Genomic DNA, 115,343 nt, shown 5'->3' with positions numbered 1-115,343 from the left:
AAGGCTGCGATCCGCGGCTGAATGCGCGAAACGGCGGGCACGGTCATCCCGTGCCCGCCGTTGTCAGCGGTGCTCAGTCAGCAGACCCTCGCCGAGGCGGCCGTCGGCCTGCGTGACGGACGCTCACTTCTCGTCGGCGTCGGCCTTCGCATCCTCGGCGGCGGTCTCGTCGGCCTCGGCGTCGTCGGCCTCGGAGTCGTCAGCGGAGACGGTCTCGGCGGAGTCGTCGGCGGGCGAGGTGAACTCCTCCATGTCGACGACGTTGCCGTCGGTGTCCTTGACGACGGCGCCGGCCAGCGCCGCGGCGAGGGCCTTGCGCCGCGAGACCTCACCGACGAGGGCGTTGACCTGGCCGGAGTTGTCGAGCATCTGCGCGAACTCGTTCGGGTTCATGCCGTACTGCTGCGAGGCGGAGATGAGGTACTCGATGAGCTCGGGCTGGGTGACCTCGACCTCTTCGGCCTCGGCGATGGCATCGAGGACGAACTGCGTGCGCAGGTTGCGCTCGGTCTCCTCGGTGACCTCCTTGCGGTGCTCATCGTCGTCGACGCGGTTTTCGGACTCGAGGTGGCGCTCGACCTCGTCGGTGACGATCTTCGCGGGCACCGGCACGTCGACGGCCTCGATGATCGCTTCGAGGACCTTGTCGCGCGCCTCGGCGCCCTGCGCGAACTCCTTCTGCTTGCCGGCCTGGACCTTGAGGTCCTCGCGGAGCTCGTCGATGGTGTCGAACTCGCTGGCCAGCTGCGCGAAGTCGTCGTCGGCCTCGGGCAGTTCGCGTTCCTTGACGGCCTTGAGGGTGACGGTCACGGTGCCCTCCTCGCCCTCGTGCTCGCCGCCGGCGAACGTCGTCGAGAAGGTCGTCGACTCGTCGGCCGAGAGGCCTTCGAGGGCTTCGTCCATGCCCTCGAGCATGGTCCCGGCGCCCACCTGGTAGGAGATGTCGGAGGCCGAGTCGATCTCCTCGTCGTCGATCTTCGCGACGAGGTCGAGGGTGACGAAGTCGTCCTTGGCCGCCGGGCGGTCGACGGAGGTCAGAGTGCCGAAGCGCGAGCGCAGCTGCTCGAGCTCGTTCTCGACGTCGGCGTCGGTGACCTCGATGGGGTCGACCTCGACGGTGATCGAGTCGTAGGCGGGCAGCGTGATCTCGGGGCGCACGTCGACGTCGACGGTGAAGACGAGGTCGCCGTCCTCGGTGCCGTCGAGGCCGGGAACCTCGGAGATCTCGACCTCGGGCTGGCCGAGCGGCTTGAGATCGTTGGCTTCCACGGCGTCACGGTAGAACGCGTCGAGTCCGTTGTTGATCGCTTCCTGGATCACGGTGGGGCGGCCGACGCGCTGGTCGATGATGCGCGTGGGGACCTTGCCCTGACGGAACCCGGGGACGTTGACCTGGGAACCGATGGTCTTGTAGGCCTCGTCGACGCTCGGCTTGAGTTCGGCGTATGGGACTTCCACGCTGATCTTGACCCGGGTCGGGTCGAGTTGCTCGACGGAGCTCTTCACAGTGGGACCTTTCAGAATCGACAATCATGCTCGCAGTCGACACGACGGTTCGTCAGTCGTGGGACCGCTGAGGGATCGGACATGGACCATGTCCTTTGGAGATGCAGTCACCCATCCTACGCGAAACGGGAGCCAAAACACGAAAAGCGCCGAGGTGGTCGCGCAGACGAGAAAACCGGCCGAACCACAAGGGTCCGACCGGCCGGTGGAGGGGATGACGGGAATCGAACCCGCACCATCAGTTTGGAAGACTGAGGCTCTACCATTGAGCTACATCCCCGTGTTGCGAATATGACTATATCCGAGGTCGTCGGCACGGGCCAAATCGGGCTTTCATGACGTGTGTCACAGGCCGCGGACGCCGTTGGGACGCCGCCTGCGGATGTGGTTAGATTGAGTGTCGCGGGATGTGGCGCAGCTTGGTAGCGCATCTGTTTTGGGAACAGAGGGTCGCAGGTTCAAATCCTGTCATCCCGACGATCGAGAGCCGCCCTGACCTGCAGGTCAGGGCGGCTCTCCTGCATTCACCGCCGTTCCCATTGGACGGCATGAGGCTCGACCCGCGGCAGGGAAGTTCGCGACAATGGTGTCCCGACCGGATCCAGGAAGGACCCGCCATGGCGCCGCTGCCCCCGTCCTCGCACCCGAGCCCGCTCTCACGCCTGCGCACCCGGACGCGGACCGTGCGCCTGACCGCGCTCGGGGCCGCCGTCGGCCTCGCCCTCAGCGCCTGCACCGCAGGGGACGACCCGAGCTCGGCGCCGGGCAGCTCGGCGTTCTCCCCGTCGCAGGCACCGAGTACTGAGACGGGGTCTCCCCCGCCGCTCACCGCCCCCGAGGTCGTCGCCGAGAACCTCGACGCACCGTGGTCGATCGCCTTCGCCGGCAGCTCCCCGCTCGTGTCCGAACGCGATACGGGGCGGATCCTCGAACTCTCCGGCGACCGTCCCGCGCAGGTCCGGGAGGTCGGCACCGTGCCCGACGTCGCCGCCGCCGGCGAGGGCGGCCTGCTCGGCCTCGCCGTCGCCGACGACGTCCTCTACTCCTACTTCACGGCCGCCGACGGCAACCGCATCGTCCGCTTCCCGCTCACCGGCGACCCCGGGGGCCTCGGCCTCGGGGAGCCCGAGGTGCTCCTCGACGGCATCCCGGCAGGGACCACCCACAACGGCGGCCGACTCGCCTTCGGACCCGACGGCATGCTCTACGCCACGGCCGGCGATGCCGGCAACAGCGCCTCGGCGCAGGACCGGGACGCCCTGTCGGGCAAGATCCTGCGGCTGACCCCTGACGGCGCGGTGCCCGAGGACAACCCGTTCGACGGGTCGTACGTCTACTCCTACGGTCACCGCAATCCGCAGGGTCTGAGCTGGGACGAGGACGGGACGATGTACGCCAGCGAATTCGGGCAGAACGCGTGGGACGAGCTCAACGTCATCGAACCCGGGGCGAACTACGGCTGGCCCGAGGTCGAGGGCATGTCCGATCCCGGGGAGGGCGGGGACTTCGTCGATCCGGTCCAGCAGTGGGCTCCGGCGGAGGCGAGTCCGAGCGGGATGACGATCACCGGCGACTCGATCCTCATCGCCAATCTCCGCGGTGCGACGCTGCGCGAGGTCCCGGTCACCGACCTCTCGCAGTCGCGGACGTCCTACGACGGCGAGTACGGTCGCCTCCGCGACGTCGTCACGACCCCGACCGGGGAGATCTGGATGCTGACGAACAACACCGACGGTCGCGGCGATCCGGGGCCCGGCGACGACCGGATCATCCGCATCCCGGCACCGGAGTGAGCGGCCGCCCCGCGGCACGGGGCGTGCCTCAGCGCTCGAAGTCGATGACCTGGCGGATGACGGTGCCGGCGGCCAGCGCGTCGAACGCTGCGTTGATGTCGTCCAGGGCGACGGTCTCGGAGATGAGCTCCTCGACGGGCAATCGGCCCTCGCGCCACAGCTGCGCGTAGATCGGGATGTCGCGGGCCGGCACGGCCGACCCGAGGTAGGACCCGATGACGGTGCGCGCCTCGGCGGTCAGCGTCACCGGGGTGATGCGGGCCTCGGCATCCGGGGCGGGCAGGCCGACGGTCACGGTGGTTCCGCCGACGGCGGTCGCGGTGAACGCGGTTTCGAAGGCGCGGGGATGGCCGACGCATTCGATGACGATCGGCGCCGTCCGGTCTCCGAGCTCCTCGGGGGTGTAGACCTCGACCGCCCCGAGCCTCCGCGCATGCTCGAGCTTGTCCGGGTTCGCGTCGACGCCGATGACCCCGGCGGTCTCGATCGACAGCGCCGTGATGAGCGCGGCCATCCCGACCCCGCCGAGGCCGACGATCATCACCTCGTCGTCAGGGCCCGGGGCGCCGGCGTTGAGGACCGCTCCCCCGCCGGTGAGCACCGCGCACCCGAGCACCGCGGCGATCGGGGCCGGCACATCGTGGCCGACGGGCACGACGGAGGCGCGGTTGACCACGGCGTGCGTGGCGAAGACCGACGCGCCGAGGTGGTGGAGCACCTCAGTACCGGAGACGTCGTGGAGCCGCACCCGGTGACCGTCGAAGGGCAGGGTGCCCGCGGCGTTCGTCGCGCTCCCGGGCAGACACGGCAGCTTCCCGTCGGTGAGGCAGTTGCGGCAGACCCCGCAGCGCGGCAGGAACACGGTGACGACCTGGTCGCCGATCTCGAGGTCGTCGACGCCGTCGCCGAGGGCCTCGACGATGCCCGCGCCCTCATGGCCGAGCAGCATCGGCAGCGGCCGGGGCCGGTTCCCGTCGACGACGGAGAGGTCGGAGTGGCACACTCCGGCCGCGGTCAGCCGGATGAGGATCTCCCCGGGGCCCGGCGCGTCGAGGTCGAGCTCCTCGACCGTGAGCGGGGACGACTCCGCATACGGCCGGGCATGCTCCATCTCGCGCAGCACCGCGCCCCGGATCCTCACAGTCCGGCCTGTCCCTCGGTCTCGTAGGCGGCCATGATCCCGATCCGGCGGGAATGGCGTTCATCACCGGAGAAGGGGGTGGTGAGGAACGCGTCGACGATGGCGATCGCATCGGCTTCGGAATGCTGGCGGGCGCCGACGGCGACGATCTGCGCATCGTTGTGCTCGCGGGCGAGCTGCGCGATCTCCGGGTTCCAGGCCAGAGCGGCCCTGGCGCCGGTGACGAGGTTGGCCGCCATCTGCTCCCCGTTGCCCGACCCGCCGATGACGACGCCGAGCGAGTCGAGGCCCGCGGCCCGGTCGTCGACGACGGCCTGAGCCGCGGCGATGCAGAACGCCGGATAGTCGTCGAGCGCGTCGTACTCGAGCGCGCCGTGGTCGACGACCTCGTAGCCCTCCTCGCCGAGGTGGTCCTTGAGGACCTCTTTGAACTCGTACCCGGCGTGGTCGGTGCCGAGGTGAACCTTCATCATGTGCCTTTCGTCAGGGTTGGTCAGCTCGTCGGTCTTGTAACGAGCGTCAGTCGAAGATCGGGCCCTGGTCGCGGGTGCGCTTGAGTTCGAAGAAGCCCGGCGTCGAGGCGACGGCGACGACGCCGTCGAAGAGGCGCCCGGCGTCCTCGCCCTTCGGGGCCGGGGTGACGACGGGACCGAAGAACGCGGTGCCGGCGACCCGGCAGATCGGGGTGCCGACGTCGTCGCCGACGAGGGCCATCGCCTCGTCGTGGGAGGCCTGCAGCGCCGCGTCGTAGTCGTCGCGCTCGGCGTAGTCGAGGAGTTCGGCGGGCAGGTCGAGCTCAGCGAGCGCCTCGGCGACGGCCTTGTCGAAGTCCTGCTCCCCACCGGGGTGGATGCGGGTGCCGATCGCGGTGTAGAGCGGTTCGGCGATCTCCTCGCCGTGCTCGGCGATCGCGGCGGTGACGACGCGCATCGGACCCAGGGTGCGGTCGATGAGCTCCCGGTAGTCCTCGGGCAGGTCCTTGTCGCGGTTGAGGATGTTGAGGCTCATCGGATGGAAGCGGACGTCGACGTCGCGGACTTTCGCGACCTCGAGTCCCCACCGGGACGTCATCCACGCCCACGGGCATGCCGTGTCGAACCACAGGTCAAGGGTCTCTCTGCTCATTCTCGCTCCTCATCGGCAGGGGGCGCGCAGCAGCGCCCCGGTCACTGTGCCAATCTACCAACTCCGCGCGCTCCCGGCCCACCGCGTCCTCGTCGCCTGGATCGCGCGGCGTCCATGACAGAATGACGACAGTACACATGACTTGATGCGGAGGTCGCCAGACAGTGCCCCAATACAACCTCACCCGCGACGAAGCACGTTCGCGGTCGTCTCACATTGACGTCACGAGCTACGAGCACACGCTCATCCTCACCGGTCGCGGGGACTCGTTCCGGGTGCGGTCCCGGATCCGCTTCACCGCCGATCCGGATGCGACGACCTTCATCGACGCGATCACCGCGAGCGTCGAGAGGATCGTGCTCAACGGCCTCGACCTCGAACTCGCCGAGGTCGTCGCCCCCTCCCGCATCACCCTGCCGCGACTCGCGGCGGAGAACGAGCTCGTCATCGACGCTCATTTCTCCTATATGAACACGGGTGAGGGCCTCCACCGCTTCGTCGACCCGATCGATGACGAGGTCTACCTCTACTCGCAGTTCGAGGTGCCCGACGCCCGCCGCGTCTTCCCCGTCTTCGAGCAGCCCGACCTCAAGGCCCCGTTCTCCTTCACCGTCGTCGCCCCCGAGCACTGGACCGTCGTCTCGAACTCCCCGACTCCGACCCCTGGCGATCCGGCGGAGACATTCGCCGACCTCGGCGAGGAGGCCGCCGAGGGCATGGCCGTGTGGCAGTTCGCCCCGACGACGCCGATCTCCTCCTACATCACCGCGATCATCGCCGGCCCCTACCGCAGCGTCCACTCCGAGCTCGTCTCCTCCGACGGCCAGCCGGTGCCGCTGGGCCTCTACTGCCGCGAGTCGCTCTTCGAGCACCTCGACTCCGACACCCTCTTCAGGATCACCCGCGCCGGCTTCGAGTTCTTCGAACGCGAGTTCGGGGTGCCCTACCCGTTCGAGAAGTACGATCAGCTCTTCGTCCCCGAGTTCAACGCCGGGGCGATGGAGAACGCCGGGGCCGTGACGATCCTCGAGAACTACATCTTCCGCTCCCGTCCCACCGAGGCCCTCGTCGAGCGCCGCACCGTCACCGTCCTCCACGAGCTCGCGCACATGTGGTTCGGCGATCTCGTGACGATGAAGTGGTGGAACGACCTGTGGCTCAACGAGTCCTTCGCCGAGTTCATGTCGACGCTCGCGACCGCCGAGGCGACGAAGTACACCGAGGCGTGGACGACGTTCGCGACGATCGAGAAGTCGTGGGCCTACCGGCAGGATCAGCTGCCGAGCACGCACCCGATCGTCGCCCCCATCGAGGACCTCGCCGACGTCGAGGTCAACTTCGACGGCATCACGTACGCCAAGGGCGCCTCCGTGCTCAAGCAGCTCGTCGCCTGGGTCGGCCGGGCCGAGTTCTTCGCCGGCCTCGCCCAGTACTTCGAGAAGCATGCGTGGGCGAACACGGAACTGTCCGACCTGCTGCGCGAGCTCGAGGCGACGAGCGGACGCGACCTCGCGACGTGGTCGAAGCTGTGGCTCGAGGAATCCGGCGTCAACCTCATCGAGGCGAGCGTCGAGACCGCGCCGGCCGACACCGCCCAGGAATCGGACTCCTCCCCCGCCGAGGTGGTCACGCGGCTGCGGGTGACGCAGAAGCCGTGGATCATCGAAGGGCAGCCGGTGCCGTCCCTGCGTCCCCATCGCCTGGCGATCGGGTTCTACTCCGAGAACGCGGAGGGTCGGCTCGTGCGCACACACGCCCTCCCGCTCGATCTCGACTCCGCCGAGGCGGACGTGCCCGAAGCCGTGGGACTGCCCAAGCCCGACGTCATCGTCGTCAACGACGCCGACCTCACCTATGCGAAGGTCCGCTTCGATCCCGAGAGCATGCGGGTCGCGGCGGCACGGCTGAGCGATTTCGACGATTCCCTCACCCAGCTGCTCGTGCTCAGCACCCTGTGGGACTCCGTGCGCGACGGCGAGCTGCCGGCCGGCGTCTACATCGAGACCCTGCTCGACCACCTCGGGGCGATCACCCACTCCTCCGGTCTGCTCACGCAGATGCGCCAGCTCGAGACGGCCGTCGGAGCCTACCTGCCCCCGGCCGAGCGGGCGGAGGCACACACCCGGGTCGCCGACCGCCTCGGCGAGCTCTTCGCATCGGCCCCGGCCGGATCGGATCAGGCGTTCCAGTTCCTCCGCGGAGTCATCCGGCATGCCGAATCACCGGCGCAGATCGACCAGCTGCGGCAGTGGCTCGACGCCGCCGAGGTCGGCGGCATCACGATCGACACGGACCTCAAATGGGAGCTGCTCATCGCCCTGTCGAACCACGATGCGATCGCCGAGTCCGCGATCGCGGACATGTCCGCCGAGGATCCCAGCGCCACCGGACAGCGGCAGGCCGCGACCGCACGGGCCGCCAGGGCGACCTCGGCGGCGAAGTCGCAGGCCTTCACCCGGATGATCGACGAGGTCGACCTGCCGAACTCGGAGCTCGGGGCCCTGGCCACCGGGTTCGCGATGGGACTGCAGACCGACACCGGTGAGCTCATCGCCGCCGAACCGCCCCTCCTCGACTTCGCCACCGAGTACTTCCAGCGGGTCTCGGGCTGGTGGGAGACCCGGACGCTCGAGATGGCGCAGACGATGACGCTCAAGCTCTTCCCGCCGGCCACCGCCCACACCGTGGCCCAGGCGGCGACGTGGCTGACCGATCATCCGGCGGCGCCGAAGGGACTGCTGCGGCTGATGCGGGAGAACCTCGCCGACGCGCAGCGGGCCCTGACGGCTCAGGAGACGTCCAGCATGGTTGAGGACCCGTCCAAGATCGCTCGCTAGGCTCGAGGGCATCATGACTTCTGATTCTCTCGAGACCACTCTGCTCGCCGCCTCGCAGATCGATTGGGCGTTCCTCCTCGACGTCCCGCTGCGGGTCACCATCATCATCGTCGGTGCGCTCATCATCAACTTCCTCATGCGCATCGTCATCCGCCGCTTCGCCGCAGGCGTGGCGAAGGGCACCGTCGGCAGCTCGAAGGCGACGTCGCGGTTCTCCACCTCGGCGATGGAGTCGCAGTTCACCGGTATCGACCAGGCGACGATCAGGGAGCGCCGCGCCCAGCGCGCACAGACCGTGGGACGGATGCTCTCCTCGGTGACCTCGATCGTCATCGCGGTCGTCGCGAGCCTCATCGTCCTCTCCGAGCTCAACTTCAACGTCGGCCCGATCCTCGCCTCGGCGGGTATCGCGGGTGTCGCGATCGGCTTCGGGGCGCAGGCGCTCGTCAAGGACTACCTGTCGGGCTTCTTCATGGTCATCGAGGACCAGTACGGGATCGGCGACTCCGTCGACCTCGGCGAGGCGATCGGCACCGTCGAGGACGTCGGCCTGCGCACCACCCAGGTCCGCGGACTCGACGGGACGCTGTGGCATGTGCGCAACGGCGAGATCCTCCGCGTCGGCAACCAGTCGCAGGGCTGGGCCCGCGCCGTCCTCGACATCCCCGTCGCCTACAACACCTCGGTGGCGACGTATTCGAAGGTCATCGCCGACACGACGAAGGTCATCGAGGAGGACCCGGAGATCGCCGATGCGATCCTCGAGCAGCCCGAGATCTGGGGTGTCGAGTCCCTGTCGGCGCAGTCGCAGGTCATCCGCACGGTGCTCAAGACGAAGCCGAACCAGCAGTGGAAGGTCGCGCGCGCCTTCCGTGCCGAGCTCAAGCGCCAGATGGACAAATACGGCATCCACATCCCGATCACGCAGGAGACGGTCTTCCGCACGCTGCCCGACCCCACCGAGGCGGCGAAGATCAAGTCGACGAACGAAGCCGAGGACGACTCCGAGGACCACGACCGCGAGTCCGCGTCGACCGGCGGCTCGGGCAAGTCCCCGGCGACCGGTCGGACCTCCGGCGGTCGCGCGCCGGGCGGTCGCTCGACGGGCAGCCGCGCAGGCGCCGGACACAAGGGCAGCGGGAATCCCGAGGGAAGGAAGCGATGAGCTCAGAGACGATCTTCGACGCGGTCGGCGGCCATCCGACGTTCACCCGGCTCGTCGACGCGTTCTACGCCAATGTCGCCGCCGACGAGCCGCTCATCAGCATGTACCCGGAGGGCCACGACCTCATCGGAGCCAAGCACCGGCTCCAGATGTTCCTCGAGCAGTACTTCGGCGGACCGACGACGTATCAGGAGGAGAGGGGCCACCCCCGTCTGCGGATGCGCCACTTCCCGTTCCCCGTCGACTTCGACGCTCGGGATCGGTGGCTGCGGGCGATGCGCGGGGCGCTTGACGAGGTCGACCTGCCGCCCCTCTACGACGAGGTGTTCTGGGACTACTTCCAGCGCGCCGCCACCGCGATGGTGAATACGAACAGCACCGGAGCCTGAGGCTGCCGCTCACCTCGGTATGCGTGATGCGTGCCGTGCACGCGGCTCGCGTCAGGTCTGCGTGCACCGCGCGCGACGCAGGTCAGGTGCGCGCTCTGTTCTGCGCATACCGGTGTCTGCGGCTCACCGTGGTATCCAGGGCTCAGGTCAGGACCAGAGCCGTGCGAAGCAGGGTGAGCCCTGGCGGGCTCGCGCCCCCTGCCGTCTGCCTCAGGCGGTCTTCCGGGTGAGGAGGTGGCCGCCGGGGGTGACGACGCGCAGCCAGCCGGCGGATTCCATGATCGGGCAGGCGGCGTTCGCCGATGGCGGGAGGAAGCGGAGGCCGGCGGCGGCGAAGGCGAGGCCCGCCGTCAGCGTCGTCCCGTGGTCGCCCGTCAGCGGGGCCGCCCACACCCGTGCCCGGAGCGCTTTGACCGCGTGCGAGCCCGCCCCGTCGGGAGTGCCGTCGGCGACCTCGGCGATCCCCGCCTCGGCGCCGGCGATAAGGGCGGACGGGGCGATCGTGTCCGTCTGCTCCCACGGTCCCCGAGGTGGGGCGATGCCGGCCCAGGAGACGAGCATCGACGTCGGCGGCAGCGGGAGGCTCGTGCCGTTCTCCGCGCGGGCGAAGCGGTCGGTCAGCGCGGCGAGCGGGACGACCTCGTCGAGGCCGTCGAGTTCGGGGGAATCGAGCCGCTGCATCCGCATCGCGAGCACGAGCGGGGTCGAATCGCCGATCCCGTGCGGGAAGAGCGGAGCGACGGTGAGGACGAGGACCTCCGAGGCGACCTGCAGGCGCATCGCCCCGTCGGGATCGAGTCGGTGCGCCAGCGAGGTGAACGCGGCAAGGTCGGACAGGGCCTTCTCATCGGCGATCTCGAGGGTCGTCATCGGCGCAGGCTCCGCATCCGCGCGGGGGCGCGCACGACCGACTCGAGGGCGACGATCTCCTCCTCGCTCAGGCGCCGCGGACGACCGCTGGCCTGGTCGACGAAGGCGATGACGGTCTCGGAGACCGTGTAGACGAGGGAGCCGTCGGGCTCGACGATGACGTAGCTGATCGTCACCGAGGCGGGCCGCACCTCGCTGATGACGAGATCGACGGCGATCGGTCCGGGACGGTAGCTGATCGGGGCGCGGTATTCGATGGCGTGCGAGGCGACGAGGAGTTCGGTCGTCGCCGAGGCGGCCCCGAAGACCTCGGGCATCGGAAGACCGGAGACCACCTCGGCGGCGCCGTACTCCCCCGGCCCGACGGCGGCGTCGCGGCTCTGCGTCGGGGATCCCAGCGCCCGGACGCGGGCCTCTTCGAGGAGCCGGAGCTGGACGACGTTGTTGACGTGTCCGTAGGCGTCCATGTCACCCCATCTCAGTTCGAGGAGGACTCGGGTGAATTCGTCGAGAAGGGGGTTCGTGGCGCCTGAGTGCATGATCCCATGATGCCATCCCGCAGACCCCGGCCTGTGCCCGGGCGACTCATCCCGCCGCAGGTGGCTCACCGGACCGGATCACCCGCGTGCCCGCTCGAACTGCCCTGTTGCCGGCGGTCGTGCGATGCGTCTCCTCGCAGGTCGCACGGTGCCCGGGTAGGATCGAGACGATGTCCGACCCTGTCCTTCCGGAGGCCCATGTGAGCGAAACCGAACCGACCCTCGCCGAGGCGAATGTCGCCCGTCTGCACGAACTCCTCGAGTTGAGGAAGGTCGCCGTGGACGAGTCGAGGCGGGAGTCGGATCATTTCGTCGGGCCGAGCCAGTACAAGCCCGACGGCCGCGTCTTCGGCGGTCAGGTGCTCGCGCAGTGCATCGTCGCGGCCGCCGCGACCCTGCCCGCCGACCGCCTCATCCACTCGCTGCACGGCTATTTCCTGCGGGCCGGCGACGTCGCCGAACCCATCGAGTTCGGGGGCGAACGCCTCCGCGACGGCCGGTCCTTCTCCGCTCGACGCGTCCACGCCTATCAGAAGGACGTGCCGATCCTCTCGCTCATCGCCTCGTTCCAGGACGAGCAGCCGGGATTCGAGCACTCCGAGCCGATGCCCACGGGAATCCCGGGCCCCGAGGACAGCCCCGATCTGCGGGAGCTGCTCGCCGCCGACGATTCCCTGCGCGTCACCGAATGGTTCAATCGGCGCCCCTTCGACATCCGTCCCGTCGAGCCCTTCGGGGTTCCCGGTGCCGGGGACATCGACACGGAGCTGCCCGAGCAGCACGTGTGGTTCCGCGCGAGCGCGCACTTCGGCGACGACCCCGTGCTCAATGCGGCGGCGCTGGCCTATGCCAGCGACTTCAACCTCCTCGAACCGGTGCTGCGCAAGCACGACCTCACTTGGGCCACCCCCGGCCTGCGGGTCGCGAGCCTCGACCATGCGATGTGGTGGCATCGGCGCGTCCACGTCGACGACTGGATGCTCTACGTCCAGGAATCGCCGGCGGCCCGCGGCGGTCGCGGTCTCGGCTACGGGCGGATCTTCTCCCGCGACGGCGAGCTCCTCGCCACCGTCGCGCAGGAGGGCATGGTCCGCGTCAAGGACATGCCGTGAGCGATGACAAGACCGCGATGATCGAGATCCTCGCCTCGATCCTCAGTCGCCTCGTCAACGTCGCCCTGTGCCTCGTGCTCACGTCGATCGCGCTGCTCATCCTCCGGGATCGCACGGATCTCCACATCGGACTCGTCGCGATCATCGCGCTCGTCCTCGGCATCCTCGCCACGTTCGTCGTCCGCTGGCTGCTCACGCTCTTCCACCGCCTGTGGCGGAAGCTCTTCGACCGCTTCGAACCCGGAGCCGGCCCGCGCTCATAGACCGCCGCCCGCGCACGAGGGCCCCGGCATGATGCCGGGGCCCTCGTGTTCTGAGTCCGTCAGTCGCGGGTGAGGCGACGATGGGTGACGCGGTGCGGGCGGGCCGCATCCTCGCCGAGGCGCTCGACCTTGTTCTTCTCGTACGCTTCGAAGTTGCCCTCGAACCAGTACCACTGAGCCGGGTCCTCGTCGTTGCCCTCCCACGCGAGGATGTGCGTGGCGACGCGGTCGAGGAACCAGCGGTCGTGGGAGACGACGACGGCGCAGCCGGGGAACTCGAGCAGGGCGTTCTCGAGCGATCCCAGGGTCTCGACGTCGAGGTCGTTCGTCGGCTCGTCGAGGAGGAGCAGGTTGCCGCCCTGCTTGAGCGTGAGCGCGAGGTTGAGGCGGTTGCGCTCACCACCGGAGAGCACTCCGGCCTTCTTCTGCTGGTCGGGGCCCTTGAAGCCGAACGCGGAGACGTAGGCGCGCGAGGGCATCTCGACGGCGCCGACCTGGATGAAGTCGAGTCCGTCGGAGACGACCTCCCACAGCGACTTCTCCGGATCGATGCCCCCGCGGGACTGGTCGACGTAGGAGATCTTCACGGTCTCGCCGACCTTGAGGTTGCCGTTGTCGAGCTCTTCGAGGCCGACGATCGTCTTGAACAGCGTCGACTTGCCGACGCCGTTGGGGCCGATGACGCCGACGATGCCGTTGCGCGGCAGCGAGAAGCTCAGTCCGTCGATGAGCAGGCGGCCGTCGAAGCCCTTCTCAAGATCCTTCGCTTCGATGACGATGTCGCCGAGGCGGGGGCCGGCCGGGATCTGGATCTCTTCGAAGTCGAGCTTCCGCGTCTTCTCGGCCTCAGCGGCCATCTCCTCGTAGCGGGCGAGGCGGGCCTTCGACTTCGTCTGCTTGGCCTTCGGGTTCGACCGCACCCATTCGAGTTCGTCCTTGAGGCGCTTGGCGAGCTTCGCGTCCTTCTTGCCCTGGACCTGCAGGCGCTCGCGCTTCTTCTCGAGGTAGGTCGAGTAGTTGCCCTCGTAGGGGTAGAGGTGACCGCGGTCGACCTCGGCGATCCATTCGGCGACGTGATCGAGGAAGTACCGGTCGTGGGTGATGGCGATGACGGCACCGGGGTAGGACTTGAGGTGCTGCTCGAGCCAGAGCACGGATTCGGCGTCGAGGTGGTTCGTCGGCTCGTCGAGGAGGAGCAGGTCGGGCTTCTCCAGCAGGAGCTTGCACAGCGCCACGCGGCGGCGCTCGCCGCCGGAGAGGACGCTGACGTCGGCGTCGGGCGGCGGGCAGCGCAACGCGTCCATGGCCTGTTCGAGCTGCGAGTCGAGGTCCCACGCATCGGCGGCGTCGATGGCCTCCTGCAGCTTGCCCATCTCCTCCATGAGGGCGTCGAAGTCCGCGTCGGGATTCGCCATCTCCTCGGAGATCTCGTTGTAGCGGTCGAGCTTCGCCTTGATCTCGGCGACGCCCTCTTCGACGTTGCCGAGCACGGTCTTGTTCTCGTTGAGCGGGGGCTCCTGCATGAGGATGCCCACCGTGTAGCCGGGGCTGAGCCGGGCTTCGCCGTTCGACGGCTGTTCGAGGCCGGCCATGATCTTGAGGATCGTCGACTTGCCGGCGCCGTTGGGGCCGACCATGCCGATCTTCGCCCCCGGGTAGAAGGACATCGACACGTCGTCGAGAATGACTTTGTCACCGTGCGCCTTGCGCGCCTTGTGCATGGTGTAAATGAATTCGGCCATAGTGGCCCCAGATTATCGGTTGGCGCGCCTCCGCGCCAAACGCATCAGCCTCCGCCCAGCGACGGTCCGTCCGAGCTCGACGAGCCCTCCGAACCGCTGCCGGAGCCCGACGACGACCCGCTCGAATCCGACGAGCCGCTCGAGGACGAACCGCTCGACGACGAGCCTCCGGAACCCGACGAACCCGAGGAGTCGCTCGAGCCCGACGAGCTGTCCGGGCTCGGGGTCTCCGCGTCGTCACCGGTGATGTTCTCACCCGGGAGGTGACCGGCACCGTTGTCGTCGCCGTCCTCATCGCGCATCTCCCCCTTGGGCGCCTCGACGCCTTCGGGTCGGTCGACCTCGCCGAGCAGGCACGCTCCGGTCGACTCCGAGGGGGGCATGAGCTCAGCGGTGGCCTTGCCGGCGCGGATCTCCCCGACGACGCAGCCCTTCTCCGTCTTCACCCCGAAGACCTTCGAGGGCACTTCGTTGCCCAACGGCGATTCGTCGAGGGTGGCCTCGAGCTGCTCGGGCTTGTATCCGGCGTCGATCATCGTGTCGAAGAACTTCTTCGTCGACGGCACGGTTTCGGAATCACCGGTCAGCGGTTCGACCGCCTTGATGACCTTGTCGACTTCGGCCTCGGGCTTCGCCGACGTCGTCGCCGGCGCCGGTTCCGCATTGTCGTCGAGTCCGAGCAGGGAGCAGCCGGACAGGGCGATGGTCAGGGCTGCGACACCCAGGAGGGGAACGACACGCATGGATCACCTTGGGGAGGACGACGACGAACGTTCTCACTCTAGCCGATGACGCTGTCAGACCGCGCAGACGACGCCAGCCCTGCTCTCCAGCCGGCCCCGGACGGTCAGAACGGTGCCGCGGCGGCCGCCGTCGCCTCGGCGATCGCGGGATCCCTCCCCTGCCCGTCGCCTGCGCCGGTGTCGGTGTCCTCGCCGGTCTCATTGGATGCGGTCTCATCGGGGTCGGTCTCATCGGGTTCGGTGTCCTCGCTTCCCGCGTACCCGTCGGTCTCCGCGGCCTGTCCGTGCGCCGTGTCGGACGGCACCGCGGCAGGCGACCAGCCGCCGGCCCCGGCGGGCAGCCCCGCGAAGTCGGGTCCCTCCCCCTCGGCGTCGGGTCCGGATCCCTCCCCGCCGGCACCGGGGCCGGACGGGTCGGCCGTCGCAGTGCGCGGGGCCTCGCCGGGTTCCGGGAGTCCACCCCATCCGGAAGTCGCCTGCGCGTCACCGGCCGGCTCGGCCGGCCGCGGTCGCGTCGTCGCCGACTTTCGATAGTGCGCCGTGCCGAAGCGCAGGTCGGGGCCGATGTGATCGGCGATGACCGTCGGTGCGATCCCGGACCGCTCTCCGCTGGCCCACTCGCGATTGCGCAGGTGTCCTTGGACGAGCACCGTCGTGCCCTGCTCCACCGACGTGCCGACGTTGCTGGCCAGGGTGCCGTAGCAGTCGACGCCGAACCAGGAGGTGCCGTCCTCGGCGAATTCGCCGGTCGACTTGTCGAGCTTCCAGTGGTTGACGGCGAGCCGGAACGACGCACAGGGGCGTCCGGTGGGCAGAGTCCTCAGATTCGGGACGGTCGCGACGGTGCCGCAGACGTTGATGGGGATGGTCGACATTGCTTCCTCGCTTCTCTTCGCACGGTCGGCGAGACGCGATCGGGGGTCTGCTGCCTCGTCGGCGCAGACACGCTCGATTCCCGCCGTGGGTGTTCCAGCGAAGCGCGCGCTGCCCCGTTCTGTCGAGAGTGCGACGATGCCCTGTGGACAGCGCGTGGCCGTCCACAGGGCATCTGCACGCGAGTCGTGCCGCCTGTGAGCTCGAGTCTCAGGCGAGTCTCTCGTACGCGTCGCGGTGCTCGGCGATGACCGCGTTCACCGGCTGCAGGTAGGAGCTCTGCGCGGCCTGGGCGACGGCGGTGCGCAGGTCCCGATCGACCGCTTCGGCGGCTTCGTCCGCCCCCTTGTTCCGCGCGTTGCGGGCGATCACCGAGGTGATGACCGAGCCGAGGATCCCGACGACGAGGAGACCGATGACGACGGCCCACGTCCACCCGGGAAGGGCTCCGGGAACGGCGAACGTCAGGGCCGCGACGACGATGAGGCCGAGGAGACCGATGACGGTGGCGACGAAGAAGACGATCTGGAGGAAGCCGGCGAACGACCACCAGCCGGGGGTGCGACGCTCGATGTCCACAGCCGTGACGGCCGAGTCGAGGGTGTCGGCGAGCTGGTTCGTGCTCTGCTTCTCCGCCTCGGCGGCGGCAGTCTGCCACGGACGCGGCAGCGTCGAGACGGATTCGGTGATGAGGTCGTGGGCCATGAGCCGGACCTGCGAGCTCTGCGTCTTGCTCGTCGCCGGCACCGAGGCGCGGATGAGCTCATCGCGGGTCAGCCCGTGCTTGGCCCCGAGCGGGTCGGGGGCGTTGCGCTGCATCCACGCGAGCAGCGGGTAACCGGTGCGCTTGTAGGCGCGGCGGATGTAGTCGTCGTGAACGGTCTGCGCGACGGCCTCGACACCGGCGGCCTCGGACATCGTCTCGACGAGATGGGAGGCACCCGGCAGCTCGTCCGGGGTGGCGACCGGGTCGCCGAGCTCCGCCTTGATCCGCCGGGCCATCGCCTGCATGTCGGCCAGCAGCCGTTCGGCCGCGGCCTGCTTCGAGTCGAGGGTGTCGGCGAGGATCGACCGCAGCTGCGGGATGCCCTCGCGGGTCACGGCCGAGGACAGCCGCACCTCGGTGTCGGTGAGCCCGTCCTCGGCGAGCAGCTGCCGGAGATGATCGGCGGCGGCCTTCTGCTCGTCGGGGCTGAGCTTGTCGACCTGGTTGAGCACGACGACCATGTTCGAACTGTTCTCCGCGAGCTTCGTCAGGTACTCCGAGTGGAGGGAGAAGTCCGCGTACTTCTGCGGGTCGACGACCCAGAACACGACGTCGACGAGCCCGACGAGGCGGTCGGATTCGACGCGGTGCTCGACGGCCGTCGAATCGTGGTCGGGCAGGTCGAGGAGGATGAGCCCGTGGAGGCGGCGCTGGTCGTCGCCGTCGAGCGCGGACTCACGCCACGTGCGGCTGCGCTCGGGCACCTTGAGCCAGTCGAGGATCTCCCGGCCGCCCTCTCCCCAGACGCACGCGGTGGGACGGGAGGTCGTGGGACGGCGGACGCCGACCCGGGCGATGTCGAGGCCGGCGACGGCGTTGAAGAGCGAGGACTTGCCCGACCCCGTCGAGCCGGCAAAGGCGACGACGGTGAAGTCCTCGCCGAGGTCGAGGCGATCGTCGGCGCGCTCGAGCAGGCTCTGGGCATCGGCGCGGACGTCGGGGCTGACCTTGTCGGGGTCGAGCGCGAGCGAGTGGCGGATGCCCTCGGCCAGCCGGCGGATCTCGGACTGTGCCGAATCGTTCACAATGCCTCCTCGAGGCGGGCACCGGCAGTTCGGAGGGCTCCGGACTGCCGCGTGGGCACCGCTGTCAGTCGTAGTGCGCTGTCGAATGGGACGCGGCAGTCGCCGACGATGCCGGCAGCCGCGGTGAGGAAGCGGTCCCTGATCGAGGCGATGAGGCTGACGGCCTCCTGTTCGCCGAAGATCGTTCCCGCAAGGTTGAGGGCGACCCCGGGACCGGCGGCCTGCGCGTCCGCGGCCCGGGCGTGCTGGGGGTCCCAGAAGGTCGCGTATTCGAGGACCGCGCACACGCCGTTGACGCCGAAGGAGAGGATCCTCGCCTTCGACTTCTTCCCCTGACCGATGTCGCGGACGAGGGTGTTGACCTCGTTCGACCAGCCGCTCACCGCCTCCTTGACCCGGTCCTCGAGTTCGCTCGTCGGGGCGCGCAGGCCCGGATCGGATTCGACGAGAGCGGCACCGGCCGGGGTGCGGCCCCAGTCGTCGACGACCCCGTCGACGACGTCGACGGCGGCTTCGCGCAGGGAGATCGCGGCACTGCGCAGGATCGCGATGTGCAGCGGCGAGGCGGCATCGTGCTTGCCCGTCACGGCGGCGGAGATCCGGTCGCGCATGCGGGCCATCGTCGGTTCGAGACCGCGGAAGAGCTGCCCGGTGCCGACGAAGTCCTGCCACCGGGCGTTGACCGCCCCCTGGAGGATCCGGCCGTCGGAGACGACCGTGGAAAGCCCGTCGTGGGCGGCGCGGAAGCGCTCGTCGACGATGCGGGCGAGCTCGGCGTGCGCCTCCTCCTGGGACTCGGCGCAGGAGGCGAGGGTGTCGACGCGGGCCGGGAGCGCGGCGATCGACCCGGTCAGGGTGCGCCGCCGGATCCGGTTCCGGGATTCGGCTTCGGAGCTCACCTCCTGGATCCACGAGCGGATCGGGTAGACGGCCGTGTGCGGGAGCAGCCCGTCCTCGAGCGGGAGCTCGGCGACGGAGAAGATCGGCGACTGGGCCAGTCCCGCCTCGGAGAGGAGATGGGAGAGGTGGTGGCGGACTTCGCGGTTGGCCTCCGGCGGCACCCGGTCGAGGACGATGGCCACCGAGGTGCTCCGCTGCGCGGCATCGCGCAGCAGGGTCCACGGCGCGGCGTCGGCGTAGCGGTTGGCGGTGGTGACGAAGAGCCAGAGGTCGGCGCACATGAGGATGCGGCGGGCGAGGTCCCGGTTCGCCTCGGCGATCGAGTCGATGTCGGGGCAGTCGAGGATCGCGGTGCCCGGCGCGATGTCGGCATCGGGGATGAGGACGAGCGCCGGGGTCGGCGAGGCCGGATCGGTGCTGCGCGGCAGGTCGGCGAGGAAGGTCTGGGCCTCGAAGTGCTTCGCGTCGGCGGGGTTGTGGATGACGATCGGGTTGGCCGTCGTCGGGCGTCGCACACCGGCGGGGCTGACCGCACGCCCGATGAGCGAGTTGACGAGTGTCGATTTGCCGGCCCCGGTGGACCCGCCGACGGCGATGAGGAACGGTGCGGGAGCGCGGTTGATCCGCGGGAGGATGAAGTCGGTCATCTCAGCCGAGAGCGATCCGAGCAGACGGCGGCCCTCGGCCGCGTCGTCGGTCTGCAGGGTGAAGCGGGTCTCGGAGATCCTCTTCGCGATATCGGCGAGAGCTCCGCCCACGGGTGGCGTCACGGCATTTCCGCTGTCTGTCATCACGCATCCACTTTCCACGTTTTCACAGCTGAGCTCCACCAGGCACGCCGTGACGAGCGACAATTGCCCTGGACTGTGCGCCCCCGGCGGGGCTCGAACCCGCGACCTACCGCTTAGAAGGCGGTTGCTCTATCCGACTGAGCTACGGAGGCCCACACATCGTAACCGATCGCCGCCGGGCAGACGAAAGCGGCCCCGCACTCCCCCGCCTGGTCAGATGACCGGGTGGAGGATGCGGGACCGCCGAGGTGTCGTCAGCTCAGTGGGTGCTGCCGGCCTTCTCGAGCGCCTTGCGCACCGTGACGAACGCCAGGATGACGACGCCGGTCAGGGCGAGGATGACGGCGAGGGCTTCGACGCCGAAGGCCACTTCGGCCGCGAGCGGAAAGAAGCCGGCGATCATGAACCCGAGCAGGGCGATCATGGTCAGAGCAGTGGCTGTGGTGAAATACGCGGATCCGTTTTTCATGGGTCATCCTCCTTCTTCCTGAATCCGACGATAGACCCGTTCGGCGCGCCTGTCACCGATTACTCGTCGGAAAGTTTCCTCCGCGCCTCGAGAGCGTCCTCAAGGCGGTCGACCTTGGCCTCGATCTCCCCGTCATGACCAGGGCGGATGTCGGCCTTGATGACCAGGGAGATGCGGGAGCCGAACGGTGCGACCGCCTCGGTGGCGCGCTTGACGACGTCGAAGACCTCGTCCCATTCGCCCTCGATCTCGGTGAACATGCTCGTCGTGCGGTTGGGCAGCCCGGAGGCGCGGACGACCTCGACGGCCGCCGCGACGGCCTCGTGGACGGAGCCGTCGCTGCGGCCGGTGCCCGAGGGGGCGACGGAGAATGCGAGAAGCATCGTGATGCCTTCCTGTTGTCGTGGCTGGTCTGCTGTCGTGTCAGGTGTCGTCAGTTCGGGGCCGAGGAAACGCTGCGGCGGTGCTCCGGTCAGCTCGCCGAGGTGGGTCAGACGGGCGCCAAGGCGTGGGGCTCGCCGTCCGGCAGCTCGACGGTCACCGCGTCCCCGGGTCGCACCGTGCCGCTGGTCGAGACGATGCCCATGACACCTGCCAGGCGCACGGTCTGGCCCTCGTCGTCGCGGAAGACGACCTGCCCCAGCAGTCCGGGGATCAGTCCGTCGATCTGCGCGCACGGATTGCGCAGACCGGTGAGCGTGACGACGGCGTCCCCGATGCCCAGGCGCGTGCCCACCGGCAGCGCGAGGAGATCGAGGCCGAGCGTCGTGATGTTCTCACCCAGCTGCCCGGGGCCGACGGCGAACCCGGCGGCGCCGAGGCGGTCGAAGAGCTCCGCGTGGAGAAGATGGACCTGACGGAGGTTCGGCGCCGAGGGCGTGCGGGTGAGGCGGGAGCGATGCTGGACGGTGACCCCGGCGTGCGCGTCACCGCGCACGCCGATGCCCTCGACGAGGTCGATCGCGTCGCGGACAGGCTTCGAGAACGCATGCTCCGCGTCGCTGCTGACACTCACCACCCGCGCCGCCGCCATCGGACCTCAGCTCTGGGCGGGAACGGAGATGATGAGCGAATCGCCCTGGCCGCCGCCGCCGCACAGCGCCGCGACACCGGTGCCGCCGCCTCGGCGCTGGAGTTCGAGGGCGAGCGTGAGGACGATGCGGGCCCCGGAGGCCCCGATCGGGTGGCCGAGCGCGATCGCACCGCCGTTGACGTTGACCTTCTCGGGATCGATGCCGAGGTCCTGCGTGCTCGCGAGTCCGACGGCGGCGAACGCCTCGTTGATCTCGTAGAGGTCGAACGAGTCGGGGGCGACGCCCTCCTTCTCGGCGGCCGCGCGGATCGCCTGCGAGGGCTGGTGCTGGAGCGTCGAGTCCGGACCGGCGGTCCATCCGTGCGCGCGGATCTCGGCGAGGATCGGCGCCCCGAGCTCCTCGGCCTTCTCCTTCGACATGACGACGACGGCGGCCGCACCGTCGGAGATCTGCGAGGCGTTGCCCGCGGTGATCGCCCCGTCCTTGCGGAAGGCCGGACGCAGCTTCGCCATCGACTCGGGCGTCGTGTCCGGGCGCACGCCCTCGTCGTCGGTCACCGTCGTCTCGCCCTTGCGGCTGGTGATCGTCACGGGCACGACCTCGTTCTCGAAGACGCCGGACTCCCATCCGGCCGCGGCACGCTGGTGCGATTGCGCGGCGAACGCGTCCTGCTGCTCACGACTGAACTCGGAATCGCCCTTGTTCGCCTCCTCGGTCAGCCCGCCCATCGCCTGGTCGGTGAACGCGTCCCAGAGGCCGTCGTAGTCCATATGGTCCTTGGCGACGACATCGCCGTACTTGTACCCGGCCCGCGACTTCTCGAGCAGGTGCGGGGCCAGCGTCATCGACTCCTGGCCACCGGCGACGACGACGTCGTACTCCCCGGCGCGGACGAGCTGCGCGGCCTGCGTGATCGCGTTGATGCCCGAGAGGCAGAGCTTGTTGATCGTGATCGCGGGCACGCTCATCGGGATGCCCGCCTGGGCCGCGGCCTGACGTGCCGGACCCTGACCGAGGCCGGCCTGGAGGACCTGTCCCATGATGACGTACTCGACCTCATCACCGGAGATGCCCGCACGGTCGAGGGCCCCCTTGATCGCGGCCGCCCCGAGGTCGACCGCGGTCTGCGATCCCAGGGCTCCCGAGAGCTTGCCGAACGGTGTGCGCGCGCCTGAGACGATCACTGCTTCAGTCATGTTTCCTCCTTGATCAAGGATGTCCTCGCCCCGGGCAGGTGCTGCACGGCGGTGAGCTGCTTGCTCCCAGGGTAACCGAGCCCTCTGTGGCACTGATCACTGGGGTGCCGCGGGGGCGTGCGACCCCGGATATCGCGCCCACCGAGCATCGTTCCTGTTCGCCGAGGCGGCCCCGCGGTCCACTCGCTGCAGCTGTTGTGCGCGGGGTCACCGCACCGGTGCACAGTCCCGTTCCGACCGCCGGATTCGGACACAACACTCATCTTGAGTCCGATAGAGTGGGGAGCGCGCAGGCACGACAACATCCCCTTGAGACGACAGGAGTCAGCTTCAGTGACGCCCACCGAAGAATTCCGCACAGCGATGCGCGGGTACGAGAAGAGCGAAGTCGATTCCCGACTGCAGCAGCTGCGCACGGAGATCGAATCCGTGCGAAAGGCGCTGTCGGATGCCCGCAGTCAGGTCATCAACGCCGATCGAGCGAAGCTCCAGATCGCCGGTGAGCTGTCCGAGGCGAAGGCACAGCTGAAGAAGGCGGCCAATGAGAACGCCGAGGCGGCCGGTCCTCCCGGATCCCGCATCGACCATCTCCTCAAGATCGCCGAATCCCAGGCCCGCGAGACGCTGGCCCAGGCGAACTCCGATGCCGAGACGATCCGCAACAAGGCCCGCGCCGAGGCGGCATCCGCGCGCGCGCGGATGCACACCGAGAGCAACGACACCCTCAGCAGCGCCCGTTCCGAGGCCGACGCGATCATCAGCTCCGCGGAGCTGCGCGCCGAGGAGGCCGTCAAGGCCGCGGAGAATCGCGCCGCCGAGCTCAAGGCCACCGCCGAGCGCGAGTCCCTCCAGTCCAAGGAGGCCAACGACGCCGCGTCGAAGGAGGCCCGCGAGAGCCTCGAGCACGAGATCGCCGAGCTCCGCGCCGCCGCGGAGAAGGAGGCCACCGACCTCCGCGCCGAGGCCAAGACCCAGGCCGATGAGACCATCGCCGCCGCACAGGCCCAGGCCGATGAGCTCCTCGCCGCCGCGAAGTCCCGCGACGAGGCGTCGAAGAAGGCTGCGAACGACCTCGAGGTCGAACTCGCCGCCAAGCGCAAGGACGCCGAGGCCGAGCGGAAGAAGCGCTACGACACCGCGCAGACGGAGAACAAGAAGCTCATCGAGGAGGCCCAGTCCCGCGCGGCCAAGGCCGACGCCGATGCGAAGACGGCGGCCGAGCGCGCCGAGACGACGCGCGCCGATGCCGTGAAGAAGGCCGACGAGATCATCGCCGACGGCAAGGCCCGGGCGCAGACGCTCATCTCCGAGGCTCGCGCCACGGCCGAGGCGACGATCGAGGAGTCGGCGGCCGAGGCCAAGCGCAACGTCGCCTCGGCGCAGTCGCAGGTCGATCTGCTCACGAAGCAGCGCAAGACGATCACCGCGCAGCTCGACCAGCTCCGCTCGCTCTTCGCGATGCCCGGTGTGATGGGCGGCGACGCCGTCGATCCGGCGAAGGCCGAAGCCGCGACGCACGCGACCGAGCAGATCGCCGACGGGGAGACGCTCGCCGATCTCCTCGCCGCCGATGCCGCTGAGGAGCGGGACGCCGCGAAGAAGGGCGCCGACGCCAAGGCAGGCTCCGCCAAGGGAGCCGCTGCGGCAGGTTCGGCGGACAAGGGCACGGCCGACAAGAGCCCCGCGGACAAGGGCTCGGCTGACAAGACCGCTGCCGATCAGAGCGGTGCGACAGCTGCCCAGAAGACGACCGTCGACGAGGCGACGACTGAATCGGTCGAGTCCGATGTCGACACCTCGGAACTGCCCAACGGCGCCACCGATGCCGAGACGATCGCCATCGACGCCCAGGTCTCCGGCACCACGCCCGGGACGCAGGGTTCGGGCGGGGCCGCCTCGGCGAACGACGGCGCGGGGCGGTCGAAGGCCGCGCGCACGCGCAACTCTCTGCGCTGAGCCTCCTGCTCACGCGCCTGAGTGAGACGAGGACACGCGAAAGGGGACCCACTGCAGTGGGTCCCCTTTCGCGTGTCCGGCGTGCTGCTATCAGCGGAACTTCTCGAAGCAGCGGGTGTGCCAGTGCCGGCGCGCGTCGACGCCGATGTCGATACCGTGAGGGGCGCTCTGCCGCCACGCGACGATGTGCGCTGTCGCCGCGGACACGCTCTGACCGCACCCGGGACAGACGTAGACCTTGCCGCTGGCATTGCCTGCGACCTGCTGGACCGACCACGTGCCGTCGGGCAGATCGCGGCTGCGACGCAGCCCGCCGACGGACTCCGAGAGGTCCCGGCCGGGAGTGCTCCACTTGTTCCGGCGACGCGAGGAGTTCGATCGTGGCATAAGCCGATTCTCTCACGTAGTGTGTGACGGGTGCGCCTCGTGATAGCTGAATGCTCTGTTGACTATGCCGGTCGTCTGACCGCCCATCTGCCCATGGCCACCCGCCTCATCATGCTCAAGGCCGATGGTTCGATCCTCATCCACTCCGACGGCGGATCGTACAAGCCGCTCAACTGGATGACTCCCCCGTGCTCGGTCCAGATCGCACCGGCGACCGAGGAACAGGCCGAGGCAGGACTGCGCGAAGTGTGGACGGTCGCGCAGGCGAAGACCGGGGACCGCCTCGTCATCTCCGTCGCCGAGGTCCTCTCGGATTCCAACCACGACCTCGGCGTCGATCCCGGTCTCGTCAAGGACGGCGTCGAGGCCCACCTCCAGGAGCTCCTCGCCGAGCACATCCACACCCTCGGCTCGGGCTACAGCCTGGTCCGCCGCGAGTACATGACGGCCATCGGGCCGGTCGACATCCTCGCGCGCGACGAGGCGCAGAAGTCCGTCGCCGTCGAGATCAAGCGCCGCGGCGACATCGACGGCGTCGAACAGCTCACCCGCTACCTCGAGCTGATGAACCGCGACCCGCTGCTCTCGCCGGTCACCGGCGTCTTCGCCGCGCAGGAGATCAAGCCGCAGGCGCGCACCCTCGCCGAGGACCGCGGCATCCGCTGCGTCGTCCTCGACTACGACGCCCTGCGCGGGATGGACGACCCGGAGACGCGCCTCTTCTGACCGCCTCGGCGCCCATTACCTATCGATCAAGCGGGAGTGCGAATGGCGGGCCGTGCACGCCCCGCTATCCGCGCTGCGGCTTGACCGACGACTGGATCGCCCTCACTGCGCGCCGTGAATCGGGCCTGCGAGTCGGTCTCGCGCGGCGATCTCCGTCTCGCGGATCCGCACCGCCTCTTTGATCCTGAGGAAGAGGTCTGCGCTGAAGAGATCGGCCCATCGAATGCGGAAGACCAACCACCCCTCGTTCCGCAGGGCGTACTCCCGCTTCCGTTCGCGTTCGAAGGCTCGGTGCGGATCACCGTCATCGATATAGTACTTGCCGGCGCCATCGAACTCGGCAATGACTTTGACCGCTTCGTTGCCGAAGTCGGACCGAGCGAGGAAGCGACCATCGGCGTCGCAGACGACGAGTTGCGGCTCGAACCCCGGTATCGAATACTCGACGAATCGAACGGCGCAGATCGACTCGGCCACCGTTTCACGCCGCCCGTCGATGTTCTCCAGCACCGCTGAGATCCGCGACTGGCGGGTCCGCACAGGATGCGCCAACTGGTGCGCTCGGAACTCCTCGAGAGACACCCGCCCCAAGCGCACCGCGGCATCCGCAACAGCCACGGCGAACGCCAACGGACAATCCCTGGCGAGATCGAGGAGCGTCTGCACCACCGTCGTCACCGGAATCCCGTCGACGATCTCGATGGTGTCGGGCTGCAGGGACCGTCGGCGGACCACGAGATCCCTCTGGCGGACCGAGCTGCGAGGGCTCGCGACTTCGACGTACACCTCACCCCTATCGACATACGGCACGGACAGGCCGTGGACGAGCAGCGCACTGCGATGGGAGAACACTGCGTCATGCGGCAGGTCGGGGACGAATGACCGGACGAGAATCCTCAGATCCTCTCCGCGCTTGAGCATCCCCGTGGTCTCATGGGGCAACGCGGTCTCCTCCGCCTCCGCGATCGCTGCGACGAAAGCGTGCGACGGATTGTCGCACGCACGCGTGACGACGTATCGTCCCCGCCGGAGTCGCCGCAGGCAGCAATCGACGGCAGATCTGATCTGATGGGTGTTCCAGTTCGCCGCCACCAGATCCGAAGTCTCCAAGCACGCATACATGCAATCGAGCATGGAACAGAACGCATCCGAACCGCAAGAGCATCAAAATGCCCTGTGGATAACTAATGAGCGGCGAACGCGCCTGTGGACAGTCAACCGGCACGAGTACGCCGGAGGTATCGGTCACGGCGTGGCGCGGATAGCCAGGCGTGCAACACCGGCGATCCGCGGTCAGCCTGGAGTGAGCGCCCGGGTGGTGCCGGTCACGGCGTAGCGCGGATAGCCAGGCGTGCAACACCGGCGATCCGCGGTCAGCCTGGAGTGAGCTCGCGGATGTGCGGGAAGTCTCGAAACGTGCTGGCGGGCTTGACCGACGGGCGGCTTGAGCGACGACCGATGAGTCGCCGCACCGTGCGAGAGGGAGCTTAGTCGAAGCTGAGGCGGTCGGCGCGGCTGACGCGGACGATGTCGGCGCCGAGCGCCTGGAGCTTCTGCACGAAGCCCTCGTAGCCGCGGTCGATGTGATCGACTCCGGAGACCTCGGTGATCCCGGCCGCCCGCAGACCGGCGAGGACGAGACCGGCACCGGCGCGGATGTCGGAGGCCTCCACCTCGGCGCCGGAGAGCTCGTCGACCCCGGTGATGAGGGCATGATTGCCGTCGACGCGGACCTTCGCACCGAGGCGGGCGACCTCCTGGACGAAGCGCCAGCGCGCCTCGAAGAGGTTCTCCGAGAGCAGCCCGACGCCGTCGGAGACCGAGTTGAGCGCAATGACGAAGGGCTGGAGATCGGTCGGGAAGCCCGGGAACGGCATCGTCGCGACGCGGATCGCGTGGGGACGCTCGGGACCGATGACGCGGAAGCCCTTGCCCTGCGTGCCGTCACCCAGGGTGATGTCGCCGAGGTCGTCGACCGTCGCGCCGGTGTCGCGGAGTTTGATCGCGACGTTGGGCATGATGTCGAGGCCGACCCCGCGCACCGTGACGTCTCCCCCGCTCAGCGCCGCGGCGAACGCGTAGGTGCCGGCGACGATGCGGTCGCCGACGGTGCGGTGCACGACCGGATGCAGGGCGTCGACGCCGGTGATCGTGAGATCGGCGGTGCCGATCCCCTCGATCCGGGCGCCCATCTCGACGAGCATGAGGCAGATGTCGACGATCTCCGGCTCCTTCGCCGCGTTCGCGATCGTCGTCACGCCCGAGGCCAGGGTCGCTGCCATGACGAGGTTCTCCGTGGCTCCCACGGAGGGGAAATCGAGGGCGATGTCCGTGCCGGTCAGGCCGCCGGGGGCCTCGGCGACGAAGTAGCCGTGTTCGAGCCGCACATGGGCGCCGAGGGCTTCGAGTCCGGCCTGGTGCATGTCGAGGCCGCGGGAGCCGATCGCATCGCCGCCGGGCAGCGCCACATGCGCCGAATGCATCCGCGCCGTCAACGGTCCGAGGACGGAGATCGAGGCCCGCATCGCGCGGACGAGTTCGTAGTCGGCTTGGATCCCCACCTCGGCGGGGACGTCGATGCTGACGATTCCGGCTTCGGCATCGTAGTCGACGGTGCATCCGAGGCGGCTGAGGAGCTCGACCATGATCCGCACGTCGAGGATCGCGGGAACGTTCGTGATCGTCGTCTTGCCGACGGCGAGCAGACTCGCCGCCATGAGCTTGAGGACGCTGTTCTTCGCACCGCGCACGTCGACGGTGCCGCGCAGCTGCGTGGGGCCGGTGAGGCGGAAGACTTCCATCAGGTGAACCGTCCCATCGTCGGATTGAAGCCGGGGGGCGAGGACTCGAGCCACGAGGCCATCGTCGACAGCGACTCGGTGTCCATCGCCAGGGAGACATTGCGCGGGCGCCCGTCGGCCTTGCCGTACGAGCAGTCGACGACGACCGCGTCGGGGAGCACCGAGTACTGCTCCCCCGAGGTGGGCTTGCGCCGCACGAGGATGTCGAGGTCGGCGCGCGGCAGACGCACTGCCGCGCGCCGGTTGAGAGCGAACACGGGATACCAGTCGAGCGAGCTGACGGCGAACACCGCGACGCCCAAACGCCAACGTGGGCGGGAACTGGATTCCTCGCCCACGTTGATCGAACAGTCAAAGGCACCCGACAACTTCGAGATCGACCTGCGCCGGATCGTCACGACGACGATGAGGGCAAGAGCCAGTCCCACCAGCGAAAGCAGAACGATGAGCAGGACGGAAGGGTTCACGGTTGCCAAGTGTAATTGACTGATCAGAGAAGTTCGGCCTGATCAGCCGCAATGATGACGCGATTGTTCTCGACCGAGAGGAATCCCCCGTCGGCCTGCACTCGGACGGTCTCGTCCGAGGTCGTGAGAATCCTCGCCTCACCATCGGCCACGACACCGAGAACGGGTTCGTGACCGGGCAGGATGCCGATCTCGCCGTCCAGGGTGCGGGCGATGACGCGCTTGGCCTCACCGACCCACACCTCCTGGTCGGCTGCGACGACGTTGACATCGAGGACTGCCATGGCTTACTTCTTCTGCAGTTCTTCGTAGTTGCGCATGACATCGTCCATGCCGCCGACGTTGAAGAAGCACTGCTCCGGGATGTAGTCGACCTCACCGGAGACGATCTTCGCGAAGCCCGCGACGGTGTCGGCCACGGGAACGGTCGAACCCGGAACACCCGTGAACTTCTCAGCGGTGTACGTGTTCTGTGAGAGGAACTGCTCGATGCGGCGGGCACGGTGGACGACGAGCTTGTCCTCTTCCGAGAGCTCGTCGACGCCGAGGATCGCGATGATGTCCTGCAGCTCCTTGTTCTTCTGCAGGATCGCCTTGACCTCGTTGGCCACGCGGTAGTGCTCCTCGCCGACGACCAGCGGGTCGAGGATGCGCGAGGACGAGGTCAGCGGGTCGATAGCGGGGTAGAGACCACGCGAGGCGATGTCGCGGTTGAGCTCGGTCGTCGCATCGAGGTGCGCGAACGTCGTCGCCGGAGCCGGGTCGGTGTAGTCGTCGGCCGGCACGTAGATCGCCTGCATCGAGGTGATCGAGTGACCGCGCGTCGAGGTGATGCGCTCCTGGAGCACACCCATCTCATCGGCGAGGTTGGGCTGGTAGCCCACAGCCGAGGGCATGCGGCCGAGCAGCGTCGAGACCTCGGAACCGGCCTGGGTGAAGCGGAAGATGTTGTCGATGAACAGGAGGACGTCCTGGTTCGCGACATCGCGGAAGTACTCCGCCATCGTCAGCCCGGCCAGGGCCACGCGCAGACGCGTGCCCGGCGGCTCGTCCATCTGACCGAAGACGAGGGCGGTGTCGCCGAAGACTCCGGCTTCGTCCATCTCGAAGATGAGGTCGTTGCCCTCACGGGTGCGCTCACCCACACCGGCGAACACCGAGGTGCCGTTGTGGTTGTGCGCGATGCGGTAGATCATCTCCTGGATGAGGACGGTCTTGCCCACACCCGCGCCGCCGAAGAGGCCGATCTTTCCACCCTGGACGTACGGGGTGAGCAGGTCGATGCTCTTGATGCCGGTCTCGAGGACCTCCTGCTTCGACTCGAGTTCGTCGAAGGCCGGAGCGGGACGGTGGATCGGCCAGCGCTCGGTGATGTCGAGCTCTTCGCCGGGGGCGAGGTTGAGGCAGTCACCGGTGGTGTTCCACACGTGGCCCTTGGTGACGTCGCCGACGGGCACCGAGATCGGCGCGCCGGTGTCGACGACTTCCTGGCCGCGGACGAGGCCGTCGGTCGGCTGCAGGGACACGGCGCGGACGATGCCGTTGCCGAGGTGGAGGCTGGTCTCGAAGGTGAGCTTGCGCGTGCCCTCCGAGAGCTCAACCGTCGTGGTCAGTGCGTTGTAGATCTCCGGCACGGAATCGAGCGGGAACTCGACGTCGACGACCGGGCCGATGACCCGGGAAATGCGACCGAGGGCTGTGCCCTGTGCCGGGGAGTTATCCGTAACTGTGGCAGTCATGGTCTCTTTCTTCTCTGCTCGTACCGGTCAGTCGCCGGCTGCCGATGCCGCAAGGGCGTCGGCCCCACCGACGATCTCGGTGAGTTCCTGGGTGATTTCCGCCTGACGGGCCGAGTTGGCCAGCCGGGTGTAGGTCTTGATGAGGTCGTCGGCGTTGTCCGTCGCCGTCTTCATCGCCGCCTGACGCGAGGCCTGTTCGGACGCCGAGGCGGACAGCAGTGCCGAGAGGATGCGCGAGTCGATGTACCGCGGCAGGAGGGCGTCGAGGACGGCCTCCGCGCTCGGTTCGAACTCGTAGAGCGGCATCGTGCCGGCATCCGACCCGCCGCCTCCGGTGCTGCCCGAGGTCGTCGCCTCGTCGGCGTCGACGACTTCGAGCGGCAGCAGGCGCCGGTACTCGGGATCGTGCTTGACCGAGGAGACGAATCGCGTGAAGACCATGTAGATCTCCTGGACCCCGCCGTCGCCGGCGTCGGTCTCGAAGGCCTTGAGCAGCGCCTCGCCGATCTTCCGGGCATCTTCGGCGGTCGGGTTCTCCGAGAACCCGGTCCACGCCTCGACGATCGGACGATCGCGGAACGTGTAGTAGCTCTCGGCCTTGCCGCCGACCGTGTAGAGCGCGACCTCCTTGCCCTCCTGCTTGAGCAGGCGGACGAGTTCCTCGGACTCCCGGATGAGGTTGGCGGAGTAGGCTCCGGCGAAGCCCCGGTCCGGACCGATGACGAGCACCGCGGCGCGGGTGACATGGTCCGGCTCCGAGGTCAGCACATGGTCGACGTTCGATTCGCTCGCGACGGCGGAGACAGCGCGGGTCAGGGCGTTGGCATACGGGCTGGCCGCCTGCGAACGCGCGATCGCCTTCTGAATCCGGGACGCGGCGATGAGCTCCATGGCCTTGAAGATCTTCCTCAAGGACTGAGTCGAGCGGATCTTCTGTTTGAAGACCCTCTGCTGGGCTCCCATCAGTTCTTCCTTTCGCCGTTACAGATCAGGTTCAACGCTTCTGCCGAACGATCTGCTCCTGCTCGACGTCATCGGAGGAGGCGACGGACGAGTCCTCAGCGCCGGCCTTGCTGCCGTCGTTCTCGTCAGCGACCCAGTTCTTGTTGAACTCGTCAAGCGCCTTCTCGAGCTGCTCGCGGACGTCGTCCTCGAGCTTCTGCGTCTCGCGGATGACGGTGAGGATCTCGGTCTTGCGCTCGACGGTGTCGAGCATCTCGGCTTCCCAGCGCAGCACGTCGGAGACGGCGACATCGTCGAGGTAGCCGTTGGTGCCGGCGAAGATCGACACGGTCTGCTTCTCGAACGGCATCGGGTCGAACTGCGGCTGCTTGAGCATCTCCATGAGGCGAGCACCGCGGGCGAGGTCGCGCTTGGTCGCATCGTCGAGGTCCGAGGCGAACATCGCGAAGGCCTCGAGCGACCGGTACTGCGCGAGCGAGAGCTTGAGCGTACCGGAGACGCTCTTGAGCGCCTTCGTCTGCGCGGCACCGCCGACTCGGGAGACCGAGACGCCGACGTCGACGGCAGGACGCTGACCGGAGTTGAACAGATCCGACTGGAGGAAGATCTGTCCGTCGGTGATCGAGATGACGTTCGTCGGGATGAACGCGCCGACGTCGTTGGCCTTGGTCTCGATGATCGGCAGACCGGTCATCGAGCCGGCGCCGAGGGCGTCGGAGAGCTTCGCGCAGCGCTCGAGGAGGCGCGAGTGGAGGTAGAAGACGTCACCCGGGTAGGCTTCGCGGCCCGGCGGGCGGCGGAGCAGAAGGGAGACGGCGCGGTAGGCCTCGGCCTGCTTCGAGAGGTCATCGAAGACGATGAGGACGTGCTTGCCGTTGTACATCCAGTGCTGGCCGATGGCCGAACCGGAGTAGGGCGCGAGGTACTTGAAGCCCGCGGGGTCGGAAGCAGGGGCCGAGACGATCGTCGTGTACTCGAGCGCACCGTTCTCTTCGAGCGAACGGCGCACGTTCGCCACGGTCGAGCCCTTCTGACCGACGGCGACGTAGATGCAGCGGACCTGCTGCTCGGGGTCACCGGTCGCCCAGGCGTCGCGCTGGTTGATGATCGTGTCGATCGCGAGAGCCGTCTTGCCGGTCTTGCGGTCGCCGATGATGAGCTGACGCTGGCCGCGGCCGACGGGGATCATCGCGTCGACGGCCTTGTAGCCGGTCTGCAGCGGCTGGCGCACTTCCTGGCGGTCCATGACGCCGGGGGCCTGGAGCTCGAGCTCGCGACGGCCGTCGGTCTCGACCTCGCCGAGGCCGTCGAGCGGGCGACCGAGCGGGTCGACGACGCGACCGAGGTAGCCGTCGCCGACGGGGATCGAGAGGACCTCACCGGTGCGGTAGACGTCCTGCTCCTCCGCGATGCCCGCGAAGTCGCCGAGGACGACGACGCCGATCTCGCGCTCGTCGAGGTTCTGGGCCAGGCCCAGGGTGCCGTCTTCGAAACGGAGGAGCTCGTTGGCCATGGTGCCCGGCAGACCTGAGACGTGGGCGATGCCGTCACCTGCGGTGACGACCTTTCCGACCTCAGTCTTCTCCGAGCTCTCGGGGTTGTACGACTCAACGAACTTCCCCAGAGCGTCCCGGATCTCCTCCGGGCGAATTGTCAGTTCCGCCATTGTGGTTTCCCTGCTTCCTTTTACTCAGAACGTGTGTCCGACGACCGGTGGGCCGCCTGTGCCGCCGGATCTGCCGGCGAGCGTGATCAGCTTGCGAGTTTGCGGTGGACCTCTGCCAGACGGTCCGCGACGGTCGAGTTCATGACCTCGTCGCCGACCTGCACCCGGACTCCCCCGAGGACCTCGGGATCGACCTGGACGTTGAGCACGAGCTCACGACCGTAGTTGGCAGCCAGCGCCGCAGCGAGGCGTTCGGTCTGCGCGGGCGTCAGCGGCTTGGCCACCGTGACATCGGCGACGGACCGCTGCTGGCGCGCGGCGAGGATGTCGCTGAAGTGGTCGAGGGCGATCGCCACGCGCAGCCCGCGCGGATGGACCGCAGCGTGCTCGACGAGCGTGATCGTGTCCGGCGAGGCCTTGCCTGCGAGCAGGTTCTCCACGAGTGCGCGCTTGGCGTCTGCCCCGGCATCGGAGTCGAGCGCCCGCGAGAGCTCATGATCGCTCTCGAGCAGTCGGGCGAAGCGGAAGATCTCCTCCTCCACCTGACCGAGCTGGCCGAGCTCTTGAGCCGCGGCCGCGATCGCCGTGACTCCGGCGACCTCGAGACTCGTGACGAAGTCCTGCGTGCGCGCCCACCGCTGGCCGACCGCCACCGAGGCGATCGTGAGAGCGGATTCGGGCACCTGGGCGCCGAAGACGGCGCGCAGCAGGCCCTGCTTCTTCTCCGCGGACTCCGAGGAGTCCGCGAGTGCCTTGCGCAGGCCGAGGTTGTCGGCGAGCACGCCGACGACGCCGAGCAGCGACTCGCCGATCTCGCGGGCGTTGCCGGTGGCGATCTCAGCGTTCGCGGCCTCGAGGACGGCCTGCAGGGACAGCCTGCTCGACTGGAGCATCACGCCCCCTTGACCGGCTGGCCGGACGACTGCGTTTCGAGATCGGCGATGAAGCGATCGACGACGCCGGCGGACCGGGTGTCATCGGTGAGCGATTCGCCGACGATGCGGGAGGCGAGATCGGTGGCGAGCGTGCCCACCTCACTGCGCAGCTGCACCATGGCGGACTGGCGTTCCGCGTCGATCTGGACCTGCGCCTGCGCGATGATGCGATCAGCCTCGGAGTGAGCCTGTGCCTTCATCTCGGCGATGATCTGAGCGCCCTCTTCCTGAGCCTCGGCGCGCAGTCGTGCGGCTTCCGCACGACCGTCGGCGAGCTGCTTCTGATATTCGGCCAGAGCCTGATCGGCTTCGGCCTGCACCTTCTCGGCCTTCTCGATGCCACCCTGGATGCGCTCAGCACGCTCGTCGAGTGTCTTGTTGAAGGCGGGGAGGACGTACTTCCAGACAACCAGGAAGACGATCAGCAGACAGACGGCACTCCAGACGATGTCATACAGCGCCGGGAGAAGCGGGTTCTCAGACGCTGCAACAATTTGTACCGGAGTCATCGTTTAGTCCTCTTCGGATCTTTTGGATCAGGGCAGGAAGAACGGGGTCGCGATGCCGATGAGGGCCAGCGCCTCGATCAGAGCGATACCGAGGAACATGTTTCCGCGGAGTGCACCGGCCATCTCGGGCTGGCGAGCGGTTCCCTCGATGGTCTTGCCGATGACGATGCCGACGCCGATACCGGGGCCGATCGCGGCGAGGCCGTATCCGACGGTGGCGATACTGCCGTTGACTTCAGCGAGCATATCCATTGAATGCTTTCCTTTCATATGTCGGCCGGGGGGTTGGCCCGGCCTTGCAACACGTGGTTACAGACTGTGGGAACGACTCAGTGGTCGTCCGAGATCGCGGCGTTGATGTAGACGCACGAGAGCAGAGCGAAGATGTAGGCCTGGAGGACGACGATCAGCATCTCGAGGAGGAAGACGAAGAAGCCGCCGGCGAAGGTGAGGATCGAGAAGAACTGGAAGCCGTTGCTGGCGTCGAAGAGGAAGAAGCTCGTCGCGGAGAAGCAGAGGACGAGGAGGAGGTGGCCGACCATCATGTTCGCGAAGAGTCGGATCGCGAGCGTGAACGGCTGCGTGATGAACTTCGTGATGAACTCGATGGGGATGAGAAGGATGTGCATCGGCCACGGCACGTTCGGCAGGATGAGCGCCGACTTGAGGTACCCGCCGAGTCCCTTCTGCGCGATGCCCGCCCAGTGGTAGGTGACGTAGACGGTCAGGGTGAGGACGATCGGCAGTCCGATGACGCCGGTGGCCGGCATGTTGAAGAACGGGATGAGCTTCGTGACGTTCCAGAAGAGGACGCCGAAGAAGATCGCCACGATGAGCGGCATGAACTTCTTCGCCTTCTCCTTGCCCATGGTGTCCTCGGCGATGCCGACGGTGACGAACTCCATGGCGAGCTCCATGGCCGACTGGAACCGGCCGGGAATGAGCTTCATCCGCTTCGCCCAGATGGCGAGGACGACGACGACGGCGATCGTGGCGATGATGCGGATGAGCATCACGCGGTTCATCTCGAACGGCGTGCCGATGAAAGCGAACGGTGCGGGAAAGAACTCCGCCATCGACGGGGCGTGATATCCGCCTTCAGCGGCTTGGATCAGTGTTTGCGCGGCGTTGAGTTTACCCACGTTTACGTTTCTCTCCCATGGTCATCGGCCGGAAATGGCCTGGCCTTCGGCCGCGCGAGGAGCGCGGGGATCAAGATCAGGAGCGACTTGGAGCGACACGGCTCCAGCACCGGAACTACTCTACCAACGGTAGAGAGCTGCCGACAAATCCTTGCGGCTTGGCTGAGCGAATCCTGGCAGCGGTGGATGCTCGGCATATGGACGGATCAGCGGGACCGTCCCGCTTCGGGATCGACGTAGGGCACCCGCGCCTTGACGACGGTGATCGCCTCGACGAGTGAGGAGCCGATGACGGCTGCGACGATCGTGAAGAAGGCCACCGTGCCGTCGAGCCACACGGCGTCCTTGAGCCGCCAGATGACGATCATGAAGATGAACGCCTTGAAGAGGAAGCCGAGCCCGAGGAACCCCGCGATCGCGGTGAGCCCGAGATTGCGTCCGAGGTACATGATGACGAGTGTGACGACGATGAAGACGGCGGCCAGTCCCCCGCCGATCGCCCCGCCGATGAGCCCGGCGCTGCCCGAGACGAGCCAGCCGATGCCCATGCCGGCGGCGGCGACGACGAGGACGAGGATCGCCCCGCGAATGAGCATCGTCCTCCACACGCGGGTCCAGGCGGCCTGGACGGCGGTCTCCGAGGTCGGCTGAGGGTCGGTCACGAGATTTCCTCTCTGGCATGGCGGCGGGCGCGCAGCGGGTAGAAGGTGAAGACGAGGGTGACGGCGAAGAGCAGGCCGACGACGATGACGACGGAGACGGCCGGGACGAGCAGGAGCATGACGGAGCCGAAGGCGATGAGCGCCGTCCACGTGTAGAGGATGAGGACGGCCCGGGCGTGGGAGTGCCCGAGGCGGAGCATCCGGTGGTGGAGGTGCTTAGCATCGGCGGAGAACGGCGACTGCCCGGCCATGAGCCGGCGGACGACGGCGAGCCCGAGGTCGAGCAGCGGCAGGAACATCACGGCGATGGGCAGGATGATCGGCAGGTACGTCGCGAAGACGCGCTCCTGTCCGATGAGGGCGGGATCGACCTGACCGGTGACCCGGATCGTCGAGGCGGCGAGCAGCAGACCGATGAGCATCGAGCCGGAGTCGCCCATGAAGATGCGGGCCGGGTTGAAGTTGTGCGGCAGGAAGCCGAGGCACGCCCCGACGAGGATCGCGATGATGAGCGAGGCGAGGTTCGCATACGAGTCCGGGGAGGCGTCGCGGGCGAGCCAGTACGAGTACATGAAGAAGGCGCTGCCGCCGATCGCGACGACCCCGGCGGCCAGCCCGTCGAGTCCGTCGACGAAGTTCACGGCGTTGATCGTCACGAGGACGACGAGGATCGTGACGATGATCGACATCCGCGGGCTGCCGATGATCACCCCGCCGAAGGGGATCGAGAGCAGGGCGACGCCGTTGATCGCCATGAAGCCCGCCGCCAGTGCCTGGCCGGCGAGCTTCGTGATCCAGTGGAGGTCCCAGATGTCGTCGATGATCCCGAGCAGACAGAGCAGTCCGGCGGCCCCGGCGATGCCGATGATCGGGCCCATCTCGACGAAGATCCGCTGGAGGAACGGCGTCTGGGAGGCGAAGAGGAGGCCGACGATGACGGCCCCGAACATCGCGACTCCGCCCAGCCTCGGCGTGGGCACGGAGTGGACGTCGCGTTCGCGCAGCGGGGAGAAGATGAGCCCGCGCTCGGCGACCCGCTTGACCATGGGCGTGAGCAGGTACGCCACCAGCGCGGAGACGACGAGGATGAAGAGGTAGGCGCGCACTCAGCCGTCCAGGTCGCGAAGGTCGGGCACGATCTCCCGCAGCTGCTCTGCGGTGATCGGCCCGTTGCGGACGATGCGGGGGACGTCGCCGGAGAGGTCGATGATCGTCGAGGACTGACCGGAGTCGCGCCCGCCGCCGTCGAGGTAGATCTCGACATCGGATCCGAGCATGTCCTGGGCCGCATCCGCCGAGGTGGCCGCCGGCTCTCCCGTGGTGTTCGCACTCGAGACGGCGAGCGGTCCCGTCCGGCCGAGCAGCGCGAGCGCGTACTCGTCGTCGGGCATCCGCACGGCCACGGTGCCGTGGGTGTCCCCGAGGTCCCAATCGAGGGAGGGCTGGGCATTCGCGATGATCGTCAGCGGTCCAGGCCAGAACTTCGCGGTGAGCGCGAGCACCGTCTCGTCGACGCCGTCGACGAGCCCGAAGACCGTCTCCGCGCGCGGGACGAGCACCGGCGGCGGCATGTTCCTCCCCCGGCCCTTGGCCGTGAGCAGGGCCGCGACGGCTGACGCGTTGAAGGCGTCGGCCGCGATGCCGTAGACCGTGTCGGTGGGAATGACGAGGAGGTTGCCCGCCTCGACGACGCGCGCGCACTCGTCGAGGACGAGATCGCGGATGTCGGCCTGCGTGACGTCGAATCGTCGGGACACTGAATCTCTTTTCCTGCTGTCAGCTCGTCGGGTGGGTGCGCGGAGCGGTCGCCGCGGCCACCGTGTAGCGGTCGCGTCCAGTGTAGTCCGGGAACGTGGTCGCAGCTGCCAGACCCGCCACACCGGCGATGATCTCGCGGACCCCGGCGCCCTGATCCTCGGCGTGCTCCATGATGACGAGTCCGCCGGGACGGAGCAGGAGCGCCGCCTGAGCGAGGATGAGGGCGGGGATCTCGAGTCCGGAGACGCCGCCGTAGAGCGCGGCGGCGGGATCGTGGTCGCGCACCTCGGGGTCCTTCGGCACGGCCGCATCGGGCACGTACGGCGGGTTCGTCACGACGACGTCGACGGTGCCGACGAGCTCCGGATGGTCGCTGGCCGCGGTCGTCGCATCGCCGGCGATGAGGTCGACGTCGGAGGCGCCGAGGTCGAGGCGGGCGAGGTTCGTCCGTGACCACCGCAGGGCCGCGGCTTCGCGTTCGATGCCGATGACGCGGGTGCCCGGGCGCTCGAGGGCGACCGACAGGGCGATCGCCCCCGAGCCCGAGCAGAGATCGAGCACGAGCGGGGCGGTGTCGCCTTCCCGGTGCGCGAGGTGATCGAGGACCTCGGTGACGAGGAGTTCGGTCTCGGGTCGGGGCACGAACACGCCGGGACCGACCGCGAGATCGAGACGGCGGAAGTGCGCGACACCGGTGAGGTGCTGGAGCGGCATGCGGCGGCTGCGCTCGTCGAGGAGGCGGGCGAACCGGTCGGCGACGGCGGCCGGGACCGCCTCGGCGAAGAGCCGGCGACGGGCCAGGGTCGATGCATCGATGTCCCATGCATGGGCCAGCAGAGCGGAGACGTCGGTCTCGGGAGAGGGCACCCCCGCCTCGGTGAGCACACGGGCACCGGCCCGCAGCAGAGTGGGGACGTCCATGGTGGTCGGGTCCAGCTCAGTCCCCCAGTGCCTCGAGGCGCGCCGCGCGGTCGGCGTCGCGGTTCGAGCCGATGACGGCGTCGAGGTCGCCGGCAAGCACCTGATCGAGGTTGTAGGCCTTGAACCCCGTGCGGTGGTCGGTGATCCGGTTCTCCGGGAAGTTGTACGTGCGGATCCGCTCCGAGCGATCGACGGTGCGCACCTGCGAACGGCGGATGTCGGCGGCTTCGGCGGCGGCCTCCTCGGCCTGTTTGGCGAGGATGCGGGCGCGGAGCATGCGCAGCGCCGCTTCCTTGTTCTGCAGCTGCGACTTCTCGTTCTGGCAGCTCGCGGTGATCCCGGTGGGCAGGTGCGTGATCCGCACCGCCGAGTCCGTCGTGTTGACCGACTGTCCGCCGGGGCCCGAGGACCGGTAGACGTCGATGCGCAGATCCTTGTCCTCGAGGTGGATCTCCTCGGGTTCGTCGACCTCCGGGAAGACGAGGACGCCGGCGGCCGAGGTGTGGATGCGGCCCTGGGATTCGGTGACCGGGACGCGCTGGACCCGGTGGACGCCGCCTTCGAACTTCAGCCAGCCGTACGCGCCGTCGGCACCGGCCTTGACGGCGATCGTCACGTCCTTGAAGCCGCCGAGGTCGGAATGCGTGGCGGTGAGCACCTGGGACGACCACCCGTGGGAGGCGATCCAGCGCTCGTACATGCGCAGGAGGTCACCGGCGAAGAGCGCCGACTCGTCGCCGCCCTCCCCCGCCTTGATCTCGACGATCGCATCCCGGGCGTCATCGGGATCGCGCGGGATGAGGAGGTCGCGGAGTTCGGCGTCGGCCGCCTCGAGCTCGGCGCTCAGGCGCGTCGCCTCGGCGGCGAACTCGGGATCGTCGTCGCCGAGCTCCTCGGCCGCTGCGAGATCGTCGCGCAGCTCGTCGACGCGACGGGCCGCGACGACGATGCGGTCGAGCTCGGCATAGCGGCGCGACAGCTTCCGAGCCCGGCCGGTATCAGCGTGCACGGCCGGGTCGGAGAGCTCCTCGGACAGCCTCGTGTGCTCGTCGACGAGCACGGCGAGGCCGGCCGTGAGGCTGTCACTGCTCATCTCAGTGGTCGTCGGTCGAGGACTTCGGCAGCGGCGTCGTCTTCTGCACCTGCATGAGGAACTCCGCGTTCGAGCCGGTCTCCTTGAGCTTCGACATGAGGAGTTCGACGGCCTGCTGCTGCTCGAGACCCGAGAGCAGACGGCGCAGACGCCACATGACCTTCGTCTCCTCCGGCGTCATGAGCATCTCCTCACGACGTGTCGACGAGGCGTTGACGTCGACGGCCGGGAAGATGCGCTTGTCGGCGAGCTGGCGCGACAGGCGCAGCTCCATGTTGCCGGTGCCCTTGAACTCCTCGAAGATGACCTCGTCCATCTTCGACCCCGTCTCGACGAGGGCGGTGGCGAGGATCGTCAGGGAGCCGCCGCCTTCGATGTTGCGGGCGGCGCCGAAGAACTTCTTCGGCGGGTAGAGCGCGTTCGCGTCGACACCACCGGAGAGGATCCGGCCCGAGGCCGGCTGCGCGATGTTGTAGGCGCGGCCGAGGCGGGTGATGTTGTCGAGGAGGACGACGACATCGGAGCCCATCTCCACGAGGCGCTTGGCCCGCTCGATCGCGAGTTCGGCGATCGTCGTGTGATCGTCGGCGGGACGGTCGAAGGTCGAGGCGATGACCTCTCCGGCGACCGCGCGCTGCATGTCCGTGACCTCTTCGGGACGTTCGTCGACGAGGACGACCATGAGGTGGACTTCGGGGTTGTTCTCCGTGATGGCGTTGGCGACCTGCTGCATGATCGTCGTCTTGCCGGCCTTCGGGGGTGCGACGATGAGTCCGCGCTGGCCCTTGCCGATCGGGGTGACGAGGTCGATGAGGCGGGTCGACTGCAGCTTCGAGGTGGTCTCGAGGCGCAGGCGCTCCTGCGGGTAGAGCGGGGTGAGCTTCGAGAACTCGACGCGGTTCTTCGCGTCGTCGACGCTCAGTCCGTTGACGGAGTCGAGGCGGACGAGCGCGTCGAACTTCTCGCGCTTGCCGCCACGCTCGCCCTCACGCGGCTGACGGATCGCGCCGGCGACGGCGTCGCCCTTGCGCAGACCGTTCTTGCGCACCATCGACGCCGAGACGTAGACGTCGTTGGGCCCGGGCAGGTAGCCCGAGGTGCGGAGGAACGCGTAGTTGTCGTGGACATCGAGGATGCCGCCGACGGGGATGAGGACGTCGTCGCTGCGCAGCTCCGGCTCGTCTCCCCCGCGTCCGCGACGCTTGCGGTCACGGCCGCGACCGCGGCGGCCGCCGCGCTCGTCGTCGTCGGAGCCGTTGCGGTTCCGGCGGTCGTTGTCCCGACGGTTGTCGTTGTCGCGACGGTTGTCGTTGTCGCGACGGTTGTCGTCGCCGTCGCCTTGGCGGTTGCGGCGATCGGACCGGCGGTCGTCGCGGTCGGACTTGCGGTCGTTGCCACGCTCGTCACGGTCGGACTTGCGATCGTCGCGGCGGTCGTTGCCGCGATCCTCGCGGTCGGACTTGCGCTCCTCGCGGTCCTTGCGGTCGGACCGGCGCTCCTCGGCGTCGCCCTGACGGCTGCGACGGTTCGCGGCCTCGTCGCCGCCCTGATCGGTGTCGGCGTCACCGCCGCGCGAACGCGAGCGGCCGCGGCGGTTGCGCTGGCGCTCCTGGCCGGCCTGCTCGTCACCGGCGGTCTCGGCGGCGGGTGCCGCAGCAGCCTCGGGAGCGGGAGTCTCGGCGGCGGTGGTCTCAGGCGCGCTGGTCTCGGCGTCCTCGCGGGCCGCGGAGTCCTCACGGGCGGTCGCAGCCGCGCTGCGACGGGCGGGCCGGCGGCCGCGCTTGCCCTCGGAGGCCGAGGAGTCAGCGGTGTCGGCCGGCGCCGCGGTGGTGGGGGCGGGAGCCGTGCCGGCGCCCGATCCGCCCTGGTTGTTGATGGCGTCGATGAGTTCGCCCTTGCGAAGTCGACGGTATCCTTTGATTCCCATTCCCGCTGCCATTTCCTGCAGCTGGGGAAGGCGCAGAGCGGTCAGACTGCCGGTGCGCGGTGTGGAATCCGGGGTTGTGGTTTCAGACACGAAGGTCCTTCTCCCTCATTCGGCCGTGCGGCAAAGAGCCGTAATCCCACGGCGACGGAAACACCCTTGACGGTGCATTGTGAAAGACATCCTGCTTGAAGAGTGCAGGAGATGTTCCAGGATTCGTGAAGTTGAGATGGGGTTCGCGGTGACACCGCCAAGCCCGTTCACTGGTGGAACATGCACCAGTTTACTTCCTCCGGCCCGATCACGCGAATTCGAGCCGGAATCCCTCCTCATCGATCCCCACGGGCACGGCGCGCACCCCCGCGGGCACCGCCTCGGCGGGGACATCCCCGGTGAGAGCGAGCACGGTCGGTCCCGCGCCGGAGATCACCGCGGGAATCCCCCGGGCCCGGAGATCGTCGACGAGCGCCATCGACTCAGGGTACGCGCTGCGGCGGAACTCCTGGTGGAGGCGGTCGTCGGTGGCCTCGAGCAGCGCGGTCGCGTCCGTGCTCAGGGCGTGGACGAGCAGTCCCGTGCGCGCGGAGTTCTCCGCCGCGACCGCGTGGGCGATCGTTGCCGGAATGAGGCCGCGCGCGGTGAGTGTGTCGAGTCTCACAGCGGGGATGAGGACCGTGACCGTCTCAACGGTGCGGACGGGAACCGTCCAGGCGCGGGCCGGTTCCGGCAGCGCGATCGTCAGTCCGCCGAAGATCGCCGGCGCCGCATTGTCGGGGTGGCCCTCGAGGTCTGCGGCGAGCTCGAGCATCCGCTCCCGGGTCAGCCCCGGCCCGCCGAGGGACTCGGAGACGGCACCGGCCAGGGCGATGCCGGCGACGACTGCGGCCGCCGACGATCCGAGGCCCCGCGAATGGGGGATCCGGTTCGTGCAGTCGAGGCTGAGCCGGGTCATGATCGCCGCAGCGCTCTCGCCCTGCAGCTGCGCGAGCACGTCCGACAGCACGCGCATGATGAGGTGGGAATGGTCGGTGGGCACATCCTCAGCGCCCTCCCCGCGCACGGTCACCGCGGCATCCGGGTCGACCGGCTCGTCCCCGAGGGTGAGGACGAGCGTGTCGACGAGGCGCAGCGCCAGGCCCAGCGAATCGTAACCGGGTCCGATGTTCGCCGAGGTGGCCGGCACCTCGAGCCGAAAGACCCGGCTCACCGGTCCTCGAGTCCGAGCTCGCGGGCGGCGGAGACGGCATCGACGGGCACCCGGACGGGTTCGAGGTCGGCGCCGTCGGCGGTGTGCAGGGCCCACTGCGGATCCTTGAGCCCGTGCCCGGTCACGGTCACCGCGATCGTCGCGCCGGCCGGCACGCGACCGGCCTCGGACATCTTCAGCAGACCTGCCACCGAGGCGGCCGATCCGGGTTCGACGAAGATGCCCTCTTCGCGCGAGAGCACCTTGTGCGCGGCGAGGATCTCGTCGTCGGTCACCGAGTCGATGAGGCCTCCGGAATCGTCGCGGGCGGCGATCGCCCGCTCCCAGCTGGCGGGGTTGCCGATGCGGATCGCGGTGGCGATCGTGTCCGGGTCGGTGACCGGGTGGCCGAGGACGAGCGGCGCGGCGCCGGCGGCCTGGAAGCCCCACATCTGCGGCAGCCGCGTCGAGACGCCGGCGGCCCGGTAGTCGTTGTAGCCCTTCCAGTACGCGGTGATGTTGCCGGCGTTGCCGACGGGCAGCACGTGGATGTCGGGGGCGTCGCCGAGGACGTCGACGACCTCGAACGACGCCGTCTTCTGACCTTCGATGCGGTCGGGGTTGACGGAGTTGACGAGATGGACGGGGTAGGACTCGGCGAGCTTCCGGCACAGGGTGAGGCAGTCGTCGAAGTTGCCGTCGACCTCGAGCAGGGTCGCACCGTGGGCGACGGCCTGGCTCATCTTCCCCGGGGAGATCTTGCCGGCGGGCACGAGCACGGCGCAGGTGAGTCCGGCCTTCGTCGCGTAGGCCGCGGCCGAGGCCGAGGTGTTGCCCGTCGACGCGCAGATCACGGCCTTCGCGCCCTGCGCCTTGGCCTGGGTGATCGCCATCGTCATCCCCCGGTCCTTGAAGGAGCCGGTCGGGTTGAGGCCTTCGTACTTCACCCACACCTCGGCGCCGGTGCGCTCACTGAGGCGCTCGGCGCGGATGAGCGGCGTTCCGCCCTCGCCGAGGCTGACCGACGGAGTGGTCTCCCCGATGTCGATGAGGCTGCGGTATTCGTCGATGACGCCCTGCCACTGGTGCCTGGGGTAAGTGCTCACGCGATGTTCGTCCTTCTCTTGTGTCGCATGCGGGTTGGTCGGGTCACTGGCCTTCGGCGCGGATGACGGAGACGACGGAGCGGACGACGGGCAGTTCGCCGAGGCGCTCGACCGTCCGCGACAGCGCGGCGTCGGTGTTCTCGTGGGTCGCGAGCACGAGCTTGGCGTGCTGGACGCCGTCGTCGTCGATCTCGCCGATCGTCTGGCGCATGAGCTCGATCGAGGCGCCCTCGGCGGCGAAGACCTCGGAGACCGCGGCGAGCACGCCGGGACGGTCGACGACGTCGAGGGTGATGTGATAGCGCGTGGTGATCGCCGAGATCGGCAGCAGCGTCGTCTCGGGGTGGAAGGGACGCTCGTACTGTCCGCGACCGCCGAGCACGCGGCGCCGGGCCACGGAGACGACGTCGCCGAGGACCGCCGAGGCCGTCGGCGCTCCCCCGGCGCCCTGACCGTAGAACATCAGGGAGCCGGCTGCTTCGGCCTCGACGAAGACGGCGTTGAACGCCCCGTGGACCGAGGCCAGCGGATGCGTGCGCGGCAGCAGCGCGGGGTAGACGCGGGCCGAGAGGCCGGGTCCGGCCGGCGAGTCGGCGACGCGTTCGCACACCGCGAGCAGCTTGATGACGAAGCCCTGCTCCTTGGCCGTGGCGACCATGTCGGCGGTGATGCCGGTGATCCCCTCGACGTGGACGTCGGCGATCGTCATCGGGGCGTGGAAGGCGAGCGAGGAGAGGATCGCGGCCTTCGCGGCGGCGTCGTGTCCGCCGATGTCGGCCGTCGGGTCCGCCTCGGCGTATCCGAGCTCCTGGGCCGAGGCCAGCGCGTCGGCGAAGTCCCAGCCCTCGGTGTCCATCTGGTCGAGGATGTAGTTCGTCGTCCCGTTGACGATGCCCATGATCCGGTCGATGCGGTCACCGGCGAGCGAGTCGCCGACGGGCCGGATGATCGGGATGGCACCGGCCACCGCGGCTTCGTGCTCGAGGCGGACCTCGGTGTCGTCGGCGGCGGCCATGAGCTCGCCGTAGGACGCCGCGAGCAGCGCCTTGTTCGCGGTGACGACCGAGGATCCCTGCGCGAGCGCCTGCATGATGAGCGTCTTCGCCGGTTCGATCCCGCCCATCAGCTCGATGACGATGTCGGCCCCGGTGATCGCCGCCTCAGCGTCGGTGGTGAGCAGGCCGGGATCGATCCCGGGCCGGTCCTTGCCCAGGTCACGGACGACGACGGCGGTGAGCTCGAGGGGGGCGCCGATCCGCTCCGCCAGCGCCTCGGAGCGGGACTGGATGCGTGCGGCGACCTCGGTGCCGACGACTCCGCTTCCGAGCATCGCGACTTTCAATGGCTGCATGGCTCACTCTCTGTTCTTCGGTCTCTGCACAGGTGGGGGCTGCGTCATCGTCACTGCCGGGTGGCGTCGGCCATCCCGGGGTCGTTCGCAAAGAGCTGCGAGTACGTCTCGGGAGTGACGATCCAGTCCACCCTATCCGGTGTCACGGCCAGCACCCCCGGTCGGGCGACATGATTGTAGTTGCTCGACAGGGCGCGGCAGTAGGCTCCGGTGCCGGGGACGGCGACGAGGTCGCCGGGGGCGACGTCGGCGCCCATGTACTCGTCGCGGACGATGATGTCGCCGGACTCGCAGTGCTTCCCGACGACGCGGACGACGGCGGGGGCGGCATCGGAGTTCCGATTGGCCAAGGTACACGAATAGTCGGCGTCGTAGAGAGCTGTCCGAATGTTGTCGCTCATGCCGCCGTCGACGGCGACGTACGTGCGCACACCGGAGTCGGTGACGACCTCCTTGACGGTGCCGACCGCGTAGAGGGTGAACACCGCCGGGGAGACGATCGCGCGGCCGGGCTCGATGGAGATCCGCGGCACGTTCGTCCCGAGCCCGCGGCACTCCTTGGCCACCACCTCGGCGAGGGAGGTGGCCATCTCCGCGACGGGGATGGGCGTGTCCTGCGAGGTGTAGCGGATGCCGAAGCCGCCGCCGAGGTCGACGTCGGGCAGGTCGACGCCGTGGTCGGACATGATCTGGGCCCGCAGCGCGAGCACCCGCGCGGCCGCGACCTGGAATCCGGAGATGTCGAAGATCTGGGAGCCGATGTGCGAGTGGAGGCCGTCGAGGCGCAGGTGCGCGGAGTCGACGACGCGGGCGGCGGCCTCGGCGGCCTTGCCGGCGGCGACGGAGAGACCGAACTTCTGGTCTTCGTGCGCCGTGGCGATGAAGTCGTGGGTGTGGGCTTCGACGCCGACGGTGACGCGGAGCATGACGGGGGCGATGACGCCCTTGGCGGCGGCCACGGCCTCGAGCCGATCGACCTCGTCGAGGCTGTCGACGATGATCCGTCCGACGCCGTAGTCGAGGGCGTACTCGAGTTCGGCAAGCGACTTGTTGTTCCCGTGCAGACCGATGCTCTCCCCCGGCACGCCGGCGGCGTGGGCGATCATCATCTCCCCGAGCGAGCAGGTGTCGAGCCCGAGACCGGCCTCGTGCACCCACTTGGCGACGGCGGTGCAGAGGAACGCCTTGCCGGCGTAGAAGACGTCGACGCCGGACAGGCCCTTCTCCGGGGCGAACGCCGCCGCGTAGGCATCGCGGTAGAGCCCGGCGCGGGAGCGGAAGTCATCGACGTCGAAGACGAAGGTCGGGGTGCCGAAGCGCTCGGCGAGCTCGGTCACCGGGTGCCCGGCGATCGTGAGCACGCCGTCGTCGCCCTTGGCCACGTTGTCCGACCAGAGGCTCGGCATGACGGCATTGACGTCGTCGGGGTAGGGCAGCCACACGGGGGCGGGGGTCGCATGGAGCTGACCGGCGATGTGGGCGGGCATTCATATCCTCTCCGGGGCGGTGACGCCCAGCAGTCGCAGTCCTGTGGCGAGGACCGTGGTCGCACCGGCCGCGAGCACGCAGCGAGCTGCGTGGACGGCGGTGATGTCGGCATCGAGTGTCGGAACGATGGCGCGCTCGGCCGCCGACCATGCGGTGAGGGCCGCGGCGAGGTCCTCGAGGACGGCGGTCACCGAGCGCAGGGACTCCCCCGGCCGCCTCCCGGTGTCGGCGTGCCTGCCGGTGCCGGCCTGTCTGCCGGTGCCGGCCTGTCTGCCGGTCGGCTGCGGGCCGTCCGGCTGGGATCCGGTCGCCGCTGATGTGATCGGCGCAGTTCCGGTCTCCGCTGATCCGGTCGCCCGGGCGAGGACTCCTGCAGCCTCGGTGATCCGCAGCGCGAGCTGGCGGTCGGCGGGAGCGAGGGTGACGTCCGGCGTGCGATGCTCTGCCTCGTCCGCAACGACGCGGATTCCCGCCGCAGCGGCGCGGCGGAGCAGGCGACGCCCGGTCGCATGGGCGTGCTGGACGCGGTGGAGCGGGTTGGCTGGAGCGGCCGTGCGGAGCAGCTCGACGTCGCGGGCGAGGGCGGTCGCGGTGCGCGAGCGGGCCGACCCGTAGCGGAGGGCATCGGCGTCGAGGACTCCAAGACCGTCCGGCTCCGTCGGCCGGTCGGACGAGGCGAGGGTCGCTCCGGGCCCGGGATCGCCGAGGTGGCGGCCCGCGGCGACCTGCGCGACAGTGCCGAGCAGGGCGGGGGTCTCCAGCACGATGCGGAGGAATCCCGGACCGGTGACCGTGACCGACGCGATGTCCGGGTGGGAGGCGACCGCCTCGGCGATGGACTCCGCCGTCGACTGCGGCTCCCGCGTGCCCAGGCGCAGGGGCAGATTGGACTGCCAGTCCCCCGCGGCGACGTCACCGCCGCGTCGCAGCACAGTGCCGGTGGGGGCCGGATCCTCCGCGGGGCGCAGCGTCGACAGAGCCGCCTCGGCGAGGACGACGTGCAGCTGTTCCGGGGTCACGTGCCCAGCGTACTCGGGGCGGCAGACCCCGACCGAATCGTCCGCATGCTCAGATGTGCCCGGGCCGGCTCGCCGGGATGGTGACGCCGAGCTTGAGGACGACGGAGGCGAGGACGAGGACGATCGCCGGGGTGAGGGTGTCGGAGCTCTCGACGAGGAGGGCGAAGAGCAGCGGCCCGGTGGCGGCCATGAGGTAGCCGCCGCCCTGGACGAAGCCGGCGAGGGCCGCCGAGGCCTCCGGGGTCGCCGAGCGCAGGGTGATGAGGGTGAGGGCGAGCGGGAACGTCGAGATGCCGATGCCGAGGAGCACCGTCCACAGCTCCGGGGCCGCCTGCGGGGCGAGCCAGAGACCGATGTAGCCCGCCGCGAGGCTGAAGCAGAAGGCGATGACGATCGGGGCGGCGCTGCGCAGGCGCGCCGTGAGCGCCGGGAGGACGAAGCCGAGGACGAGGGGCACGGCGGTGACGAGGGCGAGCATGGCCCCGGCGAAGGCGGAATCGAATCCCGCGCGGGTGAGCAGCGGGGGCAGCCAGGTGAAGAGGATGAAGTTGTTGAACGACGTCATCCCCGTCATCGTCATCAGCGCCCATGCCCGCGGGGTCCGCAGCAGGCGGCGCAGCTCGGCGCCGCCGACGACGGTCGCGGTCACGGTCACCCGGGCCGGGGGCCTGCGCACGGCGATGACCGCCCACACGGCGACGGCGACGAGCGCACACGCGACCCACACGAGCAGCGAGCCCCGCCAGTCGAACTGTCGGGCCAACGGGACGGCGACGAGCGGCGGGAGGAATGTGCCGAGCTGGAGCAGACCGACGTGGACGGTCGACATGAGCGCGACCCGGTCGGGGAAGTGCGACTTGACGATCGGGGGCACGACGACGTTGCCGAATCCCATGCCGAGGAGCGCGACGACGCTGAGGAGGAGGAAGAGCGTCGGGGAGGACACGAGCGCGCGGGCACCGAGGCCGAGGGCGATCATGATCATCGCGACGAGGCTGACGGTGATCGCCGAATACCGGGAGACGAGCCGCGGGGCGAGGAACCCGCCGACCCCGTAGAGGAGCGGCGGCAGCATCCCGATGATCGCGAGGAACGCGGCGCTCAGCGGGATCTCGGCGCCCATGAGATCGAGCAGCGGCGAGAGCCCCGTGACGCCGGGACGGAGGTTGAAGGCGGCGACGACGATGCCGAGCAGGATGATCGCGGTCGTCCAGGCAGCCCTCATAGAGGCCTTTCTACCACTGTCCCTGCCGCCGACCGCCCAGCGGGGTCACGTCGTGCCGGCCGTCCAGCGGGCTCAGTTCTCCTGCTTGAGGCCCTCGACGGGAGAGAGCCGGGCCGCGCGTCGGGCCGGAGCGAGGGCGGAGAGGATGCCGGCGAGCATGGCGACGACGAGGATGCCCGCCGACGCCAGCAGCGACCAGTCGACGACGAAGGCGTTCGAGAAGTCGGCGGTGATGAGCCGGGTGGCGACGATGCCGAGGGTCCCGCCGAGGGCGAGGCCGATGAGTGCGGCGACGACGGAGATGAGCACGGCCTCGAACGCGAGCAGGGCGCGCAGCTGGGCGAGGCTCAATCCGAGCGCCCGCAGCAGCGAGTTCTCCCGCCGCCGTTCGATGACCGAGAGGCTGATCGTGTTCGACACCCCGATGAGGGCGATGAGGACGGCGACGAAGAGGACGCCGACGGCCATGAGGAGGAGCACGTCGATGACCTGGGAGAAGAGTCCGCGGTCGACGGCTGAGCCGATGACCTCGTCGGTGGGGACATCGAGCGCTTCGGCGACGTCCTGCCGGATCCGCAGGATGTCGGTGACGCTCTGGTCGGGGGTGAGCGTGATGAGCACAGCGGTCGCGGCCGGGGAGATCCCGATGGCGTTGCCGACGTCGGCGGTCGTGAAGTACGCCCGGGTCGACTCGCCGGCGCGTTCGACGGGAAATGCGGTGTCGGTGAGGCCGCGGACGACGACGGTGTCGCGCGGATAGTCGGCGGGCACGGTGACCCGGCCGGGCACGAGCGGCGGGGCGGCGTCGCCGAGGAGCGCCTCGGCGGACCCGGGATCGAGGATGTAGAGCTCGGCCTCGTCGTCGACGACCTGCCCGTGATAGGCGAGCACCGCCGTGTCGACGCCGTCGATGTCCCTGATGTCGCTCAGCGTCGTCGCATCGGTGCCGTTGCCCAGCGACACGGCGACATCGATCGGGAAGTGCTGTTCGAGTCCCGCACTCAGCGTCGCCTTCGTCGACATGCCGCCGACGACGAGGGTGGACACGAGGGTGACGCCGATGACGAGGGCCGCGGCGGTCGAGCCGGTGCGACGGCGGTTGCGCAGCGTGTTGAGCGTCGCGAGCTGGCCCGGCAGCCCCCACGGGGTGACGGCGAGATCGCCGATCCACGAGACGACGGGCGGGATGATCTGACCCGAGCAGAGGACGATCCCGACGACGACGAGGGCGCCGCCCACGGCGCCGACGACGATCCAGGCGCTCGACCCGGCGGCGAAGACCAGCGCGGCGACGATGCTCACCGCCCCGATCGCGATGCTCCCCCAGCCGGCCGCCCCGCGGACCCGTGACTGGCGGGTCGGGGCGCCCGTGACGTCGAAGGGCTGAAGCGCCTCGAGAGGCGTCACGGCGATCGCGCTGCGGGCCGGCCGGATGGTCGCGGCCAGGGTGAGGATGACGCCGACCACGACGCCGAGGACGAGCGCCCAGCCGGGCACCGAGAGCGAGACGTAGGCGAACTCGCTCTCCCAGAAGCGCCGCGCCACGGCGATGAGAGCGGCACTGACCCCGATCCCGGCGATGACGCCGACGACCGACCCGGCGAGGCCGACGACGAGGCCCTCGACGAGCACCGACCCGTAGAGCTGCCGCCGGGAGGCGCCGAGGCAGCGGAGCAGGGCGAGCTCGCGGCGGCGGCCGGCGACGATGACGGAGAACGTGTTGGAGACGACGAGGACGGCGACGACGACGGAGATCCCCGCGCAGCCGAGCAGCATCCACGCGATGAAGCTGCTGCCCTGGGAGAACTCCGCGACCTGCCGGTCGATCGCCTCGTCGACGCTGAGCGTCTGCAGCTGCCCGCGCAGGGCGGAGTCGGCGAGGAACGCGTCGACCCCGGCGCGCACCGCCGCGGGGTCGACGGAATCCGCGTCGAGGTCGATCTGGATCGCCGAGACCCGGCCGATCTGGGCGAAGTGCTCGCGGTAGCTCGCCGCCGTCGTCAGGGCCCGGGGCAGGCCGGCGAGCGTCGGGTCCTCCCCCATCTCGGCGATGCCGACGACCGTGAAGTCGGTCACGGCGCTGCGCGGGGCGCGGTAGATCGGCATCTCCTCGGCGTCGGTGTCGATGCGCGCCGAGGCGGTGGAGAAGCGCACGACGTCGCCGACGCCCAGTCCGAGGTCGGCGGCCGTCCCAGTGTCGACGACGAGGTCGGTGGGTGCCTGCGGCCGGGTTCCCTCGCGCACGGCGAAGGTGTCGAGACCCGGATCGACGGGGGTCGGAGAGATCGCGAAGTCCGTGTCGGCGAAGGCGTCGCTGCGGCCCGAGGCGATCGCGCTCGCCGCGACGTCGACGGCGCCGATCCCCGGCTGCGCGGCGAGGTCGTCGCTGAAGGCGGCGACCGCGGAAGGATCGAGGTCGGCTCCCGTCTCGGGCATGAGCACGAGATCGGCGTTGGCGTACGACTGGCTGATGCCGTCGCGCACGCTGGCATCGAGCGAGGCGCTGATGATGAGGGTCGCGGAGACGAAGCCCGCCGCCAACGCGATGCCGAGCCCGATCGCGGTGAACCGCGCGAAGTGGACTCGGATCTGCGCGAAGGCGACGGCGATCACTGTCCGCTCAGCTCGCTCAGTCCGGTGGCGACCGCCTGCGGGGTCGGCGAGGTGATCTCTCCCCCGACGCGTCCGTCCTTGAGGAGGACGACCCGGTCGGCATGCGCGGCAGCGGCAGGATCATGGGTGACGAGGATGATCGTCTGCCCGTACTGGGAGGCGGCGGCATGGAGGAGATCGAGCACCTCGGCGCCGGAGAGGGAGTCGAGATTGCCCGTCGGTTCGTCGGCGAAGACGACGTCGGGGCGGGTGAGCAGCGCACGGGCGACGGCGACGCGCTGCTGCTGACCGCCGGAGAGCTCATGCGGACGGTGCTTGAGCCGGTCGCCGATGCCGAGGCGCTCGACGATCTCCGCCTTCCAGGCGGTGTCGATGGTGCCGCGGGCCAGTGACACGGGCAGATCGATGTTCTGCTCGGCATTGAGCGTGGGCACGAGGTTGAAGGCCTGGAAGATGAAGCCGACCCTGTCCCGGCGCAGCTGGGTGAGTTCGCGGTCGTTGAGCGCGGTGATGTCCTCACCGCGCATGAGGATCTCGCCCGAGTCGACGCGGTCGAGTCCGGCGAGGACGTGCATGAACGTCGACTTGCCCGACCCGGAGGGACCCATGATCGCGGTGAGCCGACCGGAGTCGAAGTCGACGCTGATGTCGTCGAGCGCGGTCACCGCGGTGTCGTCGCGGCCGAAGCTCTTGCGCAGGCCGCGGGCCCGCAGCACCACCTCGGTGTCGGTTGTCGTCGTCATCACTGTCCTCATCGTCTGGCTGACCGGAGGGGAGAACGAGAAACCGCCCACCTCAGCGACTGAGATGGGCGGATCGCTGTGCCCGCGACAGGATTCGAACCTACGACCTTCTGCTCCGGAGGCAGACGCTCTATCCACTGAGCTACGCGGGCAACGCATGTCATGCTATCACCGACTGCGAGGTGAACCCAAAACGCCGCCCGACGGTGTCGGGCGGCGGAGCGGGTGAGGGCTCAGGAGCCCTTCATGTCCTTGCGACCGGGCACGTACTCCCAGTGCCAGAGCTCGTAGGAGTTCGCCTTGGCCCAGTCCGGGTTCTCCCAGCCGTACTTGCCGGCGTTGGCCTCGAGCCACGCGTAGTTCGAGGTGTCGAGGTCGAGCGCCAGTCCCCACCCGTGGTTGGAGGTGCCCGGGCGGGCGGCGAAGCCGGGCTTGCGCGCGGCCACGGAGATCTGGCCCTCGAGCGAGCGGTAGGAGTCGGTGATGCCGATGTCCTTGCCGGTCTCCTTCTTGAACGCGGCGTTCATCTCCGCGAAGGCGACGGCGGCGTCCGAGCGCAGCTTGTGATCGCCGACGCCGACGCTGCACAGCCATTCCTCGGGCAGCTCGCCGTTCGACGGGGTGCCCGACGGGGCCTCACCGGAGCAGCCGGGCAGGACGGTCTTCTCGATCGCGCGGGACGCGGCCTCGGCCTTGTTCTGCTTCGCGCTGGGCGCGCCGATCTCGATGCTCGTCGTCTCATCGGTCTCGGGGATGTCCGCGGAGACCGATTCGGCGTTGATGCTGCGCGTCTGCGCCTCGGCCGCGGAGGTGTCGACCTTGACCTCCTGCGAACCGCTCATGTTGCCGGCGATCATCACCGCGGCGATCGCGGTGCCGGTGACGGAGACGGTGGCCAGCGCCGAGGCGGTGGTCACCCGCTTGCGGCGGACCGAGCGCAGGAGCGCGCCGTCCGAACCGCGGTCGCTCAGGGACGCGGCGAGGGTGCCGGTGCCGCGCGATTCGGCGGCCATGGCCGCCCGGCGCGGGGATCCGGCCGCGGCCTTGGCCTCGGCGGCCATCGCGGCGCGGCGCGGAGAGAGAGTGGTGGACGGGGCTGCTGCCCGGGGCTGCGACGGGGTGTCGCGGGAGAAGGCGCTCGAAGCGGTGTGCTGTTTGCGCAGATCGCGCCGGCGGACCGGTGCCACTGCGGTCGAGGAATCACTCGACATATCACTCCATACTGTCGTCTGCTGTGCTGCATGCCCGTCGCCTGCGCAACGAGAGAAAAGCTTATGTCACAACACTATAACGGCATTGTTACAGAATGTCATTTAATTCCACTTTCTCGGGTGTGACCTGCACCGATGCTCGTGTCTGAGCGGCCGGACAGCGCCCGGGATGTTACCAGGCACACCCTGTTCGTTACATTTCGTTACACAGACCACGCCTCGGCCGTGACCTCGGCCACCGCGTGAGACGAAGCTCACCTCAGCTGCCGAACCGTCCCCGCTGCATCGCGTCCTGGACCTCGCCGACGAGCTCCTCGAGGACGTCCTCGAGGAAGAGCACGCCGAGCACCTCGCCGTCGGCGTCGAGGACGCGGGCGACGTGGATGCCGACCTTCTGCATCTGCGCGAGCGCCTCCTCGACCTCGTCGTCGGCCATGACCGTGAAGAGGGGACGGAACCGCTTCGCCGGCACCGGCTCGGTGTCGCGCTCGGAGTAGAGCACGTCCTTGATGTGGAGGTAGTGCCCGGGATACCCGTCCTCGTCGACGACGAAGTAGCGGGAGTACCCCGTGCGCCCGACGAGGGTGACGAGTTCGTCGGGGGTCACCTCGGCGCTGATCGTGATGAGATCGGACATCGGCACCATGATGTCGGCGGCGGTCTTGTCGCTGAACTCGAGAGCGCCCTTGAGCAGTCCGGTCTCGTCGTTGAGCAGGCCCTCGCGCTTGGACTCCGCGACGATCGATTCGACCTGCTCGATCGTGAAGGCCTCATTGACCTCGTCACGCGGCTGGATGCCGATGAGGCGCAGCACCGCGTTCGCGAGACCGTTGAGCGGCTTGATGACGAAGCCGAAGATCCGGGCGAGGAAGACGAGCGGCGGGGCGAGCAGCATGACGGCCCGGCCCGAGGTCGCCAGCGCGATGTTCTTCGGCACCATCTCGCCGATGACGACGTGGAGGTAGGTGACGATGCCGAGGGAGAGGATGAACGAGATCGTCGACGCCGCGGATTCGGGGATCCCGAGCCCGGCGAGCGGTCCCGCGAGCAGATGGTGGATCGCCGGCTCGGAGACGTTGCCGAGCAGCAGCGAGCACACGGTGATGCCGAGCTGGCAGATCGCGAGCATGAGCGAGACGTGCTCCATCGCGTAGAGCGCCGTCTTCGCGGCCCCCGACCCGGCGGCCGCGCGCGGCTCCACCTGGGAGCGCTTGGCGGCGACGATCGCGAACTCCGAGGCGACGAAGAACGCGTTGCCGAGCAGCAGGACGACGAGCCAGACGAGTCCGAGCCAATCAGAGCTCATGCTTCCGACCTCCCTCTGCGCGGTGGCGGGCGTCGCGATGCTGAGCGTCGGTCGCCTCGGTGGACTGGGTTTCGGCGGCGTCGCTCGCCTCGCGGGTCCGGGGGTCGGCGGCGTCGTAGGCCTCGGCGTCGGTGGCGCGCATCACCACACGCAGCCGCTCGATGCGGCGCCCGTGCATCCGCTCGACCCGGATGAGGGCATCGGGTGTGCGCACCTCGTCGCCGGGCTCCGGGATCCGGCCGAGCTCCTTGAGGACGAAGCCGGCGATCGTCTCGTAGTCGGAGTCCTCGGGGATCGTCAGCCCGATCGTCGTCTCGATCTCATCGGGGCGCAGCTGCCCGGGCACGATCCACGAACCGTCGCGGACCGGCCGCGCGGCCACCCGCATCCGGTCGTGTTCGTCGGCGACCTCCCCGACGAGCTCCTCGACGACGTCCTCGAGGGTGACGACCCCGGCAGTGCCCCCGAACTCGTCGACGACGACGGCCATCTGCATGCCCTTGCCGCGCAGCTCCATGAGCAGCGGGTCGAGGCGCAGGGTCTCGGGGATCTCGGTGACCTCGGTCATCAGTCCCCCGGCGTAGGCGTCGTCGCGGTTGGCCGGGGGCACTGCGAAGGCCTGTTTGACGTGGACGACGCCGAGGATGTGGTCCTTGTCCTCGCCGGCGACGGGGAACCGCGAGTACCCGGTGGCCCGGGCCTGTTCGATGATCTGGCGCGCCGTCGTGTCCTTCGTCACCGAGGACATCCGGGTGCGCGGGGTCATGACGTCCTCGGCGGTGCGCTCGGAGAACGACAGGGTGCGCTCGAGCAGGTCAGCGGTCTGCTCGTCGAGCACCCCCTCCTCGGCGGAGTGGCGCACGAGCGAGGTCAGCTCCTCCGGGGAGCGACCGACCGTGCCCTCCTCCTGCGGCTCGATGCCCATCGCCCGCAGGATCTTGTTCGCCGTGCCGTTGAGGAACGCGATGACGGGCTTGAGGACGACGGAGAAGACGTACTGCATGGGGGCGGCGATGCGCCCGGTGGCGAGCGGAATCGCGATCGCGAGGTTCTTCGGCACGAGTTCGCCGAAGATCATCGACAGCACCGTGGAGATGATGAGGGCGATCGCCAGGGCGATCGGCTCGGCGAGTCCCGGGCCCGCACCCCACGACTCGAAGACCGGTGAGAGCATCCGCCCGAGCGAGGGCTCCATGAGGTAGCCGGTGAGCAGCGTGGTGATCGTGATGCCGACCTGGGCGGCCGAGAGCTGCGTCGACAGATGCGTCATCGACTGCCGCAGGGTCTTCGCTCCGACGACCCCGTCGGCCACGGCCTTGTCAGCGGTGTGCCGGTCGAGGGTGAGGAGGGAGAATTCGGCGGCGACGAAGATGCCCGTGCCGCAGATGAGAAGGAGGGCGAGGGCCAGGTACAGCCATTCCATCAGTGACGAGCCCCGCGTGACGAGACCTCGATGCGAGTGTCAACTCTGCCAACGACCCTTGACAGAGGAGGGTCGTCGTCTGGGGCGCCGGCTTCCCGCCGGCGGGGACTGTCACTGAGCATGGATCGATTTTACCAACTTCCCGCCAGCGGTCGACCCTCTTCGTACCCGGCAGCGCTCTGCACGCCGACGCTCGCCCGCTCGGCGAACTCGGTGAGGCTCTGCGCACCGGCGTAGGTGAACGAGCTGCGGACCCCCGAGGTGATCGAGTCGAGGAGGTCCTCGACGCCGGGTGAGGCGGGGTCGATGTACATCGTCGACGAGGAGATGCCCTCTTCGAACAGTCCCTTGCGGGCCCGGGAGAACGCCGATTCCGTCCGCGTCCGGTTCGCCACCGCACGCGCCGAGGCCATGCCGAAGCTCTCCTTGTACCGACGCCCCTCGCCGTCGACGAGGAGGTCGCCCGGGGACTCGTGGGTGCCGGCGAACCACGAGCCGATCATCACCTGGGAGGCCCCGGCGGCCAGTGCCAGCGCGACGTCGCGCGGGTAGCGCACTCCCCCGTCGGCCCACACGTGCGCGCCGAGCTCGGCGGCGGCTGCGGCGCATTCGGCGACGGCGGAGAACTGGGGACGGCCGACGGCGGTCATCATCCGCGTCGTGCACATCGCGCCCGGCCCGACGCCGACCTTGACGATCTGGGCCCCGGCGGAGACGAGATCGCGCACCCCGTCGGCGGTGACGACGTTGCCGGCGACGATCGGCACCCCGAGGTCGGCGTCGGCGACGGCGGTGAGCACGTCGAGCATCTTGGCCTGATGGCCGTGGGCGGTGTCGACGACGAGGACGTCGGCGCCGGCGGCGACGAGCGCCTCGGCGCGCTGGGCGGCATTGCCGTTGACGCCGATCGCCGCGGCGATCCGAAGATTCCCGTCCGCGTCGAGGTTGGGGGTGTAGATCGAGGAGCGCAGGAGCGACTTCGGCGTCAGCGCGCCGAGGAGCTGCCCGGCGTCGTCGACGACCGCGGCATAGGAGGTCCGCGCGTCGTTCATCGTCTCGAACAGCGACTCGAGCGCGTGGGCGTCGGCCCAGTCGATCTCGTCGGCCCTGATGACCTGCGGGGAGGTCTCGGTGAGTTCGCCGACAGCGGTGAACCGGTCGACGTCGCGGAGGTTCGCGGCGTCGATGACGCCGACGAGGGAACCGGATCCGTCGACGACGGCGCCGAATCCGTGGGCGCGCTTGCCGAGCACGTGGAGCGCGGAGAGCACGGTGTCCTCGGGTGAGAAGCGGAGCGCGGATTCGAAGATCCGATCACGGCTCTTGACCCAGCGGATCGTGTCCTCGGCCGCGGTCAGGGGGATGTCCTGGGGAAGCACTGCCAGACCGCCTCGGCGGGCCATCGTCTCCGCCATCCGCCGCCCCGACACGGCGGTCATGTTGGCGGCCACGATGGGGGTCGGGGACCCTGTCGGATCGGTGGAGGTGAGGTCGACGTCGAAACGCGAGGTCAGCGACGAGGAATTGGGGACAAGGAACACGTCGGAATACGTGAGATCGTGTTCTGGTTGGTGTGAAATGAAACGCATAACACTATTGTCCCCTATGTGCACATTCGCAGGCACATCGCGTTACGCTGGTGTGTGTCGTATTGCAGCAATTCTTGAACAGGAAGTAGGCGATCAACGCCGTGTCCGTCAATACTCCGAACCGCACCGTCGACGACTTCGGGTCGAACGAGTGGTTGGTCGAGGAACTGTACGAACAGTTTAAGTCAGACAAGAACTCTGTGGACAAGTCCTGGTGGCCGTTCTTCGACGAGTACGAGAAGGCGAACGGAGCGGAGTCGGCGCAGACGACCTCCTCCGCATCCTCCTCGGCTGCGGATTCCGCACCCCAGTCCACGAGCTCGACGGCGAAGACGGCTGAGAAGTCCGCGCCGCAGGCGGAGAAGAAGGCCGGGGATGCCGCTGCCGCACCGCAGAGCACCGAGGCCGCCACCGCCGAACGCCCCGACTCGGTGCCCGCGAACAAGGAGACCTCGCGCGGGGTCTCGCCCTCCTCGGCGGAGACCGAGACGCTCAAGGCGGAGACGAAGTCCGTTCCCAAGGTCATGACGAAGGACCTCGAGCCCCAGCCCGCCCCCGAAGAGACGATCACCCCGCTGCGCGGCCCCGCGAAGCTCATCGCGAAGAACATGGAGGAGTCGCTCGAGGTGCCGACGGCGACCTCGGTGCGCGCGCTGCCGGCCAAGGCGCTCATCGACAACCGCATCGTGATCAACTCTCACCTCAAGCGCACCCGCGGCGGCAAGGTCTCCTTCACCCACCTCATCGGCTTCGCCGTGATCCGGGCCCTGAAGAACTTCCCGAGCATGAACGTCTCCTACGACGTGCGCGACGGCAAGCCGGCGATGGTCTCCCCGGCCCACATCAACTTCGGCCTCGCGATCGACGTGCCGAAGAAGGACGGCACGCGCTCGCTGCTCGTCCCCAACGTCAAGGCCGCCGAGACCCTGACGTTCCGCCAGTTCGTCGACGCCTACGACGGCCTCGTCGACAAGGCCCGCAAGGGCAAGCTCACCGCTGACGACTTCGCCGGGACCACGGTGTCCCTGACGAACCCCGGCGGCATCGGCACCGTCCACTCGATCCCCCGCCTGACCAAGGGCCAGGGCGCGATCATCGGCGTCGGCGCACTCGACTACCCGGCCGAGTTCCAGGGCGCGAGCCAGCGCACGATCAACGACCTCGCCGTCTCGAAGGTGCTGACCCTGACCTCGACGTACGACCACCGCGTCATCCAGGGCGCCGGCTCCGGCGAGTTCCTCAAGCTCGTCCACGGCTACCTGCTCGGCGAGGACGGCTTCTACGACGACGTCTTCGAGTCCCTGCGCCTGCCGTACGAGCCGGTGCGCTGGGTGCCCGACGTCTCCGCCGAGGACCAGGACGACGTCAACAAGACCGCCCGCGTCATCGAGCTCATCGACGCCTACCGGACCCGCGGCCACCTCATGGCCAACATCGATCCGCTCGTCTACCGGCAGCGCTCGCATCCGGATCTCGACATCAATCAGCACGGCCTGACCCTGTGGGACCTCGAGCGCGAATTCCCCACCGGCGGGTTCGGCGCCAAGCCGATGATGCCCTTCCGCAACATCCTCGGCCTGCTGCGCGAGAGCTACTGCCGCACGATCGGCTTCGAGTACATGCACATCGCCGACCCGCTGCAGCGCCGCTGGTTCCAGGCGAAGATCGAGGTCCCCCACCAGGAGTTCACCCGGTCGGAGCAGGGCCACATCCTCGGTCGCCTCAACGCCGCCGAGGCGTTCGAGACGTTCCTGCAGACGAAGTACATCGGGCAGAAGCGCTTCAGCCTCGAAGGCGGCGAGTCCGCGATCGTCCTCCTCGACGAGGTCCTCAACCAGTCCGCCGACGCCGGACTCGAGGAAGTCGCGATCGGCATGGCCCACCGCGGTCGGCTCAACGTGCTCACCAACATCGCCGGCAAGTCCTACGCCCAGATGTTCCGCGAGTTCGACGGCACGATGTCGCCCGACAGCGTCCAGGGCTCCGGCGACGTCAAGTACCACCTCGGCACGCAGGGCTCGTTCACCTCGCCCTCGGGCAACTCGACGAACGTCTACGTCGCCGCGAACCCCAGCCACCTCGAGACGGTCGACCCCGTCCTCGAGGGCATCGTGCGCGCCAAGCAGGACGTCATCGACCAGGGCGAGTCCGGCTTCACCGTGCTCCCCGTCCTCGTCCACGGCGATGCCGCCTTCGCCGGTCAGGGAGTCGTCGCCGAGACGCTCAACCTCTCCGAGCTGCGCGGCTACCGCACCGGCGGGACGATCCACATCATCATCAACAATCAGGTCGGGTTCACGACGCCGCCCGCCTCGGCGCGCTCGTCGTTCTACTGCACGGACATCGCGAAATCGATCAACGCCCCGATCCTCCACGTCAACGGGGACGACCCCGAAGCCGTGGTCCGCGCGGCCCGTCTCGCCTTCGAGTACCGCCAGGAATTCAACCGCGACGTCGTCATCGACCTCGTGTGCTACCGCCGCCGCGGCCACAACGAGGGCGACGATCCGTCGATGACCCAGCCGCTCATGTACTCCCTCATCGAGAAGAAGGGGTCGGTGCGCAAGCTCTACACCGAATCCCTCGTCGGCAGGAAGTGCATCACCGACGATGAGGCCGCCGAGGCGCTCAAGGACTACCAGTCGAAGCTGGAGTCCGCGTTCGCCGAGACGAAGGCCGCGGAGTCCGGCTCGGGCAAGGGCACGGCGTTCAACGCCCCGCATCAGCCCAGCGACATCGAGGCGCTCAACGACGTCTCGACGGCGATCAGCCCGGAGACCCTGACCCGCATCGGCGATGCGTTCGTCGACATCCCCGAGGGCTTCACGGTGCATAAGAAGCTGCGCGCGCTGCTCGAGAAGCGCAAGGAGATGGCGCTGCACGGCGGCATCGACTGGGGCTTCGCCGAGCTCATCACCTTCGGCTCGCTCCTCATGGACGGCGTGCCCGTCCGTCTGGCCGGCCAGGATTCGCGCCGCGGCACGTTCGTCCAGCGCCACTCCGTGCTCATCGACTCCGTCAACGGCAACGAGTGGACGCCGCTGCAGAACCTCAGCGACGACCAGGCCCGCTTCTACGTCTACGATTCGCTGCTGAGCGAGTACGCGGCCGTGGGCTTCGAGTACGGCTACTCGGTCGAGCGCAAGGACGCCCTCGTGGCGTGGGAGGCGCAGTTCGGCGACTTCGCCCAGGGGGCGCAGTCGGTCATCGACGAGTTCGTCTCCTCCTCCGAGCAGAAGTGGCAGCAGAACTCCGGTGTCGTCATGCTCCTGCCGCACGGCTACGAGGGTCAGGGCCCCGATCACTCCTCGGCGCGCATCGAGCGCTACCTGCAGCTGTGCGCGGAGTCGAACATGACCGTGGCCTACCCGTCCTCGGGTGCCTCGTACTTCCACCTCATGCGCCGTCACGCGCTGACGCCGAACAAGCGGCCGCTCATCGTCTTCACCCCGAAGTCGATGCTCCGCCTCAAGGCGGCGGCGAACTCGCCCGAGGACTTCACCTCCGGGAAGTTCGAGGCGATCATCGACGACCCGGCCGTCGACGCGGACAAGGTGAAGAAGGTCGTGCTCGTCTCCGGCAAGCTCTACTGGGAGCTGCTGGCGCAGCGGGAGAAGAACGGCGACGACACGACCGCGCTCGTGCGCGTCGAGCAGCTCTACCCGCTCGACGACGAGGCGATCACCGCGGTGCTCGACCGCTACCCCGCCGATGCCCAGCTCGTGTGGGCGCAGGAGGAGCCGGAGAACCAGGGTGCGTGGCCGTTCATGGCCCTCAACCTCACTCCCCTCCTCGGTGGGCGCGATCTCACCCTCGTCTCCCGTCCCGCCTCGGCGTCGACGGCGACGGGTCTGAAGAACGTGCACGAACTCCAGCAGCAGGAGGTCGTCGGGCGGGTCCTCCAGAAGTGAGCTCGGAGACCTCGACGACGATCGCCGTGGTCGGCGGCCCCCTGGTCGCCGGCCACGGCGATGGCCGCGGTCTCGGCTGGGTCGGCAGAGTCACCGCGCGGACCCTGCCGAGTCTGCCCGGCCTGCGCGTCTACCCGCTGGCCGTCGGCAGCGAGGACTCCGCGGGCCTCCACTCGCGGGCGATGGCCGAGGCGTCCCTGCGCTTCAGCCCCGAGGGCGACAATCGCCTCGTCCTCGCCCTCGGCACCGGTGACCTCGATTCCGGGCGCTCGGTCGCCCGGGCCCGTCTCGACGTCGCCAATGTCCTCGACGAGGCGCTGTCGCGGAAGGTCTCCGCGTTCGTCATCGGCCCTCCCCCGGACCACGGCTCCGACCGCAACCGCGGGATCGCCGAACTCAACACGAGCTTCTCCGATGTCGCGAAGCGCCGCGGCATCGCCTACGTCGACACGTTCACGCCGCTCCACGGCCATCCCGTGTGGCAGCGCGAGCTCGCCTCGTCCCACGACCGGCTGCCCGCCCAGGAGGGGTACGGGCTGCTCGCTTGGCTCGTCCTCCATCGCGGGTGGTTCCCGTGGCTGGGCGTGCGCGACGTCATCGGCGACGACGCCTGAGACCGGGCCGGATGGGCTCCTGCCTCCTCCCGGGCATCCGGTGCGCACACGCGTGCCGTGGACTTGGTCCCGGTCACGGGAACGTGAAAGAATGAACCGTCCAATCGAAGGAGAACCGCTATGAGCAAGCGAGGCCGCAAGCGCCGCGATCGCCGTCGTTCGAATGCCAACCACGGCAAGCGTCCGAACAGCTGAGAAGTGAGTGCACCACCGGGTGCACGACGAAGGCGGGGAGAGTCATCATGACTCTCCCCGCCTTCGTTCTCGGTGCGCTCAGCGCTGCCAGCGCACCTGCTCGACGGCGATGCGCCGCCGGATCTTCTCCTTGAGTCCCAGAGGAGCCTCCTCCCGACCGCAGGACCGGCGCACGACCTCCTTGAGCATCGCTTCGATCTCGTACTCGTCGTGGCAGGCCGGGCAGTGTTCGAGATGGATCGAGATCTCGCGGATCTCGGTCGTCGTCAGCTCCCCGTCGAGATAATGGTAGATGCGCAGGAGGGATTCAGCCCGCATGCTCTCGCAGCAGTCTCCGTCGTTCACTTCGCACCTCCCTCGGCGTCCTTGGTGCCGAAGCCGCGATCGGCGGCGTATTCCGCGAGCATCTCGCGCAGCTGCCGGCGGCCGCGGTGCAGGCGCGACATCACGGTGCCGATCGGGGTGTCCATGATCTCCGCGATCTCCTTGTACGGCAGGCCTTCGACATCGGCGTAGTAGACGACCATGCGGAAGTCCTCCGGCAGAGCCGAGAGGGCGTCCTTGATGTCGGAGTCGGGCAGGTGGTCGAGGGCTTCGAGCTCGGCCGAGCGTCCCTCGGAGGAGGTGTGGCTCGCGGCCTGGGCGATCTGCCAGTCCTCGATGTCCTCGCTGCCGTGCTCCTGCGGCTGGCGCTGCTTCTTCCGGTAGTTGTTGATGAAGGTGTTGGTGAGGATCCGGTAGAGCCACGCCTTGAGGTTCGTGCCGGGAGTGTACTGGTGGAAGGCAGCGTAGGCCTTCGCATACGCCTCCTGCACGAGGTCTTCGGCATCGGCGGGATTCCGGGTCATCCTCAGAGCCGCAGCGTAGAGCTGGTTGAGGTATTCGAGAGCGTCGCGCTCGAAACGGGCCGAGCGCTCGGCCTCGGTTTCGTCGACTTCTTTGACTGATTCGGTCATCACCGACAATGGTACGCCCGTTCTCTCCAACACGGCAGTGGCACTCACGAAAGTCCTCCTCACCCGGCCTGTGTGACAGCACCCGCGGATCCCTGGTGGGCCGCGGCGCTCGACCGGTCATTCACATTGTCCTGTCAACGTTTCGGCGCTGTCCCGATATTCCCCGACAGCGGCTATGCTTGCGGGTGAGATGCCCGACAACAGTCGCAGAAAGGAACCCTGTGTCTCCCATTCGTCTCATCGCCCGCCCCATGCTCGCCGCCGGCTACATCAGCAACGGCATCAGCCGTCTCCGGCACCCCGAAGCGGCCACCGCCTCGATCGGCCCGCTGCTCGCCCAGGCGCGCAAGCGCGTCGACATCCCCTTCGACGCCACGACGGTCGCGCGAGCCACCGGTGCCGCCCAGGTCGCCGCCGGCTCGCTACTGGCGATCGGACGCTTCCCCCGGCTCAGCGCCTCGGTGCTCGTCGGCACCTACCTGCTCGACACCATCGGTGAGCGCATCGCCGCGGAGAAGGCGACGTCGAAGGAGGAGAAGCGCGAGCGCCTCGAACGCACGCTCACCCGCACCTCGATGCTCGGCGGCGCGCTGCTCGCCAGCGTCGACACCGACGGCAAGCCGGGCCTGTGGTGGCGCACGCAGCATGCCGCCGAGGACCTCTGGTCCTCGGTCGAGAACACGTCGAAGCAGGCAATGAGTGCCCTTGGCGTCGACTGAGCCCCCCTTGCCCGTCACCGGTGACTGGCGTCCGCCGCGGGCGCCCGACGCGGTCAGCGCCGTCGTCACGGTCCCCGGTTCGAAGTCGCTGACCAACCGCTATCTCGTCCTCGCCGCGCTCGCGGAGTCCGACTCCGTCATCCGCGGCTGGCTCGCCAGCCGGGACACGCAGCTGATGATCGCCGCGCTCGGCAGCCTCGGCGCGCAGATCACCGAGGTCGACGGGGCACTCCACGTGACTCCCATCGACTTCACCGCCGCGGCCGATGCCGGGCCCGCGGTCGTCGACTGCGGCCTGGCCGGCACCGTCATGCGCTTCGTGCCCCCGATCGCGGCGGCCACCGGTCGTGAGGTCGTCATCGACGGCGACGAGCAGGCCAGGGTGCGGCCGATGGGCGTGACGATCGATTCGCTCACCCGCCTCGGCGCGGACATCACCGCGACCGGAGACTCGCTGCCGCTGACGATCCATGCCGGCTCCGCCCTGCGCGGCGGTCACCTCGAGATCGCCGCGGGCGCGTCGAGCCAGTTCGTCTCCGGTCTCCTGCTCGCGGCTCCGGCGATGCCGCTGGGACTCGAGCTGCGCAACACCGGGCAGGCCGTGCCGAGCCGCCCTCACGTCGACATGACGCTGGAGGTCCTCGCCGATGCCGGCGTCGACGTCAGCGAACCCGAGGACGAGCACTGGGTCGTCGAACCCGGCCTGCCGCGCGGCCTCGACGTCGTCGTCGAACCGGATCTGTCGAACGCGGCGGCCTTCCTCGCCGCTGCCCTCGTCACCGGCGGTGAGGTGACGATCACCGGGTGGCCGGTGCACACGACCCAGGCCGGTGATGACTTCCGCCGCATCGCCGAGGCGTTCGGCGCCGCCGTCGACCTCGATCGGCACGGTCTGCGGGTGCGCGGTCCTCAGCGCCTGCGCCCCGTCGATCTCGATCTCTCCGCCGTCGGCGAGCTCACCCCGGTCGTCGCCGCTGTCGCCGCGGTGACCCCCGGCACCTCGCACCTGTCCGGGATCGGGCATCTGCGCGGCCATGAGACCGACCGACTTGCGGCGCTGACCCGGGAGCTCACCGCCCTCGGCGTGAGAGTCGACGAGGAGCCCGCGGCGCTGACGATCACAGGTGCCCGCCCGGGAGCGGGCACCTGGCACACGTATCACGACCACCGCATGGTCATGGCCGGGGCCGTCCTCGCGCTCGTCGCCGAGGGCATCGTCATCGAGAATGCCGGCACCGTGGCGAAGACGCTGCCGGAGTTCACCCTCCTGTGGGAGGACATGCTGGGCCACGGGGCCTGAGATGGCGCGCATCTTCCGTGACGAGGACTATCGTCCGCGGCCCAACCGCAAAGGGTCGCGGCCGCGGACGAAGAACCGTCCGAGCCACGACTCCGCGGCGCTCGGCCTCGTCACCGCCGTCGACCGGGGACGCTACCGGATCGTGCTGGCCGACGACGCCGGCGCCTTTCCCGAGGACGGCCGGGCCGTCACCGCTGTGCGGGCATCGCATCTGCGCCGTCAGGCCGTCGTACCCGGTGACATCGTCAAGGTCGTCGGCGACACCTCGGGCGACGAGGGCACGCTCGCGCGCCTCGTCGAGATCACTCCGCGCCGCACCCTGCTGCGCCGCAGCGCCGACGACACCGACCCGACCGAGCGCGTCATCGTCGCCAACGTCGACATCATGGGCATCGTCACCGCCACCGTCGATCCCGAGCCCTCCTACGGCCTCATCGACCGCGCTCTGGCGGCGGCGATCGATGCGGGGATCACCCCGCTCATCGTCGTGACGAAGACCGACCTCGCCCCCGCTGAGGACATCGAGCGCCGCTTCTCGATGGCCGACGTCGACATCGTCTCCTCGGGGCTGCGCGACGACGGCACGCTCTCCGATGACGCCGTCGCCGGTCGCCTCGCCGATCACATCAGCGTCCTCGTCGGCCATTCCGGGGTCGGCAAATCGACGCTGACGAACGCGCTCGTGCCCGCCGCCGATCGCGCCACCGGCCACGTCAACGACGTCACCGGCCGGGGTCGGCACACATCGTCGTCGGCCGTGTGCCTGCCCCTGACGGCCGGCGGCTGGCTCATCGACACCCCCGGCGTGCGCAGCTTCGGACTCGCCCACGTCGACCGCGACGGTCTCATCGCGGCGTTTCCGGAGCTCACCGAGGCGACCACCGAGTGCCCGCGCGGCTGCACCCATCTCGCCGACGCCCCCGGATGCCGCCTCGACTCATGGGTGGCCGAGGGCCGGGCCGGGCCGGGCGGGGTCTCACGGCTGGAGTCGCTGCGCCGGCTGCTGTCCAACGCTGGCTAGAGTGGAGGGATGAACGACCTCGACCTCGCCCTCGACCTCGCCGACCTCGCTGACTCCCTGAGCCTCTCCCGCTTCGTCGCCGCCGACTTCACGGTCGAGACGAAACCGGACCTCACCCCCGTCACCGAATGCGATCGGGCCGTCGAAGAGGCGATCGTCGACCGCCTGCGCCTGACCCGGCCCGACGACAGCGTCCTCGGTGAGGAGTTCGGGTCGCACGGGACCTCCTCGCGCCGCTGGATCATCGATCCCATCGACGGCACGAAGAACTATGTGCGCGGGGTGCCCGTATGGGCGACGCTCATCTCCCTCTACGACGGCGAGACTCCGCTCGTCGGCGTCGTCTCGGCTCCAGCGCTCGGCAGGCGGTGGTGGGCGGCCGCCGGCGCGGGGGCCTTCGCCTCGGCGATCGGGGGCCCGGCCCGTCGCATCACGGTCTCCGAGGTCGGGGACCTCGCCGATGCGTCACTCTCCTTCGCGTCGCTGGGCGGCTGGCGCGACCTCGGTGTCCGCGAGGAATTCATCGCACTGACCGACCGGCTGTGGCGCACCCGCGGATACGGGGACTTCCTCTCCTATATGCTCGTCGCCGAAGGCGCGGTCGACATCGCGTGCGAACCCGAGCTCGCGCTCTACGACATGGGGGCGCTCGTCCCGATCGTCACCGAAGCCGGCGGCACCTTCACGAGCACGACGGGCGTGACGGGACCGTTCGGCGGCAATGCGGTCGCAACGAACGGCCTCCTCCACGAGACCGTCCTCGACGCCCTCGGCCGCGTGGCTCCGAAGGGATTCTGACATGGACCGGGATCGGACGAGGCCGAACCTCGACCGTGCGCCGCTGTGGCGGGAGATGGCCGCAGCCGCCGGCCTCATCGGCAGCGACGGCGCGATCGCCGAGACGATCTACGGCCAGATGACGGCGCTGGCGACAGCCACCGGCGCGGTCAACCTCGGACAGGGCGCGCCGGGCACCGACGCTCCCCCGGAGCTCATCGCCGCCACGACTGCGGCGATGCATGAGGGGTTCAACCAGTACGCCCCCGGCCAGGGCCACCCGGTTCTGCGGGAGACCGTCGCCGCACAGCGGGCCCGGGACTTCGGTCAGGCGGTCGACCCCGCTGACGTGCTCATCACCTGCGGAGCCACCGAGGGGCTGACGGCGGCGGTCCTCGCCCTCGTCCCCCGCGGGGGCCGCGTCGTGACGTTCGAGCCGTTCTACGACGGATATCCTGCGGCCGTCGCCGCGGCGGGCGGCGAGCTCTCGACGGTGCCCATCCTCCCCGATGGGACCGGTGGATTCCACCCCGACTGGGAGGAGTTCGACCGCGTCATGACCTCCGCTCCCCCGGTCTCCCTCATCATCGTCAACACGCCCCACAACCCGACCGGCTTCGTCTTCGACGCTGCCGACCTCGCGCGCATCGGCGACGCGGCGACGGCCGCGGACGCGTGGATCCTCACCGATGAGGTCTACGAGGAGCTCATCCTCGCTCGCGCCGACCATGTTCCCCCGGCCGTCGCGGTGAGCGATCCGGCCCGTGTCGTCACCGTCTCCTCGGCGGGCAAGAGCTGGAACATCACCGGGTGGAAGCTCGGCTGGGTCATCGCCGAGAGGCCGGTGCGGGAGGCGATCCAGGCGGTCAAGCAGTTCCTCACCTTCACCGGGGGCGGGCCGATGCAGATCGGCCTCGCTCGCGTCCTCGAGTCCGGCAGCGGGTTCACAGCGATGAATCGGGAATCGCTGCGGGCCCGCGCCGAGGTGCTCGTTCCCGCATGTGCGAGCGTGCCGGGCGCTGCCGTGTCGACTCCGGCGGCCGGGTACTTCACGGTCGTCGACTTCGCCGCGCTCACCGAACTCGATGCGTTCGCCCTCAATGATCTGCTCGCACGGGAGCACGGGGTCGTCGGCATCCCCGTGCCGGCGCTCTGCCGGCCGGGATCGGCTGCCGCACAGACGTACCGCAGTGCGATCCGGTATTCGTTCTGCAAGTCCCCGACCGACGTCGACGAGGGTGCCCGGCGAATCATTGCGCTGGCCGAGGCACTTCGGACGGATCCGGACCTGCTGCGCCGCCGCTGACGCGCAAGTTCCCCCGGTCAGCCGCCGGGCAGCACTGCCGTCATTGCCCAGCGACCGTCCGCCCGGGGACGGGTCGGGGCGGCGCGGTCAGCGCTTCGGCCCTCGGTGTCCCCTTGGGGATCCCGCATATGACGACGGCGGAGACACGACGAAGGCGGACCGCCTCAGCGGTCCGCCTTCGTCATTCAGTCGGCACTGTCGCGGGCAGCGATCAGGCCTTCGTCAGCTCGAGGTCGAGGACGATCTTGATCTTGTCGGAGACGAGGAGCTCGCCACCGCCGAGGACGGCCGAGAACTCCATGCCGAACTCCTTGCGGTCGACGGTCGCCGACGCCGTGAGACCGGCCACCTCGTTGCCCATCGGGTCGGTTGCGACACCGTGGAACTCGCTGTCGAACGCGACCTGCTTGGTCACGCCGCGCATCGTCAGTTCGCCTTCGAGCTCGAAGTCATCACCCGATTCGGCCTTGACTCCGGTCGACTTGAAGGTGAGCTTCGGGTGCTCGTCGGCGGCGAAGAAGTCGCTCGTCTTCAGGTGCTGGTCGCGCTGCGAGTTCCTCGTGTTGATCGACTCGACGACGGCCTCGGCAGTCACCGAGCTGTCCTCGAGGGAGTCGCCGACCTCAACGGTGCCGGAGATGTCCTCGAAGTTGCCGCGGACCTTCGACACCCCGGCGTGGCGGGCGGTGAAGGTGAACTCGGAGTGGTTCGGATCGATGTTCCAGGTGCCGGCGGTGAGTCCCTTGGGAAGTGCGGTCATGATCTCTGCTTCTCCTTATGGTTGAAATTTGAAGTACGCGGATGACTATAGTTCAGTTTTCAACTACATGCAAGCTCTGCGCGCCGCAGCGCGTGCGACCCCGCAGACCTCCCCTCACCCTGGGGCGGACGAGTGAACCCAAGGTTACCTTGTGGCAAAGGTCACGCGACGAGAATTTTGCGCAGGAATTACGCTCGTGTAATGTTGAGACCACGCCGCGGGGTGGAGCAGTTCGGTAGCTCGCCGGGCTCATAACCCGGAGGTCGGAGGTTCAAATCCTCCCCCCGCCACGACAGTGGCAGAACCCCCAGTCAGTTCATCTGACTGGGGGTTCTTCTCATTCACGCACGCCCCGGCTAGGTGAGGTTAGACTAACCTGGTGAAAACTTCCAAGCATTCCCGCGCGCTCTCCGCTGCGGCCACTCTGCTCACTCTGACCCTCCTCGCCTCCGGCTGCGCGGCGGCCGACGATTCCGCGGCCGACTCCGCCGGCAGCACCGCCGTCGCAGCGGGCGGCAAGGACTTCGGAACTGCCGATGAGAAGACCGCCGCACTCGGCAGCGACGCCGCTCCCGGCGAATTCCCGCGCACCGTCGACCATGCGCTCGGCACCACGGAGATCGAGAAGCGGCCCGAACGCGTCGTCGTCCTCGACACCGGAGAACTCGATGATGTCCTCGCCCTCGGCATCACTCCCGTGGGCATGGTGACGACCGAGGGCGCACAACCCGTCCCCTCCTACCTCGCCGAGGAGACGCAGGGCGTGGAGACCGTCGGAACGATCAGCGAACTCGACCTCGAGAAGATCGCCTCGCTCGAACCGGACCTCATCCTCGGCAGCCAGCTGCGTGCGGAGAAGCTCTACGACGAGCTCGAGGCGATCGCGCCGACGGTCTTCTCCATCCGCCCCGGGTTCCCCTGGAAGGAGAACTTCCTCCTCGTCGGCGACGCCCTCGGCCTCGAAGAGGAGGCGACGGCCGAGCTCAACGAGTACGGACGTGAGGTCAAGGCCCTGGGCGACTCCGTGACCGGCGATCCGACGATCTCCCTCGTCCGGTTCATGCCCGGGAAGCTGCGCCTCTACGGCAATGCCTCTCTCATCGGCGTCATCCTCGCCGATGCCGGTCTCGCGCGTCCCGAGACCCAGAACGTCGATGATCTCGCCGTCGAGATCTCCCCCGAGAAGCTCGACGAGGCCGACGGTGATGTCATCTTCTACTCGAGCTACGGCGAACCCGGCGCCACCGGGGAGACCGAGGCGCTGCAGACGAGCCAGTGGACGAACCTGCCGGCGGTCAGGGACGGCAGAGCCTACCGCGTCGATGACGACGTGTGGTTCCTCGGACTCGGGCCGATCGGGGCCAAGCAGGTCGTCGAGGATCTCGACGGATACCTCGCGCAGTAGCGATCACGCAGCAGGTTCCCCGCAGCCGGGTCCCCGCAGCCGGTTCTCCCAACCAGTTCCCCGACGACGACGGCCCCGGAAGGATCTCTCCTTCCGGGGCCGTCGTGTCAGCCGCGCGGGGGCCGTCATGTCAGCCGAGCCGCGGGCTCACACCCGCGTCGGGTCAGTTGCCTCCCTGATCGGGTGCCGGCGATTCGGGCGGTGCCGTCGCCCCGCCGTCCTCGGCGAGCGAGGGATCGGCGGCGATCGCATCGTCGATCGCCTGCTTGAGGCGGTCCTGTGCTTCGCCGTAGGCCTCGAAGTCTCCGGCCTTGAGTGCGGCGTCGGAGTCCTCCATGGCCTGGCGCGCCTCCTCCAGGGCTTCGTTGAGGCCCTGGTCGGTGGGCTGTCCGCCACCGCCGCCGTCGCCGCCCGAGGAGCCGGAGGCCCCGCCTCCGCCCTCGGTGCCGGCGTCACCGGCCTGGGCGCCGGAGTCACCGCCGAACACCTGGTCGAGCGCCTCGTCGAGGGTCGGGGCGAACCCGATGTTCTCACCGAAGGCGACGAGCACGTGCTGGAGCAGCGGGTAGGACGTGTCACCGGCCGACCGGACGTAGACCGGCTGGACGTAGAGCAGACCGCCGCCGAGCGGAAGCGTGAGCAGGTTGCCGTTCTGGACCTGCGACTCGCCCTGCCGCAGCAGGTTGAGGCTGCGCTGGACATCAGGGGCGGTGTTGAAGTTGTTCTGCGCCTGGCCGGGACCGGGCACAGTGGTGTTGCGCGGCAGCTGGAGGAGCCTGAGCTTGCCGTAGCTCTCCGCGATGTCACCCGGCGTCGACCCCGCATCCGCATCCGCGGACAGGAAGCCCGTGAGGTTGTTCCGCGACTGGCCCTCCGAGGACTGCGCGGGGATGTAGGAGCTCGTGAGCGAGAACGACGGGGACTCCTGACCCGGCATCTGCAGAGTCATGTAGAACGGCGGCTGGGTCAGTCCGCTGTTGGCCCGGCGCGTCGGATCGGTCGGCAGGGCCCAGAAGTCCTGGCCGGTGTAGAACTCGCTCGCCGAGGTCACGTGGTAGCGGGTGAGCAGCTCGCGCTGGACCTTGAAGAGGTCCTCCGGGTACCGCACATGGCTCATGAGGTCACCGGACATGTCCGAGGCCGGCTTGATGAGGCCCGGGAAGATCTTCATCCACGTCTTGAGCACGGGATCGTTCTCATCCCACTGGTACATGTCGACCGATCCGTCGTAGGCGTCGACGGTGATCTTCACGGAGTTCCGGATGTAGTTGACCTCTTCATCCGGCAGGGTGGCCACGGTTCCCGGCGCCGAGGCGGTCGTCGAGTCCTCGGTCGCCTCCTGGAGAGGCTGCGGGGTCGAGTACGGGTAGTCCTTCGCCGTCGTGTAGCCGTCGAGGATCCACTTGATCTTCCCGTCGACGACCGCCGGGTAGGGGTCGCCGTCGATCTTGAGGAACGGGGCGAGCTTCTCCACACGCGAGCGCGGGTGGCGTTCGTAGAGGATCTGCGAATCGGCGTTGACCGCGTCGGAGAGGAGGATCTGCTCGTCCTGGTACTTCAGGGCGTAGGCGAGGCGGTTGAAGATGCTGCCGACCGACGGGCCGCCGTCTCCCTGGAAGGTGTTGTTGACCTGACCGGAGCCGCTGTCCTCATCGGACGGGTAGTCGAGCTCGCGCGGGGTCGACCCCTCCGGGCCGCCGACGATCGAGTACTCCGGTGAGCTCTCACCGAAGTACACACGGGGCTCGTACTCGGGGAAGTCACCGCGCGGCGGAATGTCGGATTCCATGAACGTCGGCTCGCCGTCGGGGTTGCGCTGGTTGCCGTTGGCGGCGACGACACCGAAGCCGTGCGTGTAGACGATCGCCCGGTTGTACCAGCTCTGGTTGTTCACCGAGCTCGGGCTGAGTTCGCGCACCGCGATGACGGTGTCGCGCATCTGCCCGTCGATGTTGTAGCGGTCGACGTCGAGCTGCGCGGGGAACGAGTAGTAGGGCCGGACCTGCTGCAGCTGGCGGAAGGTGTCGGAGACGAGGTTGGGATCGAGCAGGCGGATCGACGCCGCGGTCTCGGCATCGGCGCGCAGGGCGCCCGCTTCGCCGCTCGTGCTCGGCTCGTACGGGGTCACCTCGATGTCGTTGAAGTCGAAGGCCTCACGGGTGGCGTCGATGTTGCGCTGGATGTACTCGGACTCGAGGCTCTGCTGCGAGGGGTTGACCTGGAACTGCTGCAGGAGCGCCGGGTAGGCGATGATCGACACGCCGCCGAGGACGAGGAGGGTGAGGGTGGCGATGATCGAGATCCGCCAGTTGCCCTTCCACGCGGTGTAGACGAAGAGGAGCGCGACGAGCACGGCCGCGATCGCGACGATCGCCATCGCCGGCAGCGCCGCCCGGTCGTCGACATAGGTCGCGCCGGGCACGATGCCGCCGGACCCGGTGAGCCGGTCGTAGCGGCTCAGCCACAGACGTCCCGCCTGGACGAGGACGAGCACGGCCACGGTGATGCCGATCTGCCACTGCGCGGTCTTCGTCAGGATGACCCCGCGCTGCTCGCCGGGCCGGATGCCGCCGAAGAGGTAGTGGGCGACGAGGGCGGCGATGAGCGAGAGGACGAGCGCCATGCCGAGCTGATCGCCGACGAGGCGCAGGCCGGGCAGCACGAAGACATAGAAGGACTTGTCGATGCCGAACTGCGGATCGGTCTCTCCGAAGGACGACGAGTTCATCCATTCGAGGACGACGTTCCACTGCGCCGAGGCGGTGATGCCGGCGAGGATGCCGACGACGGCGGGGATCGCCAGGGTCGCGACCCGACGCAGGGGCTCGATGGCCTCACGGTAGCGGTCGAGGTTCTCCTGCCGCGGTGTCGTGGGGGCGTAGACAGGACGGTTGCGGTAGGCCAGGTGGAGGCTCAGCCACACCGGCACGGCCATGACGAGGAAGCCGGCGGCGAACGTGATGCCGCGGGTGAACCACATCGTGCGGAAGACCTCGGAGGCGCCGAGCTGACCGAACCACAGGACCTCGGTGTAGACCTGGGTGAACGCGATGAAGGCGACGAGGAGGATCGCCACCGACACCAGTGTCAGCAGCAGTGGCGACCGCCGTGATCCTGATCCGGGCATCTTCGCGGAGGAGGGTGAGGACGTGGTGCTCACTGCTGACCTTTCTCGTTGGTGGAGTCACCGGACGTGCACGACTTCAGCTGGGACGTGTCTCCGGTGGCATAGCTTTCGACGGCGGAGCGGGCGTCGTCGAGGGTGTCGATGCGGGCGACGGTGATCTGCGACTGATCGGCGGCTCCGATCACCTCGGCGCAGTTCTCGGCGGGTGAGAGGAAGAGCGTGGCGCCCTTCGCGGTGGCGGCGGCGACCTTCTGCCGGGCCCCGCCGATGGGGCCGACGGTGCCGGCGGGATCGATCTCGCCGGTGCCGGCGACGTGCTTGCCGCCGGTCATCGAGCCGGGAGTGAGTTCGTCGACGATCGCCAGGGCGAACATCGTCCCGGCCGAGGGCCCGCCGATCCCCTCGACGTTGAAGGACACATCGACCGGGAAGTCGAACTGCTGCCGCATCATGATGCCGATGGCATTGCGGCCCTCGATGGTCGCCGGGTCGAGGCTGAGGTCGACCTCGGAGCCGTCGCGCTCGACGACGAGGTCGACGGTGTCGGAGTCCTGCACGGTCGCGCTCATCGTCGCCGGCGCCGCCGAGTCGTTCTCGAGCGAGGTCCCGTTGACGGAGACGAGGCGGTCGCCCTTATTCAGCTTGCCCTCGGCCGGTGATCCGGGCGTGACCTCGTCGACGAGGAGGTCGACGGTGTAGGCCATGTCGAGTTCGCCCATGGCCGCGGCGACGGCGACGTCCTGGCTCGACGTCATCTCCACCGTGTTCGCCTCGGTGACCTGCTCGCGCGTCGTGTCGAGCGGGTAGTAGGCCTCGGTGGGCACGACCGTCTCCTGGCCGTCGATGAGCGCGCCGAGGGCCTGGGTCGCGTACGTGTCGCGGCCGGGTCCGCCGCTGACGGCCACTGTGAGCATGTCGATCTCACCGCTCGTCGGGTAGGTCTGGGCACCGGAGACGCTGATCATGGGCTTGCCCTGGTAGTCGCCGAGGGTGTTGAACACCGGCCCGGGCAGCTGCAGCATGTAGGGAATCGGGATGAGCACGGCCAGCGCGATGAGCAGGTAGGTCATGACCCCCGCCGAGGTGGCGAAACGGGGCGAGCGTCGACGGGATCGGCTCCGTGGGGCGGGTGCCTGGACAGGCACCGCTCGGGGGGCATTCTCTGACATGGATTCCTTTCGGTGCACCGCGTCACCAGTCTAGTTGAAAGGTGACGCGCGACTTCTCAGACTCCTTACGCCCGGTGCGAACACGCACCCCTTTCGCCGGGTGCGAACATGGAGCGAAACTTCGCGCGATTGGGAAGCTTCGCACATGTCCCGAGGTTAACGTGGTGATGACTACGATTCTCGAAGGCGCGTGAGACCATGAGCGACGACAAGTCCAACGACAACAGCAACGAGCAGAACCCGTTCGAGCAGATCTTCGGAATGCTCTTCGGTCAGGGCGGTCCCGGCAATCCGGGCGGTCCCGGCCAGGGCGCCTCCGGTCCGCAGGGTTTCAACATCGACCCGGCGATGATGGCGACGATCATGAGCCAGATGCAGGGGCTCTTCGGCCAGGGAGCCGACCCGAGCGCGCAGGCGACGCAGATCGCGCTGCGCAGCGTGCCCTCGCCGGATCCCGCGGTCAGCGATGACGCCGCGCATGCCGCGACGGATGCGTTCCGCCTGTCCGAACTCTGGCTCGCCGAGGCGACCGACCTGTCCGTGGCCAACCGCGCGACCGCGACCCTGACCCGCGCCGACTGGGTCAAGCGGACGATGCCCGGGTGGCAGAAGTTCGTCCTCCCGATCAAGGAGAACATGTCGACGGCGCTCACCGACACCCTGCAGACGCAGGTGCCCGAGGAGATGAAGAGCATCCTCGCCGGTGCCTCGTCGATGTTCTCGACGATGAGCGATTCGATGTTCGCGATGCAGATCGGCCAGGCCGTCGGCGCCCTGTCGGAGAGCGTGCTCACCGGCACCGAGGTGGGCCTGCCCCTCCTCCCCCACGATCAGGCCGTGCTCGTCGAGGCGAACATCGCCGCCTTCGCCGAGGAGATCGACGTCGACATCTCCCAGGTCCGCATCTACCTCGCCGCCCAGGAGCTCGCCCATCTCGCCCTCTTCGAACGCGCCCCGTGGCTCGCCGCCCAGGTGGAGACCGCGCTGACGAGGTACGCGCAGGGGCTCAAGGTCGACACCTCGCAGATCGAGGAGATGGCCTCGTCGATCGATCCGTCGAACATCTCGGATCTCAGCGACAACATCCGTCAGGGACTCTTCAATCCGCCGACGACCGATGAGCAGAAGCGGGCGCTGACGACGCTGGAGAACCTCCTCGCCGTCATCGCCGGCTGGGTCGACGTCGTCGTCTTCGCCGCGAGCGACAAGCTGCCGGCCCGCGAGCAGATCCGCGAAGCGCTGCGGAGGCGACGGGCGACGGCCGGACCGGCGGAGAAGACCTTCTCGACGCTCGTGGGCCTTCAGCTCAACCCGCGTCGGCTCCGCGATGCCGCCGCTCTCTTCGCCTACCTCGAATCGCAGGGCGGCGCCGAGGCACGCGACAACGTCTTCACCCACCCCGACCTGCTGCCGACGACCGAGGACCTCGACGATCCGCTCGGCTACAGCGAACGCCGTCAGGCCGAATGGGCGGGCGACTCGACGCTCGACGAGGCGCTCAGTCGCATCCTCGCCGAAGGCGCCGACGGCGCGTCCGGTGCGACCCCGTCGTCTGCCGGTGAGGCGGGCTCGAACTCCGACTCGCAGGAGGCAGCCGGCACCGAATCCCCGGCAGACGGCACCGCCGCCTCGGCGGACCCGACGTCGAGTGACGAGGAGGCGGATGACACGTCCGCGTCGAAGCGGGAAGCGTCCTCCGAGGCCGAGGAGGGAACGGACTCCTCTTCCGACAGCCCCGGGTCCGAGGCGACCGACGACACCGACCGCGACGAGAAGTGAATGATCGCGCTCTCGACGGCGCGTGACGAGGTCGCGCACACCGCGCGCACGAGTGGTTTCGCCGAGGCGTTCGCCGGGCTCTTCGAGTCCCGCGGCGCCTCGGCGCTCGTGCGCGCGGGCACGAGCGAGCACGTCACCGCGAGCTGCCTCGTCGTCGACCCCGACACCGAGGCGGTCCTGCTCAACCATCACCGCCGGGCAGGCGCCTGGATGCAGTTCGGCGGCCATCTCGAATCCGGCGATGTCAGCCTGCGCGACGCCGCCCGTCGCGAGGCGACCGAGGAGAGCGGCCTCGAGCGGTTCCGGTGGGTCTCCCCTGCCCCGCTCGAGCTCCACGTCCACGATCTCGCCGGTGATTTCGGCACGTGCCGGCGGCACTTCGACGTCGTCTACGGCGCGGTCGCCTCGGCCGGGCAGAACCCGGCCGTCTCCGATGAGTCACTCGACGTCGCGTGGTTCTCCATCGACGAGCTGCCCACCGCCCTCATGCCCGACCTCGTCACCCGGCTGCCCCAGCTCTACCGCGCCGCCGTCGCAGCCCACGCCGCAGACGGCCGCTGAACCCTCACCGGCCGCGGCTGAACCGCTCCCCTGCGCTGAAGCCGTCGAGGTAGAGCTTCGCCTCGGCCTGACGCGGATGCCGGTCGGCGAGAGCATGGAACTCCTTCGAGTGCGGCCCGATCTGCAGGTGGGCGAGCTCGTGGACGATGACCGTCTCGAGGACCCAGCGCGGCACGGACTGCAGGCGGTGGGAGATCCGGATGTCCCCCGATGACGTCGTCGTCGAGGCCCACCGGGTGAGGTTCTGGTTCGTCACCCACCTGATCGAGGCAGGACGCAGTCGCCCGCCGAAGTACCGGAGGCTGAGCTCCTCGGCGATCTCCGCGAGGTCGGCGGCCGAGGAATGGTCCTTCGCCGCCAGCCGATTGAAGAGGTCGGTGAGGGAGGCGATGTTCGACTCGACGCTGTAGCGCGTCGGCGCGCTGAGCACGTACGTGTCGATCTCCTTCGACACCGCGATCGTCTTCTTCCGTCGCGCCGAACGGCGCACCACGATCTCTCCGCGGGCGATCGCCCGCAGCACGCCGTCTTCCGTCCACCGCTCCCGCTCAGTCATCCCACCATGATAGGAAACGCCACGGACACGAGATTACTTGTGAGTTTCCTGAATATCGCTTCTCGGGGCAGGTCGGCGTTCGTCCACAGACGCCGACGCCGCCGGATCGCCACCCGGATCTCAAGTGACCTACGCATTCATCGCCTCCCCGGCACATCGGCCGCGACGCCGGGACCGCACCTCCTCCACAGACGAGCGACACCTGTCCACACGTTATCCACAGGATGGGGCCGAAGCGCGGCGCGGAGCGGCATTGACGGGGCCGCGAATGGGGAATAGGTTCTATGTTTGACCCCGGAAAACCCGGAGATGCGTGCGGAAGGGGAAGCCGCACGAGTCACCGCGAGCGCCTGGGGCACTATGCGGTTGAGGGCAAGTCGGACAGCGTTTTCGGCCTGTCCTCAACCGTTTTTCCACAAGGTTTTCCACAGATCTGCGCACACCGTGGCGCGGCCTGCCTCCATTCACTAGTCTGGGTCTCCCGACACGGAGGCGAGGTGGATGATGCTGCGGATCTGTCCCAGCGTTCCGATCACATGGCGGACCGCCGCGTGCCTGCAGTTCGGCGTCGAGGACCCGGTGCTCATCGACGGCCTCCTCCCCGCCGACGCCTCCCTCATCGACGACCTGCGGATGGGTCTGGGATCGGGCCAGTTCCACACCCGGGCCCAGGACCTCGGCGTCGACCTCGCCCGGGCGACGTCACTGCTCACCCTGCTCGACGAGGCGGGGGTGCTCATTCCCGAGGACTCCGACGCCGCTGCCGTACGGCGCGGGACGAATCTCCTCGCCACCGCACGCCTCTTCGACCGCTCCCCCGATCAGACCGCCGCGGCGCTGGCGGCCCGACCGATCGGCGTCGTCGGCCCGCTGCGCGTCGCGGTCGTCCAGCAGCTGTCGCGAGCGGGATTCGCCGTGACTCCCGCAACCCGCATCAACGAGCTCGATCTCACTGCCGATCCGATCGTCGTGACGACCTCGCATCTCGTTCCCGATCTCCACACCGCGACGTGGCTCGTCGATCGGGAGGTCGACCACTGCCAGATCGTGGCCGGTGAGTTCTCCGTCGAGATCACCGGGCTCGTCCGTCCCGGCGCGACCCCGTGCACCGTCTGTGCGTGCCTGCTCCTCCGTGACGCCGACGAAGGGTGGTTCGACCAGTACCCGCGCATCCGCGCGCTCACCGACCGCGATGACCTCGCCGATCCGCTCACACCCGCGCTCGGTGCCGCCCACCTCGTCCTCGTGCTCCGGGCCGCCCTCCTCACCGAGGCGGAGCCGGTGCGCCGCCGGGTGGATCTGCGCTCCGGTGCCGTCGACGACAGTGGTCTCGTCTACCACCCGCAATGCCACTGCCGCGTCCCCGCACCCGGGCTGACCCTAATCGACGAGGAGGCGCAATAGGCTCTCACCGTAGAGTTCGAGCTTCGTGGCCCCGACACCGGGCATCCGCGCCAGGCCGGGGAGATCCCGCGGATGGAGTTCGGCGATCGCCGAGAGCGAGGCATCGGTGAGCACGAGATACGGCGGCAGCCCCTGTTCGAGGCCGACGCGCGCCCGCCATCGGCGCAGGGCATCGAGCAGCTCGAGATCGACGTCGGCAGGACAGTGCGCGCAGCGCCCCAGAGCCCGCTCCACCTGGGAGACGAGGACTTTCCCGCACGTCCCGCACCGGTTCGTCCGCACCGTGGTCGCCGGTCGCCGCGCCTGACCCGGCGCCTCCTCGAGCCGGCCGAGCTCACCGAGGAAGCGTGAGGCCTGCCGCGGCTTCTGCTTCGACTCGTGCCGCGCCAGCGACCAGCTCAGCGACAGGTCGCGACCGGCACGGGTGAGCGCGACGTAGAAGAGCCGGCGCTCTTCGGCGATCGCCCGCGGGGTCTGCGCATAGCTGATGGGCATGAGCCCTTCGCTCAGGCCCACGAGGTGGACGCTGTCCCATTCGAGGCCCTTGGCCGCGTGGAACGAGGCGAGCGTGACCCCCTCGATGTCGGGTGCGAACTGGTGTTCGGCACGATCGGCGAGGTCGGCGAGGAAGTCCTCGAGCGGCACCGGCAGCGCGCTGCCGGCCTGATGGGTCTCGGCGAGGTCGACGATCGCCTTGAGCGACTCCCAGCGCTGACGGCTGGCCCCGGCCGGCGGCGGGGTCCGCGTGTAACCGGCGGAGACGAGCACCTCGGCGACGATCTCCGGCAGCGGTCGCGCTCCCGCGGCGGCGCGCGCGGCCCGGAGCATGAGGATCGACTCCTTGACCTCCTTGCGGGCGAAGAAGCGCTCCCCGCCGCGCAGGACGTAGGGGATCCCGGCCGCCGTCAGCGCCTGCTCATACGCCGGGCTCTGCCCGTTCGTGCGGAAGAGGACGGCGATGTCACGGGGACGGCGACCGGCCTTCACCTCGGCGGCGATCGCCCGTGCGACACCGAGCGATTCGGCGTCGTCGGTGGGATATTCGGTCATCCGCGGCTGCGTGCCCTCGGCGTTGTCCGTGCGCAGGGTCAGGGCGGTGCGCGAGGTGTGGCGGAGCAGGCTGTTCGCGGTCGCGACGATCGCCTTCGTCGACCGGTAGTTGCGCACGAGCCGGATCGTCTCCGGTGCCGCCAGCTGCGACGGCAGGGCCTCGAGCAGGGACGCGTCGGCCCCGGCGAAGGAGTAGATCGTCTGCGCGGGATCGCCGACGACGCAGAGGTTGTCGCGCGGCCCCAGCCACCGGGAGAGCAGATCGAACTGGAGCGGGGAGACGTCCTGGAACTCGTCGACGACGAAGTGCCGGTACTGCTCGCGGACTTCGGCGGCGATCGCCGGATACTCCGCGAGGACGCCGGTGAGGACGAGGAGGACGTCGTCGAAGTCGAGGAGGCGGCCGCGGGTCTTCGCCTCCGAGTAGGCTTCGGCGATGCGGACCATGTCCTCGACGCTGAGATCACCGGGCAGGTCCCTGGCCTGGGCTTTCGTCGCATAGTCGGCGACGCCGAGGAGGGAGGCGGCGGCGAATTCGATCTCCGCGGCGACGTCGCGGGCGAGTTCCCGGCTGACCTCGTGGCCGAGCTCCTGCATGACCGAGCCGAGGACTCCCGCCTTGTTCTCGATGATCCGGGGGAAGTCGCCGGTGGCGAAGCGGTCCCAGAAGAACCGCAGCTGGCGCAGAGCCGCGGAGTGGAAGGTGCGGGCCTGAACGGCCGGCACGCCGAGGGAGCGCAGACGGGCGCGCATCTCCCCGGCGGCCTTCGCGGTGAAGGTGAGGGCGAGGACATGATTGGCGGGGAACACCTCGGTGGCGATCCCGTAGGCGATCCGGTGGGTCATCGCCCGGGTCTTGCCGGTGCCGGCCCCGGCGAGCACGATGACCGGGGAGGAGAAATGGGTGGCGACGGCCCGCTGCTCGTCGTCGAGGGCGGCGAGGAGGTCGGCGGCGCGAGCGTTCACCGACTCTCCAGCCACGACCACAGCAGCTGGCCGGCGATCGAGACGGTGCCGGGGGTGCCCACGCGTCCGGCGGCGATGTCCGCTTTGAGCTCCTCCCGCGTGAACCACTTGAGCGAGGTGATCTCGGCTTCGTCGGCGGTGACGTCGAGCGACACCGCCTCGGCGGAGAAGCCGAGCATGAGGGAGCAGGGGAACGGCCACGGCTGCGAGCCGAGGTAGCGGGGGTTGACGACGGTGACGTGCGCCTCCTCCCAGACCTCGCGGATCACTGCGTTCTCGAGCGTCTCGCCGGGTTCGACGAAGCCGGCGAGCAGTGAGTAGCGGTCGGCGGGCCATGCGGCGTTGTTGCCGAGGAGGACGCGTTCGACACCGTCGGCATCGGTGTGGACGATGACGACGATGATCGCGGGGTCGGTGCGGGGGAAGTGCTCGCTGCCGGTCTCCGGATCGCGGCGGACCCATCCGCCGTGGACCACCTCGGTGGGGGTGCCGGTGCGCGGGGAATGGGTGTGCGCGCGGTGCCAGTTGCTCAGCGCCACGAGTTCGCAGGCCAGGGACACGTCGACGTCGTCGAGGGCGTCGGCGAGTTCGCGCAGCGGCAGCCACACGGGTTCGGCGCTGTCGATGCCGGAGCCAGGGGCGGTGAGGAGATCGGTGGCGTCGCGATCGCGGGCAGCGGCCAGTGCGGTGTCGAGGACGCTGCGTCCCTCGTCGCTGAGCCCGATGCCGATGTAGCGCTGGCCCGCGGCGTCCCGGCCGAGGTAGATCTCCGTCTGACCGTTCGGCACGAGGTCGCGGGCGGCGCGGAAGAGGCCGCCGCCGGCCACGAGCAGGGACCCGCGATGCTCGAACACCGCGGCCGGTCCGCCGGCCCACACCTCGGTGAGATCGCCGTCTGCCCCGCGGGTGAGATGATCGCGGTCGATGCCGTTCCTGGCCAGGCTGACGGGCGTGATCATGGGCAGCGGTTCCATGGATTCCACGATAGCTCAGGGGTCTGACGCGGCGGACACGCGTAGGGGTCCAATCCCCGGCCTGGACGGGGCGCAGACGGTAGATTGGGAAGGGTGGATACGAAGGCGCTCAAGTTGGCAGCGGTCGCGGCGACGATGCTCGACGACTTCTCCCCGACGACATGGACACCGCTGCCCTCCCTCGATGCGGGAGTGAGGATTCTCATCGGCGACGGGGAGACCGAGTACGTGGCGACGGCGCACACCCGCGTCGACCGGTCCGCTGACACCGGGTCGATCGCCGAGGCGGCCCGGATCTACGATCTCGCCTACCCGCACGCCGATTTCACGTGGCCGCATCTGCGGGCGATCACCGAGGTCGAACCGAAGCTCTTCGCGACCGAGAAGGCGGTCACCGTCACCCTCGCCGATCCGCTTCCCGGTGCCCCGGTCGGTGACGAGCCGATCGCCGATGTCGCGCGGGCGAGCTCGCTGGCGCAGACGCTGGCGACGCTCCACTCGGCCGCCCCGGAGCCGATCTCCGACGCCGGATTCCCCGTCGAGGAGCCCTCCCGCTTCCAGTTCCAGATCCTCGACCGCCTCGATCAGGCCGCGGCCACCGGGCGGGTGCCGTCGACTCTCCTCCAGCATTGGGAGGAGGAGTTCGAGAAGGTCGCGCTCTGGCACTTCCTCGCCACGCCCATCCACGGCGCCATCGACGAGTCGAGCGTCTACACCGATGAGGAGCGGGTGCTCGCCCTCTCGGAGATCGGACGGATCCGGGTCTCGGATCCGGCGATCGATCTCGCCGCGGCCTCCGCGCTCATCGATCCGGCCGCGGTGCCGACGTTCTTCACCGAATACCGCAGCTCACGGCCCCGCGCCGATGACCACATCGTCACCCGGGCCGAACTCCTCGCCGAGTTCGCCGTCCTCGACTGGCTCCTCGAAGCCGTCGACTCCGGCGACGAGGAGGCGATCCAGGACGCCGCCGACCTCCTCACGTCCTTCGACCAGGTGCTCCTGCACCCTGACGGCTCCGACGTGCCGACTGCGCCGGTGTCATCGGACGATGTGGCCGAGGGGTCGCATGCCGCACCGTCATCGGCCTCCGGTCCGGGCGGGTCGGCCGCCGGCGAGCCTCACGCGACGGGCAGCCGGCGTCCGTCGACGCCCGCGGCCGAGTCCGAGTCTACGGCCCAGTCCGAGTCAGCGGACGACGCTGACGAGGCGACGGCGTCCCCGGCGACCGAGCGGTCGGGCAGCACCGAACGGAGCTGACCCGCACTCACTCGCTCGCGCTCAGTCATGGGCGGCCAGCCATGCGATCACCTCATCCTCCTCGGGCAGGTCGGAGAAGCTGACGACGTCGTCGCTGCCGACGAAGTAGAACGTCCCGGTCACCTCGGTGACCTCGGGGTGGACCCGCTGGACGGCGAACCGGTAGAGCGCCAGCTGCCACTTCATCACCTCGAGCGTCTCCGCGTTCGGCCTCCTCGACGTCTTCCAGTCGACGACCTCGGCCTGGTCACCGGTGATGAACACGGCGTCGATCTTCCCGGGCACCCGGAACCGGCCGAGGACGAGTTCGAAGGACATCTCGATCTCCGCCGCCTGCCGACGCGCGAAGTCCGAGGCGAGGAATGTCTCCTGCAAGCGCGTGAGCTGCGCGGTGTCGGCCGGCCGCACGGTCTCGAGCTCGTCGATGTCGATGCTCGCCTGTCCGAAGTGCCGCTCGACCCAGGCATGGAAGCTCGTGCCGATCTCCGCCGCCCGGCTCGGAGGTTCGGGCACGGGACGCAGCGTCTGCGTGCGGAACTCCTCCGGATCCCGCCGCCATGACACGAGGTCCGTCGTCGACAGGCGGTCGGGCAGTCGACCCTCCGCCGCCGGCTCCTGGGCGCGGAGGATGGCCTGGGCGCGCCTGGCCAGGACGGCCACCGGGGAGTCTCCGCCCGCGACGGTCTCGAGGTCGATGTCACCGGCGGCCTCCACCCAGCGCCCGGCGCGTTCGGCGATGGCGACCCGTGCGGTGCGCGGCACCGGCCACACCGTCGTCTCGATCCGATCCGCCGCGGACTCCTCCGCGGGGTCGGGGATCTCCGGGTTGAGCCCGGCGGCCTCGGCGGCCTCACGGAGGAACGGGGAGAGCTCGTCGGGGGTGGACCGGGATCCCATGAGCTCGGCGCCGAGCCAGAGATGATGCTTGGCGCGGGTGAACGCGACGTAGGCGAGCCGCCTCTCCTCCTGCTCGTGCGCGTCGGCCACGGCTGGCTTGATGAATTCGCTGACCCATTCGTCGAGTTCCTTCTTCGTCTCGAACTCGGCGCTGCGCAGGTCGTAGTCGACGAGGTGCAGTCGATCCCCGCGCAGCGGATAGGGCAGGGCGGTGCGTCCCATCCACCCCTCCTTGTCCCGGGGTTCGGTCGGAAAGTCCTTGACGACGAGAGAGGGCACGGCGACGGCGTCGAACTCGAGTCCCTTCGAAGCGTGGACGGTCATGACGTTGATCGCTCCCGGGGCCACGGTCGGCTCGGCGGCGCTGAGCGCGTCCTTGACCTCCATGAGCGAGAGCCATTCGAGGAAGCCGGGCACACTCGGCCGCTCGGCGGTCGCCGAGTACTGGGCGGCGGCGGAGAGGAACCCGTCGATCGCCTGGCGGTGGACCCGGCGCAGGGCGTCGCCGAGCGCCCAGATGTCGGAGTCGATGCCCGTCTCCGTCAGCGCGGTGCGCACCACCGAGGCGAGTGTGCCGGTGCCCGCCCGCACCGCGCGCAGAGCCCGGGCGAAGCGGACGAGACGCTCACGGGCGGTGTCGCTCAGCCCGGTGGCCCGCGTGGCGGGGGTGTCGATGAGTTCGTCGAGGCCCTCGACGATCGTCGCGACGTCGATGGCTTCGGCAAGCAGCTCTCCCCCGCCGGCGGCGGCCTGCGACCTCGCTGCGGCCTCCCGGCCCTTCGCCTGGCGCCGGGTGAAGGCCGAGAGCGCGGCGATGTCGGTCGCGCCGAGGCCGAGCAGACGCCCGCTGAGCAGCCGCATGAGCTCGTCCCCGGCCAGCGGATCGACCGCGGCGCTGAGCACGGCGCGGAGGTCGGCGACGTAGGGGTCGCTGAGCAGGCCGGAGGACCCATGGACGTGGACGGCGAAGCCCGCGGTCTCGAGCGCGGCGGTGACGGGGGCGAAGTGCGCGCGCTTGCGGCACAGCACCGCCGTCGAGGCGCCCTCCGGCAGTCCGGCCGCCCATTCGGTGAGCGAGCGCAGCCCCACGGTGAGGAACGACTCGTCGTGCGCGCCGGAGGAGACGTCGACGACGACGTCGCCGACACCGGCGTCGGGGCGGGTCGTCAGGGGCGTCTCCCGGCTGCCGGTGAGCCCGTCGGCGACCCGGTTGGCGACGTCGAGGATCGTCCGGTCGTTGCGCCAGCTCGTGCTCAGGGTCAGCGACTCGACGTCGGTGAAGTCCGCGTCGAAGCGGATCATGTTGTCAGCACTGGCTCCGCGCCAGCCGTAGATCGCCTGCCGGGGATCGCCGACGGCGGTGACCGCTGTCCTCGAGAACAGGGTCGAGAGCAGCGTGAGCTGAGCGACGGAGGTGTCCTGGAACTCGTCGAGGAGGACGATCCTCCACCTCGCCTGCTCCGCCGCCAGGGCGTGGGGCACCTCGTCGACGATGCGCTGGGCGAACCGCACCTGATCGGAGAAGTCCATGGCGAGATGACGGCGCTTCGCGCTCATGTACTCCCCGGCCAGGGCCGCCGTGCGGATCTTCTCCTCGAGCTTCCGACGCCGACCGCTCGGGTCGACGGGTTTGCCCTTGCTCGACACGAGCGCCCGCAAACATGCCTCAAGGTAGTCGGTCACCTCGGCGACATCTCGGCCGTGGTCGTTCATCGCCCCGGCGAACGCGATGATGTCGGCGATCATCGTGTCTCGCGCATAGCTGCCGGGCACCGCCTCGGCGGACGCGGCATCGATGACCTCGGCGGCGATCGCGTGGGCACCCGCCTCGTCGAGGAGCACCGTCTCGGGTTCGATGCCGATGCTCGCGCCGTGCTCGCCGACGATCGCCGCCGCATACGAGTTGTACGTCGACACCGTCGGAAAGTCGAGTCCCGGCAGAGCGAGGTCGCTGCCCTCGCCGAGGTTGTGCCGCAGGCGCGAGAGCAGCACCCGGATGCGGCTGCCGAGCTCCCCCACGGCCTTGCGGGTGAACGTGAGGCCGAGGATCTCCTCGGGCGCGACGTGCCCGTTGGCGACGAGCCAGACGACGCGCTGGGAGATGACGGTCGTCTTGCCCGATCCGGCGCCGGCGGTGACCTTCATCGTCTGGGCGGGATCGGCTTCGATGATGCGCTGCTGTTCGGGGCTCGGACCGAACGCGCGCGTCGGATCGGCAGCGGTGAGCCGAGCGAGGTCGTCGGCGCTGAATCTCATCAGGACTCCTCCAGCATGTGGGGGCCGATCGCCGGGCACGACGATCGCACGGGACAGCTCAGGCACTTCGGCGGGTCGACGCGGGCCGGGAAGTCCGCCGAGCGCATCCTCGTCGAGACCTCACCGATGAGGTCACGCGCCCAGTCCGGGTCCTCGTCGGCGCTCACCGCGCCCTGCAGCCGCTTCGTCGACTTCGTCCGGCGCAGGAAGACGAGTTCGGCGCCGACGGCTTCGACGTCGACGACCCGGCCGTCGGGCAGGGTGAGCGTCCCGGAGTCGACGGCCTCCTGGTAGACGCCGAGCTGGGCGTGCCGGGGCATGTCGGCGCCGGCGGGAACGTTCCGCCCCGTCTTGAAGTCGACGATGCGCACCCCGTCGGCAGTCGCTTCGACCCGGTCGAGCCGACCGGTGATCGTCCATTCCTGCCCGAGGTCGTCGACGCCGGAGGCACGAACCTGGGCTTCGACGCCGAGGACCGACCCGGGGGCGTCCTCGATGTACTCGCCGAGGCGGTCGACCATGGCCATCGCGGCCGTGTGCTCCCGCTCGCGCTCCCAGTCGGTGGCGAACTCGAGGGTGGCGAACTCGCGTTCGACGTACTCCCTGATCGTCGAGGTCGGGCCGGTCGGATGGTGTTCGGCGGCGGCGTGGAGGATCGTGCCGATGCTCTGCGCGGTCGTCCCTCCCCGGTCGCCGCCGTGGCGGGTGAGGAACCAGCGCAGCGAGCAGTCGGAGAATGTCTCGACCTGCGACGGGGAGATGGTGACGTCGTCGTCGGGCGTGAACAGCGGTGCCGTCGAGGTGACGTCCTCGGCCTCCCTCCACTGTCCGGGTGCGCGCGACCCGGGAACCGCGGCGGTCAGCGCCGCCGACAGTGCCGCCCAGTCCGCGGCGGCTGCCGGTGCCGGATCGTCACGCTCACCGGCGGAGTCGCGGGCGGCTTCGAGGAGTTGGGAGCGGGCCAGCGCGGCGATCTCGGCGAGGTCGAGGGGCGGCAGCTCATCCTCGTCGGTGAGCGTGTATCCGTCGGTCGAGGCGGTGCCGCGTGACGTGGCTGCGGCGATGACGTCGAAGAACGCCGAGGGCGCGGACTCGGAGTCCGAGAGTGCGGTGACGATGATCTTTTCCCGGCCCCGCGTCAGGGCGGTGTAGAAGAGCTCGGCTTCCTCGCGCAGGTTCGTGCGCTTGGCGTGCGCATGGTAGCCGGGGTCCGCGGTGACGGGATCGTCGCCGGCGAGGAGCGCGGTGAGGTCGCCGAGTCCGAGGATGCCGCCGCGCAGCTTCGGGTTGGGCCACACCCCCTCGTTGACGTCGGTGATGATGACGCAGGGCACACGGAGGTGGGCAAGCGAGGCCGGGGTGCCGACCTGGACGTGGTCGGCGAACCCGGACGTGCGGGCGAGCGAGTCCTGGGCGATGTCCTGCTCGGCGACGATGCCGGCGAACGAGCGGGCGGTGAACCCGCCGCGGTCGGTGATCTTCTCCGCCAGGGTGAAGAGGCGCAGCACGGAGTCGAGGTGGGCTCCGGCAGTTCCGTCGGGGTCCCGCAGCGCCTCGGTCTGCCAGCGTTCGGCGACGCCGGCGGCCTCCCAGATCGCCCAGAGCGCGGTGTGCGGGTCCGCATCGGCGTGGTCGGCGGCGGCACTGAGCATCCGGGACAGCGTCGACAGTCCCGGTATCGGTGAGTCCGCTGGGGCGTCGCGAAGCGCGAGGGCGAGCGATGCCGTGCTGTCGGCGGCCGGGTAGGCGCTGCGGACGAGGCGGCGGAAGCGGCGCAGCTGCACGGCGTCGAGGCGGATGTAGACGCTGCCGGCCAGGGACAGTGCGACCCGGGTAAGGGCGTCGTCGTCGCCCAGGCCGGGCGCTTGGGTGAGGAGGTCGAGCAGGGGCGCGGTCGCCGGGTCGACGTTGAGGGGCTGGACGATGGTCGCCGTCGGCGTGCCCGCCGCGCGGAGTTCGCCGGCGGTCACCCGTGCCGTCGAGGCGTTGCGGCAGATGACGGCGACATCGGAGTTGGAGTGCCCGGCGGCGACGAATTCGGCGATTCGTCGGGCGAGGTAGCGGTGGGCCGACGCGGCACCGGCGAAGACATGGGTCTCGACGGCCTCATTCGCCGCGGCCTCGTCCGCCGTGTGCTCCGACCCGGCGGGCGCAGCCGCGTCGTCCCCCACCGCGTCCTCTCCCACCGCGGGCGTGAGCGTACGCGGCATGTGCCCGAGTCCCCACCGGGTGGTGATCCGTGCGCCGAATCCGTCGGAGACGGCCGCGAGCTCGGGATCGGTGTCGACGACGCGGTCGAGAACGAGAGTGTCGAACCGGGGATCGGAGGCCGCCCGGTCGAGCACCGAGGCGTCAGCCCCGTGGAAGCGGCCCGTCACCGTCTCCGGGGCGCCGAAGAGCGCGAGCGCAGTCCCGCGTTCGCGCAGCTGCTCGAGGACGCCCCAGCTGGCGGCGGGGAAGTCCTGGACCCCGTCGGCGAGGACGACGGAGGGAACCCGATCGGGAGAGAACGACCACGGCCGCCCGGCGGTCACCTCGGCGGGTTCACGGAGGATCTCGAAGGCCGCGCGGGCGAGCACCGTCGCCGCATCGATGCCCCCGTATCCGGGCATGCTCATGATCCCGAGGTACTCCTCGAGCACCGCAGCGACCGCCGCCCACCGCGGGTCGGGGTGGGTCGCGAGGACCCGTTCCAGGGCGCTGCGTCCGGCGTCGAAGACGTACTCCCCGTGTTCGTCGGCCGGCGGCAGCCGGACCCCGAAGTCGAACTCCATCACCCGGTTGAGGACGTCGCGGATCTCGGTGCGGAACGCCGAGGTGGCGCGCACCTCGGCGGTGATGTCGGACGGCCAGTGCGGGGTGCGTCCGTGACCGGCCTCGTGGCCGGCGAGGAGATCGGCGAGGAAGACGTCCTGGTCCGCACCCGAGACGAACTCGAGCTCCTCCCCGGTGCGGGTGGCGTGGGCGGCGCGGGCGATGCCGTAGGAGAACGACGAGATGCTGCGGGCCGGAGCGGCCCGGAGGATCGCCTCGGCGGGGACGGGGAGCGTGTTGCGCAGGACGTCGGCATGGTCGCGGTTGGGGGTGAGGACGAGGATCGACGAGGGATCGACGGACTCGACGAGGCGGCCGTAGACCGCCCTGAGCAGCGTCGTCTTCCCCGTCCCCGGCCGCCCGATGACGGCGGCGGATTCGCGGTTGAGCAGCGCCGCGGACAGCGTCGCCGTGTGATCGGGTGCCAGGTCATCCATACCCGTATTCCATCATGTGCCGCTGACACGGCGGTCGCTCCCGGGTCGCGGGGCGGATTCGCGTAGGATTGGGGGATGCCGAGTCCGCAGCAGAGAATGCCCCGTGAACAGCGCCGTGACCAGTTGGTCGGGGTGGCGCGCGCCGTGTTCGCCAATCGGGGATACCGCACGACGTCGATGGACACGATCGCCGAGGAGGCCGGCGTGTCGAAGCCGGTCCTCTACCAGCACTTCGCGTCGAAGCAGGACCTCTACCTCGCCCTCATCGACCACTCGGCCGCGCACCTGGCAGGACAGGTCGCGCAGGCGCTCAACTCGACCGATGACCCCCGCGAGCGCATCCGCGCGACCTACCGGGCGTACTTCGACTTCGCGATCTCCCATCGCGAGGAGTTCGTCATCCTCTTCAACTCCGATGTCTACGAGCCCGAGGCGCAGCAGCGTGTGCGCACGATGCGCGAGGGCACCGTCGCCCGCATCGTCAGCGCGCTCCAGAGCTTCACCGATCTCGACGACGCGGACGCGGATCTGCTGTGCCGCACGCTCATCGGCACCGCCGAGGTCGTCATCAAGCAGATCGAGGCGACGCACGAACTCGACATCGATGCGACCGTCGACCTGCTCACCCAGATGAGCTGGGGCGGACTGTCGTCCTTCGCGACCCACACCCGCTGAGGGCCGCGCACGCCGCTCGGCCGGGGCGGAGCGCGGACCCGACGATAGCCCCGATCGAGCGTCCGTCGGCTCCACGCGCGGTCGGTCGCGTTCGCTGAGAGCCGAGCGGCGACCCCTGCGAGGCGGGAAGAAACAAGGGCGAGGGCAACGTTAAGCTGAGGACGACTACCACCGCGTTAAGGAGAACAATGGAAATCAAGATCGGCGTCCGCCAGTCCCCGCGTGAGATCGTCCTCGACACGGACGAGTCCGCCCAGGACCTCGCCACGCGCATCGAGGAAGCGGTCAAGGCCGAGGCTCTGCTCACCTTCACCGACACGAAGGGCCGCCAGGTCTTCGTGCCGTCGACGGCGCTGGGCTACATCGAACTCGGCAGCGAGACCTCCCGACGCGTCGGCTTCGGCGTCGCCTGAGGCAGCGCTGAACCTGAGGCAGTCGGACAGCGCAGAGGCCCGGTCATCGTGACCGGGCCTCTGCCGTGTCTCCGCCTATACCTATGCGACTCCTATACCTACGCGACGAGGCCGAGGGCCGACATGCGGCGGGAATGGTTCGCGGTGACCGCGGGGATCGCCTCGACGATGACGGCCTCGTCGATGCCGAGGACCGGGTCGGTGAGCAGGTGCCGGGCGCGGCCGAGGGTCTCGGCGACGAGTTTGCGTCCCCACAGGGCGAGCCGGGAGGCCAGCTGCGTGTCCTCGCCGACGTCGGCGGTCAGCCGATTGCGGACGAAGTCGGCGGCCCGTGTATCATCGAGAACAGCAATTGCCAGGCTGTGCTCGGGTTCTGCGAGCTTATCGGCCGCCATGCGATAGAAGTCGTTCATGATCCCGTCGAAGACGAAGCCCTTCATGAGGCTCTCGTACCAGTCACGGGGACGAGTCCTCTCCGCCAGCACGGAGAATGTCGGCTCGAAGATCCTGCAGAGTTCGATCACATCCTGGCCCGACTCACTGATGCGCTGCGAAAGCTCTTCGAAGTGCGAGAATGAGTGCGATGCCAGCCGTGACAGCGTCACCGTGTCGTCGAGCTCCACAGCCGTGGACGCATTGGTCGCCATTCTCTCGAAGGCGGTGAGCTCACCGTACGCGACCAGCGCAAGCGTTGCAGCATCAGTACTGGCCAAGGGGTAAGAATCGGGCATGGTTCAAGAGTACCGGTTCGCATCCAGCACGGGCGCGAAGGCGCCAAAAGGAGTTTGAGACATGGCGGACACAGACGCCGATTTCGCTGATCTGGGGGTGTCGGGACCGATCGTCGCCTCCCTGGCAGCGGCCGGGATCACCCACCCGTTCCCGATCCAGGCGATGACGCTTCCCGTCGCGCTCTCGGGCGCCGACATCATCGGGCAGGCGAAGACCGGAACGGGCAAGACGCTCGGCTTCGGCATTCCCCTCCTCCAGCGCGTGGTCGGCAAGGACGAGGACGGCGCGGCCGATACCGGTCAGCGCCTGCCGCAGGCGCTCGTCGTCGTCCCCACTCGCGAGCTCGCCAAGCAGGTCGCCCAGGACCTCGTCACCGCGTCGAGCCAGCGTGACATCGACATCATCACGATCTACGGCGGCAAGGACTTCGATCCGCAGATCAACGCCCTCAAGGCCGGCGTCGACGTCGTCGTCGGCACCCCCGGACGCCTCCTCGACCTCTACGGCCGCAAGGTGCTCAAGCTGAACAAGGTCCGCACCGTCGTCCTCGACGAGGCCGACGAGATGCTCGACCTCGGGTTCCTCCCCGACGTCGAGCGCATCATCAACGCCGTTCCCGCGAACCGGCAGACGATGCTCTTCTCCGCGACGATGCCCGGCGCCGTCATCACCCTGGCCCGCCGCTACATGAATCGCCCCACCCACATCCGCGCCCATGACAACGAGGACCTCTCGCTCACGGGCAAGAACACGACGCAGTTCGTCTACCGCGCGCATTCGATGGACAAGAGCGAGATGGTCGCCCGTCTCCTCCAGGCCGAGGGCCGCGGGCGGACGATCATCTTCACCCGCACGAAGCGCACCGCCGACAAGCTCGCCGCCGAACTCTCCGACCGCGGCTTCGCCGTCCGGGCGCTGCACGGCGACCTCGGGCAGGCGCAGCGGGAGAAGGCGCTGAAGTCATTCCGCGACGGCACCGTCGACGTCCTCGTCGCCACCGACGTCGCCGCCCGCGGCATCGACATCGACGATGTCACCCACGTCGTCAACTTCCAGTCCCCCGAGGACGAGAAGACCTACGTCCACCGCATCGGCCGCACCGGCCGCGCGGGCAACTCCGGCACCGCCGTGACGCTCGTCGACTGGGATGACATGCCCCGCTGGCGGCTCATCAACAAGGCCCTCGGCCTCGAGCACGACGAGCCCGCGGAGACGTACTCGACCTCCCCGCACTTCTTCTCCGACCTCGGCATCGCGAAGGGCACGAAGGGGCGTCTGCCCCACAAGCACGGTGAGTCCTCCGACAACGTCGGTGAGGACAAGCGCCCGGCCCGTCGTCGGCGCAGCGGGGAGAAGAGCGAATCCCGCCGAGGCGGTTCGTCCGATTCCCGTCGCGGCGACTCCGCCGACTCCCGCGGCGGCGATTCCGCGGCCGAGACCGATGCGAAGAAGCCCCGTCGCAACCGGCAGCGTCGTCGCACCCGCGGCGGCAAGCCCGTCGGTCGCACGAGCCGCGCCGAGGCCTCGGACACCGGCACCGAGTGAGAACGGCACTCCCGGCGCCCCGCCCGCAGTCACCTGCGGCGGGGCGTTCGTCGTCTGCCGAAGAGGCCCGCACCCGTCGATCCCCGCTCGATCACGCGGCAGGGCGGACAGCGGGCCGTGCACGCCCCCACATCCGCGCTACTGCTTGATCGAGGGCGCGGCGCAGTCGGTCCCGCGAGTCAGCCTGTCGCACGGGCCTGCGGTCACGAGGGAGCGGAGAACCCCGCGCTCACCCCTGGATGAATTCGACTCCCCCTGGCCTGGCCGCGGCACGGTCGAGGAGTTTGGCGAGCATGTGCTCGGACGTCGAATGCTCGCCGAGGCGGTTGGGCTTGCCCGTGCCGTGATAGTCGCTCGACCCGGTGACGATGAGGTCGTGGTCGTGGGCGAGCCGGCGCATGATCTCGCGCTCGTTCGGGGGGTTGTCCCGGTGGTCGACCTCGAGACCGTCGAGTCCCGCGGCGATGAAGTCGGCCATCGCGGAATCGGAGACGACGAGACCCCGCATCGCCGCCCGGGGATGGGCGAAGACGGACACTCCCCCCGCCTCGGCGATGAGGCGGATCGCAGTGATCGGGTCGATCGTCGGCAGGGTGACGTGGTACTTCCCGTGGCTCGAGAGGATCGAGGCGAACGCCTCCGAGCGGGTCTCGACGAGGCCGGCGGCCACGAGCGCATCGGCGATGTGGGGGCGCCCGATCGTCGCGTCCTCGCCGGCGACGGCGAGCACGGCGTCCATGTCGATGGGATAGTCCTCGGCGAGCCGGTCGATGATGAGGTGGGTCCGGTCGAGGCGGGCCCGCCGGGTCTCCTCGACGACGCTGGCCAGACCCGTGTCATAGGGGTCGTGGAGATAGGAGAGGAGATGGACGCTGATGCCCTCATGACGGCACGAGATCTCCATCCCGCGGACGAGGCCGAGGCCGTAGACCCGGGCCGCCTCCTCGGCGGGAGCCCATCCTGCGGTCGTGTCATGATCGGTGATGCCGACGACGTCGATGCCCTCCATCGAGGCTTCGGAAACGAGTTCGGACGGGCTCTGTGTCCCGTCCGAGAACGCCGTGTGTGCATGGAGATCGATGACCATGCCCTCAAGTCTATCCACTCGCCGGAGCCGTCCTGACCGCGTGCCTAGAATGGAGGCATGACAGACAGCACGGAGACCGACCAGCCGATCAACGACCGCGTCAACAACCGCTCGCACCGTCCCAGCTCCCGCGCATTCCGCGACTTCGTCTCGCAGGGCTGGGATCGCACCCCGCTCAACGCCGAGGCGCTCGCGGCGGCCGGGTTCACCCCTGAGCGGCGGGCGAAGATCTCCGCGGCTTTCCCCGGGGAGCGCCTCGTCGTGCCCGCCGGCGGACTCAAGGTCCGGTCGAACGATACCGACTACCGGTTCCGCGCCCATTCGGCGTTCATCCACCTCACCGGCCTCGAAGCCGATTCCGAACCCGACGCCGTCCTCGTCTTCGAACCCGAGGGCGACGAGCACGCCGTCACCCTCTACTTCCGTCCCCGCGCCGGTGCCGACACGGAGGAGTTCTTCTCCGACGCCCGCTACGGCGAATACTGGGTGGGCCCGCGCGCCGACCTCGAGGCGATGGCGACGATGACCGGCATCGCGACCGCGAACTCGGCGACCGTCGACGATGCGATCACGAAGGACCTCGGGGCGATCTCCGTGCGGCTCGTGCGCGCAGCCGACACCCGCATCGACTCGGTCATCGACCTCGCGCGCACGCAGGTCCAGGCCGACCTCGAGACCTCCGAGGCCGGGGATGCCGAGCTCGCCCAGGCGCTGTCCGAGCTGCGCCTGGTCAAGGACGACCACGAGATCGAGGCGATGCGCGAGGCCGTCGCGATCACCCGCGCCGGCTTCGACAACGTCGTCGCCTCACTGCCCCAGGCCGTCGCCCACCGCCGCGGTGAGCGCGTCATCGAAACCGCTTTCGAGACCGCCGCCCGCTCCGACGGCAACGGCATCGGCTACGACACGATCGCGGCCTCGGGCAACCATGCGTGCACCCTCCACTGGATCCGCAACGACGGACCCGTCGTCGACGGCGATCTCGTCCTCGTCGACGCCGGAGCCGAAGCCGATTCCCTCTACACCGCTGACATCACCCGCACCCTGCCGGTGTCGGGCACGTTCACCGAGGTGCAGGCCAAGATCTACGACGCCGTCCTCGACGCCTCCGATGCCGCGTTCGCTGTGGCCGCCGAGCACACGCAGCGCACCGTGCGCTTCCGCGAACTCCACGAGGCGGCGATGGAGATCATCGCCGCGAGGCTCGAGGAGTTCGGTCTCCTCCCGGTCTCCGCGGCCGAATCGCTCTCCCCCGAGGGTCAGCAGCACCGCCGGTGGATGGTCCACGGCACGAGCCACCACCTCGGCCTCGACGTCCACGACTGTGCGCAGGCGCGGGCGGAGATGTACCTCGACGGCGTGCTCGAACCCGGCATGGTCTTCACGATCGAACCCGGCCTCTACTTCAAGGCCGACGACCTCCTCGTGCCCGAGGAGTTCCGCGGCATCGGCGTGCGCGTCGAGGACGATGTCCTCGTCACCGCCGACGGAGTGGAGAACCTCTCCGCCGGGTTCCCCCGCACCCGTGCCGAGATCGAAGCCTGGGTCCAGGGTCGATGATCCCGACCCCGATCCGCGGGCGGGGCATCCTCGAGATCCCCGGGATCGGACTCGGGCATGCCGGTGACCTCACCCGGCAGCGCCTCTCGGGTGTCACTGCCCTCGTGCCGCCGCCGGGATCGACGGTCGGCGTCGATGTGCGCGGCGGAGGCCCGGCGACGCATGAGACCGACGTCATCGCTCCGGGCACCCATGCCTACGGTGCCGATGCGATCGTCCTCACCGGCGGATCGGCGATCGGTCTGCGCACCGTCGCCGGGGTGTCGGAGGCCCTCGCCGAGGCGGGTCGCGGTTTTCCCGCACCCCGCCTGCCGGGCACGGTCATCCCGCTCGTCCCTGCCGCCGCGCTCTACGACCTCGGCCGCGGCGCCGGTCCCGTCTCCCCGCCGACACCCGCTGAGGGGGCGGCGGCGGTGCGGGCGGCTCTCGCGGCGGCCGGCACCGGCGGCACTGGCGGCACGCGCGCGGGTGGCGGCGAGGACTCGACAGACGGCGCGGGCGCGAGTGGCGACGCGGACCGCGCCCCCAGCGTGAGAGGCAGCGTCGGCGGGGCCAGCGGGGCGCGGATCGGGTTTCAGACGATGCGCGGCGGCCTCGGGTCGTTCGCGCTGCGCCTGCCCAGCGGACACACCGTCGCAGCCCTCGTCGCACTCAACGCGCTCGGGACCATCGGCACCCCGGAGGGCACCCTCTGGGCCTCTCCCCTCCTCCGCGCCTTCGGGTGGGACCTTCCTCCCGTGCCCTGGCTGCCGGTGCCGGAGACCGCGGCAGACCCCGAGAGCGCGGATCCCGGGGACTCCGGGGCAGCCGCCTCGGCGACGAATACGACTCTGGCCGTCGTCGCGACCGATGCCGCCCTCGACCCGGCGCAGGCGACGCGGATGGCCGCGAGCGGCCATGCCGGCATCTCCCGAGCGATCCTTCCCTCCCACACCCACTTCGACGGGGATACGGTGTTCGCCATCAGCACGGGCACGGTGCCGTTGGCCGCCGAGGCGACACCCGACCTCGTCTCGATCCACGCGGCCGCAGCCGATGCGATCACCCTCGCCATGATCGACGCCGCCGTCAGCGCCGTCCCCGTCGACCCGTCGTGGGACCAGCCGCCGACCCTGACCGACCTCGCGCCCGCGTTCACGGCCGCCTTCGCCGCCATTCCCTGAGCAACGGCCGGGCAAACGCCGCACCAGCGCCCGCGCAGACGCCCCATCGACCGGGCCCGCCCCGCCACCCTCCGCAGGCCAGTCCCACTGCCAGCGAGGTGGATCGCGCTCGAGATCTCGCGCGCATTCGAGCCGGATCCACCTCGGCGGCACGAACTGATCGCACATCAGGCACACGTGCACTCGCTGACACGGCCGGACCCCACATCCGACACACCCCACTGCCAACGACAAGACGCCTTGGCAACCGGGACGTGATGTGGACGACGCCGCCCAGGGCGTGACCACGAAGTAGGCTTGAGGATATGAGTGGCTCCTCGAAACGCGTCTTCGTCGCCCGCCTCATCTCCGCCCCGGTCTTCGACCCCCTCGGCGATCAGGTGGGCCGCGTGCGCGACGTCGTCATCGTCTACCGCACGACGATGCGCCAGTACCCGCGCGTCATCGGGCTCGTCGTCGAGGTGCCCGGACGACGCCGGGTGTTCGTGCCGATGGGGAGGGTGACCTCGATCGACGCCGGTCAGGTCATCACCACGGGACTCGTCAACATGCGCCGGTTCGAGCAGCGCCGCTCGGAGACCCTCGTCGTCAACGACCTCCTCGACCGCCGCCTGCGCCTGCGCGAGGACGACTCCCCCGTCCAGATCGAGGACGTCGGCATCGAGCAGCAGGTCAACCGCGACTGGGAGGTCACCCGCCTCTTCGTCCGCCGCGTCCAGGAGCGCAGCAGCGCCTTCTCCGCGTTCCGCCGGCGCGGGGAGACGATGCAGATCTCCTGGACGGACGCCGACCATCCCGCGGACTCCGCCCACGATCAGGAAGCCACGCAGCTCATCGCCGCGTACCAGGACACGAAGCCCGCCGACCTCGCCGACGTCCTCTTCGAGATGACGCCCGAGCGCCGCCTCCAGGTCGCCCGCGCCCTCGACGACGAACGCCTCGCCGACGTCATCGAGGAGCTGCCGGACGAGACCCAGGTCGAGCTCCTCTCCGCCCTCGACACGGAGAGAGCCGTCGTCGTCCTCGAGGAGATGGAGCCCGACGACGCCGCCGACCTCCTCGGCGAGCTCACCGACGAACAGGCCGAGCGGTTCCTCACCCTCATGGAGCCCGACGACGCCGAGGACGTGCGCACCCTGCTCTCCTACGACGAGCACACCGCCGGTGGTCTGATGACGACCGAACCCGTCATCCTCACCCCGGAGACGACCGTCGCCGAGGCGCTCGCCCACGTCCGCCGCGAGGACCTCCCGCCGGCGCTCGCCGCGGCGATCTTCGTGTGCCGCCAGCCCATCGAGACCCCGACCGGCAAGTACCTCGGCCTCGTCCACATCCAGGAGATGCTGCGCCATCCGCCGCACGAGGCGGTCGGCATCATGCTCGACACCGAGGTCGACCCGATGCCGCCTGACACCCCGCTGGCCGAGGTGACGAAGTTCCTCGCGGCGTACAATCTGGTGTCGGTGCCGATCACCGACGAGAACGACCGACTCATCGGCGTCGTCACCGTCGATGACGTCCTCGACGAGCTGCTGCCCGAGGACTGGCGCACGACCGGCCGCGACGACCACAGAAGGGGGTAACCATGCCGACCGACGATTTCGACGTCCCCCGCTCCTCGAAGCGCAAGCTGCCCCGGTTCGCGATCTCCCCGGAGACCTTCGGCCGCGGCGCCGAGGCGTTCGCCCGCTTCATGGGCACCCCGGCGTTCCTCGTCGGGATGACGGTGTTCTGTGCCGTGTGGCTGCTGTGGAACACGCTGCTGCCCGAGGCGGTGCAGTTCGATCCGCGTTCGCTCAACTTCACCCTGCTCACCCTCATCCTCTCCCTGCAGGCCTCGTACGCGGCCCCGCTCATCCTTCTCGCCGAGAACCGCAGCGCCGACCGCGACCGCGTCGAGTTCGAGCACGACCGGCAGCGGGCCGAGCGCAACCTCGCCGACACCGAATACCTCGCCCGTGAAGTCGCGGCCCTGCGCATCGCGATGCGCGAGGTCGCCACCCGCGACTTCATCCGCTCCGAGCTCAAAGATCTGCTCAAGGAGCTCGAAGAGGACGCCGCCAAGGACAGCGGCGGAGCAGACGATCACAGCCCGCGCGACACGAAGGGAGGCCGCTGATGAGCAGCGCCCCGACCATCGACGCCGTGAGGGAGGCCCTCACCACCGTCATCGACCCGGAGATCCGGCGCAACATCGTCGACCTCGACATGGTCTCCGACATCGCCGTCGACGGCGGCACCGTCACCGTCACCGTTCTCCTCACGATCTCCGGCTGCCCGCTCAAGGACACGATCACCCGCGACACCGAGGCGGCCGTGGGCCGGCTCGAGGGCGTCACCGAGGTGGTCGTCGAGCTCGGGACGATGACTCCCGAACAGCGCACCGCGATGCGGGAGAAGCTCCAGGGTCCCGGCGGCACCCGGGAGGTGCCGTTCGCGAAGCCGGAGTCCCTGACGAAGGTCTATGCCGTCGCCTCCGGCAAGGGCGGGGTCGGCAAGTCCTCGGTGACGGCCAACCTCGCTGCGGCCCTGGCCGCGAAGGGCCTGCGCGTTGGTCTGGTCGACGCCGACATCTACGGCTTCTCGATCCCGACGATGCTCGGCCTGTCCGGGCAGCCCACCCGGGTCGACGACATGATCATCCCCCAGGTCGCCCACGACGTGAAGGTGATGAGCATCGGGATGTTCGTACCCGGCAACCAGGCCGTCGTGTGGCGGGGACCGATGCTCCACCGCGCCCTCCAGCAGTTCCTCACGGATGTCTTCTGGGGCGACCTCGACATCCTGCTCCTCGACCTGCCCCCGGGCACCGGTGACATCGCGATCTCCGTGGCGCAGCTGCTGCCGAACTCCGAACTCCTCGTCATCACCACCCCGCAGCAGGCCTCGGCGCAGGTCGCCGAGCGGGCCGGTGCGATCGCCACGCAGACGAACCAGCCGATCGCCGGGGTCATCGAGAACATGTCGTGGATGGAGCTGCCCGACGGCACCCGGATGGACGTCTTCGGCACCGGCGGCGGGCAGACCGTGGCCGAGAATCTCGCCGCGACGACGAACACCGAGGTGGAGCTGCTCACGCAGATCCCCCTCGACACCCTCGTGCGGGAGGGCTCCGATGCGGGTACGCCCGTCGTGCTGGCCCGCCCCGACTCCCCTGCCGCGCAGGCGTTCGACTCGCTGGCCGAGCGCCTCGCGCAGCGCTCGCGCGGCCTCTCCGGACGCTCGCTCGGCCTCAGTCCCGTGTGACGACACGCCGACGATCACGTCACATCGTTGTCACTGCTCGTCATCGATGATCACAATCGTGCAACTCCGGTGTGATCTCTGCCCTGAGATCTGTCTCACGATGCTCCCGCAGCGTCCCCGTCAGTGCTGGTGAGACCCATCAGAGCAGGTGAGAGGCCTGACTGCCGCTGTCGTGAGCGTGTCAAGGCTGTCCTCTAGACTGGACGGCGAGCATCCCCCACAGTCGCTTTTAGGACCTCTCTTTGACATTCCCTTCGCGTCGCCGTGCCCTGCGTCCCCTCGCCGCCCTCACCGCCGTCTCCGCTGCCCTCACCATCCTGTCGGGCTGCGTCGTCGCCGACGGCACCCGCGACGGCTCGTCCGCGTCTCAGGCGCAGCGGTCGACCGCCGAGGACAATCTGCAGACGCTCACGTCGGCCCTGCGCAGCTACGCCGTCGTCGATGCGAAGACGACGCCGAGCTCCGATGCGCACCTCTTCGGTCTGCCCGGCGCGAAGTCCCTGGCCGCTGCCACGGAGAAGGTCGTGCTCGGCGGCTTCGAATCCGCCGGCGCGTTCGGCGACCGCAAGGCCTTCAGCCCCGTCGTCACCGACCCCTCCGAGCGGTGGGAGGCCTCGAGGTTCACCGCGCCCGCAGCGAACCAGCCGACCGCCTCGACATCGGCACAGCCGACCGCCTCGGCGAACACCCCCGGCACCACCGGCGGGGAAGTCGATTACAGCAACCGCGTCCTCGCCGCCGGCGGTGACTACCTCATCAGCGCCGTCACGGAGAACCGCGCACCGAAGAGCCCGCAGCTCGGCGCCCCGGGCACCTCGGCGCCCGCCCCGAGCTCGACGCCCACCTCGGCGCCGGCCGCAGCGACGACGGTGTTCGTCACGGACCTCGCCGAGGACACGACCGTCGAGGCCGCCGACCTCTTCACGACGAAGACGGACCCGGGCGCGATCGGCGCCGATGAGACCGGTGCGCTCACCGTCGGCGGCGAGCCGGTGGACACCGATGATCTCACCGCTCTCGGCCGGACGGTGACGACAGCGCTGCACACCCCCGTCAACCTGCCGCAGGGTGCCGATGAGCGCGACCCGGACTACTCGTGCGCCCTGCTGCCGTGCGTGGCCCTGACCTACGACGACGGTCCGGGAGAGACGTCGATCGAGGACAAGCTGCTCGCCGATGCGCAGGACGCGAAGATCCGTCTCACCTACTTCCTCCTCGGCAAGAACGTCGAGCATAATCCCGGGGTCGTCGGTCGCATGGCCGAGGCCGGACACGAGCTCGGCAACCACTCGTGGAGCCACCCGCAGCTGTCGAAGCAGAGCCCTGACGCGGTGAAGAAGCAGATCGGCGACACCGACAAGGCGATCGAGAAGGCCGGCGGCGGCAAGGTCACCGTCATGCGCCCGCCCTACGGTGCGATGTCGAAGGCCTCGGCGAAGGCCATCGACCATCCGGCGATCATGTGGGACGTCGACACCGAGGACTGGCGGCACAAGAGCGCGTCGATGATCGTCGACGCGGTCCGCGCCGCGGCGAAGCCCGGGTCGGTCGTGCTCATGCACTCGATCCATCCGACGACGATCGATGCGGCACCGGAGGTGTTCAAGACCATCGCGGATGAGGGGCTCTACGCCGTGACCGTGTCCGACCTCTTCTCGGAGAAGACGATGGAGAGCGGTGCCGAGTACTTCTGCCGCGGGTACGCCACCGCCCTGTGCTCGAACCCCGAACATCCCGCCGTCCACCGCAACTGAGGCGCGCTGCGCGCAGGAGCATTGCAACCGGTCACGCGCTGAGGCGGTCAGCCGGGCAGGATCAGTTGCTCGCGGGCGCGCTGCGCTCAGATCAATGGCCCCGTCACCGAGGTGACGGGGCCATTGGTCTGTGCTCAACAGCGGTCTGAGTGCAGCGGACGGCCTGCGAGCAGCGGCTCGGGGGTGACGCTGAGGCGGCTCAGGTGGCTTCGGAGTCGAAGGGGGCGGCCTCGGCGCGATTGCGGCGCACGTGCTGCGCCTGGAACCGCTCGATCGGCGACGCCGCTGCGGCAGCTCCCCCGGCAGCCCCGCCGGCAGCTCCCGCCGCAGCACCGGTTCCAGCAGCGCCGTTCGGGTTCTCCGTGTCGTCCTGGGCAGCGGGGGCGGCGAGTTCCTCGCGGCGCTTGGCCTCACGGATCGCCGAATCCTCTTCGACGAGGGCCTCGCGAACGATGCGACGCGGGTCGTACTGGCGCGGGTCGAGCTTCTGCCAGTCGACGTCCTTGAAGTCGTCGCCGAAGTCGCGTTTGACGTTGTCCTTCGCACCCTCGGCCATGCGGCGGAGCTGGCGCACGAGGTCGCGCAGCTTCTGGGCGTATTCGGGGAGGCGTTTGGGGCCGATCACTACGAGAGCGACGATCACGAGGATGACCATCTCGGTGCCGTTGACGCCAAACATGATCTCCATTCTAACGCCGCCGAGAAGTATGCTCGTTCTCAGGTCGTGTCCCCGTTCGCAAGGAGAGAAGCCGTGGACGAGGTCGTCGTCGAACGCGTGCTGCGCATCGTCGAACTCGTGCCGTCCGGCCGCGTCGTCAGCTACGGCACCGTCGGCGTCGTCGCCTCCTGCTCACCCCGTTATGTGGGCCGTGTGATGAAGGAGTACGGGGCGAACGTCACCTGGTGGCGCGTCGTCAACGCCGCCGGTGCGCTGCCGGCACCGCTGCTCGGACGCGCCCGGGACCACTGGCGGGCCGAAGCCACCGCTCACACCCAGGAGAAGGCGCTCACCTCGGCGTTTCTCAGCCCAGAGGATCTCGACGCGCTGTGGGCGCGCCACGGAAGAGACCCGGAGGAGCGGTTAGACTGACGGTTGAGCAGCAGCGGAAAGCGAGGGGTCGATTGTCACGTGAGCATGCCGGTGATGTGACGTTCGCCGAGCAGTACAACGGACCTGACGCGCTGCTCGACGCCGCCCGGACCCTCTCCCACGAGTACGGGATCAGCCCGGTATCCCAGACGACCTCGGGCACCCTCACCCTGCTCGCGCGCCTCCTCGGCCCTGTCGCCGCAGTCGAGGTCGGCACGGGAACCGGAACGTCGACGCTCGCACTGCTGCGCGGCATGCCGAACGCCGGGATACTCACCTCGATCGACACGAACTCCACCGCGCAGGGTGCCGCCCGCGACCTCATCGACCTCGCCGGCATCCGTCCCGGGCGGCTGCGATTGATGAGCGGACGCGCCGAGGATGTCCTCCTCCGGCTCGCCCCGAGCGCCTATGACCTCGTTTTCCTCGACGTCGACCCCGTCGGGCTCGAGCGGATGATCGAACCGGCGCTGCGTCTCCTCGATGCTCAGGGGCTCCTCGTCATCAACCAGACGCTGCTCGCCGGCAGCGTCGCCGACCCGGTCGACCGGTCCGCGCGCACGCAGGCCGCACGGGGTCTGCTCAACCGGCTGGCCGCTCAGGAGCGGCTCGAACGCGTCCTGCTGCCGATCGGCGAGGGCCTACTGGCCGTGCAGAAGACGTGGCGCTGATCCCTTCCCGCACTCGCAGGCCAGGCTTCCCGATAGGCAGATAAGCGGCAGAGACAGAGAAGCAGCAGAGACGAATCGTCTCTGCTGCTTCTCATGCGGGCTGTGCTGCCGGTCAGATGCCCAGGGTCTCCGCGAGGGTGTCGTGCAGAGCCGTCGCTTCGTCAGCGCTGAGCTCGATCACGAGTCGGCCACCGCCCTCCACCGGAAGCCGCATGACCATGCCGCGGCCTTCCTTGGTGACTTCCAGAGGTCCGTCGCCGGTGCGGGGTTTCTGAGCTGCCATGTGGGCGCAACCTTTCGTTGTTTGAACAGAGTGAACAGATCACACGATCAGCCCACTGTGATAGTCCGATTATTCCATGAACCGCACTCGCACGGGGACACTTGCCGAAATTGTCGCAGATCACGGCGGCAGGTCGGACGGCGGAGTGAAGTGCCAGAGGTAGCCCACCCAGACGATCTGGAGCATGATGAACGCCGCGATGACGACGACGCGGTACCCGCGCGAGCGCACCGCCGCCAGGGTCAGCGCGATCGGGAAGAGCGGCAGCAGCAGGCGCAGAGTCGAGGTCTGCGGGGTGAAGAAGATGAGCAGGTAGAGCCCGTAGGCGGTGCAGAAGAGCTGCAGCGTCCGACCCATCCGCGCACCCGCGGGCGAGAAGATGAGGGCGAGCATTCCGGCGATGACGCCGAAGAGGAGGAGCGGTCCGAACGGACCGACGAGGCCGTTGGCCGCCCCCAGCCATTGGACGAAGTACGACGATGTGCCGGTGTGCCAGGCCGCCTCGGTGTCGGTGTAGGCCGTCATCGACCCCGTCGTCAGCCACGCATGGACGGGGTGGAGAAGAGCCGCGACGCACGAGAGCACGCCGAGCGTCCACGAGCGCACGACCTCCCCGAGCGGGTACGGATCGGTCCGGCGGCGGAGGAAGCGGTCGATGAGGACGAAGAGCATGAAGAACGAGAACGCCACCCCGATGGGCCGGGAGAGGTCCATGAGGATGACGACGGGGATCGCGGTGAGGTAGCGGCGTTCGACGACGAAGAGGAGGGCCAGGGCCTGGAGCAGGAGGGTGAGCGATTCGGCGTAGCCGGTGGAGAACACCGCCGCGGGCGGGAAGACCATGACGAATGCGAGTGCGGTGAGCGCCTGGCCGGGCGGGACGAACTTGCGGAAGAGCGTGAGGATGACGATCGAGGCCAGGCCCGCGGCGATCGTCGACACGAGCGGGGAGATGACCTCGTAGCTCAGTCCGGTCAGACGCGCGATCTCCCCGGTGATCGCCGGGTGGAGCGGATAGAAGGCCCACTGATTCTGGATGATGTCACCGGTCTCGGTGACCGGCAGGGTGGCGGGATACCCCTCGCTTGCGACGCGCGCGTACCATGCGGAGTCCCAGAAGTTGAGGAAGTCGCCGAGCGTCGTCGTCACCGGGCTCGACGACCAGCCGGCGACCTCCTGCCGGCGCAGCACCGCGGCGAAGATCGAGATGCTCACGATCCGGGAGGCGACGTAGACGGTCAGCGCCTGCAGCCACAGCGGGAGCTGGAGGAAGAGGACGCCGGCCCGGTGGAGGCGGGAGGAGTTGAAGAGTTCGGGGACGAGGGTGATGCCGGGGAGGTCTGCGGGTCTGCTCATCGCTTAACGGTGCGCGGCTTCCAGTTCGCTGATGCGCTCGCGCAGTCGGCCGATCGCCGCATCGACCTCGTCCATCCGGTACCCCCGCAGGGCCGGCCGGAACCTCAGCTCATCGACGTCCTCGACAGTGAAGTCGCCGGACAGCGGGGCGGCCACAGCATCGGTCTCCTCGGCGGCCTCGGAGCTGAAGAGCTCGAAGGATGCGGCAAGGACGATGACGAGAACGAAGATCGCCGCCGCGACCCCGATGACAATCCACAATGGCATGGGACCATCATTTCACATCGACCCTGAGCATCGCCGGAGGTCGGCGTGTGCGAACCCTCTCAGCGGAGGCCTGCGACCGCGGCGATCGCGGTGGTTGGACTCAACCCAGGTCGAGCTCAGCGGTGGCCGGTCTCAGCGGAGGCCGCGGACCGTGTGCCGCGGCTGCGCCTCACCGGTGATCGCGAGCGTCACGGCGATCGCGTCGGCGGTCGCCGCCACGTCGTGGGCGCGGATGATCGCCGCGCCCCGTTCGACCGCCAGTGCCGTCGCCGCGATCGTCCCGTGCAGTCGGTCGGCGGGTCCGGCCGCGCCGATCGTCTCCCCGATGAAGTCCTTCCGGGAGATCGCCAGCAGCACCGGGTAGCCGGTGTCGCGGAAGCGGGTGAGCTCCCGCAGCAGGCGCAGCGAGTGATAGGTGTTCTTCCCGAAGTCCGGGGTCGGGTCGATGACGATGCGCTCCGGAGCGACCCCGGCCCGCTGGGCCGCCTCGGCGAGGGCGACGACCCCGGCGACGGCGTCGGTGACGACCTCGCCGGCATGGAGGCCGTAGCGGCTGCGATGGGCGTCGGTGCGCGGGGTCAGGCCACCGGTGTGGGAGCACACGAGGCCGACGTCGAAGGCGGCCGCCACCTCGGCGACACGGGGATCAGCACCGGCCCAGGTGTCGTTGAGGAGGCCCGCGCCGGCCGCGCAGACGGCCTCGGCCACCTCGGCGCGCCACGTGTCGACGCTGATGAGGAGGCCGGGATGGCGCTCCCGGACGGCGGTGACGGCCGGGGCGACGCGGTCGATCTCCTCGGCCACGGAGATCTCCCTCCCCCGACCGGCGCGGACTCCGCCGATGTCGACGATCCGCGCCCCCGCCTCGGCGGCGGCATCGACGGCGGCCAGCGCACCGCCTAAGGTCGCCGCGGATTCGTAGAACGAATCCGTCGTCCGGTTGACCACGGCCATGATGACGGGAGCACCGGGCCGGGCGTCGTCGAGGACGCTGCGGGCACGGACCGGTAGGGCGGAGCCGCTGGGTCGGGCCTGCGCGCGGTCCCTCACTGTTCGGGGCCCGCGCCGCCCACGGGGGCGTCGGGGATGGAGCCGCCGGGGCCGATGTGGGCGACGACCTCGTCGATGTCGTCGGTGAGGATGAAGAGGTCGAGGTCGGTGTCCGAGATCGTGCCCGAGGCCAGCAGCGTGCTCCTGATCCACTCGACGAGGCCCGACCAGTACGCGGTGCCGAAGAGGACGACGGGGAACGAGGTGACCTTGCCGGTCTGGACGAGGGTGAAGGCCTCGAAGAGCTCATCGAGGGTGCCGAAGCCGCCGGGCATGACGACGAAGCCGCGCGAGTACTTGAGGAACATCGTCTTGCGGACGAAGAAGTACCGGAAGTTCACGCCGAGTTCGACGTAGTCGTTGAGGCCGGATTCGAAGGGCAGCTCGATGCCGAGGCCGATCGAGACTCCCCCGGCCTCCATCGCACCGAGGTTGCCGGCCTCCATGATGCCCGGTCCCCCGCCGGTGATGATCGCATTGCCGTTCTCCGCGAGCCGGCGCGCGATCTCCCGGGCGTCGTTGTAGGCCTGCGTCTGCGGGCCGAGCCGGGCGGAGCCGAAGATCGAGACGGCGGGGCCGACTTCGGCGAGCGAGCCGAAGCCCTCGACGAACTCGGCCTGGATGCGCATCACCCGCCACGGATCCTCATGGACCCAGTTCGACGGTCCGCGCGATTCGAGGAGACGCTGATCAGTCGTCGTCGTCGGCACCTGGGAGCCGCGCAGGCGCAGCGGGCCCTTGCTGTAGAACTGCGGGTCCTCGCCGGGCTCAGGCTGGGGTGGGGCGTCATTCTGCGGCGAGGCGTCCATCTGCGAGGCATCGGCCTGGGACGCAGTGCCGTCGGCCTGTGGTGCGGCGTCGGCCTGCGGTGGTGCGCCGTCCTGCGCCGGTGCGCTCTCCTGCGGTCCAGAACCCTGCGGTCCGGCGTCGGATCGTGCCTGTGCCGGTGTGCCTGAGTGTGTCGACATCGGTCTCACCCCTCCTCGAGGTAGCTCACGAGCGCCCGGGTCGCGTCCTCCACTTCCCGGACCCTGACATGCTCGTCTGACTTGTGAGCATACAGAGGGTTGCCCGGGCCGAAATTCACCGCCGGCACTCCGAGCGCGCTGAAGCGCGAGACATCGGTCCATCCGAGCTTCGCGGCGGGTTCGGCGCCGAGGGCTGTGAGGAAGTCCTGCGCGATCGGCCGGTCGAGTCCGGGCCGGGCGCCTTCCGCGGCATCGGTGACGACGACGTCGAAGCCGGTGAAGAGCTCACGGAGGAAGCCCTCGGCCTCGGCCGCCGACTTCGACGGCGCGAACCGGTAGTTGACGGAGACCCGGCATTCGTCGGGGACGACATTGCCGGCGACTCCCCCGCTGATCGCCACGGCCGACAGGGATTCGCGGTAGTCGAGTCCGTCGACGGTGACTGTCTCGGACACGTGGTCGGCGAGGCGGGTGAGCACCTCGGCGGCGGCGTGGATGGCGTTGACGCCCATGAAGGCCCGCGCCGAATGCGCCCGCACACCGTGGGTCGTGACGTCGACGCGGATCGTGCCGTTGCAGCCGCCCTCGACGCTCGCGTTCGAGGGTTCGCCGAGGATCGCGAAGTCCCCGTCCAACCAGTCCGGGTGGTTCCGGGCGACACGGCCGAGGCCGTTGAGCGCGGCGTCGACCTCCTCGTGGTCGTAGAAGACCCAGCTGACGTCGCGCGTCGGGTTGCGCAGGGCTGCCGCGGTGACGAGCTGCATCGCCACGCCCGCCTTCATATCGCAGGCCCCACGGCCCCAGACGATGTCCTCTGCGGGGACGGCCGCCTCGGCGGGAGACGCCCCCGGTGCGCCCTGGCCGGGGTGCGGCTCGGCACTCTCTCCCGCGGGGCCGGCGGCGGTGCCGACGAAGCGCAGGGGCGGGAGATTGCCTTCGACGGGGACGGTGTCGAGGTGACCGGCGACGACGATGCGCTCGCTGCGCCCGAGCCGGGTGCGGGCGACGATCGTGTCGCCGTCGCGGAGGATCTCCAGGTCAGGGCCGTCCCCGGCGCTGATCGTCTGCAGCACGGCCTCGACGGCATCGGTGATCGCCGCCTCGTTGCCGGAGACGGATTCGATCGCGCACAGCCGGCCCGTGAGCTCGCCCGGATCGTCGATGGCGGCGAGCAGATACTCGCCGAGGTCACCGTCGGGAACGAAGGCGGATGTGGTCTCAGCAGGTGGATGAGCGGTCATACGGCTTAGCCTAGTACCGCGGTCACCGACTAGGCTTGCGGTCATGACACAACGCATCGTTTCCGCGCGTGGACTCGCCACGCAGCATGAGAACACCGTCCTCTCCGTCTGGTACCCGACCCTGAGCGTCGCCGACGATTTCACCGACGCCGAGGCGGCCGCCACCGCCCTCGCGTCCGAGGACGGACTCGACGCGCTGACCGGAGAGGATCCGGCCCGGGGAACGACGACGACCGTGGTGACGACGACGATCGACCTCGACGAAGCGCCCGCCTCGGCGGCCGATGTCTACCTCCGCCTCCACGCGCTCTCCCACCGCATCGTCGTGCCCAACGACGTCAACCTCGACGGCATCTTCGGTCACATCGCCAACGTCGTGTGGACCTCGGCGGGCGCCTGCTCGCCCGAGGGCTTCGAGGCCACCCGCGCGAAGCTGCTCGCCAACGGCCCCGTCGCGGTCTTCGGCCTCGACAAGTTCCCGCGGATGACGGACTTCGTCATCCCCTCCGGAGTGCGCATCGGCGACGCCGACCGGGTCCGCCTCGGCGCGCATCTGGCCCCGGGCACGACGGTCATGCATGAGGGCTTCGTCAACTTCAACGCCGGCACCCTGGGCTCGGCGATGGTCGAGGGACGCATCTCGCAGGGCGTCGTCGTCGGCGACGGGTCGGACGTCGGCGGCGGGGCCTCGATCATGGGCACGCTCTCCGGGGGCGGCACGCACCGCATCTCGATCGGCACGGGCAGCCTGCTCGGCGCGAACTCCGGTGTCGGCATCTCGATCGGCGACGACTGCATCGTCGAGGCCGGCCTCTATCTCACCGCCGGCACGCGCTTGAGTGTGCTCGGCGACGACGAGCGGGTCGTCAAGGCCTCGGAGCTCAGCGGAGCGAACAACATCCTCTTCCGCCGCAATTCCGTCACCGGTGCCGTCGAGGCGATCGCGCGTTCGGCCAAGGGCATCGAGCTCAACCCCGACCTCCACTGAGGTCCGGGGCGGTCGCTGAAAGACGGCGCCTCGATTCGCACCCACGCCGATCGGGTCGTGGGCAGCCCTCCGGAACCGAGCAATCGCCTCGGTGCCGGAGGGCTGTTTCGCTGCGCTGCCCGGCCGGGCCGGGCCGGCGGAAGGACGAACGACCGCGGATGAGGGCGGCCGCTTTGGCAGCCCCGCCCCCGGAGGTTCACACACAACCCGTGCGGGCGTAGGAGACGCGACTCCGCGGTGTGCGTGCGAAGCCACGCGGTGTGTATCGCGCGAAGCGTTGTGTATCGCACTCCGGGTTGTTCAACGGGTCGCGGGGCGCGAATTCGGCAGCCGCTCCGGCAACCCCGCCCCCCGGAGCCTCACACACAACCCGTGCACGCGTAGGACAAGCGACTCCGCGGTGTGCGTGCGAAGCCACGCGGTGTGTATCGCGCGACGCGTTGTGTATCGCACTCCGGGTTGTTCAACGGCTTGCGGGGCGCGAATTCGGCAGCCGCTCCGGCAGCCCCGCCCCCGGAGCCTCACACACACCCCGTGCACGCGTAGGTCAAGCGACTCCGCGGTGTGTGTGCGAAGCCACGCGGTGTGTATCGCGATGCAGGTTGTGTGCGGCACTCAGGGTTGTGGTCGGAGCTGCGGTGAGTTCCAGCGTGCCGGGTGGTGAGCGGCGCCGCGGGTTGCGATCGGCACCGCGATCACCCCACACGACAGCAGCCCTCCGGGCACTCAGCCACGGACGGTGGCGGAGCAACCGGAGGGCTGCTGGAGTGGAGAGAGAAACTCAGCGCTCGCTGATGTCCTCGTAGTCGCGGGAGACCGCGCCGGTGTAGACCTGACGGGGACGGCCGATGCGCGTCTCGGGATCGTTGATCATCTCGCGCCACTGGGCGATCCAGCCCGGGAGACGACCGACGGAGAAGAGCACCGTGAACATGTTCGTCGGGAAGCCGAGCGCCTTGTAGATCAGACCGGTGTAGAAGTCGACGTTCGGGTAGAGCTTGCGCTCGACGAAGTAGTCGTCGGCCAGCGCGATCTCCTCGAGCTGCATCGCGAGCTCGAGCAGCGGGTCGCCGCCGTTGCGGGCGAGCACCTCGTCGGCGGTCTTCTTGATGATCTTCGCGCGCGGGTCGTAGTTCTTGTACACCCGGTGGCCGAAGCCCATGAGGCGCACGCCCTCTTCCTTGTTCTTCACGCGCTCCATGAACTTCTTCGGACCGTCGTCGGAGGCCGCGATCGACTGGAGCATCTCGAGCACCGCCGAGTTCGCACCGCCGTGCAGGGGGCCGGCCAGGGCGTTGATGCCCGCGGAGATCGACTGGAAGATGTTCGCCTGAGCGGAGCCGACGAGGCGGACGGTCGACGTCGAGCAGTTCTGCTCGTGATCGGCGTGGAGGATGAAGAGCTGATCCATCGCCTTGACCGCCAGCGGGTCCGGCTCGTAGGGCTCGGACGGCACACCGAAGTTCACCCGGAGGAAGTTCTCCACGAGGCTGAGCGAATTGTCCGGGTGGATGACGGGCAGGCCCATGTTCTTCCGGTGCGCGAGCGCCGCGATCGTCGGCATCTTCGCGAGCAGCCGGTAGGACGAGGTGTCGACCTGCTCCTCGTCAAAAACATCGAGGTCATCTTGGTAGAAAGTCGACAAAGCCGCTACAGCGGCTGAAACCATGGGCATCGGGTGCGCATCGTAGGGGAACGCACGGAAGAACCGACGCAGATCCTCGTGGACGATCGTGTGCTTGCGCAGACGCGAATCGAAGGCATCGTACTGCTCCTGAGTGGGCAGTTCGCCGTGGATGAGGAGGTAGCAGACTTCGACGAAGTTCGACTTCTCCGCGAGCTGCTCGATCGGATAGCCCCGGTACTGCAGAACGCCGGCGTTGCCGTCGATGTAGGTGATCGCCGAGGAGGTCGATGCGGTGTTGCCGAATCCCGGGTCATAGGTGACGGCTCCGGTCTCCTTGAGCAGAGAGCCGATGCGATATCCGTTGTTGCCCTCAGTGGCCGGCACTTCTGGCAGTGCCAGGTCCGTATCGGCAATCCTGAGATTCGCTTCGGTCGGCATATGTTCTCCTCACCGTCGACCCACCCCAAGAACTTCTTGGGGCGTCTTGCACAGTTCCCTCAAAGACTACCCACTCCCTGAGGATTCGAAAAATCACTGCACCCAGTGCATACTGACCGGTAACATGTCCTACCTGGTCAGACATGTTGCGGCTGGGTGAAATCAGAGCGGCCTGAGCGACCTCATTCCGCGGCGGCGAGCAGCCTCTGCGCGGCCTCGTCGATGCGCTCGTCCGTCGCCGTCAGCGCAATCCGCACATGCGAGGCGGCGGCATCGCCGTAGAACGCGCCGGGCCCGGCGACGATCCCGAGATCGGCGAGTGCGCCGATCGATTCCCAGCAGTCGACCCCGGCCGTCGCCCACAGATAGAGGCCGGCCTCGGAGTCGTCGATGCGGAATCCGAAGCTCTCGAGCGCCGGACGCAGCCGATCGCGCCGGGCCCGGTAGCGCTCCTTCTGCTCGACGACGTGGTCGACATCGCGCAGTCCGGCGACCATCGCCGCCTGGATCGGCGCGGGCACGATCATGCCCGCGTGCTTCCGCGTCTTCGTCAGATCGCCGATGAGCTCGGCGTCGCCGGCGACGAACGCGGCACGGTAGCCGGCGAGATTCGACTGCTTCGACATCGAGTAGACGCTGAGCACCCCGGAGTGGTCACCCTCGGTCACTGACAGCACGCTCGGCGCGGGATCGTCGGAGACCCAGTTGAGGAGGCCGTAGCACTCGTCGGAGGCGACGACGACTCCGGCTGCGCGGGCACGGCGGACCACCTCGGCGAGGGTGTCCCGGTCGAGGACGGCACCGGTGGGATTGCCGGGGGTGTTGAGCCAGAGCAGGCCGATGCCCTCCAGCGAGGCACCGGCGAGGATCTCAGCGGCGTCGAGGCGGACGCAGTCGACCCCGGCGATCGTCGCCCCCATCTCGTAGGTGGGGTACGCCGCATGCGGGCACGCGACGCTCAGACCCAGCTGCCGCAGGCCGAGCAGGGTCGGCAGCCACGCGACGAACTCCTTCGACCCGATGGTCGGGAGCACCTCGGTGGCGGGGTTGACGGTGACGCCGTGCCAGGTGTCGTACCAGCCGGCGATCGCGGCGCGCAGCTCATCGGTGCCCGTCGTCGTCGGGTAGCCGTGGGCATCACCGGCCGCGGCCAGCGCGTCCTCGATGACCTGCGGCGTCGGGTCGACAGGGGTGCCGATCGAGAGGTCGCAGACCCCGCCGGGATGCTCGGCGGCCCGAGCCCGGTATGCGGTGAGCTTGTCCCACGGATAGTCGGGCAGGTCGAGCCCGAAGCGGCGGTCCACCTCAGCCGTTCTGCGGCGGCAGGACGGAGATGATCGCGTGGTCCTTGCCGGTGTTGCCGAGCTTCGCGGCACCGCCGGGCGAACCGATGTCGTCGAAGAACTCGACGTTGGCCTTGTAGTACTCCGACCATTCCTCGGGGACGTCGTCCTCGTAGTAGATGGCCTCGACGGGGCATACGGGCTCACACGCGCCGCAGTCGACGCACTCGTCGGGGTGGATGTAGAGGGAGCGCTCCCCCTCGTAGATGCAGTCGACCGGACATTCGTCGATGCAGGCCTTGTCCTTCACGTCAACGCAGGGCTGGGCGATGATGTACGTCACGGATTCGCGCTCCTCGGGAAACTGAAGTCGTTCTCTCCAGTCCACCATACGCCCTGAGCACGTGCCCAGTCTCCCAGGGAGGTCTCCGCACCCCCGTGGTCTCGGTCACGCCTGCGCCCGGCCCGCCGCCGTCTGCTCTAGGGTGGACTGAGGAATCACAGGATGAGGGAAGGGACTCCGTGGACGATCTGCAGCCCGGGAAGAGAGTCGTCGTGCGCTACTCGCTCGACCCCGGAGACAGCCATGCGACCTCCGATGCGCTCGGCGTCGTCACCGCCGCCGATGAGTCCCGCGTCGAGATCGACACGAAGCGCGGTCCCGTGCGCATCCTCCGCGACCAGATCCTCCTCGTCCACGAGGTCCCCCCGGCACCGACCCGGTCGGGCCGCACGCACGAGATCGTCTCCGCCGTCGACCTGCGCCGGATCTCGGCGGCGGCCTGGCTGCCCGCCGACGTCTCGTGGCTCAACGCGGAGAACCTCCGCAACGAATCCCGCAGCGACGACGGTGATGACGTCGGCCTCCTCCAGAAGGGCTGGCTGCTGCGCAGCTCGGAGTCGGTGACCCGGCGGGCCAACAGCGCCCTGCCCGTTTCGGAGACGGGGCTGAGCTGGGAGGACGGCCTCGACGCCGTCGAAGCGTGGTATGCCGCCAGGAACCGTCCGCCGGTCATCCAGATCTACTCGTCCGATGACTCCGCCGGTCTCGATCCCGTGTGCGCGGGCCTCGGCCCGCTGCTCTCGGACCGCGGGTACACCGCCTCGGAGACCGTGCATCTGCTCACCGGATCGACCGCCGAGGCGGCCGGTGGTGCCGCCGGACCCGCCGAGGCGGCTGCTCCCGGCCTCGTCATCGACGTCACGGAGACCCCGAGTCCGCTGCACTATGCGGCATGGACGAGTGAGCGCGATCCCGGCTCCGCCGAGGCCCTCCGGGCTCTCATCGAAGCCGACGACCCGTGCCAGTTCGTCACCGCATGGGCTCAGCACCCCGACGGTTCGCAGACGATGGTCGCGACCTGCCGGGTCGTCGAGCGCAGCAAGTGGGGCGTCATCACCAACCTCGTCACGCGCCCCGACCTGCGTCGCCGCGGCGCCGGGCGCGCGGTCGTCCGGGCGGCCGCCGCGCTGCTCTCCCAGCGCGGGGTCCGGTCGTACCTCG

At 69.1% G+C, this 115,343-nt stretch carries 101 protein-coding genes and 5 tRNA genes (1 of these 106 running past the window's edge); 36 read left to right on the top strand and 70 right to left on the bottom strand.

Annotated elements, in window-relative coordinates; translation table 11 throughout:
* Positions 1-123: 123 nt before the first annotated feature.
* On the bottom strand, positions 124-1,506 hold the full coding sequence (gene tig / locus ACFQ91_RS05825) for a trigger factor (RefSeq protein WP_198498619.1): 1,383 nt from the start codon (positions 1,504-1,506) through the stop codon (positions 124-126).
* A 206-nt stretch (positions 1,507-1,712) separates the two neighbouring features.
* Positions 1,713-1,786 (bottom strand) — tRNA-Gly (locus tag ACFQ91_RS05820).
* 123 nt (positions 1,787-1,909) lie between these two features.
* Here ACFQ91_RS05820 and ACFQ91_RS05815 point away from each other — a divergent pair.
* Together ACFQ91_RS05815 and ACFQ91_RS05810 are read left to right on the top strand one after the other, a co-directional pair.
* Positions 1,910-1,983: transfer RNA gene (locus tag ACFQ91_RS05815), tRNA-Pro, on the top strand.
* 140 nt (positions 1,984-2,123) lie between these two features.
* A complete protein-coding gene (locus ACFQ91_RS05810) occupies positions 2,124-3,299 on the top strand; it encodes a sorbosone dehydrogenase family protein (protein WP_198498618.1) in 1,176 nt (391 codons plus the stop codon).
* A 28-nt stretch (positions 3,300-3,327) separates the two neighbouring features.
* Here the strand turns inward: ACFQ91_RS05810 and ACFQ91_RS05805 are convergent, their stop codons facing one another.
* Genes ACFQ91_RS05805 through ACFQ91_RS05795 form a run of 3 tightly spaced genes read right to left on the bottom strand, consistent with a single transcriptional unit; the run spans position 3,328 to position 5,565 of the window.
* Positions 3,328-4,440: an alcohol dehydrogenase catalytic domain-containing protein gene (locus ACFQ91_RS05805; RefSeq protein WP_198498617.1), complete on the bottom strand. Its 1,113-nt coding sequence runs from the start codon at positions 4,438-4,440 to the stop codon at positions 3,328-3,330.
* Positions 4,437-4,910: a ribose-5-phosphate isomerase gene (locus ACFQ91_RS05800; RefSeq protein ID WP_198500951.1), complete on the bottom strand. Its 474-nt coding sequence runs from the start codon at positions 4,908-4,910 to the stop codon at positions 4,437-4,439. Before ACFQ91_RS05800 ends, ACFQ91_RS05805 begins: the two co-directional genes overlap by 4 nt.
* Before the next feature lie 49 nt (positions 4,911-4,959).
* On the bottom strand, positions 4,960-5,565 hold the full coding sequence (locus ACFQ91_RS05795; protein ID WP_198498616.1) for a disulfide bond formation protein DsbA: 606 nt from the start codon (positions 5,563-5,565) through the stop codon (positions 4,960-4,962).
* Positions 5,566-5,729: 164 nt separating this feature from the next.
* On the opposite strand from ACFQ91_RS05795, the gene pepN reads away from it, so the two are divergent.
* Genes pepN through ACFQ91_RS05780 form a run of 3 tightly spaced genes read left to right on the top strand, consistent with a single transcriptional unit; the run spans position 5,730 to position 9,956 of the window.
* Positions 5,730-8,402: an aminopeptidase N gene (pepN, locus tag ACFQ91_RS05790; protein WP_198498615.1), complete on the top strand. Its 2,673-nt coding sequence runs from the start codon at positions 5,730-5,732 to the stop codon at positions 8,400-8,402.
* A gap of 13 nt (positions 8,403-8,415) precedes the next feature.
* On the top strand, positions 8,416-9,567 hold the full coding sequence (locus ACFQ91_RS05785) for a mechanosensitive ion channel family protein (protein ID WP_198498614.1): 1,152 nt from the start codon (positions 8,416-8,418) through the stop codon (positions 9,565-9,567).
* Positions 9,564-9,956, top strand: a complete 393-nt coding sequence (locus ACFQ91_RS05780; RefSeq protein WP_198498613.1) for a globin — start codon at positions 9,564-9,566, stop codon at positions 9,954-9,956. Before ACFQ91_RS05785 ends, ACFQ91_RS05780 begins: the two co-directional genes overlap by 4 nt.
* 210 nt (positions 9,957-10,166) lie before the next feature.
* Here the strand turns inward: ACFQ91_RS05780 and ACFQ91_RS05775 are convergent, their stop codons facing one another.
* Both ACFQ91_RS05775 and ACFQ91_RS05770 read right to left on the bottom strand, forming a co-directional pair.
* A complete protein-coding gene (locus ACFQ91_RS05775; RefSeq protein WP_198498612.1) occupies positions 10,167-10,826 on the bottom strand; it encodes a hypothetical protein in 660 nt (219 codons plus the stop codon).
* Positions 10,823-11,365, bottom strand: coding sequence for a thioesterase family protein (locus ACFQ91_RS05770; protein ID WP_198498611.1), 543 nt, complete (start codon positions 11,363-11,365; stop codon positions 10,823-10,825). Before ACFQ91_RS05770 ends, ACFQ91_RS05775 begins: the two co-directional genes overlap by 4 nt.
* Before the next feature lie 170 nt (positions 11,366-11,535).
* Between ACFQ91_RS05770 and ACFQ91_RS05765 the strand changes: the two genes are divergently transcribed.
* On the top strand, positions 11,536-12,477 hold the full coding sequence (locus tag ACFQ91_RS05765; RefSeq protein ID WP_376871244.1) for an acyl-CoA thioesterase: 942 nt from the start codon (positions 11,536-11,538) through the stop codon (positions 12,475-12,477).
* Positions 12,474-12,740 (top strand): hypothetical protein, encoded by a 267-nt coding sequence (locus ACFQ91_RS05760; protein ID WP_198498609.1) that lies wholly within the window; start codon positions 12,474-12,476, stop codon positions 12,738-12,740. Before ACFQ91_RS05765 ends, ACFQ91_RS05760 begins: the two co-directional genes overlap by 4 nt.
* Positions 12,741-12,799: 59 nt before the next feature.
* Here the strand turns inward: ACFQ91_RS05760 and ettA are convergent, their stop codons facing one another.
* From ettA to ACFQ91_RS05710, 10 genes are all read right to left on the bottom strand, one after another.
* Positions 12,800-14,482, bottom strand: a complete 1,683-nt coding sequence (ettA, locus tag ACFQ91_RS05755) for an energy-dependent translational throttle protein EttA (protein WP_137826330.1) — start codon at positions 14,480-14,482, stop codon at positions 12,800-12,802.
* A 44-nt stretch (positions 14,483-14,526) separates the two neighbouring features.
* On the bottom strand, positions 14,527-15,225 hold the full coding sequence (locus ACFQ91_RS05750) for a DUF6993 domain-containing protein (RefSeq protein ID WP_198498608.1): 699 nt from the start codon (positions 15,223-15,225) through the stop codon (positions 14,527-14,529).
* Between the two features lie 104 nt (positions 15,226-15,329).
* On the bottom strand, positions 15,330-16,100 hold the full coding sequence (locus ACFQ91_RS05745; protein ID WP_198498607.1) for a single-stranded DNA-binding protein: 771 nt from the start codon (positions 16,098-16,100) through the stop codon (positions 15,330-15,332).
* A 208-nt stretch (positions 16,101-16,308) separates the two neighbouring features.
* On the bottom strand, positions 16,309-17,889 hold the full coding sequence (locus ACFQ91_RS05740; RefSeq protein ID WP_198498606.1) for a GTPase: 1,581 nt from the start codon (positions 17,887-17,889) through the stop codon (positions 16,309-16,311).
* The gene (locus tag ACFQ91_RS05735; protein WP_232623573.1) at positions 17,886-19,580 is read right to left on the bottom strand and encodes a dynamin family protein; all 1,695 of its coding nucleotides are present in this window, start codon (positions 19,578-19,580) and stop codon (positions 17,886-17,888) included. Before ACFQ91_RS05735 ends, ACFQ91_RS05740 begins: the two co-directional genes overlap by 4 nt.
* Before the next feature lie 78 nt (positions 19,581-19,658).
* Positions 19,659-19,732: transfer RNA gene (locus ACFQ91_RS05730), tRNA-Arg, on the bottom strand.
* A 107-nt stretch (positions 19,733-19,839) separates the two neighbouring features.
* Entirely contained in the window at positions 19,840-20,049 is a 210-nt protein-coding gene (locus ACFQ91_RS05725) for a hypothetical protein (protein WP_198498605.1), read from the bottom strand.
* Positions 20,050-20,108: 59 nt separating this feature from the next.
* On the bottom strand, positions 20,109-20,432 hold the full coding sequence (locus ACFQ91_RS05720) for a thiamine-binding protein (RefSeq protein WP_137825943.1): 324 nt from the start codon (positions 20,430-20,432) through the stop codon (positions 20,109-20,111).
* Positions 20,433-20,539: 107 nt separating this feature from the next.
* Positions 20,540-21,082 (bottom strand): MOSC domain-containing protein, encoded by a 543-nt coding sequence (locus tag ACFQ91_RS05715; RefSeq protein WP_198498604.1) that lies wholly within the window; start codon positions 21,080-21,082, stop codon positions 20,540-20,542.
* 6 nt (positions 21,083-21,088) lie between these two features.
* On the bottom strand, positions 21,089-22,279 hold the full coding sequence (locus ACFQ91_RS05710; RefSeq protein ID WP_198498603.1) for an acetyl-CoA C-acetyltransferase: 1,191 nt from the start codon (positions 22,277-22,279) through the stop codon (positions 21,089-21,091).
* 333 nt (positions 22,280-22,612) lie between these two features.
* Between ACFQ91_RS05710 and ACFQ91_RS05705 the strand changes: the two genes are divergently transcribed.
* Positions 22,613-24,235 carry a cell division protein gene (locus ACFQ91_RS05705; RefSeq protein ID WP_198498602.1) on the top strand — a complete coding sequence of 541 codons (1,623 nt, stop codon included), beginning with the start codon at positions 22,613-22,615 and terminating at the stop codon, positions 24,233-24,235.
* A gap of 90 nt (positions 24,236-24,325) precedes the next feature.
* Here the strand turns inward: ACFQ91_RS05705 and ACFQ91_RS05700 are convergent, their stop codons facing one another.
* The gene (locus ACFQ91_RS05700) at positions 24,326-24,622 is read right to left on the bottom strand and encodes a hypothetical protein (protein ID WP_232623572.1); all 297 of its coding nucleotides are present in this window, start codon (positions 24,620-24,622) and stop codon (positions 24,326-24,328) included.
* Positions 24,623-24,652: 30 nt separating this feature from the next.
* Here ACFQ91_RS05700 and nucS point away from each other — a divergent pair, with 30 nt between their 5' ends.
* Positions 24,653-25,348, top strand: coding sequence for an endonuclease NucS (gene nucS, locus ACFQ91_RS05695; RefSeq protein WP_198498601.1), 696 nt, complete (start codon positions 24,653-24,655; stop codon positions 25,346-25,348).
* 102 nt (positions 25,349-25,450) lie between these two features.
* On the opposite strand, the gene ACFQ91_RS05690 is transcribed toward nucS, so the two are convergent.
* From ACFQ91_RS05690 to ACFQ91_RS05545, 30 genes are all read right to left on the bottom strand, one after another.
* Positions 25,451-26,440, bottom strand: coding sequence for a hypothetical protein (locus ACFQ91_RS05690; RefSeq protein ID WP_198498600.1), 990 nt, complete (start codon positions 26,438-26,440; stop codon positions 25,451-25,453).
* 395 nt (positions 26,441-26,835) lie between these two features.
* On the bottom strand, positions 26,836-28,149 hold the full coding sequence (gene murA / locus ACFQ91_RS05685) for a UDP-N-acetylglucosamine 1-carboxyvinyltransferase (RefSeq protein WP_198498599.1): 1,314 nt from the start codon (positions 28,147-28,149) through the stop codon (positions 26,836-26,838).
* Positions 28,149-28,577 (bottom strand): DUF2550 domain-containing protein, encoded by a 429-nt coding sequence (locus ACFQ91_RS05680; protein WP_282959875.1) that lies wholly within the window; start codon positions 28,575-28,577, stop codon positions 28,149-28,151. The genes murA and ACFQ91_RS05680 overlap by 1 nt, the downstream gene beginning before the upstream one ends.
* A gap of 62 nt (positions 28,578-28,639) precedes the next feature.
* On the bottom strand, positions 28,640-28,900 hold the full coding sequence (locus ACFQ91_RS05675; protein ID WP_137825936.1) for a F0F1 ATP synthase subunit epsilon: 261 nt from the start codon (positions 28,898-28,900) through the stop codon (positions 28,640-28,642).
* 3 nt (positions 28,901-28,903) lie between these two features.
* Positions 28,904-30,355 carry a F0F1 ATP synthase subunit beta gene (gene atpD, locus ACFQ91_RS05670; RefSeq protein ID WP_140955140.1) on the bottom strand — a complete coding sequence of 484 codons (1,452 nt, stop codon included), beginning with the start codon at positions 30,353-30,355 and terminating at the stop codon, positions 28,904-28,906.
* A gap of 27 nt (positions 30,356-30,382) precedes the next feature.
* Positions 30,383-31,318, bottom strand: a complete 936-nt coding sequence (locus ACFQ91_RS05665; RefSeq protein ID WP_140955141.1) for a F0F1 ATP synthase subunit gamma — start codon at positions 31,316-31,318, stop codon at positions 30,383-30,385.
* Positions 31,319-31,349: 31 nt separating this feature from the next.
* Positions 31,350-32,984 carry a F0F1 ATP synthase subunit alpha gene (gene atpA / locus ACFQ91_RS05660; protein ID WP_198498598.1) on the bottom strand — a complete coding sequence of 545 codons (1,635 nt, stop codon included), beginning with the start codon at positions 32,982-32,984 and terminating at the stop codon, positions 31,350-31,352.
* A gap of 86 nt (positions 32,985-33,070) precedes the next feature.
* Positions 33,071-33,877: a F0F1 ATP synthase subunit delta gene (locus tag ACFQ91_RS05655; protein ID WP_198498597.1), complete on the bottom strand. Its 807-nt coding sequence runs from the start codon at positions 33,875-33,877 to the stop codon at positions 33,071-33,073.
* Positions 33,877-34,428, bottom strand: a complete 552-nt coding sequence (locus ACFQ91_RS05650; RefSeq protein WP_137825931.1) for a F0F1 ATP synthase subunit B — start codon at positions 34,426-34,428, stop codon at positions 33,877-33,879. The genes ACFQ91_RS05655 and ACFQ91_RS05650 overlap by 1 nt, the downstream gene beginning before the upstream one ends.
* A 27-nt stretch (positions 34,429-34,455) precedes the next feature.
* The gene (gene atpE / locus ACFQ91_RS05645; RefSeq protein ID WP_198498596.1) at positions 34,456-34,680 is read right to left on the bottom strand and encodes a F0F1 ATP synthase subunit C; all 225 of its coding nucleotides are present in this window, start codon (positions 34,678-34,680) and stop codon (positions 34,456-34,458) included.
* A 77-nt stretch (positions 34,681-34,757) separates the two neighbouring features.
* On the bottom strand, positions 34,758-35,504 hold the full coding sequence (gene atpB, locus ACFQ91_RS05640) for a F0F1 ATP synthase subunit A (RefSeq protein ID WP_198498595.1): 747 nt from the start codon (positions 35,502-35,504) through the stop codon (positions 34,758-34,760).
* A 272-nt stretch (positions 35,505-35,776) separates the two neighbouring features.
* The gene (locus ACFQ91_RS05635) at positions 35,777-36,232 is read right to left on the bottom strand and encodes a hypothetical protein (RefSeq protein WP_198498594.1); all 456 of its coding nucleotides are present in this window, start codon (positions 36,230-36,232) and stop codon (positions 35,777-35,779) included.
* Positions 36,229-37,338, bottom strand: coding sequence for an MraY family glycosyltransferase (locus ACFQ91_RS05630; RefSeq protein ID WP_198498593.1), 1,110 nt, complete (start codon positions 37,336-37,338; stop codon positions 36,229-36,231). Before ACFQ91_RS05630 ends, ACFQ91_RS05635 begins: the two co-directional genes overlap by 4 nt.
* A complete protein-coding gene (locus ACFQ91_RS05625) occupies positions 37,339-37,989 on the bottom strand; it encodes an L-threonylcarbamoyladenylate synthase (RefSeq protein WP_140955146.1) in 651 nt (216 codons plus the stop codon).
* 19 nt (positions 37,990-38,008) lie between these two features.
* Positions 38,009-38,911, bottom strand: a complete 903-nt coding sequence (gene prmC, locus ACFQ91_RS05620; protein ID WP_198498592.1) for a peptide chain release factor N(5)-glutamine methyltransferase — start codon at positions 38,909-38,911, stop codon at positions 38,009-38,011.
* A gap of 16 nt (positions 38,912-38,927) precedes the next feature.
* On the bottom strand, positions 38,928-40,004 hold the full coding sequence (gene prfA / locus ACFQ91_RS05615; RefSeq protein ID WP_198498591.1) for a peptide chain release factor 1: 1,077 nt from the start codon (positions 40,002-40,004) through the stop codon (positions 38,928-38,930).
* 1 nt (position 40,005) lies between these two features.
* Positions 40,006-42,021 carry a transcription termination factor Rho gene (gene rho / locus ACFQ91_RS05610; protein ID WP_198498590.1) on the bottom strand — a complete coding sequence of 672 codons (2,016 nt, stop codon included), beginning with the start codon at positions 42,019-42,021 and terminating at the stop codon, positions 40,006-40,008.
* Between the two features lie 208 nt (positions 42,022-42,229).
* Positions 42,230-43,135 (bottom strand): homoserine kinase, encoded by a 906-nt coding sequence (thrB, locus tag ACFQ91_RS05605; protein WP_198498589.1) that lies wholly within the window; start codon positions 43,133-43,135, stop codon positions 42,230-42,232.
* The gene (gene thrC / locus ACFQ91_RS05600) at positions 43,132-44,220 is read right to left on the bottom strand and encodes a threonine synthase (protein WP_137825922.1); all 1,089 of its coding nucleotides are present in this window, start codon (positions 44,218-44,220) and stop codon (positions 43,132-43,134) included. The genes thrB and thrC overlap by 4 nt, the downstream gene beginning before the upstream one ends.
* Before the next feature lie 43 nt (positions 44,221-44,263).
* Positions 44,264-45,571: a homoserine dehydrogenase gene (locus tag ACFQ91_RS05595; RefSeq protein ID WP_198498588.1), complete on the bottom strand. Its 1,308-nt coding sequence runs from the start codon at positions 45,569-45,571 to the stop codon at positions 44,264-44,266.
* 50 nt (positions 45,572-45,621) lie between these two features.
* Positions 45,622-47,058, bottom strand: coding sequence for a diaminopimelate decarboxylase (gene lysA / locus ACFQ91_RS05590; protein ID WP_198498587.1), 1,437 nt, complete (start codon positions 47,056-47,058; stop codon positions 45,622-45,624).
* Positions 47,059-48,078 carry a DALR anticodon-binding domain-containing protein gene (locus ACFQ91_RS05585; RefSeq protein WP_198498586.1) on the bottom strand — a complete coding sequence of 340 codons (1,020 nt, stop codon included), beginning with the start codon at positions 48,076-48,078 and terminating at the stop codon, positions 47,059-47,061.
* Positions 48,079-48,127: 49 nt separating this feature from the next.
* Positions 48,128-49,303 (bottom strand): CynX/NimT family MFS transporter, encoded by a 1,176-nt coding sequence (locus tag ACFQ91_RS05580; RefSeq protein ID WP_198498585.1) that lies wholly within the window; start codon positions 49,301-49,303, stop codon positions 48,128-48,130.
* 72 nt (positions 49,304-49,375) lie between these two features.
* Positions 49,376-51,916, bottom strand: a complete 2,541-nt coding sequence (locus ACFQ91_RS05575) for an ABC transporter permease (protein WP_198498584.1) — start codon at positions 51,914-51,916, stop codon at positions 49,376-49,378.
* Entirely contained in the window at positions 51,913-52,659 is a 747-nt protein-coding gene (locus ACFQ91_RS05570; protein ID WP_198498583.1) for an ABC transporter ATP-binding protein, read from the bottom strand. The genes ACFQ91_RS05575 and ACFQ91_RS05570 overlap by 4 nt, the downstream gene beginning before the upstream one ends.
* 79 nt (positions 52,660-52,738) lie before the next feature.
* Positions 52,739-52,811 (bottom strand) — tRNA-Arg (locus ACFQ91_RS05565).
* Positions 52,812-52,892: 81 nt separating this feature from the next.
* Positions 52,893-53,870, bottom strand: coding sequence for a D-alanyl-D-alanine carboxypeptidase family protein (locus ACFQ91_RS05560; RefSeq protein ID WP_198498582.1), 978 nt, complete (start codon positions 53,868-53,870; stop codon positions 52,893-52,895).
* A 259-nt stretch (positions 53,871-54,129) separates the two neighbouring features.
* The gene (locus ACFQ91_RS05555; RefSeq protein WP_198498581.1) at positions 54,130-55,176 is read right to left on the bottom strand and encodes a hemolysin family protein; all 1,047 of its coding nucleotides are present in this window, start codon (positions 55,174-55,176) and stop codon (positions 54,130-54,132) included.
* Positions 55,166-56,599, bottom strand: a complete 1,434-nt coding sequence (locus ACFQ91_RS05550; protein WP_232623570.1) for a hemolysin family protein — start codon at positions 56,597-56,599, stop codon at positions 55,166-55,168. The genes ACFQ91_RS05555 and ACFQ91_RS05550 overlap by 11 nt, the downstream gene beginning before the upstream one ends.
* 131 nt (positions 56,600-56,730) lie before the next feature.
* Positions 56,731-58,188: a GuaB1 family IMP dehydrogenase-related protein gene (locus ACFQ91_RS05545; RefSeq protein ID WP_198498580.1), complete on the bottom strand. Its 1,458-nt coding sequence runs from the start codon at positions 58,186-58,188 to the stop codon at positions 56,731-56,733.
* A gap of 101 nt (positions 58,189-58,289) precedes the next feature.
* On the opposite strand from ACFQ91_RS05545, the gene ACFQ91_RS05540 reads away from it, so the two are divergent.
* The 3 genes from ACFQ91_RS05540 (at position 58,290) to ACFQ91_RS05530 (ending at position 62,908) form a co-directional block, all read left to right on the top strand.
* Positions 58,290-62,099: a multifunctional oxoglutarate decarboxylase/oxoglutarate dehydrogenase thiamine pyrophosphate-binding subunit/dihydrolipoyllysine-residue succinyltransferase subunit gene (locus tag ACFQ91_RS05540; RefSeq protein ID WP_198498579.1), complete on the top strand. Its 3,810-nt coding sequence runs from the start codon at positions 58,290-58,292 to the stop codon at positions 62,097-62,099.
* A complete protein-coding gene (locus tag ACFQ91_RS05535) occupies positions 62,096-62,713 on the top strand; it encodes a GDSL-type esterase/lipase family protein (RefSeq protein ID WP_137827020.1) in 618 nt (205 codons plus the stop codon). The genes ACFQ91_RS05540 and ACFQ91_RS05535 overlap by 4 nt, the downstream gene beginning before the upstream one ends.
* Positions 62,714-62,833: 120 nt before the next feature.
* A complete protein-coding gene (locus tag ACFQ91_RS05530) occupies positions 62,834-62,908 on the top strand; it encodes a 50S ribosomal protein bL37 (RefSeq protein ID WP_100227367.1) in 75 nt (24 codons plus the stop codon).
* A gap of 78 nt (positions 62,909-62,986) precedes the next feature.
* Here the strand turns inward: ACFQ91_RS05530 and rsrA are convergent, their stop codons facing one another.
* The gene (gene rsrA / locus ACFQ91_RS05525; protein ID WP_198498578.1) at positions 62,987-63,226 is read right to left on the bottom strand and encodes a mycothiol system anti-sigma-R factor; all 240 of its coding nucleotides are present in this window, start codon (positions 63,224-63,226) and stop codon (positions 62,987-62,989) included.
* Between the two features lie 23 nt (positions 63,227-63,249).
* Complete coding sequence (locus ACFQ91_RS05520; protein ID WP_137827018.1) at positions 63,250-63,864, bottom strand: sigma-70 family RNA polymerase sigma factor; 615 nt, start codon at positions 63,862-63,864, stop codon at positions 63,250-63,252.
* A gap of 221 nt (positions 63,865-64,085) precedes the next feature.
* Between ACFQ91_RS05520 and ACFQ91_RS05515 the strand changes: the two genes are divergently transcribed.
* The 5 genes from ACFQ91_RS05515 to ACFQ91_RS05495 are packed head-to-tail and all read left to right on the top strand — an operon-like array spanning position 64,086 to position 68,987.
* On the top strand, positions 64,086-64,583 hold the full coding sequence (locus ACFQ91_RS05515) for a DoxX family protein (RefSeq protein ID WP_137827017.1): 498 nt from the start codon (positions 64,086-64,088) through the stop codon (positions 64,581-64,583).
* A gap of 7 nt (positions 64,584-64,590) precedes the next feature.
* Positions 64,591-65,883, top strand: coding sequence for a 3-phosphoshikimate 1-carboxyvinyltransferase (gene aroA / locus ACFQ91_RS05510; RefSeq protein WP_198498577.1), 1,293 nt, complete (start codon positions 64,591-64,593; stop codon positions 65,881-65,883).
* A 1-nt stretch (position 65,884) separates the two neighbouring features.
* A complete protein-coding gene (gene rsgA, locus ACFQ91_RS05505) occupies positions 65,885-66,904 on the top strand; it encodes a ribosome small subunit-dependent GTPase A (protein WP_198498576.1) in 1,020 nt (339 codons plus the stop codon).
* Between the two features lie 9 nt (positions 66,905-66,913).
* A complete protein-coding gene (hisN, locus tag ACFQ91_RS05500) occupies positions 66,914-67,702 on the top strand; it encodes a histidinol-phosphatase (RefSeq protein WP_198498575.1) in 789 nt (262 codons plus the stop codon).
* Position 67,703: 1 nt separating this feature from the next.
* Entirely contained in the window at positions 67,704-68,987 is a 1,284-nt protein-coding gene (locus ACFQ91_RS05495) for an aminotransferase class I/II-fold pyridoxal phosphate-dependent enzyme (RefSeq protein ID WP_198498574.1), read from the top strand.
* 211 nt (positions 68,988-69,198) lie between these two features.
* On the opposite strand, the gene ACFQ91_RS05490 is transcribed toward ACFQ91_RS05495, so the two are convergent.
* Positions 69,199-69,747: a YceI family protein gene (locus ACFQ91_RS05490; protein WP_198498573.1), complete on the bottom strand. Its 549-nt coding sequence runs from the start codon at positions 69,745-69,747 to the stop codon at positions 69,199-69,201.
* Between the two features lie 216 nt (positions 69,748-69,963).
* Between ACFQ91_RS05490 and ACFQ91_RS05485 the strand changes: the two genes are divergently transcribed.
* Both ACFQ91_RS05485 and ACFQ91_RS05480 read left to right on the top strand, forming a co-directional pair.
* Positions 69,964-70,037 (top strand) — tRNA-Met (locus ACFQ91_RS05485).
* Between the two features lie 89 nt (positions 70,038-70,126).
* Positions 70,127-71,152 carry an ABC transporter substrate-binding protein gene (locus ACFQ91_RS05480; RefSeq protein ID WP_232623568.1) on the top strand — a complete coding sequence of 342 codons (1,026 nt, stop codon included), beginning with the start codon at positions 70,127-70,129 and terminating at the stop codon, positions 71,150-71,152.
* Positions 71,153-71,315: 163 nt separating this feature from the next.
* On the opposite strand, the gene ACFQ91_RS05475 is transcribed toward ACFQ91_RS05480, so the two are convergent.
* Positions 71,316-74,279, bottom strand: a complete 2,964-nt coding sequence (locus ACFQ91_RS05475; RefSeq protein ID WP_232623901.1) for a UPF0182 family protein — start codon at positions 74,277-74,279, stop codon at positions 71,316-71,318.
* A 29-nt stretch (positions 74,280-74,308) separates the two neighbouring features.
* A complete protein-coding gene (locus ACFQ91_RS05470) occupies positions 74,309-75,349 on the bottom strand; it encodes a PDZ domain-containing protein (protein ID WP_232623567.1) in 1,041 nt (346 codons plus the stop codon).
* A gap of 297 nt (positions 75,350-75,646) precedes the next feature.
* On the opposite strand from ACFQ91_RS05470, the gene ACFQ91_RS05465 reads away from it, so the two are divergent.
* Complete coding sequence (locus ACFQ91_RS05465; protein ID WP_198498570.1) at positions 75,647-77,227, top strand: zinc-dependent metalloprotease; 1,581 nt, start codon at positions 75,647-75,649, stop codon at positions 77,225-77,227.
* Positions 77,228-77,788 (top strand): NUDIX hydrolase, encoded by a 561-nt coding sequence (locus ACFQ91_RS05460; protein ID WP_198498569.1) that lies wholly within the window; start codon positions 77,228-77,230, stop codon positions 77,786-77,788.
* A 4-nt stretch (positions 77,789-77,792) separates the two neighbouring features.
* Here ACFQ91_RS05460 and ACFQ91_RS05455 read toward each other — a convergent pair whose 3' ends face one another.
* Entirely contained in the window at positions 77,793-78,344 is a 552-nt protein-coding gene (locus tag ACFQ91_RS05455; protein ID WP_198498568.1) for a M48 family metallopeptidase, read from the bottom strand.
* A gap of 501 nt (positions 78,345-78,845) precedes the next feature.
* Here ACFQ91_RS05455 and ACFQ91_RS05450 point away from each other — a divergent pair.
* Complete coding sequence (locus tag ACFQ91_RS05450) at positions 78,846-79,748, top strand: hypothetical protein (protein ID WP_232623566.1); 903 nt, start codon at positions 78,846-78,848, stop codon at positions 79,746-79,748.
* Here ACFQ91_RS05450 and ACFQ91_RS05445 read toward each other — a convergent pair.
* Both ACFQ91_RS05445 and nudC read right to left on the bottom strand, forming a co-directional pair.
* Entirely contained in the window at positions 79,725-81,764 is a 2,040-nt protein-coding gene (locus ACFQ91_RS05445; RefSeq protein ID WP_198498567.1) for an ATP-dependent DNA helicase UvrD2, read from the bottom strand. The genes ACFQ91_RS05450 and ACFQ91_RS05445 overlap by 24 nt on opposite strands.
* Entirely contained in the window at positions 81,761-82,738 is a 978-nt protein-coding gene (nudC, locus tag ACFQ91_RS05440) for an NAD(+) diphosphatase (RefSeq protein ID WP_198498566.1), read from the bottom strand. The genes ACFQ91_RS05445 and nudC overlap by 4 nt, the downstream gene beginning before the upstream one ends.
* A 93-nt stretch (positions 82,739-82,831) precedes the next feature.
* Here nudC and ACFQ91_RS05435 point away from each other — a divergent pair, with 93 nt between their 5' ends.
* Entirely contained in the window at positions 82,832-83,998 is a 1,167-nt protein-coding gene (locus tag ACFQ91_RS05435; protein ID WP_198498565.1) for an aminoglycoside phosphotransferase, read from the top strand.
* A gap of 21 nt (positions 83,999-84,019) precedes the next feature.
* Here ACFQ91_RS05435 and ACFQ91_RS05430 read toward each other — a convergent pair whose 3' ends face one another.
* Together ACFQ91_RS05430 and ACFQ91_RS05425 are read right to left on the bottom strand one after the other, a co-directional pair.
* Complete coding sequence (locus ACFQ91_RS05430; protein ID WP_198498564.1) at positions 84,020-87,151, bottom strand: ATP-dependent DNA helicase; 3,132 nt, start codon at positions 87,149-87,151, stop codon at positions 84,020-84,022.
* Entirely contained in the window at positions 87,151-90,402 is a 3,252-nt protein-coding gene (locus ACFQ91_RS05425) for a UrvD/REP family ATP-dependent DNA helicase (protein ID WP_198498563.1), read from the bottom strand. Before ACFQ91_RS05425 ends, ACFQ91_RS05430 begins: the two co-directional genes overlap by 1 nt.
* A 75-nt stretch (positions 90,403-90,477) precedes the next feature.
* Here ACFQ91_RS05425 and ACFQ91_RS05420 point away from each other — a divergent pair, with 75 nt between their 5' ends.
* Both ACFQ91_RS05420 and ACFQ91_RS05415 read left to right on the top strand, forming a co-directional pair.
* A complete protein-coding gene (locus tag ACFQ91_RS05420; protein WP_232623565.1) occupies positions 90,478-91,077 on the top strand; it encodes a TetR/AcrR family transcriptional regulator in 600 nt (199 codons plus the stop codon).
* 188 nt (positions 91,078-91,265) lie between these two features.
* Positions 91,266-91,490: a DUF3107 domain-containing protein gene (locus ACFQ91_RS05415; protein WP_198498562.1), complete on the top strand. Its 225-nt coding sequence runs from the start codon at positions 91,266-91,268 to the stop codon at positions 91,488-91,490.
* Between the two features lie 98 nt (positions 91,491-91,588).
* Here the strand turns inward: ACFQ91_RS05415 and ACFQ91_RS05410 are convergent, their stop codons facing one another.
* Positions 91,589-92,221, bottom strand: a complete 633-nt coding sequence (locus tag ACFQ91_RS05410; RefSeq protein WP_140955187.1) for a ferritin-like fold-containing protein — start codon at positions 92,219-92,221, stop codon at positions 91,589-91,591.
* A 61-nt stretch (positions 92,222-92,282) separates the two neighbouring features.
* On the opposite strand from ACFQ91_RS05410, the gene ACFQ91_RS05405 reads away from it, so the two are divergent.
* Complete coding sequence (locus ACFQ91_RS05405; protein WP_198498561.1) at positions 92,283-93,767, top strand: DEAD/DEAH box helicase; 1,485 nt, start codon at positions 92,283-92,285, stop codon at positions 93,765-93,767.
* A 229-nt stretch (positions 93,768-93,996) separates the two neighbouring features.
* Here the strand turns inward: ACFQ91_RS05405 and ACFQ91_RS05400 are convergent, their stop codons facing one another.
* On the bottom strand, positions 93,997-94,854 hold the full coding sequence (locus tag ACFQ91_RS05400) for a PHP domain-containing protein (protein ID WP_211977793.1): 858 nt from the start codon (positions 94,852-94,854) through the stop codon (positions 93,997-93,999).
* A gap of 57 nt (positions 94,855-94,911) precedes the next feature.
* On the opposite strand from ACFQ91_RS05400, the gene ACFQ91_RS05395 reads away from it, so the two are divergent.
* The 6 genes from ACFQ91_RS05395 (at position 94,912) to ACFQ91_RS05370 (ending at position 102,577) form a co-directional block, all read left to right on the top strand.
* Entirely contained in the window at positions 94,912-96,414 is a 1,503-nt protein-coding gene (locus tag ACFQ91_RS05395; RefSeq protein WP_198498559.1) for an aminopeptidase P family protein, read from the top strand.
* Positions 96,411-97,577, top strand: coding sequence for a P1 family peptidase (locus ACFQ91_RS05390; RefSeq protein WP_198498558.1), 1,167 nt, complete (start codon positions 96,411-96,413; stop codon positions 97,575-97,577). The genes ACFQ91_RS05395 and ACFQ91_RS05390 overlap by 4 nt, the downstream gene beginning before the upstream one ends.
* A 305-nt stretch (positions 97,578-97,882) precedes the next feature.
* The gene (locus ACFQ91_RS05385; RefSeq protein WP_198498557.1) at positions 97,883-99,160 is read left to right on the top strand and encodes a magnesium transporter MgtE N-terminal domain-containing protein; all 1,278 of its coding nucleotides are present in this window, start codon (positions 97,883-97,885) and stop codon (positions 99,158-99,160) included.
* Positions 99,161-99,162: 2 nt separating this feature from the next.
* Entirely contained in the window at positions 99,163-99,696 is a 534-nt protein-coding gene (locus ACFQ91_RS05380) for a DUF1003 domain-containing protein (protein WP_198498556.1), read from the top strand.
* On the top strand, positions 99,696-100,823 hold the full coding sequence (locus tag ACFQ91_RS05375; protein ID WP_198498555.1) for an Mrp/NBP35 family ATP-binding protein: 1,128 nt from the start codon (positions 99,696-99,698) through the stop codon (positions 100,821-100,823). Before ACFQ91_RS05380 ends, ACFQ91_RS05375 begins: the two co-directional genes overlap by 1 nt.
* Positions 100,824-101,065: 242 nt before the next feature.
* On the top strand, positions 101,066-102,577 hold the full coding sequence (locus ACFQ91_RS05370) for a polysaccharide deacetylase family protein (protein WP_198498554.1): 1,512 nt from the start codon (positions 101,066-101,068) through the stop codon (positions 102,575-102,577).
* A gap of 199 nt (positions 102,578-102,776) precedes the next feature.
* Here ACFQ91_RS05370 and ACFQ91_RS05365 read toward each other — a convergent pair whose 3' ends face one another.
* Positions 102,777-103,256 carry a twin-arginine translocase TatA/TatE family subunit gene (locus ACFQ91_RS05365; protein WP_198498553.1) on the bottom strand — a complete coding sequence of 160 codons (480 nt, stop codon included), beginning with the start codon at positions 103,254-103,256 and terminating at the stop codon, positions 102,777-102,779.
* Positions 103,257-103,328: 72 nt separating this feature from the next.
* Here ACFQ91_RS05365 and ACFQ91_RS05360 point away from each other — a divergent pair, with 72 nt between their 5' ends.
* Together ACFQ91_RS05360 and ACFQ91_RS05355 are read left to right on the top strand one after the other, a co-directional pair.
* On the top strand, positions 103,329-103,667 hold the full coding sequence (locus ACFQ91_RS05360) for an MGMT family protein (RefSeq protein ID WP_198498552.1): 339 nt from the start codon (positions 103,329-103,331) through the stop codon (positions 103,665-103,667).
* 32 nt (positions 103,668-103,699) lie between these two features.
* The gene (locus tag ACFQ91_RS05355; protein ID WP_198498551.1) at positions 103,700-104,338 is read left to right on the top strand and encodes an O-methyltransferase; all 639 of its coding nucleotides are present in this window, start codon (positions 103,700-103,702) and stop codon (positions 104,336-104,338) included.
* Between the two features lie 112 nt (positions 104,339-104,450).
* Here the strand turns inward: ACFQ91_RS05355 and ACFQ91_RS05350 are convergent, their stop codons facing one another.
* From ACFQ91_RS05350 to dapE, 6 genes are all read right to left on the bottom strand, one after another.
* On the bottom strand, positions 104,451-104,621 hold the full coding sequence (locus tag ACFQ91_RS05350) for a DUF3117 domain-containing protein (RefSeq protein ID WP_009375197.1): 171 nt from the start codon (positions 104,619-104,621) through the stop codon (positions 104,451-104,453).
* Positions 104,622-104,741: 120 nt separating this feature from the next.
* Positions 104,742-105,977: a hypothetical protein gene (locus ACFQ91_RS05345; RefSeq protein ID WP_198498550.1), complete on the bottom strand. Its 1,236-nt coding sequence runs from the start codon at positions 105,975-105,977 to the stop codon at positions 104,742-104,744.
* 3 nt (positions 105,978-105,980) lie between these two features.
* Entirely contained in the window at positions 105,981-106,244 is a 264-nt protein-coding gene (locus ACFQ91_RS05340; RefSeq protein ID WP_198498549.1) for a DivIVA domain-containing protein, read from the bottom strand.
* Positions 106,245-106,376: 132 nt separating this feature from the next.
* The gene (gene folP / locus ACFQ91_RS05335; RefSeq protein WP_232623564.1) at positions 106,377-107,294 is read right to left on the bottom strand and encodes a dihydropteroate synthase; all 918 of its coding nucleotides are present in this window, start codon (positions 107,292-107,294) and stop codon (positions 106,377-106,379) included.
* The gene (locus ACFQ91_RS05330; protein ID WP_198500945.1) at positions 107,291-108,103 is read right to left on the bottom strand and encodes a TIGR00730 family Rossman fold protein; all 813 of its coding nucleotides are present in this window, start codon (positions 108,101-108,103) and stop codon (positions 107,291-107,293) included. The genes folP and ACFQ91_RS05330 overlap by 4 nt, the downstream gene beginning before the upstream one ends.
* A 164-nt stretch (positions 108,104-108,267) precedes the next feature.
* Complete coding sequence (dapE, locus tag ACFQ91_RS05325; RefSeq protein ID WP_198498548.1) at positions 108,268-109,503, bottom strand: succinyl-diaminopimelate desuccinylase; 1,236 nt, start codon at positions 109,501-109,503, stop codon at positions 108,268-108,270.
* Between the two features lie 43 nt (positions 109,504-109,546).
* Between dapE and dapD the strand changes: the two genes are divergently transcribed.
* Entirely contained in the window at positions 109,547-110,491 is a 945-nt protein-coding gene (gene dapD / locus ACFQ91_RS05320; RefSeq protein WP_198498547.1) for a 2,3,4,5-tetrahydropyridine-2,6-dicarboxylate N-succinyltransferase, read from the top strand.
* 781 nt (positions 110,492-111,272) lie between these two features.
* Here the strand turns inward: dapD and ACFQ91_RS05315 are convergent.
* From ACFQ91_RS05315 to fdxA, 3 genes are all read right to left on the bottom strand, one after another.
* Positions 111,273-112,556, bottom strand: coding sequence for a citrate synthase (locus tag ACFQ91_RS05315; protein ID WP_137825579.1), 1,284 nt, complete (start codon positions 112,554-112,556; stop codon positions 111,273-111,275).
* A 182-nt stretch (positions 112,557-112,738) separates the two neighbouring features.
* Positions 112,739-113,860 carry a succinyldiaminopimelate transaminase gene (dapC, locus tag ACFQ91_RS05310; protein WP_376872796.1) on the bottom strand — a complete coding sequence of 374 codons (1,122 nt, stop codon included), beginning with the start codon at positions 113,858-113,860 and terminating at the stop codon, positions 112,739-112,741.
* A 1-nt stretch (position 113,861) separates the two neighbouring features.
* Positions 113,862-114,182, bottom strand: a complete 321-nt coding sequence (gene fdxA / locus ACFQ91_RS05305; protein ID WP_009375174.1) for a ferredoxin — start codon at positions 114,180-114,182, stop codon at positions 113,862-113,864.
* A gap of 179 nt (positions 114,183-114,361) precedes the next feature.
* Here fdxA and ACFQ91_RS05300 point away from each other — a divergent pair, with 179 nt between their 5' ends.
* On the top strand, positions 114,362-115,343 hold the 5' portion of the coding sequence (locus ACFQ91_RS05300; RefSeq protein WP_376872800.1) for a GNAT family N-acetyltransferase. 95 nt of this gene lie beyond the right edge of the window; the window shows 982 of its 1,077 coding nt (coding positions 1-982); the start codon lies at positions 114,362-114,364; the stop codon falls past the right edge of the window.

Source organism: Brevibacterium sp. NPDC056726 (assembly GCF_042790515.1).
Taxonomy (GTDB): Bacteria; Actinomycetota; Actinomycetes; order Actinomycetales; family Brevibacteriaceae; genus Brevibacterium; species Brevibacterium sanguinis.
This window is presented reverse-complemented; position numbering and strand designations above follow the sequence as displayed.

Coding starts and splice junctions, on each gene's coding strand:
- ettA (WP_137826330.1), bottom strand. CDS start 14,482: ATGGCCGAATTCATTTACACCATGCACAAGGCGCGCAAGGCGCACGGT.
- ACFQ91_RS05770 (WP_198498611.1), bottom strand. CDS start 11,365: ATGCACTCAGGCGCCACGAACCCCCTTCTCGACGAATTCACCCGAGTC.
- ACFQ91_RS05520 (WP_137827018.1), bottom strand. CDS start 63,864: ATGACCGAATCAGTCAAAGAAGTCGACGAAACCGAGGCCGAGCGCTCG.
- atpA (WP_198498598.1), bottom strand. CDS start 32,984: ATGGCGGAACTGACAATTCGCCCGGAGGAGATCCGGGACGCTCTGGGG.
- ACFQ91_RS05460 (WP_198498569.1), top strand. CDS start 77,228: ATGATCGCGCTCTCGACGGCGCGTGACGAGGTCGCGCACACCGCGCGC.
- ACFQ91_RS05400 (WP_211977793.1), bottom strand. CDS start 94,854: ATGGTCATCGATCTCCATGCACACACGGCGTTCTCGGACGGGACACAG.
- ACFQ91_RS05385 (WP_198498557.1), top strand. CDS start 97,883: ATGAGTGGCTCCTCGAAACGCGTCTTCGTCGCCCGCCTCATCTCCGCC.
- ACFQ91_RS05710 (WP_198498603.1), bottom strand. CDS start 22,279: ATGACTGAAGCAGTGATCGTCTCAGGCGCGCGCACACCGTTCGGCAAG.
- ACFQ91_RS05655 (WP_198498597.1), bottom strand. CDS start 33,877: ATGCTCCAGTCGAGCAGGCTGTCCCTGCAGGCCGTCCTCGAGGCCGCG.
- ACFQ91_RS05750 (WP_198498608.1), bottom strand. CDS start 15,225: ATGCGTGTCGTTCCCCTCCTGGGTGTCGCAGCCCTGACCATCGCCCTG.
- lysA (WP_198498587.1), bottom strand. CDS start 47,058: ATGCCCGCCCACATCGCCGGTCAGCTCCATGCGACCCCCGCCCCCGTG.
- ACFQ91_RS05330 (WP_198500945.1), bottom strand. CDS start 108,103: ATGGACGCCTCGCCGCAGAATGACGCCCCACCCCAGCCTGAGCCCGGC.
- ACFQ91_RS05595 (WP_198498588.1), bottom strand. CDS start 45,571: ATGCAGCCATTGAAAGTCGCGATGCTCGGAAGCGGAGTCGTCGGCACC.
- ACFQ91_RS05430 (WP_198498564.1), bottom strand. CDS start 87,151: ATGAGATTCAGCGCCGACGACCTCGCTCGGCTCACCGCTGCCGATCCG.
- ACFQ91_RS05545 (WP_198498580.1), bottom strand. CDS start 58,188: ATGCGTTTCATTTCACACCAACCAGAACACGATCTCACGTATTCCGAC.
- ACFQ91_RS05775 (WP_198498612.1), bottom strand. CDS start 10,826: ATGACGACCCTCGAGATCGCCGATGAGAAGGCCCTGTCCGACCTTGCC.
- ACFQ91_RS05570 (WP_198498583.1), bottom strand. CDS start 52,659: ATGACGACGACAACCGACACCGAGGTGGTGCTGCGGGCCCGCGGCCTG.
- ACFQ91_RS05550 (WP_232623570.1), bottom strand. CDS start 56,599: ATGGAATGGCTGTACCTGGCCCTCGCCCTCCTTCTCATCTGCGGCACG.
- ACFQ91_RS05465 (WP_198498570.1), top strand. CDS start 75,647: ATGAGCGACGACAAGTCCAACGACAACAGCAACGAGCAGAACCCGTTC.
- ACFQ91_RS05365 (WP_198498553.1), bottom strand. CDS start 103,256: ATGTTTGGCGTCAACGGCACCGAGATGGTCATCCTCGTGATCGTCGCT.
- ACFQ91_RS05475 (WP_232623901.1), bottom strand. CDS start 74,279: ATGCCCGGATCAGGATCACGGCGGTCGCCACTGCTGCTGACACTGGTG.
- ACFQ91_RS05725 (WP_198498605.1), bottom strand. CDS start 20,049: ATGAAAAACGGATCCGCGTATTTCACCACAGCCACTGCTCTGACCATG.
- ACFQ91_RS05580 (WP_198498585.1), bottom strand. CDS start 49,303: ATGAGGGCTGCCTGGACGACCGCGATCATCCTGCTCGGCATCGTCGTC.
- atpB (WP_198498595.1), bottom strand. CDS start 35,504: ATGGCGGAGTTCTTTCCCGCACCGTTCGCTTTCATCGGCACGCCGTTC.
- ACFQ91_RS05765 (WP_376871244.1), top strand. CDS start 11,536: ATGTCCGACCCTGTCCTTCCGGAGGCCCATGTGAGCGAAACCGAACCG.
- ACFQ91_RS05490 (WP_198498573.1), bottom strand. CDS start 69,747: ATGACCGCACTTCCCAAGGGACTCACCGCCGGCACCTGGAACATCGAT.
- ACFQ91_RS05675 (WP_137825936.1), bottom strand. CDS start 28,900: ATGGCAGTCCTCGATGTCAACGTCGTCGCAGCCGACCAGGAGGTGTGG.
- atpD (WP_140955140.1), bottom strand. CDS start 30,355: ATGACTGCCACAGTTACGGATAACTCCCCGGCACAGGGCACAGCCCTC.
- ACFQ91_RS05405 (WP_198498561.1), top strand. CDS start 92,283: ATGGCGGACACAGACGCCGATTTCGCTGATCTGGGGGTGTCGGGACCG.
- prmC (WP_198498592.1), bottom strand. CDS start 38,911: ATGGACGTCCCCACTCTGCTGCGGGCCGGTGCCCGTGTGCTCACCGAG.
- ACFQ91_RS05715 (WP_198498604.1), bottom strand. CDS start 21,082: ATGGCGGCGGCGCGGGTGGTGAGTGTCAGCAGCGACGCGGAGCATGCG.
- ACFQ91_RS05390 (WP_198498558.1), top strand. CDS start 96,411: ATGATCCCGACCCCGATCCGCGGGCGGGGCATCCTCGAGATCCCCGGG.
- ACFQ91_RS05780 (WP_198498613.1), top strand. CDS start 9,564: ATGAGCTCAGAGACGATCTTCGACGCGGTCGGCGGCCATCCGACGTTC.
- ACFQ91_RS05345 (WP_198498550.1), bottom strand. CDS start 105,977: ATGAGCAGACCCGCAGACCTCCCCGGCATCACCCTCGTCCCCGAACTC.
- ACFQ91_RS05795 (WP_198498616.1), bottom strand. CDS start 5,565: ATGAGCAGAGAGACCCTTGACCTGTGGTTCGACACGGCATGCCCGTGG.
- ACFQ91_RS05810 (WP_198498618.1), top strand. CDS start 2,124: ATGGCGCCGCTGCCCCCGTCCTCGCACCCGAGCCCGCTCTCACGCCTG.
- ACFQ91_RS05455 (WP_198498568.1), bottom strand. CDS start 78,344: ATGACTGAGCGGGAGCGGTGGACGGAAGACGGCGTGCTGCGGGCGATC.
- dapE (WP_198498548.1), bottom strand. CDS start 109,503: ATGACCGCTCATCCACCTGCTGAGACCACATCCGCCTTCGTTCCCGAC.
- ACFQ91_RS05420 (WP_232623565.1), top strand. CDS start 90,478: ATGCCGAGTCCGCAGCAGAGAATGCCCCGTGAACAGCGCCGTGACCAG.
- ACFQ91_RS05340 (WP_198498549.1), bottom strand. CDS start 106,244: ATGCCATTGTGGATTGTCATCGGGGTCGCGGCGGCGATCTTCGTTCTC.
- ACFQ91_RS05315 (WP_137825579.1), bottom strand. CDS start 112,556: ATGCCGACCGAAGCGAATCTCAGGATTGCCGATACGGACCTGGCACTG.
- ACFQ91_RS05410 (WP_140955187.1), bottom strand. CDS start 92,221: ATGCCCGATTCTTACCCCTTGGCCAGTACTGATGCTGCAACGCTTGCG.
- prfA (WP_198498591.1), bottom strand. CDS start 40,004: ATGAGCAGTGACAGCCTCACGGCCGGCCTCGCCGTGCTCGTCGACGAG.
- ACFQ91_RS05415 (WP_198498562.1), top strand. CDS start 91,266: ATGGAAATCAAGATCGGCGTCCGCCAGTCCCCGCGTGAGATCGTCCTC.
- murA (WP_198498599.1), bottom strand. CDS start 28,149: ATGGAAGTCTTCCGCCTCACCGGCCCCACGCAGCTGCGCGGCACCGTC.
- rsgA (WP_198498576.1), top strand. CDS start 65,885: ATGGCGCGCATCTTCCGTGACGAGGACTATCGTCCGCGGCCCAACCGC.
- ACFQ91_RS05745 (WP_198498607.1), bottom strand. CDS start 16,100: ATGTCGACCATCCCCATCAACGTCTGCGGCACCGTCGCGACCGTCCCG.
- atpE (WP_198498596.1), bottom strand. CDS start 34,680: ATGGATATGCTCGCTGAAGTCAACGGCAGTATCGCCACCGTCGGATAC.
- ACFQ91_RS05350 (WP_009375197.1), bottom strand. CDS start 104,621: ATGGCAGCTCAGAAACCCCGCACCGGCGACGGACCTCTGGAAGTCACC.
- ACFQ91_RS05555 (WP_198498581.1), bottom strand. CDS start 55,176: ATGAGCTCTGATTGGCTCGGACTCGTCTGGCTCGTCGTCCTGCTGCTC.
- ACFQ91_RS05395 (WP_198498559.1), top strand. CDS start 94,912: ATGACAGACAGCACGGAGACCGACCAGCCGATCAACGACCGCGTCAAC.
- ACFQ91_RS05785 (WP_198498614.1), top strand. CDS start 8,416: ATGACTTCTGATTCTCTCGAGACCACTCTGCTCGCCGCCTCGCAGATC.
- nudC (WP_198498566.1), bottom strand. CDS start 82,738: ATGGAACCGCTGCCCATGATCACGCCCGTCAGCCTGGCCAGGAACGGC.
- ACFQ91_RS05560 (WP_198498582.1), bottom strand. CDS start 53,870: ATGTCGAGTGATTCCTCGACCGCAGTGGCACCGGTCCGCCGGCGCGAT.
- ACFQ91_RS05700 (WP_232623572.1), bottom strand. CDS start 24,622: ATGCCACGATCGAACTCCTCGCGTCGCCGGAACAAGTGGAGCACTCCC.
- ACFQ91_RS05650 (WP_137825931.1), bottom strand. CDS start 34,428: ATGACTCCGGTACAAATTGTTGCAGCGTCTGAGAACCCGCTTCTCCCG.
- ACFQ91_RS05380 (WP_198498556.1), top strand. CDS start 99,163: ATGCCGACCGACGATTTCGACGTCCCCCGCTCCTCGAAGCGCAAGCTG.
- ACFQ91_RS05470 (WP_232623567.1), bottom strand. CDS start 75,349: ATGACCTACCTGCTCATCGCGCTGGCCGTGCTCATCCCGATTCCCTAC.
- ACFQ91_RS05375 (WP_198498555.1), top strand. CDS start 99,696: ATGAGCAGCGCCCCGACCATCGACGCCGTGAGGGAGGCCCTCACCACC.
- ACFQ91_RS05665 (WP_140955141.1), bottom strand. CDS start 31,318: ATGGGAGCCCAGCAGAGGGTCTTCAAACAGAAGATCCGCTCGACTCAG.
- ACFQ91_RS05425 (WP_198498563.1), bottom strand. CDS start 90,402: ATGGATGACCTGGCACCCGATCACACGGCGACGCTGTCCGCGGCGCTG.
- hisN (WP_198498575.1), top strand. CDS start 66,914: ATGAACGACCTCGACCTCGCCCTCGACCTCGCCGACCTCGCTGACTCC.
- rsrA (WP_198498578.1), bottom strand. CDS start 63,226: ATGCGGGCTGAATCCCTCCTGCGCATCTACCATTATCTCGACGGGGAG.
- ACFQ91_RS05800 (WP_198500951.1), bottom strand. CDS start 4,910: ATGAAGGTTCACCTCGGCACCGACCACGCCGGGTACGAGTTCAAAGAG.
- ACFQ91_RS05720 (WP_137825943.1), bottom strand. CDS start 20,432: ATGCTTCTCGCATTCTCCGTCGCCCCCTCGGGCACCGGCCGCAGCGAC.
- ACFQ91_RS05735 (WP_232623573.1), bottom strand. CDS start 19,580: ATGACAGACAGCGGAAATGCCGTGACGCCACCCGTGGGCGGAGCTCTC.
- dapD (WP_198498547.1), top strand. CDS start 109,547: ATGACACAACGCATCGTTTCCGCGCGTGGACTCGCCACGCAGCATGAG.
- ACFQ91_RS05495 (WP_198498574.1), top strand. CDS start 67,704: ATGGACCGGGATCGGACGAGGCCGAACCTCGACCGTGCGCCGCTGTGG.
- ACFQ91_RS05450 (WP_232623566.1), top strand. CDS start 78,846: ATGATGCTGCGGATCTGTCCCAGCGTTCCGATCACATGGCGGACCGCC.